Origin of the sequence: Luteimicrobium sp. NPDC057192, assembly GCF_042670205.1 — a bacterium.
GTDB lineage: Bacteria > Actinomycetota > Actinomycetes > Actinomycetales > Cellulomonadaceae > Luteimicrobium.
The window spans coordinates 1-111,670 of sequence record NZ_JBHUWD010000004.1 but is presented as its reverse complement, the minus strand read 5'-3'; the positions used below and the strand labels follow the sequence as shown (position 1 = coordinate 111,670).

The 111,670-nt window shown below is 72.9% G+C and carries 111 protein-coding genes, 7 tRNA genes, 1 other RNA gene and 2 pseudogenes (1 of these 121 cut by a window edge); 88 read left to right on the top strand and 33 right to left on the bottom strand.

The features are described from left to right. The 15 genes and pseudogenes from ACFT5B_RS03870 to ACFT5B_RS03800 form a co-directional block, all read left to right on the top strand. Positions 1-872 carry the 3' portion of an acyl-CoA dehydrogenase family protein gene (locus tag ACFT5B_RS03870; RefSeq protein ID WP_386796651.1) on the top strand. It extends 307 nt beyond the left edge of the window, so only the last 872 of its 1,179 coding nucleotides appear in the window; the start codon falls outside the window, past its left edge; its stop codon occupies positions 870-872. Between the two features lie 26 nt (positions 873-898). Next, entirely contained in the window at positions 899-1,768 is an 870-nt protein-coding gene (locus tag ACFT5B_RS03865) for an SDR family oxidoreductase (protein WP_386796650.1), read from the top strand. Between the two features lie 11 nt (positions 1,769-1,779). Next, on the top strand, positions 1,780-4,314 hold the full coding sequence (locus ACFT5B_RS03860) for an FAD-dependent oxidoreductase (protein WP_386796649.1): 2,535 nt from the start codon (positions 1,780-1,782) through the stop codon (positions 4,312-4,314). Between the two features lie 184 nt (positions 4,315-4,498). Next, a pseudogene (locus tag ACFT5B_RS03855) lies at positions 4,499-5,197 on the top strand (CpaF family protein); the annotation flags it as partial. A 23-nt stretch (positions 5,198-5,220) separates the two neighbouring features. Further along, complete coding sequence (locus ACFT5B_RS03850; RefSeq protein ID WP_386796648.1) at positions 5,221-6,597, top strand: recombinase family protein; 1,377 nt, start codon at positions 5,221-5,223, stop codon at positions 6,595-6,597. Between the two features lie 565 nt (positions 6,598-7,162). After that, positions 7,163-7,474, top strand: a complete 312-nt coding sequence (locus tag ACFT5B_RS03845; protein ID WP_386796647.1) for a hypothetical protein — start codon at positions 7,163-7,165, stop codon at positions 7,472-7,474. Continuing rightward, positions 7,447-8,166 carry a hypothetical protein gene (locus ACFT5B_RS03840; RefSeq protein ID WP_386796646.1) on the top strand — a complete coding sequence of 240 codons (720 nt, stop codon included), beginning with the start codon at positions 7,447-7,449 and terminating at the stop codon, positions 8,164-8,166. The genes ACFT5B_RS03845 and ACFT5B_RS03840 overlap by 28 nt, the downstream gene beginning before the upstream one ends. Then, positions 8,163-8,351 carry a hypothetical protein gene (locus ACFT5B_RS03835; protein WP_386796645.1) on the top strand — a complete coding sequence of 63 codons (189 nt, stop codon included), beginning with the start codon at positions 8,163-8,165 and terminating at the stop codon, positions 8,349-8,351. The genes ACFT5B_RS03840 and ACFT5B_RS03835 overlap by 4 nt, the downstream gene beginning before the upstream one ends. A gap of 274 nt (positions 8,352-8,625) precedes the next feature. Then, positions 8,626-8,922: a WhiB family transcriptional regulator gene (locus tag ACFT5B_RS03830; protein ID WP_386796644.1), complete on the top strand. Its 297-nt coding sequence runs from the start codon at positions 8,626-8,628 to the stop codon at positions 8,920-8,922. Between the two features lie 376 nt (positions 8,923-9,298). Continuing rightward, positions 9,299-10,087 carry a hypothetical protein gene (locus tag ACFT5B_RS03825; RefSeq protein ID WP_386796643.1) on the top strand — a complete coding sequence of 263 codons (789 nt, stop codon included), beginning with the start codon at positions 9,299-9,301 and terminating at the stop codon, positions 10,085-10,087. 80 nt (positions 10,088-10,167) lie between these two features. Next, positions 10,168-10,488: a hypothetical protein gene (locus tag ACFT5B_RS03820; RefSeq protein ID WP_386796642.1), complete on the top strand. Its 321-nt coding sequence runs from the start codon at positions 10,168-10,170 to the stop codon at positions 10,486-10,488. Next, on the top strand, positions 10,485-13,547 hold the full coding sequence (locus ACFT5B_RS03815; protein WP_386796641.1) for a hypothetical protein: 3,063 nt from the start codon (positions 10,485-10,487) through the stop codon (positions 13,545-13,547). Before ACFT5B_RS03820 ends, ACFT5B_RS03815 begins: the two co-directional genes overlap by 4 nt. Before the next feature lie 113 nt (positions 13,548-13,660). Beyond that, positions 13,661-14,059, top strand: coding sequence for a hypothetical protein (locus tag ACFT5B_RS03810; protein ID WP_386796640.1), 399 nt, complete (start codon positions 13,661-13,663; stop codon positions 14,057-14,059). 11 nt (positions 14,060-14,070) lie between these two features. Continuing rightward, positions 14,071-14,478 (top strand): hypothetical protein, encoded by a 408-nt coding sequence (locus tag ACFT5B_RS03805; protein WP_386796639.1) that lies wholly within the window; start codon positions 14,071-14,073, stop codon positions 14,476-14,478. Next, positions 14,475-14,900: a DUF6941 family protein gene (locus ACFT5B_RS03800; RefSeq protein WP_386796638.1), complete on the top strand. Its 426-nt coding sequence runs from the start codon at positions 14,475-14,477 to the stop codon at positions 14,898-14,900. Before ACFT5B_RS03805 ends, ACFT5B_RS03800 begins: the two co-directional genes overlap by 4 nt. Before the next feature lie 658 nt (positions 14,901-15,558). On the opposite strand, the gene ACFT5B_RS03795 is transcribed toward ACFT5B_RS03800, so the two are convergent. After that, positions 15,559-16,059 carry a hypothetical protein gene (locus tag ACFT5B_RS03795; RefSeq protein ID WP_386796637.1) on the bottom strand — a complete coding sequence of 167 codons (501 nt, stop codon included), beginning with the start codon at positions 16,057-16,059 and terminating at the stop codon, positions 15,559-15,561. A 673-nt stretch (positions 16,060-16,732) separates the two neighbouring features. Between ACFT5B_RS03795 and ACFT5B_RS03790 the strand changes: the two genes are divergently transcribed. After that, positions 16,733-17,098, top strand: a complete 366-nt coding sequence (locus ACFT5B_RS03790) for a DUF2511 domain-containing protein (RefSeq protein WP_386796636.1) — start codon at positions 16,733-16,735, stop codon at positions 17,096-17,098. A 38-nt stretch (positions 17,099-17,136) separates the two neighbouring features. Here ACFT5B_RS03790 and ACFT5B_RS03785 read toward each other — a convergent pair whose 3' ends face one another. The 5 genes from ACFT5B_RS03785 to ACFT5B_RS03765 form a co-directional block, all read right to left on the bottom strand. Continuing rightward, positions 17,137-17,517 carry a hypothetical protein gene (locus tag ACFT5B_RS03785; RefSeq protein ID WP_386796635.1) on the bottom strand — a complete coding sequence of 127 codons (381 nt, stop codon included), beginning with the start codon at positions 17,515-17,517 and terminating at the stop codon, positions 17,137-17,139. A 91-nt stretch (positions 17,518-17,608) separates the two neighbouring features. Beyond that, positions 17,609-18,268 carry a helix-turn-helix domain-containing protein gene (locus ACFT5B_RS03780; protein ID WP_386796634.1) on the bottom strand — a complete coding sequence of 220 codons (660 nt, stop codon included), beginning with the start codon at positions 18,266-18,268 and terminating at the stop codon, positions 17,609-17,611. Positions 18,269-18,356: 88 nt separating this feature from the next. Continuing rightward, complete coding sequence (locus tag ACFT5B_RS03775; protein WP_386796633.1) at positions 18,357-18,563, bottom strand: helix-turn-helix domain-containing protein; 207 nt, start codon at positions 18,561-18,563, stop codon at positions 18,357-18,359. Continuing rightward, the gene (locus tag ACFT5B_RS03770) at positions 18,560-18,778 is read right to left on the bottom strand and encodes a helix-turn-helix domain-containing protein (protein ID WP_386796697.1); all 219 of its coding nucleotides are present in this window, start codon (positions 18,776-18,778) and stop codon (positions 18,560-18,562) included. The genes ACFT5B_RS03775 and ACFT5B_RS03770 overlap by 4 nt, the downstream gene beginning before the upstream one ends. 100 nt (positions 18,779-18,878) lie before the next feature. Beyond that, entirely contained in the window at positions 18,879-19,379 is a 501-nt protein-coding gene (locus ACFT5B_RS03765) for a hypothetical protein (RefSeq protein WP_386796632.1), read from the bottom strand. A gap of 112 nt (positions 19,380-19,491) precedes the next feature. Here ACFT5B_RS03765 and ACFT5B_RS03760 point away from each other — a divergent pair. The 15 genes and pseudogenes from ACFT5B_RS03760 to ssrA form a co-directional block, all read left to right on the top strand. Further along, a pseudogene (locus tag ACFT5B_RS03760) lies at positions 19,492-20,034 on the top strand (ATPase, T2SS/T4P/T4SS family); the annotation flags it as partial. A gap of 107 nt (positions 20,035-20,141) precedes the next feature. Then, positions 20,142-20,999, top strand: coding sequence for a type II secretion system F family protein (locus tag ACFT5B_RS03755; RefSeq protein ID WP_386796631.1), 858 nt, complete (start codon positions 20,142-20,144; stop codon positions 20,997-20,999). Continuing rightward, positions 20,996-21,937: a type II secretion system F family protein gene (locus ACFT5B_RS03750; RefSeq protein ID WP_386796630.1), complete on the top strand. Its 942-nt coding sequence runs from the start codon at positions 20,996-20,998 to the stop codon at positions 21,935-21,937. Before ACFT5B_RS03755 ends, ACFT5B_RS03750 begins: the two co-directional genes overlap by 4 nt. Before the next feature lie 127 nt (positions 21,938-22,064). After that, positions 22,065-22,244 carry a hypothetical protein gene (locus tag ACFT5B_RS03745; protein ID WP_386796696.1) on the top strand — a complete coding sequence of 60 codons (180 nt, stop codon included), beginning with the start codon at positions 22,065-22,067 and terminating at the stop codon, positions 22,242-22,244. Between the two features lie 50 nt (positions 22,245-22,294). Next, positions 22,295-22,693, top strand: coding sequence for a TadE/TadG family type IV pilus assembly protein (locus tag ACFT5B_RS03740; RefSeq protein WP_386796629.1), 399 nt, complete (start codon positions 22,295-22,297; stop codon positions 22,691-22,693). Further along, positions 22,690-23,136 carry a pilus assembly protein gene (locus ACFT5B_RS03735; protein ID WP_386796628.1) on the top strand — a complete coding sequence of 149 codons (447 nt, stop codon included), beginning with the start codon at positions 22,690-22,692 and terminating at the stop codon, positions 23,134-23,136. The genes ACFT5B_RS03740 and ACFT5B_RS03735 overlap by 4 nt, the downstream gene beginning before the upstream one ends. Before the next feature lie 35 nt (positions 23,137-23,171). Then, positions 23,172-23,591, top strand: coding sequence for a hypothetical protein (locus ACFT5B_RS03730; RefSeq protein WP_386796627.1), 420 nt, complete (start codon positions 23,172-23,174; stop codon positions 23,589-23,591). Positions 23,592-23,925: 334 nt separating this feature from the next. After that, positions 23,926-24,357: a hypothetical protein gene (locus tag ACFT5B_RS03725; protein WP_386796626.1), complete on the top strand. Its 432-nt coding sequence runs from the start codon at positions 23,926-23,928 to the stop codon at positions 24,355-24,357. Positions 24,358-24,475: 118 nt separating this feature from the next. Beyond that, positions 24,476-25,591 (top strand): peptide chain release factor 2, encoded by a 1,116-nt coding sequence (gene prfB / locus ACFT5B_RS03720; protein ID WP_386796625.1) that lies wholly within the window; start codon positions 24,476-24,478, stop codon positions 25,589-25,591. A 288-nt stretch (positions 25,592-25,879) separates the two neighbouring features. Then, positions 25,880-26,575, top strand: coding sequence for a cell division ATP-binding protein FtsE (ftsE, locus tag ACFT5B_RS03715; protein ID WP_386796695.1), 696 nt, complete (start codon positions 25,880-25,882; stop codon positions 26,573-26,575). After that, positions 26,572-27,486, top strand: a complete 915-nt coding sequence (gene ftsX / locus ACFT5B_RS03710) for a permease-like cell division protein FtsX (protein ID WP_386796624.1) — start codon at positions 26,572-26,574, stop codon at positions 27,484-27,486. The genes ftsE and ftsX overlap by 4 nt, the downstream gene beginning before the upstream one ends. A gap of 1 nt (position 27,487) precedes the next feature. Continuing rightward, positions 27,488-28,936, top strand: coding sequence for a peptidoglycan DD-metalloendopeptidase family protein (locus ACFT5B_RS03705; protein ID WP_386796623.1), 1,449 nt, complete (start codon positions 27,488-27,490; stop codon positions 28,934-28,936). Positions 28,937-29,041: 105 nt separating this feature from the next. Further along, entirely contained in the window at positions 29,042-29,512 is a 471-nt protein-coding gene (smpB, locus tag ACFT5B_RS03700) for an SsrA-binding protein SmpB (protein ID WP_386796622.1), read from the top strand. A gap of 82 nt (positions 29,513-29,594) precedes the next feature. After that, positions 29,595-30,011: a hypothetical protein gene (locus tag ACFT5B_RS03695; RefSeq protein WP_386796621.1), complete on the top strand. Its 417-nt coding sequence runs from the start codon at positions 29,595-29,597 to the stop codon at positions 30,009-30,011. A 151-nt stretch (positions 30,012-30,162) separates the two neighbouring features. Beyond that, positions 30,163-30,531: a transfer-messenger RNA gene (ssrA, locus tag ACFT5B_RS03690) on the top strand. Between the two features lie 72 nt (positions 30,532-30,603). Here the strand turns inward: ssrA and ACFT5B_RS03685 are convergent. Both ACFT5B_RS03685 and ACFT5B_RS03680 read right to left on the bottom strand, forming a co-directional pair. Beyond that, positions 30,604-31,164, bottom strand: coding sequence for a hypothetical protein (locus ACFT5B_RS03685; RefSeq protein ID WP_386796620.1), 561 nt, complete (start codon positions 31,162-31,164; stop codon positions 30,604-30,606). 111 nt (positions 31,165-31,275) lie between these two features. Then, a complete protein-coding gene (locus tag ACFT5B_RS03680) occupies positions 31,276-31,656 on the bottom strand; it encodes a hypothetical protein (RefSeq protein ID WP_386796619.1) in 381 nt (126 codons plus the stop codon). 273 nt (positions 31,657-31,929) lie between these two features. Between ACFT5B_RS03680 and ACFT5B_RS03675 the strand changes: the two genes are divergently transcribed. The 9 genes from ACFT5B_RS03675 (at position 31,930) to ACFT5B_RS03635 (ending at position 42,045) form a co-directional block, all read left to right on the top strand. Then, positions 31,930-33,093: an ROK family protein gene (locus ACFT5B_RS03675; RefSeq protein WP_386796618.1), complete on the top strand. Its 1,164-nt coding sequence runs from the start codon at positions 31,930-31,932 to the stop codon at positions 33,091-33,093. Between the two features lie 133 nt (positions 33,094-33,226). After that, entirely contained in the window at positions 33,227-34,564 is a 1,338-nt protein-coding gene (locus ACFT5B_RS03670; protein ID WP_386796617.1) for an extracellular solute-binding protein, read from the top strand. A 54-nt stretch (positions 34,565-34,618) separates the two neighbouring features. Beyond that, positions 34,619-35,608 (top strand): carbohydrate ABC transporter permease, encoded by a 990-nt coding sequence (locus ACFT5B_RS03665; RefSeq protein ID WP_386796616.1) that lies wholly within the window; start codon positions 34,619-34,621, stop codon positions 35,606-35,608. Next, a complete protein-coding gene (locus tag ACFT5B_RS03660; RefSeq protein ID WP_386796615.1) occupies positions 35,605-36,507 on the top strand; it encodes a carbohydrate ABC transporter permease in 903 nt (300 codons plus the stop codon). Before ACFT5B_RS03665 ends, ACFT5B_RS03660 begins: the two co-directional genes overlap by 4 nt. 1 nt (position 36,508) lies before the next feature. Beyond that, entirely contained in the window at positions 36,509-37,504 is a 996-nt protein-coding gene (locus ACFT5B_RS03655; RefSeq protein ID WP_386796614.1) for an ROK family protein, read from the top strand. Between the two features lie 34 nt (positions 37,505-37,538). Beyond that, positions 37,539-38,321 (top strand): glucosamine-6-phosphate deaminase, encoded by a 783-nt coding sequence (gene nagB, locus ACFT5B_RS03650; RefSeq protein ID WP_386796613.1) that lies wholly within the window; start codon positions 37,539-37,541, stop codon positions 38,319-38,321. A 110-nt stretch (positions 38,322-38,431) separates the two neighbouring features. Beyond that, entirely contained in the window at positions 38,432-39,757 is a 1,326-nt protein-coding gene (locus tag ACFT5B_RS03645; protein WP_386796612.1) for an extracellular solute-binding protein, read from the top strand. A gap of 30 nt (positions 39,758-39,787) precedes the next feature. After that, positions 39,788-40,156, top strand: coding sequence for a DUF3039 domain-containing protein (locus ACFT5B_RS03640; protein WP_386796611.1), 369 nt, complete (start codon positions 39,788-39,790; stop codon positions 40,154-40,156). A gap of 134 nt (positions 40,157-40,290) precedes the next feature. Then, positions 40,291-42,045, top strand: a complete 1,755-nt coding sequence (locus tag ACFT5B_RS03635) for a DEAD/DEAH box helicase (RefSeq protein WP_386796694.1) — start codon at positions 40,291-40,293, stop codon at positions 42,043-42,045. Between the two features lie 60 nt (positions 42,046-42,105). On the opposite strand, the gene ACFT5B_RS03630 is transcribed toward ACFT5B_RS03635, so the two are convergent. Further along, positions 42,106-43,497, bottom strand: coding sequence for a nicotinate phosphoribosyltransferase (locus tag ACFT5B_RS03630; protein ID WP_386796610.1), 1,392 nt, complete (start codon positions 43,495-43,497; stop codon positions 42,106-42,108). 89 nt (positions 43,498-43,586) lie between these two features. On the opposite strand from ACFT5B_RS03630, the gene clpS reads away from it, so the two are divergent. The 7 genes from clpS (at position 43,587) to rdgB (ending at position 48,922) form a co-directional block, all read left to right on the top strand. Beyond that, entirely contained in the window at positions 43,587-43,904 is a 318-nt protein-coding gene (clpS, locus tag ACFT5B_RS03625) for an ATP-dependent Clp protease adapter ClpS (RefSeq protein ID WP_386796609.1), read from the top strand. Then, positions 43,901-44,560, top strand: coding sequence for a DUF2017 family protein (locus tag ACFT5B_RS03620; protein WP_386796608.1), 660 nt, complete (start codon positions 43,901-43,903; stop codon positions 44,558-44,560). Before clpS ends, ACFT5B_RS03620 begins: the two co-directional genes overlap by 4 nt. Continuing rightward, positions 44,560-45,747 (top strand): ROK family transcriptional regulator, encoded by a 1,188-nt coding sequence (locus ACFT5B_RS03615; RefSeq protein ID WP_386796607.1) that lies wholly within the window; start codon positions 44,560-44,562, stop codon positions 45,745-45,747. The genes ACFT5B_RS03620 and ACFT5B_RS03615 overlap by 1 nt, the downstream gene beginning before the upstream one ends. Positions 45,748-45,862: 115 nt before the next feature. Further along, a complete protein-coding gene (gene murI, locus ACFT5B_RS03610) occupies positions 45,863-46,666 on the top strand; it encodes a glutamate racemase (RefSeq protein WP_386796606.1) in 804 nt (267 codons plus the stop codon). Further along, positions 46,666-47,469, top strand: a complete 804-nt coding sequence (locus tag ACFT5B_RS03605) for an MBL fold metallo-hydrolase (RefSeq protein ID WP_386796605.1) — start codon at positions 46,666-46,668, stop codon at positions 47,467-47,469. Before murI ends, ACFT5B_RS03605 begins: the two co-directional genes overlap by 1 nt. Before the next feature lie 20 nt (positions 47,470-47,489). Continuing rightward, positions 47,490-48,287: a ribonuclease PH gene (gene rph, locus ACFT5B_RS03600; RefSeq protein WP_386796604.1), complete on the top strand. Its 798-nt coding sequence runs from the start codon at positions 47,490-47,492 to the stop codon at positions 48,285-48,287. Further along, positions 48,284-48,922 carry an RdgB/HAM1 family non-canonical purine NTP pyrophosphatase gene (rdgB, locus tag ACFT5B_RS03595; RefSeq protein WP_386796603.1) on the top strand — a complete coding sequence of 213 codons (639 nt, stop codon included), beginning with the start codon at positions 48,284-48,286 and terminating at the stop codon, positions 48,920-48,922. Before rph ends, rdgB begins: the two co-directional genes overlap by 4 nt. Before the next feature lie 51 nt (positions 48,923-48,973). On the opposite strand, the gene ACFT5B_RS03590 is transcribed toward rdgB, so the two are convergent. Together ACFT5B_RS03590 and ACFT5B_RS03585 are read right to left on the bottom strand one after the other, a co-directional pair. Next, positions 48,974-49,390, bottom strand: coding sequence for a DUF3054 domain-containing protein (locus tag ACFT5B_RS03590; protein ID WP_386796602.1), 417 nt, complete (start codon positions 49,388-49,390; stop codon positions 48,974-48,976). Positions 49,391-49,463: 73 nt separating this feature from the next. Continuing rightward, a complete protein-coding gene (locus ACFT5B_RS03585) occupies positions 49,464-50,036 on the bottom strand; it encodes an NUDIX hydrolase family protein (RefSeq protein WP_386796601.1) in 573 nt (190 codons plus the stop codon). Positions 50,037-50,154: 118 nt separating this feature from the next. Between ACFT5B_RS03585 and trxA the strand changes: the two genes are divergently transcribed. The 3 genes from trxA to ACFT5B_RS03570 all read left to right on the top strand — a co-directional run bounded on the left by trxA (position 50,155) and on the right by ACFT5B_RS03570 (position 51,417). Further along, positions 50,155-50,532, top strand: coding sequence for a thioredoxin (trxA, locus tag ACFT5B_RS03580; RefSeq protein WP_386796600.1), 378 nt, complete (start codon positions 50,155-50,157; stop codon positions 50,530-50,532). Positions 50,533-50,637: 105 nt separating this feature from the next. Beyond that, on the top strand, positions 50,638-51,318 hold the full coding sequence (locus tag ACFT5B_RS03575; protein ID WP_386796599.1) for an HNH endonuclease signature motif containing protein: 681 nt from the start codon (positions 50,638-50,640) through the stop codon (positions 51,316-51,318). Positions 51,319-51,332: 14 nt separating this feature from the next. Further along, positions 51,333-51,417 (top strand) — tRNA-Leu (locus ACFT5B_RS03570). 49 nt (positions 51,418-51,466) lie between these two features. Here ACFT5B_RS03570 and bcp read toward each other — a convergent pair. Further along, positions 51,467-51,946, bottom strand: a complete 480-nt coding sequence (gene bcp, locus ACFT5B_RS03565) for a thioredoxin-dependent thiol peroxidase (protein WP_386796598.1) — start codon at positions 51,944-51,946, stop codon at positions 51,467-51,469. A gap of 163 nt (positions 51,947-52,109) precedes the next feature. Here bcp and ACFT5B_RS03560 point away from each other — a divergent pair, with 163 nt between their 5' ends. From ACFT5B_RS03560 to ACFT5B_RS03535, 6 genes are all read left to right on the top strand, one after another. After that, complete coding sequence (locus ACFT5B_RS03560) at positions 52,110-52,406, top strand: GroES family chaperonin (RefSeq protein WP_386796693.1); 297 nt, start codon at positions 52,110-52,112, stop codon at positions 52,404-52,406. Between the two features lie 53 nt (positions 52,407-52,459). Then, positions 52,460-52,535, top strand: a tRNA-Lys gene (locus ACFT5B_RS03555). A 164-nt stretch (positions 52,536-52,699) separates the two neighbouring features. Beyond that, positions 52,700-52,775 (top strand) — tRNA-Lys (locus ACFT5B_RS03550). An 88-nt stretch (positions 52,776-52,863) separates the two neighbouring features. After that, the gene (gene trmB / locus ACFT5B_RS03545) at positions 52,864-53,622 is read left to right on the top strand and encodes a tRNA (guanosine(46)-N7)-methyltransferase TrmB (protein ID WP_386796597.1); all 759 of its coding nucleotides are present in this window, start codon (positions 52,864-52,866) and stop codon (positions 53,620-53,622) included. 23 nt (positions 53,623-53,645) lie between these two features. Continuing rightward, positions 53,646-54,584: a RimK family alpha-L-glutamate ligase gene (locus ACFT5B_RS03540; protein WP_386796596.1), complete on the top strand. Its 939-nt coding sequence runs from the start codon at positions 53,646-53,648 to the stop codon at positions 54,582-54,584. 121 nt (positions 54,585-54,705) lie between these two features. Continuing rightward, positions 54,706-54,781, top strand: a tRNA-His gene (locus ACFT5B_RS03535). 164 nt (positions 54,782-54,945) lie between these two features. Here ACFT5B_RS03535 and orn read toward each other — a convergent pair. Continuing rightward, on the bottom strand, positions 54,946-55,614 hold the full coding sequence (orn, locus tag ACFT5B_RS03530) for an oligoribonuclease (protein WP_386796595.1): 669 nt from the start codon (positions 55,612-55,614) through the stop codon (positions 54,946-54,948). A 457-nt stretch (positions 55,615-56,071) separates the two neighbouring features. On the opposite strand from orn, the gene ACFT5B_RS03525 reads away from it, so the two are divergent. Continuing rightward, positions 56,072-56,731 carry a phosphatase PAP2 family protein gene (locus ACFT5B_RS03525; RefSeq protein WP_386796594.1) on the top strand — a complete coding sequence of 220 codons (660 nt, stop codon included), beginning with the start codon at positions 56,072-56,074 and terminating at the stop codon, positions 56,729-56,731. Between the two features lie 6 nt (positions 56,732-56,737). Here ACFT5B_RS03525 and ACFT5B_RS03520 read toward each other — a convergent pair whose 3' ends face one another. The 3 genes from ACFT5B_RS03520 to ACFT5B_RS03510 form a co-directional block, all read right to left on the bottom strand. After that, complete coding sequence (locus ACFT5B_RS03520; protein ID WP_386796593.1) at positions 56,738-57,361, bottom strand: energy-coupling factor transporter transmembrane component T family protein; 624 nt, start codon at positions 57,359-57,361, stop codon at positions 56,738-56,740. Next, on the bottom strand, positions 57,361-58,032 hold the full coding sequence (locus tag ACFT5B_RS03515) for an energy-coupling factor ABC transporter ATP-binding protein (protein ID WP_386796692.1): 672 nt from the start codon (positions 58,030-58,032) through the stop codon (positions 57,361-57,363). Before ACFT5B_RS03515 ends, ACFT5B_RS03520 begins: the two co-directional genes overlap by 1 nt. A 95-nt stretch (positions 58,033-58,127) precedes the next feature. Then, entirely contained in the window at positions 58,128-58,748 is a 621-nt protein-coding gene (locus ACFT5B_RS03510) for a biotin transporter BioY (RefSeq protein WP_386796592.1), read from the bottom strand. A 189-nt stretch (positions 58,749-58,937) separates the two neighbouring features. On the opposite strand from ACFT5B_RS03510, the gene tsaA reads away from it, so the two are divergent. Next, positions 58,938-59,369, top strand: a complete 432-nt coding sequence (gene tsaA, locus ACFT5B_RS03505; RefSeq protein ID WP_386796591.1) for a tRNA (N6-threonylcarbamoyladenosine(37)-N6)-methyltransferase TrmO — start codon at positions 58,938-58,940, stop codon at positions 59,367-59,369. Between the two features lie 138 nt (positions 59,370-59,507). On the opposite strand, the gene ACFT5B_RS03500 is transcribed toward tsaA, so the two are convergent. Then, positions 59,508-59,580, bottom strand: a tRNA-Arg gene (locus tag ACFT5B_RS03500). Positions 59,581-59,653: 73 nt separating this feature from the next. On the opposite strand from ACFT5B_RS03500, the gene ACFT5B_RS03495 reads away from it, so the two are divergent. The 8 genes from ACFT5B_RS03495 to ACFT5B_RS03460 all read left to right on the top strand — a co-directional run bounded on the left by ACFT5B_RS03495 (position 59,654) and on the right by ACFT5B_RS03460 (position 70,792). Next, the gene (locus ACFT5B_RS03495) at positions 59,654-61,507 is read left to right on the top strand and encodes a GTPase (RefSeq protein WP_386796691.1); all 1,854 of its coding nucleotides are present in this window, start codon (positions 59,654-59,656) and stop codon (positions 61,505-61,507) included. After that, entirely contained in the window at positions 61,504-63,045 is a 1,542-nt protein-coding gene (locus ACFT5B_RS03490; RefSeq protein WP_386796590.1) for a GTP-binding protein, read from the top strand. Before ACFT5B_RS03495 ends, ACFT5B_RS03490 begins: the two co-directional genes overlap by 4 nt. An 89-nt stretch (positions 63,046-63,134) precedes the next feature. Beyond that, positions 63,135-63,701 (top strand): single-stranded DNA-binding protein, encoded by a 567-nt coding sequence (locus ACFT5B_RS03485; RefSeq protein ID WP_386796589.1) that lies wholly within the window; start codon positions 63,135-63,137, stop codon positions 63,699-63,701. Between the two features lie 174 nt (positions 63,702-63,875). After that, on the top strand, positions 63,876-65,558 hold the full coding sequence (gene ettA / locus ACFT5B_RS03480; RefSeq protein ID WP_386796588.1) for an energy-dependent translational throttle protein EttA: 1,683 nt from the start codon (positions 63,876-63,878) through the stop codon (positions 65,556-65,558). A 225-nt stretch (positions 65,559-65,783) separates the two neighbouring features. Next, positions 65,784-67,736 (top strand): dynamin family protein, encoded by a 1,953-nt coding sequence (locus ACFT5B_RS03475; protein WP_386796587.1) that lies wholly within the window; start codon positions 65,784-65,786, stop codon positions 67,734-67,736. Next, the gene (locus ACFT5B_RS03470; RefSeq protein ID WP_386796586.1) at positions 67,733-69,397 is read left to right on the top strand and encodes a GTPase; all 1,665 of its coding nucleotides are present in this window, start codon (positions 67,733-67,735) and stop codon (positions 69,395-69,397) included. Before ACFT5B_RS03475 ends, ACFT5B_RS03470 begins: the two co-directional genes overlap by 4 nt. A gap of 67 nt (positions 69,398-69,464) precedes the next feature. Beyond that, complete coding sequence (locus ACFT5B_RS03465) at positions 69,465-69,962, top strand: acyl-CoA thioesterase (protein ID WP_386796585.1); 498 nt, start codon at positions 69,465-69,467, stop codon at positions 69,960-69,962. Continuing rightward, on the top strand, positions 69,959-70,792 hold the full coding sequence (locus tag ACFT5B_RS03460; protein WP_386796584.1) for an MOSC domain-containing protein: 834 nt from the start codon (positions 69,959-69,961) through the stop codon (positions 70,790-70,792). Before ACFT5B_RS03465 ends, ACFT5B_RS03460 begins: the two co-directional genes overlap by 4 nt. A 5-nt stretch (positions 70,793-70,797) precedes the next feature. On the opposite strand, the gene ACFT5B_RS03455 is transcribed toward ACFT5B_RS03460, so the two are convergent. The 3 genes from ACFT5B_RS03455 to ACFT5B_RS03445 are packed head-to-tail and all read right to left on the bottom strand — an operon-like array spanning position 70,798 to position 73,753. Then, positions 70,798-72,360 carry an SDR family oxidoreductase gene (locus ACFT5B_RS03455; RefSeq protein WP_386796583.1) on the bottom strand — a complete coding sequence of 521 codons (1,563 nt, stop codon included), beginning with the start codon at positions 72,358-72,360 and terminating at the stop codon, positions 70,798-70,800. 26 nt (positions 72,361-72,386) lie between these two features. Then, positions 72,387-73,352: an acyl-CoA thioesterase gene (locus ACFT5B_RS03450; RefSeq protein ID WP_386796582.1), complete on the bottom strand. Its 966-nt coding sequence runs from the start codon at positions 73,350-73,352 to the stop codon at positions 72,387-72,389. Between the two features lie 2 nt (positions 73,353-73,354). Next, on the bottom strand, positions 73,355-73,753 hold the full coding sequence (locus ACFT5B_RS03445; RefSeq protein ID WP_386796581.1) for a globin: 399 nt from the start codon (positions 73,751-73,753) through the stop codon (positions 73,355-73,357). 101 nt (positions 73,754-73,854) lie between these two features. Here ACFT5B_RS03445 and ACFT5B_RS03440 point away from each other — a divergent pair, with 101 nt between their 5' ends. Continuing rightward, positions 73,855-74,376: a PTS glucose transporter subunit IIA gene (locus ACFT5B_RS03440; protein ID WP_386796580.1), complete on the top strand. Its 522-nt coding sequence runs from the start codon at positions 73,855-73,857 to the stop codon at positions 74,374-74,376. Between the two features lie 32 nt (positions 74,377-74,408). Here ACFT5B_RS03440 and ACFT5B_RS03435 read toward each other — a convergent pair whose 3' ends face one another. After that, positions 74,409-75,323, bottom strand: coding sequence for a mechanosensitive ion channel family protein (locus ACFT5B_RS03435; RefSeq protein ID WP_386796579.1), 915 nt, complete (start codon positions 75,321-75,323; stop codon positions 74,409-74,411). Positions 75,324-75,355: 32 nt separating this feature from the next. Here ACFT5B_RS03435 and malQ point away from each other — a divergent pair, with 32 nt between their 5' ends. Beyond that, complete coding sequence (gene malQ / locus ACFT5B_RS03430; protein WP_386796578.1) at positions 75,356-77,536, top strand: 4-alpha-glucanotransferase; 2,181 nt, start codon at positions 75,356-75,358, stop codon at positions 77,534-77,536. Between the two features lie 24 nt (positions 77,537-77,560). Here malQ and pepN read toward each other — a convergent pair whose 3' ends face one another. Continuing rightward, the gene (pepN, locus tag ACFT5B_RS03425; protein ID WP_386796577.1) at positions 77,561-80,131 is read right to left on the bottom strand and encodes an aminopeptidase N; all 2,571 of its coding nucleotides are present in this window, start codon (positions 80,129-80,131) and stop codon (positions 77,561-77,563) included. 581 nt (positions 80,132-80,712) lie between these two features. Between pepN and ACFT5B_RS03420 the strand changes: the two genes are divergently transcribed. Then, complete coding sequence (locus tag ACFT5B_RS03420) at positions 80,713-81,336, top strand: DsbA family protein (protein ID WP_386796576.1); 624 nt, start codon at positions 80,713-80,715, stop codon at positions 81,334-81,336. A 126-nt stretch (positions 81,337-81,462) separates the two neighbouring features. Then, the gene (locus ACFT5B_RS03415; RefSeq protein ID WP_386796575.1) at positions 81,463-82,629 is read left to right on the top strand and encodes a hypothetical protein; all 1,167 of its coding nucleotides are present in this window, start codon (positions 81,463-81,465) and stop codon (positions 82,627-82,629) included. Between the two features lie 72 nt (positions 82,630-82,701). Here ACFT5B_RS03415 and ACFT5B_RS03410 read toward each other — a convergent pair whose 3' ends face one another. Next, entirely contained in the window at positions 82,702-84,735 is a 2,034-nt protein-coding gene (locus ACFT5B_RS03410; protein WP_386796574.1) for a M13 family metallopeptidase, read from the bottom strand. Between the two features lie 77 nt (positions 84,736-84,812). Between ACFT5B_RS03410 and ACFT5B_RS03405 the strand changes: the two genes are divergently transcribed. Together ACFT5B_RS03405 and ACFT5B_RS03400 are read left to right on the top strand one after the other, a co-directional pair. Next, positions 84,813-85,268 (top strand): ribose-5-phosphate isomerase, encoded by a 456-nt coding sequence (locus ACFT5B_RS03405; protein ID WP_386796573.1) that lies wholly within the window; start codon positions 84,813-84,815, stop codon positions 85,266-85,268. Positions 85,269-85,277: 9 nt separating this feature from the next. Continuing rightward, positions 85,278-86,372 carry an Fpg/Nei family DNA glycosylase gene (locus ACFT5B_RS03400; protein WP_386796572.1) on the top strand — a complete coding sequence of 365 codons (1,095 nt, stop codon included), beginning with the start codon at positions 85,278-85,280 and terminating at the stop codon, positions 86,370-86,372. Between the two features lie 47 nt (positions 86,373-86,419). Here the strand turns inward: ACFT5B_RS03400 and ACFT5B_RS03395 are convergent, their stop codons facing one another. After that, positions 86,420-87,322, bottom strand: a complete 903-nt coding sequence (locus ACFT5B_RS03395; protein WP_386796571.1) for a LysR family transcriptional regulator — start codon at positions 87,320-87,322, stop codon at positions 86,420-86,422. 92 nt (positions 87,323-87,414) lie between these two features. On the opposite strand from ACFT5B_RS03395, the gene ACFT5B_RS03390 reads away from it, so the two are divergent. From ACFT5B_RS03390 to ACFT5B_RS03380, 3 genes are all read left to right on the top strand, one after another. Then, positions 87,415-88,659, top strand: a complete 1,245-nt coding sequence (locus ACFT5B_RS03390) for an MFS transporter (protein ID WP_386796570.1) — start codon at positions 87,415-87,417, stop codon at positions 88,657-88,659. A 79-nt stretch (positions 88,660-88,738) separates the two neighbouring features. After that, positions 88,739-90,076: a GNAT family N-acetyltransferase gene (locus ACFT5B_RS03385; RefSeq protein ID WP_386796569.1), complete on the top strand. Its 1,338-nt coding sequence runs from the start codon at positions 88,739-88,741 to the stop codon at positions 90,074-90,076. 4 nt (positions 90,077-90,080) lie between these two features. After that, positions 90,081-90,905 (top strand): methyltransferase domain-containing protein, encoded by an 825-nt coding sequence (locus tag ACFT5B_RS03380; RefSeq protein WP_386796568.1) that lies wholly within the window; start codon positions 90,081-90,083, stop codon positions 90,903-90,905. On the opposite strand, the gene ACFT5B_RS03375 is transcribed toward ACFT5B_RS03380, so the two are convergent. Continuing rightward, a complete protein-coding gene (locus ACFT5B_RS03375) occupies positions 90,833-92,242 on the bottom strand; it encodes a permease prefix domain 1-containing protein (protein ID WP_386796567.1) in 1,410 nt (469 codons plus the stop codon). The two genes, ACFT5B_RS03380 and ACFT5B_RS03375, sit on opposite strands and share 73 nt — an antisense overlap. Next, positions 92,239-92,601, bottom strand: coding sequence for a PadR family transcriptional regulator (locus tag ACFT5B_RS03370; RefSeq protein ID WP_386796566.1), 363 nt, complete (start codon positions 92,599-92,601; stop codon positions 92,239-92,241). The genes ACFT5B_RS03375 and ACFT5B_RS03370 overlap by 4 nt, the downstream gene beginning before the upstream one ends. A 106-nt stretch (positions 92,602-92,707) precedes the next feature. Here ACFT5B_RS03370 and ACFT5B_RS03365 point away from each other — a divergent pair, with 106 nt between their 5' ends. Both ACFT5B_RS03365 and ACFT5B_RS03360 read left to right on the top strand, forming a co-directional pair. After that, positions 92,708-93,037: an MGMT family protein gene (locus tag ACFT5B_RS03365; protein ID WP_386796565.1), complete on the top strand. Its 330-nt coding sequence runs from the start codon at positions 92,708-92,710 to the stop codon at positions 93,035-93,037. A gap of 17 nt (positions 93,038-93,054) precedes the next feature. Beyond that, positions 93,055-94,572, top strand: a complete 1,518-nt coding sequence (locus ACFT5B_RS03360; RefSeq protein WP_386796564.1) for a M81 family metallopeptidase — start codon at positions 93,055-93,057, stop codon at positions 94,570-94,572. 26 nt (positions 94,573-94,598) lie between these two features. Here ACFT5B_RS03360 and ACFT5B_RS03355 read toward each other — a convergent pair whose 3' ends face one another. From ACFT5B_RS03355 to cysK, 5 genes are all read right to left on the bottom strand, one after another. Further along, positions 94,599-95,657, bottom strand: a complete 1,059-nt coding sequence (locus ACFT5B_RS03355; RefSeq protein ID WP_386796563.1) for an LLM class F420-dependent oxidoreductase — start codon at positions 95,655-95,657, stop codon at positions 94,599-94,601. 76 nt (positions 95,658-95,733) lie between these two features. Further along, on the bottom strand, positions 95,734-96,777 hold the full coding sequence (locus ACFT5B_RS03350) for a DUF1648 domain-containing protein (RefSeq protein ID WP_386796562.1): 1,044 nt from the start codon (positions 96,775-96,777) through the stop codon (positions 95,734-95,736). After that, positions 96,774-97,130: a GntR family transcriptional regulator gene (locus ACFT5B_RS03345; protein WP_386796561.1), complete on the bottom strand. Its 357-nt coding sequence runs from the start codon at positions 97,128-97,130 to the stop codon at positions 96,774-96,776. Before ACFT5B_RS03345 ends, ACFT5B_RS03350 begins: the two co-directional genes overlap by 4 nt. 178 nt (positions 97,131-97,308) lie before the next feature. Then, a complete protein-coding gene (gene epsC / locus ACFT5B_RS03340) occupies positions 97,309-97,905 on the bottom strand; it encodes a serine O-acetyltransferase EpsC (protein WP_386796560.1) in 597 nt (198 codons plus the stop codon). A gap of 165 nt (positions 97,906-98,070) precedes the next feature. Then, a complete protein-coding gene (cysK, locus tag ACFT5B_RS03335) occupies positions 98,071-99,006 on the bottom strand; it encodes a cysteine synthase A (RefSeq protein WP_386796559.1) in 936 nt (311 codons plus the stop codon). 447 nt (positions 99,007-99,453) lie between these two features. Between cysK and ACFT5B_RS03330 the strand changes: the two genes are divergently transcribed. From ACFT5B_RS03330 to ACFT5B_RS03320, 3 genes are read left to right on the top strand one after another with little or no spacing between them, the layout of a single operon-like run. Then, a complete protein-coding gene (locus tag ACFT5B_RS03330) occupies positions 99,454-100,686 on the top strand; it encodes a PP2C family protein-serine/threonine phosphatase (RefSeq protein ID WP_386796558.1) in 1,233 nt (410 codons plus the stop codon). Next, entirely contained in the window at positions 100,683-102,302 is a 1,620-nt protein-coding gene (locus ACFT5B_RS03325) for an ATP-binding protein (protein ID WP_386796557.1), read from the top strand. The genes ACFT5B_RS03330 and ACFT5B_RS03325 overlap by 4 nt, the downstream gene beginning before the upstream one ends. Next, positions 102,299-102,745, top strand: a complete 447-nt coding sequence (locus ACFT5B_RS03320) for a response regulator (protein WP_386796556.1) — start codon at positions 102,299-102,301, stop codon at positions 102,743-102,745. Before ACFT5B_RS03325 ends, ACFT5B_RS03320 begins: the two co-directional genes overlap by 4 nt. Positions 102,746-102,830: 85 nt before the next feature. On the opposite strand, the gene ACFT5B_RS03315 is transcribed toward ACFT5B_RS03320, so the two are convergent. Further along, positions 102,831-102,901 (bottom strand) — tRNA-Gly (locus ACFT5B_RS03315). 122 nt (positions 102,902-103,023) lie between these two features. Between ACFT5B_RS03315 and ACFT5B_RS03310 the strand changes: the two genes are divergently transcribed. From ACFT5B_RS03310 to ACFT5B_RS03285, 6 genes are all read left to right on the top strand, one after another. Beyond that, positions 103,024-103,100, top strand: a tRNA-Pro gene (locus tag ACFT5B_RS03310). Positions 103,101-103,336: 236 nt separating this feature from the next. Then, entirely contained in the window at positions 103,337-104,734 is a 1,398-nt protein-coding gene (tig, locus tag ACFT5B_RS03305) for a trigger factor (RefSeq protein ID WP_386796690.1), read from the top strand. Between the two features lie 256 nt (positions 104,735-104,990). Then, positions 104,991-105,641: an ATP-dependent Clp protease proteolytic subunit gene (locus tag ACFT5B_RS03300; protein ID WP_386796555.1), complete on the top strand. Its 651-nt coding sequence runs from the start codon at positions 104,991-104,993 to the stop codon at positions 105,639-105,641. 40 nt (positions 105,642-105,681) lie between these two features. After that, positions 105,682-106,380: an ATP-dependent Clp protease proteolytic subunit gene (locus ACFT5B_RS03295; RefSeq protein WP_386796554.1), complete on the top strand. Its 699-nt coding sequence runs from the start codon at positions 105,682-105,684 to the stop codon at positions 106,378-106,380. 185 nt (positions 106,381-106,565) lie between these two features. Beyond that, entirely contained in the window at positions 106,566-107,867 is a 1,302-nt protein-coding gene (gene clpX / locus ACFT5B_RS03290; RefSeq protein ID WP_386796553.1) for an ATP-dependent Clp protease ATP-binding subunit ClpX, read from the top strand. A gap of 79 nt (positions 107,868-107,946) precedes the next feature. Continuing rightward, positions 107,947-108,273, top strand: coding sequence for a chorismate mutase (locus ACFT5B_RS03285; RefSeq protein WP_386796552.1), 327 nt, complete (start codon positions 107,947-107,949; stop codon positions 108,271-108,273). Here ACFT5B_RS03285 and ACFT5B_RS03280 read toward each other — a convergent pair. Further along, entirely contained in the window at positions 108,264-109,193 is a 930-nt protein-coding gene (locus ACFT5B_RS03280) for a dihydrodipicolinate synthase family protein (protein ID WP_386796551.1), read from the bottom strand. The two genes, ACFT5B_RS03285 and ACFT5B_RS03280, sit on opposite strands and share 10 nt — an antisense overlap. A 71-nt stretch (positions 109,194-109,264) precedes the next feature. Here ACFT5B_RS03280 and ACFT5B_RS03275 point away from each other — a divergent pair, with 71 nt between their 5' ends. Then, entirely contained in the window at positions 109,265-110,149 is an 885-nt protein-coding gene (locus ACFT5B_RS03275) for a LysR family transcriptional regulator (RefSeq protein ID WP_386796550.1), read from the top strand. A gap of 140 nt (positions 110,150-110,289) precedes the next feature. Continuing rightward, entirely contained in the window at positions 110,290-111,489 is a 1,200-nt protein-coding gene (locus tag ACFT5B_RS03270; RefSeq protein ID WP_386796549.1) for a Vms1/Ankzf1 family peptidyl-tRNA hydrolase, read from the top strand. The last annotated feature ends 181 nt before the right edge of the window (positions 111,490-111,670 follow it).

Here is a 111,670-nt window from a genome sequence, read left to right as displayed (position 1 = left end):
CGATGGCCCCGTACGCGACGCCCGCGCAGCTCGAGGAGGTCGTGCGCCCGTCGGTCGCGGGGGAGAGGCTGGTCGCCTTCACGCTCACGGAACCCACGGCAGGCACCGGCGCGGACCTCCGCACCACGGTCAGGCGCGAGGGCGACACCTACTACCTCAACGGCGAGAAGCACCTCATCACGTTCGGCGTGACGTGCGACTGGTGGCTGCTCGCGGCCCGGCTCGAGGGCACGCGCGGGCACGACGGGACGGTCGCCCTGCTCGTGCCCAACACGGGCCTGCCGGGCGCCGAGGTGGTCGACGACTCCGACACCATGGGCGTGCGCGGGACCGACCACGCGATCCTCCGGTTCCACGACGTGCCCGTGCCCGTGTCCGCGCGGCTCGGCGACGAGGGCCAGGGGCTCGAGGTCGCGCTCGGCGGCTTCCTCCTGCCGTCGCGCGTGTCGGTCGCGATGAGCTGCGTGGGCCTCGCGGAGCGGGCCCAGGAGCTCGCGATCGAGTACGCGAACCGGCGCGAGACGTTCGGCAAGAAGCTGCGCGACCGGCAGGCCGTGCAGTTCTACCTCGCCGAGAACTACGCCGACATCGCGTCCGCGCGGGCGCTCGTCCTGCAGGCCGCGCGCGCCTACGAGGACGGTTCCCCCGACGCGGGCGCCCTGTCGAGCGCGTCGAAGATGGTCGCCGTCGACATGCTCGGTCGCGTGACCGACAAGGCCCTGCAGATCCACGGCGGGCAGGGCTACTGGCACCGCAACGCCATCGAGCGCGTGTACCGCGACGCGCGGGCCCAGCGGTTCGAAGAAGGCACCAACGAGATCCAGAAGCTCGTCGTCGCACGCGCCGTCCTCGACGGCACCGCCGGCTTCTGAGCCCCCGAGAGCAGGAGAAGACCCGCATGACCACTCCCGACCACCCGCCCGTCGCCGTCGTCACCGGAGCCTCGCGCGGCATCGGCAAGGTGCTCGCGCTCAAGCTCGCCGGGCGCGGCGTCGACGTCGTCGTCAACTACAAGACCAACGAGGACCTCGCCGAGAAGACCCTCGCCGAGGTCCGGGCCGTAGGGGCCGACGGTCTCGTCGTCCGCGCCGACATGGAGTCGCCCGACGACATCGACGCGCTGTTCGACGCCGTCAGCGAGCGCTACGGCCGGCTCGACCACTTCGTCGCGAACGCCGCCGCGTCGGCGTTCAAGCCCGTGGCAGCCCTCAAGCTGCACCACCTCGACCGGTCCTACGCGATGAACGTGCGCTCGTTCGTCCTCGGGGCCCAGCGCGCCGCGGAGCTCATGACGGGCGGCGGCCGGATCGTCTACCTGTCGAGCTACGGGTCGCTGCGCGCCTTCCCGACCTACGCCGCGCTGGGCGCCGCCAAGGCCATGGCCGAGTCGTACGTCACGTACATGGCCACCGAGTTCGGTCCGCGGGGCATCACCGTGAACGCCGTCAACGGCGGCCTCATCGACACCGACTCGCTCGAGTACTTCTACGAGCGCGTGCCCGGCATGGCGCCCATGGAGACCGTCCTCGAGAAGCTCCCGCTCCAGCGCCCCGGCACCGCGGACGACATGGCCGACGCCGTCGACTTCTTCCTGTCCGACAAGGCCGGGTACATCACGGGACAGGTGCTCTCCGTCGACGGCGGCCTCACCGTGATCGCGCCGCCGTTCTGGTCCGACACGAGCGGCGACCTGCGCGCCGCGGTGTTCGGCGCCGACGACGCCCTCGACGCGCGCGACGCCGCCGACCCCGCGGGCTCGCCGGAGTGATCGAGCCGCCCGTGGCTACGGACCCGCTCGTCCGCACCCGCGCGCCGTGGCGGCTGGGAAGTCTCGCGCTGCCGCACCGGGTGCTGCTCGGGTCCATGCACACGGGTCTCGAGGCTGCCGGTGCGACGGCGCCCGGTGCGTGGTCCGCCGTGCCCGACGCGCGGGCGCTCGCCGCGTTCTACCGCGAGCGCGTCGAGGGCGGCGCGGCGCTCGTCGTCACCGGCGGGCTCGCCGTCGACGGGCCGGGACGCGGCGGCGCGGACTACGCGGTCCTCACCGACCCCGCCGCGGGGGAGGCCCTCGCCTCCGTGACGCGCGAGGTCCACGAGGCGGGCGGGCTGATCGCCGCGCAGCTCTTCCACGCGGGGCGGTACGCGCTGCTCGCCGACGTGACGGGGGCCACCGGGGAGCCGGAGGAGGCCGTCGCGCCGTCGCCCGTGCCGTGGCGCGCCGCGCGCGGAGCAGTGCCGCGCGCGCTCACGCACGCCGAAGTCGTCGCCACGGTCCGGCACTTCGCCGACGCCGCCCGTGCCGCCGTCGACGCCGGATTCGACGCCGTCGAGGTCATGGCCTCCGAGGGGTACCTGCTCAACCAGTTCTGCTCGCCCCTCACGAACCTCCGCGACGACGCCTGGGGCGGCGACGCCGCCCGGCGTCGGGCGTTCCCGCTCGCCGTCGCGCGGGCCGTCCGGGACGCCGTCGGCCCGGACGTCCCCGTGCTCGTCCGGGTCTCGGGCGACGACCTCATGCCCGGATCGTCGACCCCGGACGACGTCGCCGCGCTCGTGCGCGAGCTCGTCGGGACGCCCGACAGGCCCCTCGCGGACGCCGTCAACGTCGGGGTGGGCTGGCACGAGTCGGCCGTCCCCACCGTCCAGTCCGCCGTGCCCCACGGCGCCTGGATCCCCGTCGCCGAACGCGTCGCCGCTGCCGTGCGGACCAGCGCCCGGCCGGGCGTGCCCGTCATCGCGAGCAACCGCTTCACCGACCTCCGCGACGTGGAGACCGTCCTCGCCCGCGGCACCGTCGACGCCGTCGCGCTCGCCCGGCCCTTCCTCGCCGACCCCGCGATCGTCGCCAAGTCCCTCGCCGGGCGGTTCGACCTCGTCACCACGTGCCTCGGCTGCGACCAGGCCTGCATCGACCGGTCGCTCGTCGGGGAGCGCGTGTCGTGCCTCGTCAACCCGCGGGCCGGGCGCGAGGTGGAGCTGCCGCTTCCTGCGGTGCGGTCGTCGTGGGCCGGTTCGCGGGGGGTCGGGGAGAGTGCGCGCCGTCTACCATCCGGCCCCTCGTCCCTCGGGGCCTCCCGCCAGACCCACCACGACGGCGCGCACTCTCCCCGACCCCCCGCTCGTTCGGACGCCGCCTTCGCCGCTCGTGACCACAGCGACCGCCCGCTCGGTTCCTGTGGCCCCGCGGGTTCGGCCTCGGGGGGCGCTGGGGGGGCCGGTGCTGGCGGTGCCTCGGCCTCCGCGTCGACGTGTGCCGAGGTCGAGGGTTCTTCGCCGAGATCGAGGGGCATCGGCTCGGTCTCGGCGCAGAACCCTCGACCTCGGCGTGGGGCTGGGCCGTCCGGGGGCGGGTTGGCCGTCGTCGGGGGAGGGCCGGCCGGGCTGGCCGCGGCCGTCGACGCCGCACGGCGCGGGCACGGCGTCACCTTGCTCGAGGCGCGTGGCCACCTCGGGGGGCAGCTCGAGCTCGCCGCGCGCGTGCCCGGCAAGGAGGACTATGCCGCGGCCGTCGCCGGGCTCGCCGCCGAGCTCGCCGAGCTCGGGGCCGACGTGCGGCTCGGGGTCACGGCGGTCGCCGGGGACCTCGCCGGCTTCGACGGCGTCGTCGTCGCCACCGGGGTCCGCCCGCGCCGCCTGCGGGCCGGCGGCGAGGGCGGGCTGCCGGGCGCCGACCTGCCGCACGTCGTCGACTACGAGACCGCCTTGCGCGACGGCGTGCCGCCCGGGTCGGTCGCGATCATCGGCGGGGGAGGCGTCGGGGTCGACGTCGCCACGTTCCTCGTCGAGGAGCACGACGAAGGCGCCCGGGCCGACCGGTTCGCGGCGCGGTTCGGGCTTCAACGCGCACGCGACCTCGTCGGGGTGGCGCGGCCGCAGCGGTGGGCCGCCCCGCGTCCCACCCGCTTCCCGACGACGTCCCCGCGGCCGGGCGCGCAGGTCACCGTGCTCCGTCGGTCCGGAAAGGTCGGGACCGGCATCGGCGTGACCTCGCGCTGGGTCGTCCTCGGAGCGCTCCGAGATGCGGGCGTACAGATGCTCACCGGGGTTTCGTACACGAGGATCCGGCCCGGGATCCTGGAGGTCATGGACGCCGACGGCGCCGCGCGTGAGGTCCCCGCGGACGTCGTCGTCGTGTGCGCCGGCCAGGAACCCGTGGCATCCCTCGCGGACGAGCTGGACCGCCGAGGGATCGCGCGCGCCGTCGTCGGAGGAGCGCGCGACGCACGCACGCTCGACGCCGTCCGCGCGACCCGCGAGGGGCTCGAGGCGGCTCGTTCCCTGCTCCCCGATCCGTCCGCGGCGGTCGTCGGCTGACCGCTCGCGTCTCGCATCGTGGACACCGATTGGACCGGTAACGGTATTCGCTGGCAACCTCAGCGCCGCGCCGGTGTTGTCCACAGGGTCCCCGCTGCGAGGTCGCCGACCCCGCTACGGTGACCGGACCGCGCGACTGCGGTGCGGTCACGACGCCCGTGGGGGGCGGGAGAGGGGACGACAGATGAACGGGGCCGAGATCTTCGAGCGTGAGGTGCGCGAGCTCGTGCGCCGCCGGGGCATCGATCCCACACGGGACGCTGCCGCGGCCCGCCAGCTCGTCGCCGACGCGCTCAGCGACTACGACGAGCGCACCGCCCAGGGCGTCGTCCCGCCGCTCGCCGACCCCCAGGCCGTCGCCCAGAAGGTCCTCGACGCCGTCGCCGGCTTCGGACCGCTGCAGCCCTACCTCGACGACCCGGAGGTCGAGGAGGTCTGGGTCAACGGGCCCGCGCAGGTGTTCGTCGCGCGCCGCGGTGAGCCCGAGCTCACGACGACCATCCTCAGCACGGAGCAGCTGCGCGACCTCGTCGAGCGGATGCTCGCGTCGAGCGGTCGCCGGCTCGACCTCTCGAGCCCGTTCGTGGACGCCAGCCTGCCGGGCGGCGAGCGTCTTCACGTCGTCATCCCCGACGTCACGCGGTCGGAGATCGCCGTCAACATCCGCAAGCACGTGCTCCGCGCGTCCCACCTGGCCGACCTCGTGGGCCTCGGCTCGCTCACCGGTCACGCCGCCTCGTTCCTCGACGCGACGGTCCGCGCGGGTCTCAACGTGCTCGTCTCCGGGGCCACGCAGGCGGGCAAGACGACCATGCTCAACGCCCTCGCCGGCTCGGTCCCCGCGACGCAGCGGATCATCACGTGCGAGGAGGTCTTCGAGCTGACGCTAGACCGTAGACTGCACATGTGCAAGCAATCATCTACGCGAGAATCTCGCTGGACCGGACGGGCGAGGGGCTCGGCGTCGAACGCCAACTCGAGGATGCCAGAGAGCTCGCACGTCAGCGCGGCTGGACAGTCGTCGCGGAGCACGTCGACAACGACACATCGGCCGCCGGCAGCAAGAAGCGGCCGGGTTTCGAGAACCTGCTGCTGGACATTCAAGTGGGCCGGGCGCAGGCCGTCATCGCATGGGCGCTCGATCGTCTGACGCGCAACCGGCGCGACACCGTCCGTCTCATCGAGACCTGTCAGGCGGCATCCGCCACCGTGGCGCTCGTCCGTGGATCAGACATGGACCTGACGACCCCGAGCGGGCGCGTCGTCGCCGACGTCCTGGCGAGCTTCGCGCGTCTCGAGATCGAAACCAAGAGCGATCGCCAGAGGCGCGCCAACGACCAGCGCGCCCACGCCGGGCTCCCCGCGGCCGGAGGGCCGCGACCGTTCGGCTACGAGCCAGGTGGCCTGAGCGCCCGCGAGTCCGAGGCAAGGCTCATCCGGGAGGGCTATGCGACCCTCCTGGCCGGAGGCTCGCTCCGTGCCATCGCACGACGCTGGAACGACGCCGGCGCGCTCACGAGCAAGGGCAACGCCTGGAACGGCACCACCGCACGCCGGGCCCTCCAGTCGCCTCGCTATGCCGCCCTGCGCAAGCACCGCGGGGAACTCGTCGGAGGTGGAAAGTGGACGCCGGTCGTGTCTGAGGAGACATGGCGGGCCGCTCAGCACCTCCTCGCGGATCCCGAACGCAACCGCGTTACAGACCGCAGCATCAAGTTCCTCCTGACGAACATCGCGGAGTGCGGGCGCTGCGAGGGCGGATCCAAGGTCGGCACCGCGAGAACGAGCAAGGGTGTGCGGACGTACAAGTGCGCGGCGCGCAGCGACGTCGCCAGGAAGGCCGAGCCGATCGACGAGTACGTCGAGGCCGTCGTCATTGCCCGGCTAGCGCGCGACGACGCGCGAGGCCTCTTGAGAGACAGGGGCCGGGAGATCGACGTCGAGAGCATGCGTCACGACGCCCAGGCGCTGCGGGTGCGGCTCGATGAGGCGGCGGCGCTGTTTGCCGCAGGTGAGATTCGCGCAACGCAGCTCGGGACGATCACCCGCGACCTCGAGGCGAAGCTCGAGGGCATCGAGGCCACCCTTGCCGAGGCTGGCAAGCAGGATGCACTCGTGGGCCTCGTCGGAGCCGATGACGTCGCAGCGGCGTGGACGGACCTTGACATCATGACCAAGAGGGCAGTGCTGCGAACGCTGTTTGAGAGGATCGTTCTTGAGCCCGTTGCGCGTGGCTCGCGCACGTTCCACCCCGAGTCAGTCCGGCTTGAATGGAGGGCGTGATGGTCGCTGTGGTGTGCGGGGCTGCATCGCACGAGCCGGTGCGTGTGCCAGTCGCCTTCGAGCAATTAGACGGGAGCGTGCTCGTATCGATCGACGAGGTCACCGCATCCGGCAGACTCATGGCGGAGCGTCGCAAGTGCATCCTCCGGTGCGCGAAATGCGGATTCCGCCTCGTCGTTCGTGCAGACCGAATCGGGCCTCTCTTCGACAAGCTCGACGCGCATGGCGTTTCCGAGATCTCCTTGTCGGCGTTGGCTGCTAGGCTGCAATAGCAAGACACGTCGAGGCCGAGATGCGTACGGCCGCCAGGCACCTCAGCGGGTGCAGGTTCATCCTGCCCGGAGGTGCCTTTTGGCTACCTGGACCCACGAGCGAGCGCGGGTCGCGTCGCTGACCCGATCGCGGAACGCCGACGATCCCGAACTAATCGACGCTCGTCGCGCTCTGCGCGCAGAGCGCCTCGCCGAGCATGTTGCGCGCGTCGTCGCGGAAGCCCCGCCCCTGACCCCCGAACAGCGCGACACCATCGCGGCACTTCTGCGCCCGTCGTCGGGCGGTGTTGCCGTTGTTTGAGGCGCCCGACACCCAGAACAAGCCCGGGAACCCCGAGACGGGCAATCGTCGGCGAGGTGTCGACGAGCTCACCACGAGGCTCTACGACGCTGGCCTCGGCGCGGCGAAGGCTCGGAAGATCGCCAAGCTCGCGATGCGCACCCCCGAGCCGATCCTCACCGCGTACTACCTGCTCCGCCAGCACCGCGCGGGATCCGCCGCCTTCCAGTCCGCACTCGTCGACCTCGAGCACGGCCGACCGCTGACCTACCGCGATTCCACCGGCGAGGATGCCGCGTGGAGCGTGCTGGGTGGTGGTCGCTGATGGGCCGCGGGAACTACGCGCGGGCATCCCAGGTGGCCGTCCGTCTCGGGCTTGACCCCCAGCCGCGGCACGTCCTGTTCCGGATGGCGATCGATGCGAAGGATGACGACGACCCACCGCGCTACTACGCAGGGTGGGAACGCCTGGCCGAGTCCTGCGGCTACAACCTCCGCACGCTCGACGCGAAGAGGTACGCCGCAGCCAAGCGCGCCATCACGAAGCTGGTCGGCCGACTGGTCGCGCTCGGGCTCGTCGAGCGTGACGGTGACGCATTCCTCGGGCATCGGCAGGTGTACCTGCTCCACCTCGACCTGCGCCGCTGGGAAGACCAAGAGGGACGCACTCACGACGTTCCAGTGGGACGCAATGACGACGTCCCACATGGGACGCAATCAGGTGCACAAGAGGGACGCAATGACGACGTCCCCAACTACAAGACTCCACTACCACTCCAAGGTGACTCGAAGACCTTATCTCAGGTGAGTACCTCACCTGCCACTTCGGAGGAGCTACGCGAGAAGGCATCCGCCGCTCTCATCGCGCGCCTTGGCGCGGGCGCTCACGCGGCCGTTGCCGGAGTGATGGAACGCGACGGACTCGACCTCGCAGACGCGACCATTCGCGCCGCCCAGGACTTGCATCTACTCGCCGCCTTCGCTGACGACAACGCATGGACGGAGATCACACGATGACCCCTCGCCAGCGCACCGACGCCTTCCTCACGGAGCAGTTCGTGGAACTCGGCGCCTTCCCCACGGACGAGCTGATCCTGCGTGCACGGATCTGGGCCGGCGAGTTCCAACCGCTCGACGGGGACCCGTATTCGCTGCTCCCGTTCGCGGCAAGGCTCGCCCTCGATGAATCGATGGTCCCGTGACCGCCGCCGTCGACCTCTGCCGCTGCCAGCACGCGCGGCGCATCCACGGAGGGCGGCCCGGGCTCCAACTGCTCGGAGAGGTCTGCCGGGTCAAGGACTGTGACTGCGACGAGTTCGGACCGACTCTGCCGACGCAGGACGACCCGCCTGCACCTGTCGACCTCCCGCACCGCGCGGACTGCAAGCGCATCGTCATCGAGCGAATCACGCCCATGCGCGGATGGTCCGTCACGCGCTGCCGTTCGTGCGGCGCTGCTGTCGCGGGGAGGGTGTCATGAGCGACCTCGAGCAGGATCACCGTGCCCTGACGAACGTGATCGAGGAACTGCTGGATGACGGTCTGCGGATCCCATGCATCCGCTCTGATACGCGCCAGTCCGCAGCGTGGCTCTCCGACAACCCGAAACGGCAGGAGATCGCGGCCACGCAGTGCATGGGGTGCCTGGCGATCCGCGAGTGCCGGCGCTACGTCGCCAAGCACCCGAAGGAGGCGGGTGTCTGGGGCGGGACGACCGAGAAGGACCGCCGTAACCCGGACGTGCTGCGCCAGCTCTGGGGAGGCGTGCTGTGACGGACGCCTTCGCCGTTACGTGGCACGGCGGCCAGCCACGGCTCGTCATCTCCGACTCCAGCGCTCTTCTTGAACTCGCGGCAATCGTGGACCAAGCAAACGCTGTCCGGGTCTATCGCCGGCAGGTGCCCGCACCTTCCGCAGTGCCGTTCGTCGACTCAGCGAGAAGGGTCGCCGCGCTCACTGCCATGGTTGCGCAAAAACAACCCGAAGTGGAGACAGAAGAGCCAACCGCGGGACGATGGATATCAGTTCGACAGGCCGCAATGCTCCTGGGTATTTCCGACCAGGCAATCACGAAGCGAGCGCGCGCCCGAACGCTTTCCGCCCGCAAGTTCGCTGGGCGATGGCTCATCGACTCGGAAGGAATCACGGCATGACGACGACATACCAGCTTGGAAGCAGCCCAATGCTCGACGCGTTTCGGAAGATCGCCGGCACGGTCACGGAGACCGTCAGCTCGGCCCTCTCGAATGTGCCGTTCTCCCTCACGGAGCCCGGACCGACGGCACTGCGCGCCGCGGCCACGGCATGGACGCCAGTGCCGTCCGCAGTCCAGGCAATCGACGCGACGCTGACCCGGGTCGGCAAGGATGTGTTCAACACCGCCACGGACCGCAACCTCTCGGCCGAGGGCAAGGCAGCGCAGCTACAGGTCGTCGTCTCTGCGGCGAGGACGACCATCGAGGTGGAGACGAACACGATCCTCACGGCGGCAACCAAGGTGCAGAGCACCCTCCTCGCGGTTGCCTATCCCGCCCGGCCAAACCCGCAGGACGCTGCCCAGGAGGCGCGCCTTGCTGGCATCAAGGCCGACCTGCGCATGGTGCTCGACCCGACGGGTCCGGGGGAGCTGGGTGCCCGGGCCGGAGCGCTGCTCACCCGGGCGATCGCAGACAAGGACACCCTCACGACCTGGCTCCTCGCCTCCTCTCGCTGGCCCGAGGACTACTTCGTGTCGAGGGGCGCTGACGTCGCACTCGCTGGTTGGCCGTCGACCGTCTCGAGCAACCTCAATGGCATCGATGACGACCTGCGAGACGTGCGACGCGCATACGCCGCGGTGACGCAGCCTCAGCGTGGGCTTCCCGCTCTCGAGGTTGTCCTTCGGACCGCGGTCCCCGCTGTGCTGGCGGACGTGACCAACGGTGCGACCCGTTCCTAAGCCGGCTGGTGCCCGGGGGTGGGGCGCGGGGGCCCCCCGGGGTGCCGGCTCTCCTTTGCGACTCGATTTAAGGCTCCGGCATGCGTGCGACTCACGGGGCCGTTTTCGGAGGCAGCGAGATGACAGATGAAAGCCCCCAGATCCGCAGGATTCCAGCCCCCAGCGGCCTTTCGAGGGCCGGCAGGAGGCTCTGGAAGTCCGTTGTAGATGCCTACGACCTGCGCCCTGACGAGCAGGTTCTACTCGAAAACGCGTCCAGAACGGCCGATTACGTGGCACAACTGGACGCAGCGCTGAAGGATGCCCCGCTCGTCGTGCTCGAGAGCGCCGCAGTCATGCCTCAGGACGCGATCGTGGCGGCTGCCGAGGCGGTCCTCCGCGATGCGGAGGTTGACGAGTGACGCTCATCGTCGGCAGTGCCGGCGTCCGGCTGCTGCCCGTAGTCGACCGGTTCGCCGCAGACACCCGCGCCAAGCTCCGCAACCTCAACGCGGACGTCACGCTCAAGGTCGGCAACGAGAAGGCGTTCCAGGCGCAGGTCGACGCGCTTCTCCGGAACCGCACTACCACCGTCGACGTGGACGCGGACACCTCCGAGGCGAACGCTCAGATCGACGAGGCGGCGCACAATCGTGACGCGACGATCAACGTTGACGCCGACACGGGCGCAGCCGAGGCGAAGATCGCTGCCGTCAGCTCTACGGTGTCCGGCCCCGGCGGCCTCCTGACGTCCGTCCTGGCTCTGGGTCCGGCGCTCATCCCGATCACGGCCGCGGTCGCCGGTCTGGGTGCGGCCCTGACCGCACCTCTCGCCGCGGCAACGGTCGGCGGCGGCCTGTTCGCGATCTTCGCGGGCGACTCGATCTCTCGCATCAAGAAGATCGAGAAGGAGATCGAGAAGACCTCGACCAAGCTCGCGAACGCGGAGCTGGGCCCGAAGACTGACGCCAACAAGGCGAAGATCAAGCAGTACCGCGAGGAGATCGAGCACCTCGAGGCGTCCCTGACCGGGGCCACGGGCAAGTTCGCGGACACGAAGAACGCGCTGAGTGCGGCGGTCGGCACGTTCGAGAAGAAGAACGACAAGTCGATCCTCGGCCCGCTCACGACTGGCATGAAGATCCTGATCGACATCCTGCCGTCGCTCACCCCGCTCATCAAGGCGATGGGCACCGGCCTCAACCTGATGTTCACGTCGATCGGCAAGGGTCTCAAGTCGGCCGGGTTCGGGCACTTCATCTCGGTGCTCGCGTCCATCGCCGGACCTCTGTTCGCGGCACTTGGCCCTGTGATCGTGAACCTCGGCAAGGGGTTCGCGTCGCTGGTCGAGGCCGTCGTGCCGATGACGGGCCACGGCTTCACTCAGGGTCTCATCAAGGTGTCCGAGGGCTTCTCGCACATCGGCTCGAGCGGCGGTTTCCAGAAGTTCCTGTCCTACGTCCGGCGCGAGGGCCCGAAGGTCTGGGCACTGGTCAAGGATCTCGGCGGCGCGGTCGTCAACCTGGTGAAGGGGCTTCTGCCTCTCGCCGGTCCCGCGCTCGGGGCCGTCAGCATGTTCGCGAAGGTCATCGGCTCGCTGGACCCGGCCGTCATCACCGCAATGGTCTCGGGCATCCTCGGCGTCGTCGGGGCACTCAAGACCTGGCGCGGGGTTCAGCTCCTGCTCAACCTCGCCATGAACGCCAACCCGATCGGCCTCATCATCACGGCGATCGGACTCCTGGTCGCCGGGGTCGTCTACGCCTACAACCACTTCACCTGGTTCCGCAAGGGCGTCCAGGGGGCGTGGAAGGGCATCAAGGCCGCCGCGAAGGCCGTTTCCGACTGGTGGACCAGGACGCTGGTGCCGACGGCGAAGCACGTCTTCGACACGATCAAGGGAGCTGTTTCGACGGCCTTTGGCTGGGTCAAGAAGAATTGGCCGCTTCTGCTCGGGATTCTGACCGGCCCGATCGGACTTGCAGTCGTGTTCATCGTCCAGCACTGGCAGACGGTGAAAGAGAAGCTGAAGGCCGGTTACGACTGGATCAAGCGAAACGTCTTCTCGAAGTTCACGGCCGCCTTCAACGCGGTCAAGTCCGCATTCGGCACCGCGGGCGACTGGATCGCCCAGCGGTGGACGAACCTGCGGACGAATCTGCACAACGGGTGGACATGGATTTCCAAGCACGTGTTCTCGCCGTTCAAGTCTGGCATTTCGGCAATCAAGACCGCATTCAAGACGGCCAAGGATGGCATTGGCAAGATCTGGGACGGGCTCAAGTCCGCCGCCGCTGCCCCGATCAGGTTCGTCGTGAACACCGTCTACACCGATGGCATCCAGAAATGGTGGAACAAGGTCGCCGGTGCGGTCGGGCTTAAGAAGCTCAAGCTCCCCGACGTCAGCCTCCCGTTCGCCCAGGGTGGCGTGCTCCCGGGCTACACCCCGGGCCGCGACGTGCACCAGTTCTACTCGCCCACGGGCGGGCGCCTGTCGCTCTCGGGCGGCGAGGCGATCATGCGCCCGGAGTTCACGCGTGCCGTGGGCGGGGCGAAGGGGGTTGCCGCACTGAACGCGAAGGCTCGCCGCGGCGACGCGTTCAAGGACGGCGGCATCTGGGACACGTTCGGGAGCGGCTGGTCGAAGCTGTGGCACGGCGCAGCGAACCTCGCCTCGATGCCATTCAACGGGGCGTGGAAGGCACTCGTCGGCCACTTCGGCAACCCGCTGGCCAGGCTCTCCAAGATCGGTGGCAGCGACCTCGGCAAGATCGCGAAGACCGTGCCGGGCTGGATCGTGGACGGGCTCAAGGACAAGGTCAAGGGCCTCTTTGCGGGCGGCGGTGCCGGCACACCCGGATCAATGGGCAACCTTGGCGGCGGCCAGGGGTCCTGGCTCGGGCCCGGCATGGGCTGGCAGAAGATGTGGGCCCTGGTCCACGGAGCCTTCCCCGCCGCGGTGCTTACCTCCGCCTACCGTCCGGGTGCGATCGCGGCCGGCACGGGCCAGTTGTCGATGCATGCTCTCGGGCGCGCGATCGACATCGGTGGCTCTCCGCTGGTGATGCACCAGGTGTTCGAGTGGATCAAGTCTCGGTTCCCGAACTCCAAGGAGATCATCCACAGCCAGGAGGGGTTCAACCAGGTCTACAAGGGGCGCAACTTCCTGTACCCCGAGCCGACCCGGAGCGCCCACTTCAACCACACGCACTGGGGCTTCGCCAACGGCGGCGTGCTCAACGCGGTCCCCGCCACGCTGTACGACAAGGGCGGTGTTCTGCCCCCCGGCACATCTCTCGTGGCGAACCACACCGGGAAGCCGGAGACGGTGTTCACGGACGAGCAGCTCGCGCAGCTCGGTGGCCCGCTCATCGGTGGGGACCTTGTGGTTCGCGACGACGCGGAGGCCTACCGCAAGCTTGACGAGCTCCGTCGCAAGCGGGCCCTCATCCACAGCGGGCTGACCCGAGGGGGGCGCTGAGCGTAGGGCATTCGTCGTCTACGCCACCCCTCCCGCCGTCGTAGGGCCGCCGCCGGAAACGAGTCGCTTGCGCCTGCACCACCCCGGCGGGCGACCGGCGGTAGCATCCAGTCATGACGGACGACGACGCGCAGTTCGTCGTCGTACGGGGTGGCCTTAACCGAGATGCGGCTTACATGACACAGACGCTCATCGACGAAACCTCTGGCGGCGACCAGCCATGTCTGTCCGTCTTCGCGCTCTTACCGATTGGTGCCGAGAGTGAAGATGAAGTGGTGGGCCGCGTGTGCCGGGAGGCGGGAATACCGCATGGGAAGGTCCAGCGCTCTACTGGCGCGCGACTCCGCGCTGCCGGATTCTCGCTTGTGCACGAGGTCGGTGTCGGCGAGGCGGACTGTCACTACCACGTGTACTTTGAGACTCCAGTCACGGAAGCTCAGATGCGACGGTTCATTGAGAGCTTCGATCCGCCGGAGCCGAACCCGACGGGCGGAATGAGGAGGAGAAGTTGAAGACGGTTTTCGTGGACTTCAACAACCTTATGGGGGGAGATCGTGTCTCCGCTTCGCTGCGCCGCGCCAACGGCGTTTTTTCAGCAGGCGAGCGGGTCATTGCGCGAGATCCTGGCGAGGACATGGAGTTCGACGCCGTAGTCGAAAGGTTTGACCGTGAGAAGGGTCGGATGACTCTCAAGGTCGAGTGGGAGCCGAATGTTGCGCCCATTGTGGAAACGTACGGATCGCCAGTACGGATCGCACACTCGACCTGGCCCGAGGTCGTCGAATGGTCAACGCGACAGTCGGGAACTGCTCCGATTCTCGACTCACTCCTAGGTGTTGGTTTCGTCAAGGTGAGCCGCGCAGATCGGCGGACTCGGAATGTTGGCGCCAACCCGAGGGTGAGCGGCGCGGCGATTTCGGCGACAGAATGAAGGCGACAGTCCTTCTTGCAGATTCCGCCCAGTCGGACCTCGCTGGAAAAGTGCACGCGCTCGGTTTGGGTTGGAAGATCACGTCATCTCCGACGCCGCCGATGGCTGTAGTTGTCCTGGTCGATTTGGACTGGGAAGAGGCCAATGTGCGCGTCACCCTCGATGCCTCGCTTGTGGACTCTGATGGGTCACCGGTCCTCTCTCCAAATGCGCCGAATGACCCCGTGTCGTTTCATGGCGAGTTTGAAACAGGCAGACCTGCAGGGATCCCAACTGGAGCTGAATTGCGCGTCCCTATTGCTGTCAACATCGGCCAAGGCCTCCCATTGAAGTCGGGTGGCTCTTATCGATGGCATGTTGAGCTCAGGGCTCCCGGCAGCAACGTTGTGGCAGAAGAGCCCTTCACGGTAGCGAGCACCTAATCCCTTGGCTGGTGCGACCGCAATTCCTGATGGCCGTGCTTGGACGGCGAAGGAACTCACTGCAGAGCTTGGAGTCGCTGCACATCGGATCGCTCGCCTCGCGTCCTCATGGGGCTGGGAGCGGAACGGTTCTGCGTGGCTGTTCACTGATGAACAGGCGGACAGGATCCGCGAACACGTCCGAGCGTGGGACGCCCGCACGTCGACGCCTCCGCGGATTTGCAGCGTGGACGGGTGTGGCGCACGTGCAGACGCGAAGGGCATGTGCCACCCGCACTACCTGCGTGTCTTGCGGCACGGGTCGACTGAGGCGCGTACCGGGGGCGAGCATCAGCGGGTCAAGACACATTGTCCCAATGGCCACCCATACGACGAGGCCAACACCTACGTGTTCGCCGATGGTCGGCGACGGTGCCGGGCGTGCCGGCTTGAGCGGGCTCGGCAGCCCTAGGCTCGGGCCATCACCCTCCGCGCTCAACGCCCGGCGCGCGGCGGCCACCGTTGCCCTCACCGCCGCCAGAGCCGCGGAGGCTAATGGCGGGGGGCATGGGAGGCCGCGGCTGTGCAGGGGGCCTTGGCGCGCCGCCCGGGCTCGAGGCGGGGGTGGCGGGCTTGTTGGGACCGGTGGCCGAGGGCTCGTTCGACATGCGCATCTCCCTTAGATGAGGTGAAACAGGACACCAAGCGCCATCACGAGCAAGCCGGCCAGAGTGAGCCACATCGTCACGCGAAGCCCCACGAGCTTCCGCTCCGTGTCGCGCTCGATGGTCTGCACAGGTGAGGCTTCCGGATTGTCTTGGAGAAGTTCGTCGACCAGGCTGGCGTCGAGGTCAGCACGCGGCGGACCGTTCCAGAGGGTGCGGTAGTGGTCGATGTTCATGGTGTGAGCCCGGCGTGGCCGGAGGGTGACGAGCACGTTGACGGCCCCCGCAGCAATCGGGACGATGCCGGCGAACATCAGCCAGCCGACTCGCTTCGCGGTCGTTGGATCCAGGACGATCGGGCACGCGAGCGCGATCAGCACCCCGTCGATCCCGAGCAGTGCCCACAGGCCTTGGCTCGCCGTGGCGGCGCGGGCTTCGAGAACCTCGAGTAGCCAGCGCAAATGGGCAAGCCAGCGCGAGGAGTCCCACTCGTGAGGATCTGTGCCCTGCGCCACACGCCTAAAGCTAGCGAACGCCACCCACACCGCCGCGGGCGGCAGGTCGATGCCGGATGGGGTACTCCGGCAAGCTAGCCCACTAGACTCGAACACATGTTCGAATCGCGGCGACCGCTCAACGAGGACAAGCCGCAGCGGATCCCAACCCGGCCACAGGGCAGCATCCCAGTGATAGTGCGGCTGCTCTACGACTCGCACGAGGAGCTGGTGCCGGCGCGGGCGGTCCGATGGGCCGAGGGGCGCGTGATGGTCCTGTGGCTCGCAGACGGACAGGATCCGCGATCGGAGCAGATCTCCTGGCTGCGCTCAGAGGACGTGCACCGAACGATCCCGCGGAGGCCGTGACCTAGGACCAGTTGCGATGCCAGTCTTCCGCGAACTCCTTCGCCTCGTCGGCCGTGTCGAACTCGGCGAGGTTTGAAGGGCGGGGGACCGGGTAGTCAAGGTTCCACTTCCCGTTCGGGAGGAGCGTTACGCGGAAGTCGCCCCCATTTTCGTGGGCCACCCAGCCGGTTCCTTCGCACTGCCAATCAAGAAGACTCATGGGACCGATCGTGCTTCTGCTCGAGACGGTGACCAACGCGTCGTCCCGCAAATCACCCGGTCAACGCGGGTGAAGTCCGTGCTATCCCCTCCTGGCGGGCGTCGGCAGCAGCGCATCCTTCGCTACATGAAGCTGACTCGTCCACTTGCTCTGGCGGCAGCCGCTGCGATCCTTCTTGCGGTCACAGGATGCTCATCCGACTCGGGCACCTCGAACGATGGCCTCGCCGACCAGCCAATCGACGGTGTCTCCTATGCGGCGGACCATGGCGAGACCTGGCCGCTCACGGTCGACAAGGTCTCAGTCCTGTGTCCCGGCAACAACCAGCTCGTGATCGCCGCAGGTGGCCAGTCCTATGCGGTCAATGGCCTCGCGAAGCAGACGGGGGAGTACGACGACATCTTCGATATCTGGAAGGACGACCCGGACAACCCGGGAGCGAAACTCGACCTCACGCCCGTCCAAGAGCTTGCCGAGAGCATCTGCGGCTGACGCTCGGCCTGGATCGATGCCCGAGTCGGGAGAACCGCTCACGCATTCGAGATCTGATCCGGCCGAACGTAGCGCCCCCAGCCGTGTACGAGCCATCCGGTCGACGGCGCACGCACCAAGGTGACTATGTATCCGCGGACGACGTAGTCAGCATCCGAGCGCATGGTCTCGGTCACGTTGTCGACGACGGTCACGAACAGGACACGGTCGTCGTCGATCGAAGGCTCGAAGGGTGTGATCGTGCCAGGGTTGGGGATCGACTGGTATTCAGCGATGACCTCGCTGAAATCGCCCCACCTCGTCCGTGACGACGGCGTGACAAGCGCGAGCAGAGCCTCGCGGTCACCAGCCTCGAGCGCGGCGTAGAAGCGAGCGACTACGGGAGCCGCTTCGTGCTGGATGCCATAGGCGTCTGTCACATTTCCCACTATCTCATCGGGCTCCCATGGCGAATGCCCCCCAGCAAGCCCACGCGGGCCGCTGGGGGGCGTTTGTCGTTCTAGGGTCGGCTCACCGCGGCCGCCGAGCCGAGCGCGAGCGCTCCCTTCGCGTCGCGCCAGGTAGAGAGCGAGCCGCTGGTGACGTCTGGTGAGCGGCGTTTGCCGGAAGCGGTGCAACGACCTCGGCCCACGTCGGGATCTTGCCCCCATGGCGCTTCCACGACCCCGGGCTTGGCGTCATATGCCCGTGGCCAGTCACCAGCAGGAACGCCTCGATCCGCTCGATCGTCGCGCTCGTCCGCAGTCGCCCAGGCTCGAGGTGGTCGAGCGGATGCTCGGCCAGGATCTCGAGCCATCGCTCGAACGCGTGGCGATCGATCCGCCAAGAGGGCCCCGTCTTGACGCCTGGGAGCATCCCCATCCGCGCCCAACGCTTGATCGCATCGACGGGAACCTTTAATCGTTCTGCCGCCTCGTCCGCGCTCAGGGCGTCGTCGAGCCTGACCGGGTACTGAGGCGCGGGACCGGAGGCGGTCCGGCTGTCGGGCAGAGTGAAGCGGGGTGGTGCCGAGTACGTGGCGCGGTTGCCCTTGAGGCTCAGCCAGTTACCCACCTGCTCCGCGTCGAACCGCCAGTTCTTGCCGACCTTGTAGGCAGGAAGCTCGCCGTCGTGCGCTCGCTGGCCTACCCAGGTCGTCGAGACGCCGAGCAACTGGGCGAGTTCTCCCACGGTTAGGAGGCGAGGCTCCGGTGCTGACTCGGGCACCGTGCGAGCCTAGCCTCCTGGCGTCATGCGCGTCAGCAGCCGACGGCGAGCGTCACGGTGCGGTACGCAGCGAAGTGATGAAGGGCGCCAATTCCTCGGGCGTCACTACCGGCTTCCCGCGCAGGTAGACGACGTTGAGGTCGCCGTCGTGGATGAGTCGCTGGACCGTTCGGACGCTCACGCCTGCCAGCCGCTCAGCGACCTGGGCGAGGGAGAACACCCGCGGGCCCGGCTCATCCTCGCCCGATTGTCCGTTCATGCGGTCCGCCGCTTCGACCGCGATCGAACACTCCGAGCGGCGCCAGGTCGAGGCCGGGGGAGCGGCGTCGCGGTCTTCGAAGCCAAGTACCCGTCTAGAAGTTCTCGCGTGTAGAAGACCCGCCGCCCGACCTTGATGTGCGGGATCTCGTGCCGGTGGTCGCGCACCCACGAGACCTTCTGTCTCAGGTAGGCGGCGGCCTCTTCGCGCGTCATAAGAGGCGACTGTGCCTGGTCGTCCGTCATCTCCGGGATTCTGCCCGAGAACGCTGGCCTCCGGCGCCGCGCTGACGGCGCCGGAGGCCAGCGGCTTCTGCTAGGCGGACTCGAACGTGTCGGCGACGTCGAGGAGCGCCTTGGCCATCGCGCGGCACTCCTCGGGAGAGTCGAGCGATTCGAATGGGAGGTCAAGGCTGACCTTCTGGTCGTGGCCGTCGCTACTCACGTTCTGCCAGATCTCGGCACGAAGCTCGACGACTTCTCCGCGCTCACCGGTGAACGACACGGGCTTCCCGTAGGACCAGCGTGACCACTCGCCGCCGGACCACTCCCACTCGCCCACGTTCACCGCCCAGGCAGGGGTCTCGAAGCTGGGCGGGGCGGGGGTGGTGGGCACAAAGTACTCGACAACGTCTCGAGCCTCGGCGATGGTCAACGGTTCGCCGTCGACCACCTCTCGGGGGTCGAGCGCGTTCGCCGCCTCCTCGCGGTCGAAGACGGGCCGCGCGTCGATGAGTGCCTTCAGCTCATCGCTGAGCCGGTCGTAGTGGCTGACCTCGGGTGTATCAGCCGTCTGGTCGGTGGTTCCCTTGAACATGGCGCTGCCTCCTCTGTAGGCGGTTGCCGGCCCCGTCTGGTGTTGCCGCACCGGGCGGGGCGCTTCTTGTTTCCGGTCGTGCTCCACCGTAGTCCACATGTGTGTTCTACGGTTGTATGTACTGCGCATCGCCGCACGGGACCTCGTGGCCATGCAGTGCCGCCAGCCGAGCCTCGAGGGCACCGGTGAGATCACGCTCCGGCGGCTGGTCAAGGAGGCGCTGCGCATGCGCCCCGACCGGATCGTCATCGGTGAGGTCCGCGAGGCCGAGGCGTTCGACCTCCTCATCGCGCTCAACTCGGGCATCCCCGGGATGTGCACCCTTCACGCGAGCTCGGCGCGCGAGGCCATCGGCAAGATGACCGCCCTCCCGCTGCTCGCCGGGGAGAACGTCTCCGACCGCTTCGTGCTCCCCACTGTCGCGTCGTCGGTCGACGTCGTCGTGCACCTGGGCGTCGCAGCCGACGGACGCCGGCAGGTGCGCGAGATCGTGGGTGTGCCCGGGCGCGTCGAGCAGGGCGTCGTCGAGACGTCCACGATCTTCCAGCGCGTCGGAGGCGGACGCTCCGGCGGTGAGCTGGTGCGCGGGGACGGCGTCCCGCCGGCGCTGGACCGGTACGAACGGGCCGGGATCGACGTCCTCGCGCTGCTCGCGGGCGGACGACCGCACGACGCCCGCCGCGGGGACCAGCCGGGGCAGGCCGTGACGTACCCGGCCGCGCCGGCCCCGTCCTTCGCCGACGCGTTCCGCGGGGAGCGCTGATGGGCGTCGTCGTCGGGCTCCTGCTCGGGGCGGGCCTGTGCTCGGTGTGGACGGCGTGGTGGGCGCCCACGCCCCGCGCACGCCGCGACGACGGCTGGTCGGCCCGCACGCAGGACCTGCTCGTCCAGGCCGGCGCGACGGGCGTGACGCCCGGCGGGCTCGCAGGTGCGAGCGCCGTCGTCGGGGTAGTGGTGGCGCTGTTCGGGTTCGTGTTCACGCGGTCCGGGACCATCAGCCTCGCGTTCGCGCTGCTGGCGGCAGGGATCCCGTCGATGCTCGTCCGGTCGCGCGCCCGCCGGCGTCGTGTCGCGCTGCGGGAGGTCTGGCCCGAGGTCGTGGACCACCTGGCGTCGGGCGTGCGCGCCGGTCTGTCGCTGCCCGAGGCCGTCGCGCAGCTCGGCGAGCGGGGGCCCGTCGAGCTCCGTCCCCAGTTCCGCGCCTTCGCGAGCGACTTCCGGGCGTCCGGACGGTTCTCGGCATGCTTGGACGCCCTCAAGGCGCGGCTCGCCGACCCGGTCGGCGACAGGATCGTCGAGGCGCTCCGCATGACGCGCGACGTGGGCGGCACCGACCTGGGACGTCTGCTGCGGACCCTCTCGGCCTTCCTGCGCGAGGACGCCCGGACCCGCGGGGAGCTCGAGGCACGGCAGTCGTGGACGATCAACGCCGCCCGGCTCGCCGTCGCCGGCCCCTGGGTCGTGCTGGCGCTGCTCGCGACCCGGCCGGAGACGGCGCGCGCCTACGACTCGGTCGCCGGGGTCGCGGTGCTCGGCCTCGGGGCCGCGTGCTGCGCTCTCGCGTACCGCCTCATGATCCGGATCGGGCGCCTGCCCGAGGAGACGCGGGTGCTGCGATGACGACGTCCCATCTCGGCGCGTGGGGTGCCGTCGCGGGCGCCGCCTTCGCGCTCGGCGTCCTCCTGGTCGTGGCGCGCCTGCGAGCACGCCGGACGACCTTGGCGGACCGCGTCGCGCCGTGGCTCCGCGCCCACTCGGCCGAGTCGGCCCTGCTCGCGCAGGCGCCCGTGCGCACACCGTTCGGCGCTCTCGAGCGTCTCGTCGCACCGTGGCTCGACGACATCGGCCGGGCGTTCGAGCGGTTCGGCCCGTCCCGTTCCGAGCTCGCCCGGCGGCTCGCGCGGGCGGGCCGCTCCGAGAGCGTCGAGCAGTACCGCGCCCGACAGGTCGTGTTCGCGGTGGTCGGGCTCGCCGTCGGCCTCGCGCTGGCCGTGCTGCTGCTCGTCGCACGGGGAGCGTCGGTCGTGCCGCTCTTCGCTCTCGTGGTGGTGTGCGGCCTCGCGGGTGCCCTCGTCTGCGACTACCTGCTGGGCCGCGAGGTCGCGGCCCGGGAGGAGCGGATCCTCGCCGAGTTCCCGACCGTCGCGGAGCTGCTCGCGCTCGCCGTGACCGCCGGCGAGTCGCCCGTCGGCGCTCTCGACCGGGTGCGTCGGACGGCGCACGGCGCGCTCGCGGAGGAGCTCGGCCTCGCGCTCGCGGCCGTGCGGTCGGGCACCTCGCTGGTCCGGGCGCTCGAGCAGCTCGCGGACCGTGTCGCGTTGCCCGCCGTCACACGGTTCGCGGACGGCGTGTCCGTCGCCGTCGAGCGCGGCACCCCCCTCGCCGAGGTGCTCCGCGCGCAGGCGCAGGACGTCCGCGAGGCCGGACGCCGCGCGCTCATGGAGACCGGCGGCAAGAAGGAGGTCGCGATGATGATTCCCGTCGTGTTCCTCGTGCTGCCCGTCACGGTCGTGTTCGCCGTGTTCCCGAGTCTGGTCACGCTCCGGATCGGCCTGTGAGCCCGCCCGCTTCCCCTCGGCGACCGCGCCGCGCGTCGAGCACCAGCCTGAAACACCGGAGGTAGCAGTGAAGAAGCCCCTGATCGAGCTCGCGAGCCGTCGCGTGCACACGTGGGCGGGCTCCGCCGTGGCGCGCGTGCGCGCCGGTGCGGCTCGCCGCGACGACGACGCGGAGCGCGGCGACGTGCCCGGCTGGGTGCTCGTGACGCTCATGACGGCGGGCCTCGTCATCGCGCTCTGGGCGATCGCGGGCCCGGCCCTGACCTCGACGTTCACCAACGCGATCAACAGCGTCAAGGGCCCGTGAGCCCACGGGCGTCGTCGGCACGCGCGCCGCTTCCTCGCAGTGCCGGCCACGTGGCAGACGGGACCGTGGGGCGCGGCAGCAGCGAGCGCGGGTCCGCGGTCGTCGACTTCGTCCTCGTCTCGGTCCTGCTCGTGGTCCTGTTCCTGGGCGTGATCCAGGTCGCCCTGGCCCAGCACGTCCGGTCGATGCTCGTCGACAGCGCCGCGGAGGGCGCACGTTACGGCGCGCGCGCCGACCGAGGTCCTGACGACGCGGTCCGGCGGACCCGCGACCTCATCAGCGCGGACCTGTCGGCGCGGTACGCGCGGGACGTGACCGCCCGGTACACCACGCGGGACGGCGTCGACGTCGTCGAGGTGTCGGTCGAGGCACCACTGCCGGTCGTGGGCCTGCTCGGTCCGGGCGGCGTGATCGACGTCGTCGGGCACGCCGTGCGGGAGCCGCGATGAGGGGCGCACGGGAGGACGGCAGCGCGCTCGTCGAGTTCCTCGGCGCGAGCCTCGTGCTGCTGGTGCCGCTGGTCTACCTCGTGCTCACGGTCGGCCGGGTCCAGGCCGCCACGTTCGCGGCGGAGTCGGCCGCGAGCGGCGCGGCCCGGGTCTTCGTGATGGCGCCGGACCAGGGGTCCGGGACGGCCCTCGCCGTCGACGCGACGCGGCTCGCGTTCGCCGACCAGCACGTCCCGCTCGGCGACCCGGCGGGCGCGGTGTCGCTGGCGTGCCTCGGCGGCGCGTGCGGGACGTCCGGGACGGCCGTCGTCGCGCGGGTCCGCGTCGAGGTCACGCTGCCGATGGTCCCGGCGTTCGTGCGCACCCACGTCCCGCTCGCGGTCCCCGTGGAGGCCACCGCGCACGGCACGTTCCCGCGGTACGTCGACCTGTCGGGGTGGTGATGGGGCGCGCGGAGGACCGGGAGTCCGGTCAGATCATGCTGCTCACCATCGGTGTGGTGGTGCTCGCACTGGGGCTCGTCCTCGCGGTCGCCTCGGCGTCGTCGGTGCACCTGGAGCGCAAGCGCCTGTACGACGCCGCCGACCAGATCGCCCTCGACGCCGCCGACCGCCTCGACCAGGACCTGTACTTCCAGAGCCGGCGCGGGGGCGTCGCGCCGACGATCGTGCTCTCGGACGCCCAGGTCAGCGACGCGGTGACGGCGGTCCTCACGGACTCGCCGGAGCTTGTCGCCGGGTACCAGGAGGTGCACGTCGTGAGCGCCTCGACGCCCGACGGGCGCACCGCGGAGGTCGTCCTCCGGGCCCGGGTGCGGCCGACGCTCCTGACGTGGGCGACCGCGGGGTTCTCGGGCGGCGTCGTGGTGACCGCCGACGCCCGCGCCCGCGCCGACTGACGCCCGAGGTGTCACGCTCCGGTCCGGACGCCCTCTCCATATGTGTGCGAGGGATGAACGGCAGCAGTGTTAACTTGTTTTTTGGCATCCCGTTCGTGGGTGCGGCCCGTCGTCGGCGTTCCGACGACGTTGGCCCGGCAGTTCACCGGGGCCAGTGCCGCCGCACCGCGCCTGACGGTCGCATCGTCGCGCAGCCCGCACCTCGTCCTCCAGAGCAGTTCTCCGAGCTGACGCCGCGCGCGGCTGCGTCGTGCCCTGCGGTCCGTGACGGCGTCGGATGCACGCGGTGACGTTGACGAGATCACATACGCAACTGACGAAGGAGCCCGTTCCCATGAAGAAGACCGCCCTGATCGCCCTGCCCGTCGCCGCCCTGATCGGGTTCGGGGCCGCGGCCTGCAGCTCGGACGACGACGCGTCGTCCACCACCACGACGACCTCCGCCGCCACGTCCACGGAGGCCGCGACCCAGCGTCCCGCGGACATCGCGGCGCAGAAGCTCGCCGACACCATCAACGAGAAGTTCCCCGACGCCAAGGCGACCCCGTACCACGGCCAGGTCAGCCTGACGGTCGCCAAGGGCCAGGACGACGTGGTGGCGCTCGTGCAGAGCGAGACCGGCATGACCGCCGCGGCGAAGAAGCAGATCGAGGACGCCGGCAAGGACCCGTCGTCGGTCACCTACGACAACTGGCTCGTCAACGTGACGCCCGACGGCAAGGGCGGCTCGCAGTGGCGCATCGTGTCGATCGCGCCCAGCAACTGAGAACCACCGGGCGACTCTTGACCACGTCGCCGGCAGCCCACGGCTGAGACGCGCGTGACCCGGACGGGCCGCTTCCCTCGGGGAGGCGGCCCGTCCGCGTCGCGTAGGCTTGAACCTCGTGGCGACCATCGACTTCCCGACTGAGATCAAGGCCCTGCGCACCACCCTCGAGTCGATCGAGTCGGTGAGCGACCCGGCGGCCCTCGAGAAGAAGGTCGCCGAGCTGTCCGAGCAGGCCGCGGCCCCGGACCTGTGGGACGACCCCGACTCGGCGCAGAAGGTCACGACGGCCCTGTCGCAGACGCAGGCCGAGCTCGACCGCGTCACGAACATGGCGAGCCGCATCGACGACCTCGAGACGCTCGTCGAGATGGGGACCGAGGACGGGGGAGACCCCGAGACCCTGGCCGAGGCGGAGGGCGAGCTCGCGGGGATCCGCAAGGACCTCGACCAGCTCGAGGTGCGCACCCTGCTCAACGGCGAGTACGACGCCCGCGAGGCCGTCGTGACGATCCGTGCGGGCGCCGGTGGCGTCGACGCCGCGGACTTCGCCGAGATGCTGCTGCGGATGTACCTGCGCTGGGCGGAGCGCCACGGCTACTCGACCCAGGTCCTCGACACCTCCTACGCGGAGGAGGCCGGCCTCAAGTCGGCGACCTTCGAGGTCAAGGCGCCCTACGCGTACGGGAACCTGTCGGTCGAGGCGGGCACGCACCGCCTGGTGCGGATCTCGCCGTTCGACAACCAGGGCCGCCGGCAGACGTCGTTCGCGGCGGTCGAGGTCATCCCGCTCATCGAGCAGACGGACAGCATCGAGATCCCCGAGTCGGAGATCAAGGTCGACGTGTTCCGCTCGTCGGGCCCCGGCGGGCAGTCGGTCAACACGACGGACTCCGCGGTCCGCATGACCCACGTCCCGACGGGCATCGTCGTCTCGATGCAGAACGAGAAGTCGCAGATCCAGAACCGCGCCGCCGCGCTCCGCGTGCTCCAGTCGCGCCTGCTGCTGGTCCGCCAGCAGGAGGAGGCCGCGAAGAAGAAGGAGCTCGCCGGCGACATCAAGGCGAGCTGGGGCGACCAGATGCGCTCGTACGTCCTGCAGCCTTACCAGATGGTCAAGGACCTGCGCACGGAGCACGAGGTCGGCAACCCGTCGGCCGTGTTCGACGGCGACATCGACGACTTCATCGAGGCCGGGATCCGCTGGCGCCGCGGCGGCGGCCAGGAGTCCTGACTCCCGCCTCTCCCGCCGCCCCGGTCCGCTTCCCGGGCCTCCGCGACACCCTCCGGGCGGGCCCCGGCGAGGCCTGAGAGCCCGCGTCCAGCCCCCGTCCAGGCAAGCGCCGCCCCGGCGTGTCGCCGTCTGGCGGGCCTCGGGCCGTGCTTACTGTCGATCCCGCCGTGCGTGGTCGCGCGCGGCGATGCGCGCCCTCGGGCGCCGTCGACGAGGGCCGGCGCAGGTGGGGTGCCGGCCGTCGGCCGGGTCCGCCCGGCCGCGCGTACGGGAGGGGTGATCGGCAGCGTGATCCGGTTCGACGACGTCACGAAGGTCTACGCACGCGGCGCCCGGCCGGCGCTCGACCGCGTCAGCGTCGACATCGAGCGAGGCGAGTTCGTCTTCATCGTGGGGGCGTCCGGCTCCGGCAAGTCCACGTTCCTGCACCTGATCCTGCGCGAGGAGCGCCCGACGGGGGGCCGCGTGTTCGTCGCGGGCCGCGACCTGTCGCGCCTGTCGAGCTGGAAGGTGCCGCAGCTGCGCCGCGGCATCGGCGTGGTGTTCCAGGACTTCCGCCTCCTGCCCAACAAGACGGTGTTCGACAACGTGGCGTTCGCGCTGCAGGTGATCGGGGAGCCGCGGCACACGATCCGGCTCCGCGTCCCGGAGGTGCTCGAGCTCGTCGGCCTCGACGGCAAGGAGAAGCGCCTGCCCGAGGAGCTGTCGGGCGGCGAGCAGCAGCGCGTCGCGATCGCCCGCGCGATGGTGAACCGCCCGCCGATCCTCCTCGCCGACGAGCCGACAGGGAACCTCGACCCGACGACGTCCCTCGGCATCACCCGGCTGCTCGACCGCATCCACCGCAACGGCACGACGGTGGTCATGGCCACGCACGACGACGAGATGGTCGACGAGCTGCGCAAGCGGGTCATCGAGCTCAAGACCGGCGAGGTGGTGCGCGACGAGTCGCGTGGCGCGTACGGATCGGAGCGCATCGCGTGAGGTTCCAGTACGTCCTGTCGGAGATCGGCCAAGGACTGCGCCGCAACGTGACCATGGTGGTCGCGGTGGTGCTCGTGACGTTCGTGTCGCTCACGTTCGTGGGTGCGGCCGCGCTGCTGCAGATGCAGATCGGCAAGCTGCAGGACGACTGGTACGGCAAGGTCGAGGTGTCGGTCTTCCTGTGCCCGCAGGGCTCGACCGAGGCGGGCTGCTCGAGCGGCGAGGCCACCCAGCAGCAGGTCGACGCGCTGTCCGCGCTCATGAAGTCGCCGACCGTGGCGCCGCTCGTCGAGAAGGTGCAGTTCGAGTCGAAGGCGGAGGCGTTCAAGGAGTTCCAGTCGCGGTACCCCGACGGCTACAACGGCACGCAGCTCACGCAGGACGACATGCAGGCGTCGTTCCGGATCAAGCTCAAGGACCCCTCGCAGTACCAGGTCGTCGCCGACGTCGTCACGGGGCGCCCGGGCGTCGAGTACGTGCAGGACGAGCGCCGCATCTTCGACTCGCTGTTCCTCGCCCTGAACCGGGCGTCCTACCTGTCCGCCGGGCTCGCCGCGGTGATGCTGCTCGCGGCCGTCCTGCTGACCACGACGACCATCCGCCTGTCGGCGATGAGCCGCCGTCGTGAGACGGGGATCATGCGGCTCGTGGGCGCGAGCAACTGGTTCGTGCACCTGCCGTTCATGCTCGAGGGCGCGATCTCCGCGCTGCTGGGCGCGTGCCTGGCCATCGGCGGCCTGTGGCTGGCGGTGAAGTACCTGGTCGACGACTGGCTCGCGCGCTCGGTCACCTGGGCTCCCTACGTCACCGAACGCGACGTCCTGACCATCGCGCCGGTCCTGCTCGCGATCGCCGTGGTGCTCGCGGCCCTGGCCAGCGTGCTGACCCTGCGCCGCTACACGAGGGTGTGAGATGCGAGACCTGACCCGTTCCCCCGGTTCCTCGAGCGCGCGCCCGACGACGCGGCTCTGGTTGATGCGCTCGCTCGCCGCCGCGGTGGGTGCGACGCTCCTCGCGGGGTCGGCCATGGCGGCCCACGCCGACGACCTCGACGACCGGCGCGCCGCCGCGGTCGCGAAGCAGAAGGCGCTCGAGGCGAAGAACGAGAACCTCCGGTCCGAGCTCGAGGACACGTCGGCGACGCTGTCGAAGGTCTACCTCGAGCTCAAGGGGATCGAGGCGAAGATCCCGGTCGCGCAGGCCGACCTCGACGTCGCGAACGGGAAGGTCGAGTCGACGCAGCGCGCCCAGCAGCTCCTCGCCCAGCGCCTCGCGGACGCCCAGGCCCAGGAGAAGGCGCTCGAGGCGCAGGTCGCGAAGGGCGCGACGCAGGTCGCCGCGGCCCACGACGACGTGGCGGCCATGGCACGACGGTCGATGCGCGGCGACGGCGCCTTGACGAGCCTGGGGGTCGTCACGGGCGCCCAGAGCACGCAGCAGTTCGTCGACGACTACGCGCTCGCCAAGACGGTCTCGCGGACCCAGTCGCGCGAGCTCCGGTCGCTGCAGGACACCGAGGCGGTCGCCAAGAACCGCTCGGTGCGGCTCGAGGCGGTGCGTCGGCAGGTCGCGGACCTCAAGGCCGAGGCCGACCAGAAGGTCAAGGAGGCGCAGGCGGCGCAGCAGGCTGCGGCCGAGCGCAAGGCCGCGCTCGACCAGCTGCAGACGCAGAAGAAGGCGAAGGCCGCGGTCGTCGAGAAGGAGAAGAAGGCCGCGCAGGCGTCGCTCGACCAGAACGAGTCGGACACCGCGGCCGCGCAGCACCAGGTGGCCGTGTTCGCGCAGCAGATCAAGGCACGCAACGCCGCCCGGGCGGCGGCGGAGAAGAAGCGGCAGGAGGAGCTCGCCAAGAAGCGGGCGGCGGAGCGCAAGAAGAACTCGGGCTCGTCGGGCGGCGGTGGTTCGTCCGGAGGCTCGTCGGGCGGCGGTGGGTCCTCGGGCGGCAGCGCGAACGTGTCGGCCGGGCGCCTCGCCTGGCCCGTCTCCAACACGTACGTGACGTCGTCGTACGGGATGCGCCTGCACCCGATCCTCCACGTGTGGCGCCTGCACTCGGGCGTGGACCTCCACGCGCCGTGCGGGGTGCCCATCAAGGCGGCCGCCTCGGGGACGGTCGTGTACGCGGGCTGGCTCGGCGGCTACGGGAACCGGGTCGTCGTCGACAACGGCTCCTACGGGTCGAAGGAGCTCTTCACCACGTACAACCACATGGTCAACTACGTGGTCCGGGACGGCCAGCACGTCACCCAGGGCCAGACCGTGGGCCACGCGGGGACGTACGGGCTGAGCACCGGCTGCCACCTCCACTTCGAGGTGATGCTCGACGGCAGCTTCACGAACCCGATGCCGTTCCTGCCCTGACGCGTTCGCCGACGGACAAAACGCGGGCCTCGCGCCAGGAGAGTCCCGTAGGCTGGTGGGTCGGTCGGCGCACCAGGCGCCGCCTCACGTCAGGAGCTGAGCACGGTGCCGAAGGACACGGGCCGCCAGGTCGTCGCGAGCAATCGCAAGGCCCGTCACGACTACGTCATCGACGACGTCTTCGAGGCCGGCATCGTGCTGAGCGGCACCGAGGTCAAGGCGCTGCGGCAGGGCCGCGCGTCGCTCGTCGACGGGTTCGTCCTCGTCGACCGCGGCGAGGCCTGGTTGGAGAACGTGTACGTGCCCGAGTACTCCCAGGGCACCTGGACCAACCACGCGCCCCGGCGCAAGCGGAAGCTGCTGCTCCATCGCTCGGAGATCGACCGCCTCGAAGCCAAGACGCGCGAGAAGGGGCAGACGATCATCCCGCTCCAGCTCTACTTCCTCGACGGCCGCGCCAAGGTCGAGATCGCGCTCGCGCGAGGCAAGAAGGAGTACGACAAGCGGCAGGCCCTCCGGGAGCGGCAGGACTCCATGGAGGCGCAGCGGGCCATGCGCCACCGCGAGCTCGCCTGAGGCCTCGAGCGCTTCGGCAGGGGCGGCACGCCGACCGGCCGCACCGGGTGACGAATCGGACGCAGCGCCGTACGTTGGCAGCATGATCAAGCTGCACCAGCTCTTCCCACGGCTCGCTGCCGGCGCGTTCATCCTCAGCTCCGGGCTCGACAAGCGGAGCGTCGACGACGAGCACGCCGCGATGCTCCACGGCCAGGCCGCCGCCGCGTACCCGTTCCTCGCGGACTGGGAGCCGGCGAGGTTCGTCCGGACGCTGTCGAACACGGAGATCGCCCTCGGGGTGGCGCTGATCGTGCCGTTCATCCCGACGGCGCTGGTCTCGCTCGCTCTGGGCGTCTTCTCGGGCGGCCTGGTGGGCCTGTACGTCAAGACGCCGGGTGCGACGCGGGACGGGAGCGTCCGTCCGTCGCCGCAGGGGATCGGCCTGGCGAAGGACACCTGGCTCGTGGGCATCGCCGCCGGGCTCTTCGTCGACTCGGTGAGCCGCGGCAAGCTCTGAGCCGCCCCAGGACGCCCCGCGGCGTCGTCGTCCGCGCCCGGTACGGAATACCCGTGCCGGGCGCGCCGTTCATCCCGTAGGCTTGTCACGCACGCTCCGGCGTGCGTCGTCGTCGGGCTCCTCCGGGAGCCGGGCGTTGACAACTGCACACGGGGGTGATCGGTTTCGACGGTGGTCGTGCTTCGAGGAGAAGCGGGCCGAGAACGCAGGCTTATCTCGTTAACGATGCCTGCAAACCCATAGGTGCCGATTCCAAGCGCACCGACTTCGCACTCGCCGCCTGAGCGAGGCTTCGAAGTCCGTCAGCCCGGGGATGCTCTCGCCCCGGTTCCTGGCGTCATCTAGAGAGCCACTGCTTGCTGCGCACGTCAACGGCGTAACAGGGACTTTTAGTTGACTGAGCCCGTCAGCACCTTGTCTGCGTGAGTGCTGGGGCCGAGAAAAACGACAGCAGACTGCGCCCGGAGAAGTCCTGGATCTGCGTCACCGGACCGGGGTTCGATTCCCCGCACCTCCACCCGTGTAGAAGAGCCCGTCCGAGTTCGCTCGGACGGGCTCTTCGTGCGTCACGGGGCCGCTGCGCGGCGTGCGCTCACTGCTCGATGAGGCGCCAGGCCTTGGACGACGGCGCCTTGTACGTCCACAGCGTCGTGGACGACGACTTCTTGCCGGTGACGAGCGACTGGACGGTCTTCACGGTCTTGCCCTTGACCGTGTAGTAGTAGATGCCGCGCTGGCACAGGACGGTCTTGTGCGGACGGACCTTGACGCCGACCTCGATCGACTTCTCCGTGGACACCGAGCCCGAGAGCGTGGTGCCGACCTCGGCCTTGGCCTCGGCCACGATGCCCGCCTTCACGCTCGCCGACACGGTCGTCGACAGGGATGCCGACACGGTGGCGCGCTTCGTGATGGTGCACTTGAGCGTGGCCGTCGAGCTCGTCCTGTTGTAGACGCCGTCCGAGTCCGCGACCTTGAAGTGCTTCGCCGAGCCCGTGGCGTACGAGCAGTAGGTGACCCGGGCGCTGGCCGAGATGGTCGTCGACGTGCAGTGCCCGGACGCGGCCTGGGCGGTGGGGACGGCGAGCAGCGAGCCGGCGGCGGTCAGCGCGCCGATCAGGGCGGTCGCTGCCGCGCGGTGGATGGACCTCATCGTCGTGGTGCCTCCTGCGTGAGGGGTGGGCCCGTCACGGGTGTTCGTGAGGGGCGGCGCTCAACGTAGCGAGGGTGGGCGCTCGAAGCCATGGGGACGACTGCCCATGTGCTACCAGCCGAGAGTGCTCCATGCTGCCGCGGCTTCGTCGCCGTCGAGCCAGGCGACGTGCAGCTCGCGTCCGCCCAGCCGCAGGCGACCGTTGCGCAGCCCCTCGAGCGCGGACGTGCCGCAGACCGTGGCGTCGTCGTAGTAGACCTCGGGGCGTGCGTCGTCGAAGTGGACGCGCCACTCGAGGCGCTCGACGGGGTTCACGTGCACGGGGGAGCCGTGGGGTCCGACGGTGTCCCAGTGGGCGACCACCCGGGTCACGACGTGCCCGACCTGTCGTCCGTCGTGCGGGCCCGGGCCGACCTCGGTGAGCCGCCCGATCCGGCGACGGTACGCGGCGAGCTCGGGGACGGGTCGGGGCTGGGCAGGGGCGTGGGGCACGGTGCTCCCTTCCGGGTCGTGGCCGCCCGGCGGCGTGCCGGCGTGTCGCGTGACGTCAGCCTAGGCAGACGGGCGCGCCGCGGGCAGCCCTGTGAGCGTGCTCACGCACAGCCGTGAGCAAGTCGTGACCTGGGCCTCGCCCGGCCGTCCGGACGGCGGCTCGTCAGGCGGACGTGCTGGGTGCCGCGACCCGGTGAGCCGCAAGGTTACGGAATGGACACAGTCACCGGGCAAAAGTTGACGCCGCTTCGTAAGGAGGGTCTACTAACCGCTATGACGACGACGGTCACCGGCGCGGGAGCGCCACGGAGAGGGCTCGGGAGCTCGCTCCGTCCGAGCACCAAGGTGCTCCCTGAGCACGCTCGGGCACACAACCGCTCGCTCGTCCTGCGCCACCTGTTCCACGAGGGACCGACGTCGCGCGCCGACCTCGCGCGAGCCACCGGACTCACCCGCGTGACCATCTCCGACCTCGTCGCCGCCCTCATCTCCGAAGGTCTGGTCGAGGAGCTCGGCGTCCGCCCCGGCCAGCGCGTCGGCAAGCCCGCGATCCTCGTGGGGATGCGCACCGACGCCTTCCAGATCGTCTCGGTCGACCTCACGGACGGCGCGGTCATGCACGGCGCCGTCTCGACCCTCACGGGCGACTTCGTCCACCGCCAGGAGCTGCCCATCGAGGGGCGCACCGGCGCGGACATGGTCGACCTCCTCGCCCGCTTCGCGCGGCTGCTCATCGCGAGCGCGACCCAGCCCGTCATCGGCGTCGGCATCGGCTCGCCCGGCGTCATCGACGCGGACGGCGTCGTGATCGAGGCCCCGAACCGCCGCTGGTACGGCGTCCCGCTGGCGGCTGACCTGTCCGAGCGGCTCGGGCTGCCCGTGCACGTCGCGAACGACGCCAACATCGCCGCGCTCGGCGAGTACACGTTCGGCGGCGCCGACGGGGACGGTCTCCTCGTCATCACGGTCGGCGAGGGCGTCGGCGCGGGCGTCATGATCGACGGCGCACCCCTGCGCGGTCGCCGGAGCGCGGCCGGCGAGATCGGCCACATCACCGTCGTCACCGACGGTGGCGAGCGGTGCGCCTGCGGGCGCACCGGCTGCCTCGAGACCGTCCTCGCCGCGCCGGCCCTGCGCCGCGCGCTCGACGGGCTCGACCCCCAGTCTGCCGAGGCGGCCCTCGCCTCGGTCGGCGTGCTGCTCGGAACGGCACTGGTGCCGGTCATCAGCACGCTCGACCTCGTGGACGTCCTGCTGAGCGGTCCCGCGGACCTGCTCGACGGGCCGCTGCGCGAGGCCGCTCTCGCGACCATCCGGGAGCGCACGATGCCCGCCATCACCAGCGAGCTCCGGCTCGAGATGGCGTCGCTCGGCGAGGACGACGTGCTCGCAGGCGCGGCCGTCCTCGTGCTCGCGAACCAGATGGGGGTCGCATGACCCCGTCGGTTCACCACGCACCGTCCGTGCCGCTCGCGGCTCGGACCTGCACCCCGCCGTGCGGAGAGCCCATCGCAGTGGGCACCGGACGGAAGCCCAGAATGCGCACCCGCGCACAACTCAAGGAGACGCGTTGAAGAAGACACGCACCCTGGCGATCGGCGCATTCGCTGCCGTCGCCGCACTGAGCCTGGCCGCCTGCTCCAGCGACGGCGACAGCGGAAGCGGTGACAACAAGACCGACGGCGCGAGCGCGCAGAAGACGATCGGCACGGTCGACGGCAAGGGCAAGACCCTCACGGTCTGGGCCATGCAGGGCGACTACTCGGACGACGTCATGAAGGCCATCAACGACAAGTTCACGGCCGAGACGGGCGCCCAGGTCAAGGTGCAGTCCCAGGCCTGGGACGGCATCGGCACCAAGCTGACGACGGCTCTGAGCAGCTCGACGCCCCCGGACGTCATCGACATCGGCAACACGCAGGTCGCCGGCTACGCCGCGACGGGCGGCCTCGCCGACCTCACCGCGTACAAGGACGACCTCGCGCAGGGTGGCACCTGGCTCGAGTCGCTCTCGGCCCCCGCGACCTACGACAGCAAGCTCTACGCCGTCCCGTCGTTCGTGGGCAACCGCGCCGTGATCTACAACAAGAAGATCTGGGCGGACGCGGGCGTCACCGAGGAGCCGACCACCTACGCGGACCTCAAGGCCGACCTCGACAAGATCAAGGCCAAGAACACGGCGTCCGACTTCTCGGCGTTCTACCTGCCCGGCCAGTTCTGGTACGCGGGCCTCAGCTGGGTGTGGGACGCGGGCGGCGACATCGCCACCCAGGCCGACGGCAAGTGGACGGGGACGTTCTCCTCGGCCGAGTCGCTCAAGGGCCTGAACGAGTTCAAGGCCTTCCAGAACGCCTACTCCACCAAGGCCTCGGCGACGCTCAACACGGACAAGCCGAACGAGGACCAGGTGATGGCCGACGGCAAGACCGCGACCATGATGGGCGCGATCTGGGACGCCGGCGCGGTCGTGACGTCGTCGAAGGGCAAGATCAAGGCCGAGGACCTCGGGACCTTCGCGCTCCCGGGCTCCAACGGCAAGCCCGCCCCGAACTTCGGTGGCGGTGAGGTCTGGGGCATCGCGGCCAAGTCCGCGAACCAGGACCTCGCGCTCGCGTGGACCAAGATCGCCGCCGGCCAGGACGTCCAGACCATGATCTCGAAGGTCTGGATCCCGAACACGACGGAGCTCGCCGCGACCGCGGCGGCCTCGGCCGACCCGAACTCGACCAAGGGCTTCTACGACGGTGCCGGCGCCACGAAGTCGGTGCCGAGCTCGCCGAACTGGGCCACCATCGAGGGCAACAAGGTCATGGAGGGTCTGTTCTCCTCGGTCGCGTCCGGCAGCAAGTCGGTGGAGGACGCGGCGAAGGCGGCCGACGACACCATCAACAGCACGCTGAACGGCTGATCCAGCCTCACCCATCGGGTTCTCCCCGCGCGAGAGCCCAGTAGGAGAACCTCGATGAACACCCCGACTGCGACCTCCGTCGCAGGCGAGGGCGCGGCTGCCGTGACGCACCAGACGTCACGGCAGCCGCGCGGCTCTCGCCGCCCGGGCCAGCGTGGCTCGAACCTCGCCCCCTGGCTCCTCGTGACCCCGGCCGGTCTGATCATGATCGCCCTGGTCGTCACGCCGATCGTCCTGCTCGTCCTGATGTCGTTCACCGACATGAACCAGCGCACGCTCTTCACCGGTGCCTACGAGTCGGTCGGCGTCTCGAACTACACCGACATCTTCGCCGACCCGGACTTCTGGAAGGCGCTCGCCCGCACGGTGTTCTTCACCGCCGCGCTGGTGCTCGGAAGCATCGGGATCGGGATGCTCTTCTCGACCCTGCTGCTCCGGCTCGGCACGTTCATGCGGTACGTGCTGACCATCTCGCTGATCTTCGCCTGGGCGATGCCGAACGTGGCCTCGTCGCAGGTCTGGAACTGGCTCTTCCAGCCCGGTTACGGCGTCGTGAACTGGCTCCTCACCAAGCTGCACATCTTCGGTGACATGACGCAGACGAACTGGGCGAACAACACCTGGCTCGGCTTCCTCTGCATCTGGCTGCTGGTCGTGTGGCAGGCGGTGCCGTTCATCGCGCTCACGCTCTACGCGGCGCAGAGCCAGATCGACCCCTCGTACTACGAGGCCGCCCGGCTCGACGGGGCGGGGGAGTGGCGCATCTATCGCCAGATCACGCTGCCGTTCCTCGCGCCGACGCTGCTGCTCGTGACGATCCTCTCGATGATCTGGGACTTCAACATCTTCAACCAGATCTGGCTGGTGACGCAGGGCGGCCCGGACAACACGACGTCGACCCTCGGCATCTGGACGTACAAGACCGCGTTCGTGAGCTTCAAGATCGGCTCCGGTTCGGCGATCGCCGTCGTGACGACGGTCCTGCTCATGATCTTCAGCGGCATCTACATCCGCCGGCTGCTCCGCTCCGGGGAGGACCTGTGACCACCGCCAGCACTTCCGCGCCCGTCGGCGTCGTCGACGAGCCGGCCGCGAGCGCGCCGCCCCGGCGCCGGCGCCCTCGTCGTCGCCGTACCGGCAGCACGATCATCGCGATCATCGCCAGCATCGTCTGGGTCTTCCCCGTCTACTGGATGGTCATCACGGCGTTCAAGCCGTCGGGCGACGTCCTGAGCGCGACCCCCGAGTTCCTGCCGCAGCACCCGACGCTCGACAACTTCGTCGCCGCGCTCTCCAAGTCCGGCTTCCTCACGAACTTCAAGAACTCCGTCATCGTGGTCGGCGCGACGCTGATCGTCTCGATCGCCATCGCCTTCTTCGCCTCGGCCGCCCTCTCGCGGTTCCGGTTCCGCGGACGCCGCACGATCCTCATCGCGATCCTGGTCGTGCAGATGCTCCCCGGCACGGCGCTGCTCATCCCGCAGTTCCTCGTCTTCAACCAGATCGACCTTCTCGGGACGTACATCGGCCTGATCCTCGCCTACGTCGGCGCGGTGCTGCCCTTCTCGATCTGGGTGATGCGAGGCTTCTTCGTCGCGATCCCGAAGGAGCTCGAGGAGGCGGCCGCCGTCGACGGTGCGAACACGTGGACCATCCTGTGGCGCGTGCTCTTCCCGCTCGTGGCCCCCGGTGTCATCGCGACCAGCGTGTTCGCGTTCGTCACGGCCTGGAACGAGTACCTCACGGCCTACGTCTTCATGAAGGACCAGTCGATGTACACCCTCCCCGTGTGGCTGGTCTCGTTCACGAACCCGAACGGCGTGACCGACTACGCGAGCCAGATGGCGGCGTCCACGATCTTCTCGATCCCGGTGGTGGTCTTCTTCATGATCATCCAGCGCAAGCTCGTCGTCGGGATGTCCGCGGGTGCGGTGAAGGGCTGACGTGAGCATCTCTGCCTCGTTCGACGAGACCTACGCGGAGACGATCGGGGACGGCGAGGCGGAGCAGCGACCTGGCACGTTCGCGGTCGGGCTGGACATCGGCGGCACCAAGGTGCTCGGCGTCCTCCTCGCCGCGGACGGCACGGTCGTGGACTCGGTCCGCCTCCCGACGATCCGCGGCGGGGACGGCGTGGTGCGGTCCGCGTCCGACGTCGTCCGCCGCCTCGCCGCCGCCGCGGACCTGGATCTCCGGGAGATCGGTGCGGTCGGCGTCGGGGTGCCGGGCCTCGTGGACCCCGAGACCGGATCGGTGCACCACGCCGTGAACCTCGGGATCCACGCGGACCAGTTCCCGCTCGCGGACCGGATCGCGGCCGAGCTCGGCGGTGTGCCGGTCCACGTCGACAACGACCTCAACGTCGCGGCGCTGGGCGCGTCCTTCGCGCTCGGCCCGGACGCGGACGACCTCGCCTACCTGGCCCTCGGGACGGGGATGGCGGCGGGCGTCGTCCTGGGGGGCGAGCTGCGGCGCGGCGCGAGCGGCGCGGCCGGCGAGGTCGGGCACATCCCGATCCGCCCCGACGGGCCGGTCTGCGCGTGCGGGCAGCGCGGGTGCATCGAGCTGTACGCGAGCGGCAGCGCGCTCGCTCGGCGCTGGCCGACCACGTCCGACGTCCCCGCACCCCTGCTGGTCTTCCAGGCCGCCGCGGCCGGGGACCCGCGCGCGCTCGAGATCCGGCACGACTTCGCGGTCGCGCTCGCCGAGTGCCTGCGCATCATCGTGCTGTCGTACGACGTGCGGCGCATCGTCGTCGGCGGCGGCGTCACGGGCGTGGGCGCGCCGCTGCTCGACGCGCTGCGCGAGGCGCTCACCGAGCAGGCGGCCACGTCGCCGTTCCTGGAGAGCCTGCACATCGCGGACCGTGTCACGCTGGCGCCGTCCGACGTGCCGATCGCGGCCGTGGGCGCGGCCCTCGCCGGGCTTCGCAGCGAGTAGCGACGCACCGACCACCGAGCGAACTGGAGCAGTCATGGAAGTTGTCATCGCACCGGCCGAGGAGCTCGCGCGGCTCGCGGCGGACGCCGTCGAGCAGCTCGTCCGGGCCAAGCCGGACGCCGTCCTCGGTCTCGCGACCGGGTCGAGCCCGCTGAAGGTCTACGACGAGCTGGCCCGCCGGCACACGGAGGAGGGGCTCTCCTTCGGGCGTGCGCGGGCGTTCATGCTCGACGAGTACGTCGGCCTGCCCGCCGACCACCCCGAGCGGTACCGCAACGTGATCGAGACAGAGATCGCGTCCCGCGTCGACTTCGCCCCGGGCGCCGTGCAGGGCCCCGACGGACTCGCCGACGACCTGCCCGCGGCATGTGCCGCGTACGAGGACGCGATCGCCCAGGCCGGCGGTGTCGACCTGCAGATCCTCGGGATCGGTACCGACGGTCACATCGCGTTCAACGAGCCCGGCTCGTCGCTCGCGTCGCGGACGCGCATCAAGACGCTGACCCAGCAGACGCGCGAGGACAACGCGCGCTTCTTCGACGACGACATCGACAAGGTCCCGCACCACTGCCTCACGCAGGGGCTCGCGACGATCATGTCGGCGCGCCACCTGGTCCTGCTCGCCACGGGCAGGGGCAAGGCCGAGGCCGTGCACCAGCTCGCCGAGGGCGCCGTGAGCGCGCTCTGGCCCGCGACCATCATGCAGATGCACCCGCACGCGACCGTCCTGGTCGACGACGCCGCGGCGAGCCGCCTGCAGCTCGCCGGCTACTACCGTCAGACGTTCGCGTCGAAGCCCGGGTGGCAGGGGCTGTAAAACCCCGTGGGACCGCTCCCACACCCCGTGACCACCTTGTAGGCTGTGCCCGCCGTCCGTTCGTCCGCGCGCGGGTCGAGCATGCCGAGCACGATCGAGAGGACCCGTCCGTGTCGTCCCATCACCTCACCTCGCGGCCGCGGCGTGCGGCCGCCCCGCTCGTGGCCGTGCTCGCCGCGTCGGGCCTCGTCCTGTCGGCGTGCTCGTCGGGCAAGGCGGACGCCGGCGACACGACGGTGTACCCGACCGGCCAGACGATCACGGTGACGCTGATCGCGCCGTCGGCGGCCCAGAAGCCCGCGAACGACTACCTCAAGGCGACGTTCGAGTCGAAGTTCCCCGGCAACAAGCTGGTCTTCGCCGACGAGGCGTGGGGCACGTACCAGGACGATTACCAGAAGGAGCTCATCGACGGGAAGGGGAAGATCCCCGACGTCGTCGAGATGGGGAACACCCAGACCCCGGGCTTCACCGCGACGGGCGCCCTGCTCGACCTGACCGACAAGTACCAGGACCTCGGCGGCGACGACCTGCTCCCAGGCTTCGTGGAGATCGGGTCCTACGACGGCCGCTTCTACGCGCCGCCCTACTACTCGGCCGGCCGCATCGTCATGGGCTCGAGCAAGATCGTCGGCGAGACCGTCCCGCAGACGCTGGCCGAGTACGTCGCCGCCGGGTCCAAGCTCAAGAAGAAGGACCGGTCGGGCATCTACCTGCCGGGCATGGACTGGTACGACGTCATGCCGTTCGTCTGGGAGAACGGCGGCTACATCGCCCAGCAGCAGGACGACGGCACCTGGAAGGCGGGCTTCTCGACGTCGGGCGGGATCGTCGGGCTCGTCCAGGCGCAGAACGTCATGAAGCAGGCGAACAGCCAGAAGGTCGGCCCGGCGGACGCGGACGAGACCAAGGCGGTCGAGAAGTTCTGCCAGGGCAAGGTCGGCTACTTCTCGGGACAGACCTGGCAGGCGGCGCAGCTCGCGTCGTCGCCCAAGGACGGCGGCTGCAAGAAGACCTGGGGCAACCCGGACGACCAGATCGTCTTCACGCTTCCCGGCAAGGAGAAGGGCTCGGTCGCCGCGACGTTCGCGGGCGGGTCGAACCTGGGCGTGGCGGCGAAGTCGAAGAACCCGGAGCTCGCCTACCAGGTGCTCAAGATCATGACGTCTCCCGGCTACCAGGACCTCATGGCGCTCAACGCGTTCATCCCGGCGCGCATCTCGTCGTCGGCGAACCTCCCGCAGGACGCGCTCACGCTGTCCAGCGCGCGCGCCGCCCAGACCGCGATCCTGACCCCCGCCTCGCCGAACTGGGCGACCGTCGAGTCCAAGAAGTACCTCCAGACGGCGTTCTCCCAGATCGCGGCGGGCGGGAACGTCCCGGCCATCGCCAAGAAGCTCGACAAGGAGATCGAGGACACCCTCAACGCGAAGTGAGCGAGGGTGCCCCGACGTAGGATCTAGACCATGACCGAACCGCTCTCCAGCCCCCAGCCCGCGTACGACGACCCGTCCGGCGGATCGTCCACGGCGGTGCTCGAGCGCGAGGAGACCCGCGAGCTCACGGAGCCCGGGGACCACGAGCGGTTCGCGCACTACGTGCGCAAGGAGAAGATCCTCGAGTCGGCCGTCACGGGCGCTCCCGTGATCGCCCTGTGCGGCAAGGTGTGGGTGCCGGGCCGCGACCCGAAGAAGTTCCCGGTCTGCCCGGTCTGCCAGGAGATCTATGACGGTCTCCGCGAGCCGCAGGACGGCGACGGAGGCTCGGGCGACGGCAAGGGCTCGGGCGGCGGCTCCGGGCGCAAGGGATTCTTTGGGGGCAGAGGCGGCAAGTGACGGCGAACGAGAGCTCCCGCACCCGCCCGTCCTCTCGTCCAGCCAGTGATCGTCCAGCCGCTGAGCAGCCCTCGCTCTTCGCTCCGCACGCCCCCGCCGGCCCTCAGGCCGCGTCGACGTTCGCCGCGGAGCAGCTGAGCCCGGCGTACCCGCGCCGCGCCCCGTGGGGCACGGCCGGCAAGCTCCGTGCCTGGCAGGCGGCCGCGCTCGAGTCGTACCGCGAGCAGTCGCCGCGCGACTTCCTCGCGGTCGCGACGCCCGGCGCCGGCAAGACGACGTTCGCGCTGCGCATCGCGACCGAGCTCCTGGAGCAGCGGGTGGTCCGGCGCGTCACGGTGGTGGCGCCGACCGAGCACCTGAAGCACCAGTGGGCGGACGCGGCCGCGCGCGTCGGGATCCACCTGGACCCGTCGTTCAAGAACAGCCAGGGCCGGCACGGCGCGCACTACGACGGCGTGGCGCTGACGTACGCGCAGATCGCCAGTAAGCCCGCGCTGCACCGCGCCCGGACGGAGGCGGCGCCCACGCTCGTCATCCTCGACGAGGTGCACCACGGCGGCGACGCGCTGAGCTGGGGCGACGCCGTCCGCGAGGCCTTCGACGGGGCGACGCGGCGTCTGGCGCTCACCGGCACCCCGTTCCGGTCGGACACCTCGCCGATCCCGTTCGTGCGCTACGAGCAGGGGCCGGACGGCGTGCGGCGCTCGCGCGCCGACTACACGTACGGGTACGGGGAGGCGCTGCGCGACCACGTCGTGCGGCCGGTGATCTTCCTGTCCTACTCGGGCCAGATGCGCTGGCGCACGCGGGCGGGCGACGAGGTCGCGGCGACGCTCGGCGAGGCCCTCACCAAGGACATGACGGCGCAGGCGTGGCGGACGGCCCTCGACCCCGAGGGGGAGTGGATCCCGTCCGTCCTCCAGGCGGCGGACACGCGCCTCACGGAGGTCAGGCGCTCCGTGCCGGACGCCGGTGCGCTCGTCATCGCCACGGACCAGTCCGACGCCCGCGCGTACGCCGCGCACCTGCGGCGCATCACCGGCCAGGCGCCCACGGTCGTCCTGTCCGACGACGACGGCGCGTCCGGGAGGATCGAGGAGTTCTCGTCCTCGGACTCGCGCTGGATGGTCGCGGTCCGCATGGTGTCGGAGGGGGTCGACGTGCCACGGCTCGCCGTGGGCGTCTACGCCACGAGCACTGCGACCCCGCTGTTCTTCGCGCAGGCCGTCGGACGGTTCGTGCGGGCCAGGCGTCGCGGCGAGACCGCGTCGGTCTTCCTGCCGAGCGTGCCGCAGCTCCTCGCGCTCGCGGCGTCCCTCGAGGACGAGCGCGACCACGCGCTGGACCGGCCGTCGTCGGGCGAGGACGAGAACGGCCTCGAGGACGGTCTCCTGGCCGAGGCGAACCGGCTGCAGGACGCTCCGGACGCGGTCGGGCCGGACGGGCTCGAGGCGAGCTTCAAGGCGCTCGAGGCGCAGGCGACGTTCGACCGCGTGCTGTTCGACGGCGGAGAGTTCGGCACGGGGGCGGAGGTCGGCTCGGCGGAGGAGCTCGACTTCCTCGGGCTGCCGGGTCTGCTCGACGCCGACCAGGTCACGACGCTGCTGCGCGAGCGGCAGGCGGGCCAGGCCGGCGGCCGGGCCGCGGCCCCCGACGCGGAGGCTGCGGCGCGCGAGCGGGCCGCGTTCGACCACCGGCGTGCCGCCGAGCTGCGCAAGGAGCTCCAGAAGCTCGTGTCCGCGTGGGCGCGGCGGAGCGGCCAGCCGCACGGCAGCGTGCACACCGAGCTGCGCCGGCGCTGCGGCGGCCCCGAGGTCCCCATGGCGAGCGTCGACCAGCTCGAGGCGCGCGTCGCCCTCGTGCGGAACTGGTTCGTCGGCAAGCGCTGAGCTCGCGACCTGTCAGGACGAGGTGAGCCTCGACCCTCACCGGGTTCCGACAGGCCCGGGCTACGGCAGGCGCAGCGTGACCGTGTCGAGCGCCGGGTCGCCCGCGGAGAGCCGCCGGGCCCCGCGCGGGAGCTCGGCACGCGACTCGGCGTGGCGGCGAGCGGCCGCCTGGACGCCGCTCGGCCCGGTCCACCGGGTGTCGACGGCGCCGTCGGTGACGAGCGGGACGTGCAAGGGGCGCGCGTCGTCGGGCACGGCCCACGAGCGCAGCGCGAGGTCGTCGCCCGTCACGACGAGCTCCTCGACCGCGCGGCCGTCCGTGTCGAGACGCCGGGCCGCGACCTTGCGGCCGCCGGCGCTGGTCTTGAGCGTCGACGCCTTCGCGACGGGCTGGAGGACGCCGTTGGCGCCCTCCCGCGCCACGAGCTTGTAGACCATGCCGCACGTGGGGGCGCCCGAGCCGGTGACGAGGGACGTCCCGACGCCGTACGTGTCGACGGGCGCCGAGGCGAGGGCCGCGATGGCGTGCTCGTCGAGGTCGGAGGTGACGACGATCTGCGTGTCGGTGGCGCCGAGCTCGTCAAGCTGGCGGCGCACCTCGACGGCGAGCCCCATGAGGTCGCCCGAGTCGAGGCGCACGGCGCCGAGCTCCTTCCCGGCCGCGGCGACCGCGTTCTCGACGCCCTGACGGACGTCGTACGTGTCGACGAGGAGCGTCGTGGACCCGCCGAGCGACGCGACCTGGCTCGCGAAGGCCGACTCCTCGTCGTCGTGCAGGAGCGTGAACGCGTGCGCGGCCGTGCCGATCGTGGGGAGCCCGTAGCGGCGCCCGGCCTCCAGGTCCGACGTGCCGACGAACCCGCCGATCACGGCGGCCCGGGCCGCCGCCACCGCTGCCTGCTCGTGCGCCCGGCGGGCACCCATCTCGAGGCACGGCCGGTCGACGGCGGCGCTCGTCATGCGGGACGCGGCCGCCGCGACGGCGGAGTCGTAGTTGAGGATCGACAGCACGAGCGTCTCGAGGATCACGGCCTCGGCGAACGTCCCCTCGACGACCAGCACGGGTGACTGCGGGAAGTACATCTCGCCCTCGGCGTACCCGGTGACGCTGCCCGTGAAGCGGTAGCCGGCGAGGAACTCGAGCGTGCGGTCGTCGACGATGCCTTCGCGCCCCAGCCACTCGAGCTCGTCGGCGTCGAACCGGAACGCGCCGAGCGCCTCGAGGACGCGCCCCGTGCCGGCGAGCACGCCGTAGCGGCGCCCGGCAGGGAGGCGGCGCGTGAACACCTCGAAGACGCAGTGCCGGTCGGCGGTGCCGTCCGCGAGAGCCGCCTGGAGCATCGTGAGCTCATACCGGTCGGTGAGCAGCGACGTACGCCCGGGGGCGTACGTGGAGAGTCGTTCGGGGCGGTGCGCGACGTTGCGCTCGTCGAGCCCCGGGAGCGTGGCCATGAGCACAACCTAGGGCACCGGACCGGGCGCGGCATGCGCGCGACCGACCACCGGGCCGCGGGGACGGGAGGCGCCGGCCAGCCCCTAGCATGGGAGACGTGGACGTGAACACGCTCTCGGCGGCGACCCCCGAGGCGGAGCTGCGCCCCGACGACGTCGCGGCGCGCGTCGCGGACGCCTGGTCGACGATCGTGTGGAACGACCCGGTGAACCTCATGAGCTACGTCACGTACGTGTTCGAGAGCTACTTCGGGTACCCGACCGAGCGCGCGAACCAGCTCATGCTCCAGGTGCACCAGGAGGGGCGCGCCGTCGTCTCGCACGGCGGCCGGGAGCGGATGGAGGTGGACGTGCAGGCGATGCACGACTTCGGCCTGTGGGCGACCCTCCAGAAGGACGGCGCGTGAGGCCGTTCAAGGCGACGCGGCGCGGGTACGTCGCCCAGCTCGACACGCCGGAACGGGTCGTCCTCGCGCACGTCGTCGGGGACGTCGTCGAGCTGCTGCAGGACGCGGTGCCCGACGCGGGCGAGGCGCCGTGGGGCGCGCTCGAGGCCGAGGCGCTGCCCCCGCAGGACCCGGCGCTGTCGCGGCTGCTGCCCGAGGCGTCGACCGACCCCGACGTGTCGGCGGAGTTCCGCAGGCTGACGCAGGGCGAGCTCGCGGGCGCGAAGGCGAAGCGGCTGCTGGCGTTCGCGGAGCTGCTGCTGGACGACGAGGTCGCACGCGCGGCCGCGACGGGCCGGCACGTGCGGGCGGAGCGGACCGACCTGCTGGTCGGGCGGGACGCGGCGCGCGACACCGCGGCGGCGCTCACGGACGTGCGGCTGGTCCTCGCGTCGCGCCTGGGCGTGACGACGGACGGCCAGGCGGAGGAGCTCTACGCCGAGATCGAGGCGGGTGCCGCCGACGACGGCGAGGAGCCGGACGACGGACAGTCCGGCGACGCGTCCCGCCAGTTCCTCGGGGCGGTGTTCGTCACGGCGGGCTGGCTGCAGGAGTCGCTCGTCGACGCGATGCTCACGGACCTGCGGCGACGCCCGGCCGCCGGTCCCCGGGCGTGATGGCGCCCCAGCCGGGCAAGCCGGGCCTGCTCCGTGCGCTCAACGACCGCCGCGCCCTCGAGCTGCTGTTCGCGCACGGTCCGCTCACGCGCGGCCGGCTCGGCGAGCTCAGCGGACTCTCGAAGCCGACGGCCGCGCAGGTAGTCCAGCGGCTCGAGTCCCTGGGACTGATCGGCCCGGTGGCGCGCGTGTCGGGCGGCCGGGGGCCCGACGCCGTCGCCTACGGGCTCGTCGCCGACGGCCGGGTCGGCGTCGCCGTGGACGCCAGGGCGCACCGGCTCGCGGCGGTCGTGCTCGACGTCCTCGGCAGCGAGCTCGGCCGCGTCGACGCGCCGCGCACCGTCGACCGCGGGTCGCCCGGCCCCGGCGGCACGCACGAGTTCGTCGCCCTGGTCGACCGCGCGTGCGCGGAGGCCGGCGTCGCGCGGGACGCGGTGCAGCTCGCCGTCGTCGGGGTGTCGGCGGCCGTCGACCCCGCCACGGACACGCTCCGGTTCGCGGAGGACTTCCCGCAGTGGCCCGGCACAGGCGTGCGACATCACCTCGGCCAGGTGCTCGGGTGCGACGTCGTGCTCGACAACGACGTGAAGCTCGCCGCCCTCGCGGAGCGCGAGCACGGGGCCGCGCGCGGCGAGGACGGCTTCTCGATCCTGTGGCTCGGGCAGGGCGTGGGCCTGGCGACCGACCTGGGCGGCGTCGTCGTGCGGGGCGCGGCGGGCGCGGCGGGGGAGATCGGCTACCTGCGCTCCCCGGCGTCGCTCGAGGCCGACGACGCCGTCGAGCCGTCGACCGTGCACCACCTGCTCGGCGCGTCGGCCGTCCTGGAGCTCGGCCGCCGGCACGGGGTGGTCCCTCCTGGCTCGGGGCCCGCGACCGACGAGGCGCTCGCGGACGCGCTGGCCGACGACGCCGTCCTGAGCGTGCTGGCGCGCCGGGTCGCCGAGTGCGTCGCGCCCGTCCTCGCGGTGCTCGACCCGGGGCTGCTCGTCCTCGCGGGGCCGGTCGCCGTCGTCGGGGGCGAGCGGCTCGCCGACCGCGTCGAGGAGCGGGTCGCGGCGTCGTCCCCGTGGCGGACCCGCGTCGTCCCGACGGCCCTGCCGCGCGGCGCCGTGCTCGACGGCGCGAGCGTCGCCCTGCTCCGCGGCCTGCGGTCACGGGCGCTCGAGCAGGCGGGGACGGTCGACTGACCCTCGGCCCAGGTGTCGGCCGCGCCGGGTCGCAGGGCTCGCCACGGAGACCGCGTGGCGGCGCGCGGGCGCGTGCGTGGCGGGCTCGGCCCCGTCGTCCCGTTAGGCTCGGACCGTGAACGACGCGCCCATCGGGATCTTCGACTCCGGTGTCGGCGGACTGACCGTGGCCCGAGCGATCCTCGACCAGCTGCCAGGCGAGTCCCTGCACTACATCGGCGACACCGCCAACAGCCCCTACGGGCCCAAGTCCCTCGCGGCCGTCCGGGCGCTGTCCCTCGCGATCATGGACCAGCTGGTCGACGAGGGCGTGAAGATGCTCGTGATCGCGTGCAACAGCGCGTCGTCGGCGGTGCTGCACGACGCCCGCGAACGGTACACGGTGCGCCGGGGCGTCCCCGTGATCGAGGTGATCCTGCCCGCGGCGCGCCGCGCGGCCGCGACCACGCGGACCGGGCACGTCGGCGTCATCGGGACGCGCGCCACGATCGAGTCGCGCGCCTACGACGACGCGTTCGCCGTCGCGCCCGGCATCTCGCTCGTGTCGCGCGCGTGCCCGAGGTTCGTCGAGCTCATCGAGGCCGGTGTCACGTCGGGCCCCGAGGTCCTGGACGTCGCGCACGAGTACCTCGACCCGCTGCGGGCCGTCGGCGTCGACACGCTGGTGCTCGGCTGCACGCACTACCCGCTGCTCACCGGCGCCATCTCCTACGTCATGGGGGAGGACGTCGCGCTCGTGTCGTCGGCCGAGGAGACCGCCCGGGACGTGTACCGCACGCTCGTCGCGCACGGGCTCGAGCGCTCGCCCCACGCCGGGCCGCCCGAGCACCGGTTCGTCTCGACGGGCGGGGCACAGCCGTTCGAGCAGCTCGCCCGGCGGTTCCTCGGCCCCGAGGTGCGCGCCGTGGAGCAGGTCTGATGCGGCTCGTCGTGGTGGGCTGCGCGGGCTCGTTCGCCGGACCGGACGGGCCCGCCTCGTCGTACGCGGTCCAGGCCGAGGACGGGTCCGGGCGCACGTGGACGATCGTCCTCGACCTGGGGAACGGGTCGCTCGGCGCGCTCCAGCGGGTCCTCGACCCGTTCGACGTCGACGCGGTCGCGCTCAGCCACCTCCACCCCGACCACTTCGCCGACCTGTGCGGCCTCTACGTGTACCGGCGGTACCACCCGACGCGCGGCGTGGTGCACGACCCGGCCCTCGGACCGCTCGCCGTGTGGGGACCGGCGGGCACCGAGCGGCGCCTCGCCGACGCGTACGGCTCCCGCGACGACGAGGACATGCGCTCCGTGTTCGCGTTCCGGGAGTGGGCGCCCGACCGTCCCGTGCGGCTCGGCCCGTTCGTGCTCGAGCCCGTGCCGGTGCGCCACCCCGTCGAGGCGTACGCCGTCCGGGTCACGGGACCGTCGACCGAGCGCCCCGGCGAGCAGGCCACGCTCGTCTACTCGGGCGACACCGACGCCTGCGAGGGCCTCACGAGCGCCGCACGCGGCGCCGACCTCTTCCTGTGCGAGGCCGCGTTCCAGGAGGGCCGCGACCTGCTCGACGGCATCCACCTCACGGGGTACCGGGCGGGACGCGCGGCCCGCGCCGCCCGCGTGAGGCGCCTCGTGCTCACGCACCTGCCCGCCTGGAACGACCCGCAGGTGGCGCTCGCCGAGGCCGCGTCCGCCTACCCCGGCCCCGTAGGGCTCGCCACGCCGGGCGCGACGTACACGCTCTGACGCGCCCCTAGGCTGAGGGCATGACCGCTCCGACCCACACCACGCCCGACGCCACGACCACGCTCCGTGCCGACGGCCGCCGCACCGACGAGCTCCGCCCCGTCCGGATCACCCGCGGCTGGCTCGACTCCGCCGAGGGCAGCGTCCTCGTCGAGTTCGGCGGGACTCGCGTGCTCTGCGCGGCGTCGTTCACGGAGGGCGTGCCGCGCTGGAAGAAGGGCTCCGGCGAGGGCTGGGTGACCGCCGAGTACGCGATGCTCCCGCGCGCCACGTCCACGCGCAGCGACCGCGAGTCCGTCAAGGGCCGCGTGGGCGGCCGCACCCACGAGATCTCGCGTCTCGTCGGCCGCTCGCTGCGCGCCGTCGTCGACGTCAAGGCCCTCGGCGAGAACACGATCGTCCTCGACTGCGACGTCCTCCAGGCCGACGGCGGCACCCGCACCGCCGCGATCACCGGCGCCTACGTGGCGCTCGCCGACGCCGTCGCCTGGGGCCAGCGCTCCGGGCTGATCCGCCCGAGCCTCGTCGCCGCCGGCTCGCCCGTGCTGACCGACTCCGTCTCGGCCGTGAGCGTCGGGATCATCGACGGCACGCCCATGCTCGACCTGCCCTACGAGGAGGACGTGCGTGCCGAGACCGACATGAACGTCGTCGTCACCGGGTCCGGGACGTTCGTCGAGGTGCAGGGCACCGCCGAGCACGCGCCCTTCGACCGCGCCGAGCTCGACACCCTCCTCGACCTCGCCGTCGCCGGCACCGCGACCCTCGCGGAGCTTCAGCGCGCGGCGCTCGCGGCCGAGCCCGAGGGCCACCGGTGAGCGCGCCGGGCGTCCGCCTCGTCCTCGCGACCCACAACGCGCACAAGGTCGGCGAGCTCCGGGACATCCTGCACGCGGTCCCGGCGCTCGCGGACCTCGACCCCGCGGCCGTCGTGGGGGCGGGCGACGTCGGCGCGCCCGAGCCCGTCGAGGACGGCGTGACGTTCGAGGAGAACGCGCTGATCAAGGCGCGTGCGCTGGTCGCTTTCACGGGTCTGCCGGCGGTCGCCGACGACTCGGGCATCGCGGTCGACGTGCTCGGCGGTGCACCGGGCGTCTTCTCGGCGAGGTGGAGCGGCCGGCACGGCGACGACGCCGCTAACCTCGACCTGCTGCTCGCCCAGGTCGCCGACGTGCCGGACGAGCACCGCGGGGCCGCCTTCGTCTGCGCGGCCGCTCTCGTGACCCCGGACGGCACCGAGATCGTGCACGTGGCCGAGCTGCGGGGAAGCCTGCTGCGCGAGCGCCACGGCGAGGGGGGGTTCGGCTACGACCCGGTGTTCCGCCCCGACGGCGAGACCCGGTCCACGGCCGAGCTCACGCCGCAGGAGAAGAACGCGATCAGCCACCGTGGACGCGCGTTCCGGGCCCTCGCGCCCGACGTCGCCCGCGTGCTCGCGTCCGCCGCGAGATAGCGCTCGTCGCCCGAGGTAGCACGGAGTCCGCGCTACCTCGGGCGAAACGCGCTACGTCGTCGTCGGCCGACGGCGCGACACCAACCCGGCGAGCGCACGCCAGCCGACCAGACCCAGGCCGAGGAACACGGCCGCGACCACCTGGAAGCTCGGGGCGATGCCCTGGTCCGTCGCGAGGCGCAGCAGCATCCCGACCGCCCAGGCCGCCGCCCACACGGCCACGCCCGTCGGCCACAGGGCGAGCGGTCGCCGCCACGCCCGGGCCGCGAGCCAGCCCACGGCGACGCCCGCGAGGAACGGCCAGGCGGTCGCCAGGACCGCGACGATCCCCTCGTGCTCGTCGTGCGACCGGCGGCCGATCGCGGCGAACACGAGCACCCAGACGACGTCGGCCGCCGCCGCGAGAGCCGCCGGGCGCCAGGACGCGGCGGCGCGCCGCGAGGTGGTCGGGAGGGTCTGGGGGGTCATGCGGCGGCTCCGGGTCGTCGATCGTCGGCCCGGCAAGCCTACGGGCAGCGCCCGTGGACGACGCCCGTCCGGCTCACGGCAGGCGGCCGACGTGCGCCATCGCCTGGCGCAGCAGCGTCCCCTGGCCGCCGTGCATCTCCAGCTGCACCTCGTCGCTGCACGCCTGTTCGGGGGTGAGCCACGCGAGGTCCAGCGCCGACTGCTGGGGCTGCGCGTCGCCGCTGATCGGCACCACGTACGCCAGGGACACCGCGTGCTGGCGCGGGTCGTGGTAGGAGGTGATGCCCGGCGTCGGGAAGTACTCGGCGACCGTGAACGGCTGCGGCGACGGCGGGACCAGGGGGAGCGCGACCGGTCCCAGGTCCTTCTCGATGTGCCGCAGCAGCGCGTCCCGGATGCGCTCGTGGTACATCACGCGTCCGCTGACCAGGGCGCGCGTCATGGCTCCCGTGGGGCTGACGCGCAGCAGCAGCCCGACGGCGACCACGTCGCCCGACTCGTCGACCCGCACGGGCACCGCGTCCACGTAGACGAGGGGCAGCTGGGCGCGTGCCGCGGCGATCGCCTCCGGGGAGAGCCAGCCCGCCGGTTGCGGGTGCTCGTGCGGGAAGTCGTCGTCGGGCGGGAGGTCGGCGGTGTCGGTCACGGGTCCAGTTCTACCGTGCGCGTGCCCGACGGCGCACGGCCGGGTCCGCGGCACGGCGGGAATACTGGGACCGTCAGGACCGCTGTATCGGGCGGAAACCCCGATGGAAGGAAGCCAGATGGCCACCCAGGCACTCACGGGCGAGACGTTCGAGAAGACCGTCCTCGAGAACGACATCGTCCTCGTCGACTGGTGGGCGTCGTGGTGCGGCCCGTGCCGCATGTTCGCGCCCGTCTTCGAGCAGTCGTCGGAGGAGAACTCCGACATCGTCTACGGCAAGGTCGACACCGAGGCCGAGCAGTCGCTCGCCGGCGCGGCGCAGATCACGTCGATCCCGACGCTGATGGCCTTCCGCGAGGGCGTGCTCGTCTTCTCGCAGCCCGGCGCCCTGCCCGCCTCCGCGCTGCAGCAGGTCATCGACCAGGTGCGCGGTCTCGACATGGACGACGTGCGCGCCCAGATCGAGAAGGCCAAGGAAGCGGCGCCGCAGAACTGAGCCGGCCGAAGGACGGCCCGCGGCACGCTGCTCGATGCGCGGCGTCCGTCGCGGGCCGTCGTGCTGCCCGCGGCCATGTCGGCGGTTCGAACTAACGTTCGAACCATGGCGCACCGCAAGTACACCTATGAAGTTCTCTCCGAGGCGGCCGCGAACGCGGACTCGCTGACGGGAGTGGTGCGCTACTTGGGTGTGCCGGTCCGCAGCGGCTCGTACAGCCACGTCGCCAAGCGACTCAAAGAGCTGGGCGTCGACACGAGCCACTTCCGACGCAGGAAGTACACGGCCGAAGTCCTCACCGAGGCGGCTGCGAATGCGACTTCGGTGGCAGGCGTTCTACGGAACCTCGGGCTCGTGGAGGCCGGGGGAACGCACGCCCACATCGGGCGCATGCTCAAACAGCTCGGTGTCGACACGAGCCACTTCCGGCGCGACCAGGGGGCGCAGCTGCGAGCGAACCGCTTGTCGTCGGCTGAGGTCCTCGTGCGAGACCCCGATCGGACCCGGCGGAGACCGCCACACCTCCTGCGGCGAGCCCTCGCCGAGGTGGGCCGAGACTATGCCTGCGAGGCCTGTGGGTGCGACGGCCGGTGGCAGGGTGCCCCGCTCACACTGCACGTCGACCACGTCAACGGTGACCTGCGCGACAACCGGGCGTCGAACCTTCGCTTCTTGTGCCCGAACTGCCACGCACAGACACCGAACTTTGCCGGGCGGAATGCCAGGAACCGTGGCTGGCTCGACCCTCGCGGACGCGAAGGCGGCACGGCGGGTGAACGCGGCTAGACTGGCGCCCGCCAGCCGGAGTGATGGAACTGGCAGACATCCGGCGTTTAGATCGCCGTGCCCTCGGGCGTGCGGGTTCGACTCCCGTCTCCGGCACCACCGTCGCGCGCCTGCAGGAAGGGAACACCGGGGCTGGGTCGCCCGCGTGTCAGCGCGGGTCGATACCGAGGTCGCGCCGCAGCTTCGCGACGTGGCCCGTCGCCTTGACGTTGTACTGCGCCAGCGCGACCTTGCCGTCCTCGTCGACGACGACCGTCGACCGGATGACCCCCGTGTACGTGCGGCCGTAGTTCTTCTTCTCGCCCCAGGCGCCCCACGCCTCGAGCGTCGTGTGCTCGGTGTCGCTCACGAGGGGGAAGGTGAGCTGCTCGTCGGCGACGAACTTCGCGAGCTTGTCGACGCCGTCAGGCGAGACGCCGACGACGTCGTAGCCGGCGCCCTGGAGCGAGGCGAGCGAGTCGCGGAAGTCGCACGCCTCCTTGGTGCAGCCGGGAGTCCCGGCGGCCGGGTAGAAGTACACGACCACGCGGCGGCCGCGGTGGTCCGCGAGGCGGTACGTGCCGCCGTCCGCGGTCGGGAGCGTGAGCTCGGGCGCGTCGTCGCCGACGGCGAGGCGGTGCGCGGTCATCGGTCCTCCTGGGGTGGTGGGGTCGCTGCGACTCTATGCGACCGCTTGGCCCTGGTGGGTGTGGACGGGCTTCGGGTGGCTCTCCGGCGGCCGGTACCGTGGGCCCGTGAGCAAGACCCGCACCACGACCGAGACGCCTGACCAGCCGCACGTGCCCGTCCGGATGCTGCACGACCGCCTCCTCGTCCTCCCGGAGACCGACTCGGCCGAGCGCCAGACGTCCGCGGGGCTCGTGATCCCCGCGACCGCGGTCGGGCCCAAGAAGCTCGCGTGGGGCGGCGTCGTCGCGGTCGGAGAGAACGTCCGTCGCGTGGACGTCGGCGACCGGGTGCTGTTCGACCCGGACGAGCGTGCCGAGGTCGACCTGGGCGGCAAGGACTACGTCCTGCTGCGCGAGCGCGACGTGCACGGCGTCTTCGAGCAGCCGGCGACGGGGGAGCGGACCGGCCTCTACCTGTAGCCCCGGGATTCGATTTCGGGGTCACGCCCGGGTCCTGCTACCCTTCTTCTCGCGCGCCATTAGCTCAATTGGCAGAGCAGCTGACTCTTAATCAGCGGGTTCGGGGTTCGAGTCCCTGATGGCGCACCACCTTCGACCAGGCCGTTCGTCCTCATGGGCGGGCGGCCTTCGTCGTCCCGCCGGGCCGTGGGTCGACGCAGGGCTCGCGTCCGACGGCGGCGCGGCCACCGGGAGCGCCGGCCCGCAGGTCCGTGGTCCGGAGAGGCCCCCAGGGCTGCTACTCTTCTTCTCGCGCGCCATTAGCTCAATTGGCAGAGCAGCTGACTCTTAATCAGCGGGTTCGGGGTTCGAGTCCCTGATGGCGCACCACCTCTGACCAGGCCGTTCGCCCTCGTGGGCGGGCGGCCTTCGTCGTCCCCGGGACCGCCGGATCGGGCCGCCCGCCTAGACTGGGACCGTGCCCGAGCCCGTCGTGACAGCCCCCGGACCGGCATCGTCCCACCGGTCGGTGCCGGTCTCCTTCGTCCGCCGCAGCCGCCGTCTGAGCGACGGGCAGCAGCGTCTCTGGGACGAGCAGCGCCCCCGCTACCTGGTCGACGTGCCGCGCGCCGCGGCGTCGACGTCCGTCGCCCCCGCGTTCGTGCTCGACCTCGCCGCGGTGCCTCCGGGCGACGGGCCCGTCGTCGTCGAGATCGGGTCGGGGCAGGGCGACGCGGTGGTCACGGCGGCCTCCGCACGACCCGGCACCCGGTTCGTCGCGGTCGAGGTCTACGAGCCCGGCCTCGCGCACACGGCGCGCAGCGCCGCGGCCGCGGGGGTCGACAACCTCCGCCTCGTGCAGGCGAACGCGCCCGAGGTGCTCGCGTCAGCGCTGCCCGAGGCGAGCGTCGACGAGGTGTGGGTGTTCTTCCCCGACCCGTGGCGCAAGGCCCGCCACACCAAGCGGCGCCTCGTCGACGAGGCGTTCCTGCGGCTCGTGGCGCGCGTCCTCGTGGACGGGGGCGTGCTCCGGTTCGCGTCCGACTGGGAGCCGTACGCCGAGCAGGTCCGCGACCTCCTCGTCGCGGCCGACGGCTTCGTGCCCCACGGCGAGACGACGCCCGACGGCTGGGCGCCGCGCTTCGAGGGGCGCGTCCTGACGGGCTTCGAGCGCAAGGGCACCGCGGCCGGCCGCGTGGTCCACGACCTCGCGTACGCGCGCACGCCGCGCGGCTGACGCCCGGCGGCTAGGCTCGTTCCGTGACCGACCCCATCGCTCCCAGCCGTCTCCGTGCCGCGCTCGTGACGTGCGCGGAGCTGCCGGACCTCGACCCCGACGACGTCCCCCTGGTCGCCGCGCTCGCCGACCGTCGCGTGGCCGCAGAGCCCGTGGTCTGGGACGACCCGGCCGTCGACTGGGGGTCCTACGACCTCGTCGTCGTGCGGTCGGCGTGGGACTACGCACCCCGGCGCGACGAGTTCGTCGCGTGGGCGCGGAGCGTCCCCAACCTGCTCAACGCCGCGGACGTCATCGCGTGGAACACCGACAAGGCGTACCTGCACGAGCTCGCGGAGCGCGGCGTCCCCACGATCCCGACGGTCTGGCTGGACCCGGACCGCAACCTCAGCGCGCGCGCCGTCCACACCCGGATGCCCGCCCACGGCGACTTCGTGATCAAGCCCACGGTGAGCGCGGGAGCGCAGGGCACCGGCCGGTACGAGTCCGGCGACGCGACCGAGAGGGGGCTCGGGATCCGGCACGCGCTCGACCTGCTCGCCCAGGGACGGCACGTCATGATCCAGCCGTACCAGCAGGCGGTCGACACCGTGGGCGAGACGGGCCTGATCTTCGTCGACGGCCGGTTCTCGCACGCGATCACCAAGCGCGCGCTGCTCAGCGGGCCCTACGAGGCCGAGGACGCGTCCCTGTACGTGCGGGAGCGGCTCGAGCGCGCCGTCGCGACGCCCGAGCAGCTCGCGATCGCCGAGCGGACGCTCGCGGCCGCGGCGGAGGTGCTCCCGAGCGCCGCGAAGCCGCTGTACGCGCGTGTCGACCTCGTGCCCGACGCCGTCGGGGCGCCGCAGCTCATCGAGCTCGAGCTGACCGAGCCGTCGCTCTTCCTCGCGTACGACGGCGACGCCGTCGACCGGTTCGCGGACGCGATCGCGCTGCGGGCGCTCCGGGCGCGCGTGTCCTGAGCCGGCACGGTCGGGGGCGTGGTCATGACGACCCCCTCCGAGCAGGTACACTTTTCGTCGGCCCCAGGTGCGATCCGCACGGGGGTCGCACCGCGGGTGACGTGGCAGCACGTCCCGCATGGTGGGTATAGCTCAGCTGGTAGAGCACCTGGTTGTGGTCCAGGGGGTCGCGGGTTCAAGTCCCGTTACTCACCCCAGTCGCGAGGCCCGGAGCCTCGGTCGAGATGTGATTCTCGACCGAAGCCCCGGGCCTCGTTCGTCGTTCCGGCCGGTGTGCCCGGTGCGACGACGCCCGCCGGCGCCGGCGTCACGGCGAGGTGAAGGGTGCGCGGGCGGGCGTCGCGACGAGGACGGCGGGAGGTCAGGCCTCGGCCTCTGCCGCGCTGGTCGTGCCCGCACGGGACGGCGTCGCGAGCACGCGGCCCGCGACGGCCTTGGCCGCCTTGGAGTCCGGACCCGGCTGCGGGACGAAGAGCGCCTCGCGGTAGTAGCGGAGCTCGTCGATGGACTCGAGGATGTCGGCGAGCGCCCGGTGGCCGCCCTGCTTCTTGGGGGCCTGGAAGTACACGCGCGGGTACCAGCGGCGAGCGAGCTCCTTGATCGACGACACGTCGACGATCCGGTAGTGCAGGTGCTCGACGAGCTGGGGCATGTCGCGGTCGAGGAAGGTCTTGTCGGTGCCCACCGAGTTCCCGGCGAGCGGCGCCTTGTTCGGCTCGGGGACCCAGGTGCGGACGTAGTCGAGGACCTGTGCCTGCGCGTCGGCCATGGTGGTGCCGCTCGCGAGCTCCTCGAGCAGTCCCGACGACGTGTGCATGGTGCGCACGAAGTCGCCCATCTGCTCGAGCGCCTCGGCGGGCGGCTTGATCAGCACGTCGATGCCGTCGCCGAGCACGTTCAGCTCGGAGTCCGTCACGACGGCGGCGACCTCTATCAGCGCGTCCGCGGTGAGCGACAGGCCGGTCATCTCGCAGTCGATCCAGACGATCCGGTCGGTGCTGGGGCTGGGGGAGGGCGTCAGTGGGCTCACGCCCTCAGGGTACGTGCCGTCGTCGCCCGGACAGGCGAGTGCCCCGCCGCTCCGGCCGGGTGGGCCGGTGCCGACGGGGCACCCGGGGTGGTGGGTCGCGGCCTGGGGCCGCTGCCGGTCCTGCTGCGGTGCGGGTTCCCGCTGACGCGTGTCATGCGGGCCTGCGGTGCGGCACGCGGGTGCGTGCCGGGACGCGGGAGGTGACGAAGCGCATGGCCTCGCGGCGTCGCGTCGCCTCCTCGAGCCTCTCTCTCCTGGCGATGTCCGCGGCGCGGAACATCATCTCGGGATGCATCTGGTTCTCCCTGCTGTGCGTGTGACGTGCGAGCCGGCCGGGCTGATCAGACCTGGCCACGTGCTGCGGAAGTGCGCAACGTGCTCGTTGGACCTCACCGCGGTGATGGCTCAAGCCTCCCAGGAGGGTGTGACACACCGCACTGTCTTTTAGGGTCTGGGGATGGGGGAGCCTCGCCGGACGGCGCGCACGGCGTGGTGGCTGGCGGGCGCCGCCGCGCTGGTCTTCGTCGCGGTGCTCGTGCAGGTCGCGACGGGCACGGGGCTCGCGCACGCGGACGAGCCGGTCCTCGCGTGGTTCGTCGCGCACCGCACCCCGGCCGCGACGCACGTCATGACGGTCGTGACGGAGCTCTTCGGGGCCGTCGTGCTGCCCGCGGCGGTGGCGGTCGGGTGCCTGGCCTGGTGGTGGTGGTCGCGCGACTGGTGGCGCCCGGCGCTCCTGGCCGCGGCGATGGCCCTGCAGGCGGTCCTGTCGCTGGTGCTCAAGGCCGTGATCGCACGCCCGCGCCCCCCGGACCTGACCCAGACCGTCCCCGGGGCCGTCGTCACGCACTCGTTCCCGTCCGGGCACACCATGGCGGCCGCGACCCTCACGACGGCGCTCGTGTGCCTGCTCGGCGCCGCCCGGGGAAGGTCGGCGGCGTGGTGGTGGGCGGCGTCGTCGGGCGCCGTGGTGATGACGGCGCTGGTGGCGACGAGCAGGCTCTACCTCGGGTACCACTTCCTCACGGACGTCGTCGCGGGCGCGGCGGCGGGGTTCGCGGTGGGCGTGCTCGTCCTCGTCCCGCGCCGACCGGCGCCCCGGCCGAGCCCGGGCTGAGCGGGGTCAGTCGTCGACGCCGCGCGCCCGCAGGGCGTCGCCCAGCGCGTCGGCGCGCCGCAGGGTCCCGACGACGAGCGGCACCGCGAAGGCACGCAGGTCGCGCTCGCGTCCGCGGGCGCGCTGCGCGTCGCGGACGTCGTCGGCGAGGTCGGCCAGGACCGGGACGGACCGGATCGCGAGGGCGAGCACGAGCGCGACACGGTCGGGTCGGACGCCGACCACCCGCAGCGGCCGCGCGGCGTGCTCGATCGCGGTGAGCACCTCGGTGGTGCGCGTCGTCAGGACGACGAGCGCGGCGAGCGCGACCAGCAGGACGAGCCGGCTGCTCAGCAGCGCGGCCCGCGCGGGGCCGTGCGCCCACCACTGGAGCGCGAGCACGGCGGGCACCAGCCAGACGAGGGGGCGCAGCTGGGCGACGAGCGCGCGGGCGCCGACCCGCGAGGCCAAGGACACCGCGAGCACGAGCGCCGCCAGCGCTCCGACACCCCACCACGACCGCACCAGCAGCACCACGACCGACACCACGGCGAGCATCGCGAGCTTGAGGCCCGCGGGCGCGCGGTGGACCACGGAGTCCCGGGGCACGTACGCGCCGAGCAGCCCGGCGCCCGACCGGAACCCGTCCATCACGCCCCCATGAGCCTGCGGTAGAACGCGAGCGCCGGGGCGGGCTCGTCGTCGGCGACGACGCGGCCGTCGTCGACCACGAGGACGCGGTCGTAGCCGTCCAGCAGGTCGAGGTCGTGCGTGACGACGACGACCTGCTGCTCGAGCGAGCCGAGGAGGCGTCCGATCGCGCGGGCGTTGCGGAGGTCGAGGAGCGTCGTCGGCTCGTCGGCCACGAGCAGGCGCGGGTTCGTGACGAGGACCGACGTGATCGCGAGGAGCTGCTTCTGGCCCCCCGAGAGCAGGTGCGCGGGGTGGTCCGCGTGCCCCGCGAGCCCACGCTCGGCCAGGGCGGCGTGCACGACGGCGGCCCGCTCGGCCTCGGGGAGCCCGTGCTCGCCGCGGCGGGGGCGCAGCGAGTAGGCGACGTCCTCGGCGACGGTCGGCATGACGATCTGCGCGTCCGGGTCCGTGAACACGAAGCCGACGACCCGGCGCACGGCGGCCCCCTGCGTGCGGGTGTCGAGCCCGTCGACGGTGACCTGCCCCCGCGTCGGGACGACGAGGCCGTCGAGGAGGCGCGCGAGCGTGGACTTCCCTGATCCGTTGGCACCGACGACGCCGACCCGTCGCTCGGTGATCGTCAGGTCGATCCCGCGCAGCACGTCGCGCTCGCCCAGGCGGACGTGCACGTCGTCGAGGCGGACGGGGACGGCGGCCTGCGGGCGCGCCGCGTCGGGCGCCGCCACCTCGGGGGTGGGGGCGCCCGCGCGGCGGCGGAGAGGGCTCACCGGCGGCGCGCGGCGGGGCCTGCGGGCGGGTACGCGCGCACGACCGCAGCCGTCACGAGCGCGGTGAGCACCGCCTTGACGACGTCTCCGGGCAGGAACACCCACGAGCCGGTGACCGCGGTCCACAGCGGGATGCCCGCGACGAGGGCCGAGACGGGGATCCCGACGGCGTAGATGGCGCCCATGCCTCCGACGACGGCCGCGCCGAAGACCTTCGGCGCGGTCACCCGGCCTCGGATCCGGTCCACGAGCCAGCCGGTCACCGCGGCGCCCAGGACGAACCCGTACAGGTAGCCCGCGGTGGGGCCGACGAACGGCTCGACCCCGCCGACGCCGCCCGCGAGGACGGGCAGCCCCGCGAGGGCCAGCAGGAGGTAGGTGACGACGGCGAGCGCGCCGCGCCACCAGCCGAGCAGCGCACCGGCGAGCATGACGCCGAGCGTCTGGAGCGTGAGGGGAGCGAGCGCCGAGCCCAGCGAGATCGCGGGCGTCAGGGCGAGCACGCAGATCAGGGCGGCGAACGACGCGATGCGGGCCGCGTCGGGCGCGGTGACGGCGAACCGCCGGCCGGTCCGCGGGGCGGTCGGTTCGTGCGTGACCTGCTCGGTGGCGCTCATGGGTCTCCCTGGATCGTGGTGGTCTTGGTGCCTCGTCGACAACTGTCCCTCACGCGCGGCCCCGGAGGCAGCGCAGTCCACGCGCGAGTTCAGGGCCGCGCGTTGGAGGCATCCCACAACGCGTTGTCGAAGCCCCACAAGCGCTCGGCTGGCCGCGCGGGGTGCGGGCGACGTCCGTACGCTGGCGGCATGACGACCGAGGGTCCGCGGCTCCCGACCGTCGAGCTGACCGCGATCGGGCGCGTCTCGTCGCCCCTCACGGCGCTCACCGACGCGCCCCGCCAGCCCGACGAGGGCGCGCCGGCGGCGTGGCTCGAGCTCGACCCGGCGCTCGCGCCCGCTCTCGCGGGCGTGGAGGTCGGGGACGCGGTCGTGGTCCTGACGTGGCTCGACCGGGCCGACCGCAGGACGCTCGCCGTGCACCCGCGCGGCGACCTCGACCGGCCCCTTCTCGGGGTGTTCGCGACGCGGTCGGCCGACCGGCCTAACCCTGTCGGGCTGCACACGGCGCGGGTCGTGGCGGTCGAGGGGACGCGCGTGCGGCTCGACCACCTCGAGGCCGTCGACGGGACGCCCGTGCTCGACCTCAAGCCTGCGCTCGGGCCGGTCGAGGAGCGCTGACGCGCATCGCGCGGCTCCTCGCGGCGCTCGCGCCCACCTGGGCCCGGTCGCCGACGCGTGGGACGTGCTGCGCCGCACGCAAGGGCGGTCCGCCGCACCACGACCGGCCGTCCGACGGCCGACGGCGAAGGCGCTGGGTGCCCCGAGCAGGACTCGAACCTGCAACCTACGGATTAGAAGGCCGTTGCTCTATCCATTGAGCTATCGAGGCGCGCGCTCATCCTAGTCACCGGGCGCACTCCGGCGCGGCGCGGTTTGCGCTGGCGCGCTCAGCAGCAAAGATGATGGACGTGACCCAGCGACCACCGTCAGGCGCCGACCGGGCCGCGTCGGAGGCTGCCGAAGCGTTCACGCCCACCCTCTACGACGTGGTGCGCGACCTGCGCCGTGACGTCGCCGCGGTCCGCCTGCCGCTCGAGCTCCCGGGGCGGGACGACGCGCTCGGCTCGCGCGAGCGCCTCCTCGGACAGCTCGACCAGCACCTCCTCCCGCGCCTCAAGGAGCTGAGCGCGCCGGCCGTCGTGGTGGTGGCCGGCTCGACCGGGGCCGGCAAGTCCACGCTCTACAACTCGGTGCTCGGGGACGAGGTGTCGCCCGCGGGCGTGCTGCGACCCACGACGCGCGAGCCCGTCTACGCCCACCACCCGGCCGACGCCGACGTGGTCCCGGCCGACGGCCCGGCGACCAGCCGGTCCCGCGTCGTCGTCAGCGAGGCCGTGCCGCGCGGCATCGCCCTGCTCGACGCGCCCGACCTCGACTCGCTCGAGGAGTCGAACCGCGACACCGCGCGGCTCCTGCTCGAGGGCGCCGACCTGTGGCTCTTCGTCACGACGGCGGCCCGCTACGGCGACGCGCTGCCCTGGCAGACGCTCGAGCTCGCCACCGAGCGCGGGGCGAGCGTCGCGATGGTCCTCAACCGGGTGCCGCGCGACACCCTCCCGACGATCCGCGCCGACCTCATGGCGCGCCTGCGCGAGCACGGCATGGACTCGACGCCGCTGTTCGTCGTGCCCGACCTCGGCCCGCACGAGGGGCTGCTCGGCGACACGGTCGTCGCGCCGGTGCGCCGGTGGCTCACGCTGCTCGCGGGCCGCGAGCGGTCGCGGTCGGTCGTGGTGCGCACGCTCCAGGGCTCGCTCGACGCCCTGCCCGCGTGGGTTGCGCGCCTCGCCGAGGCCGTCGAGGCGCAGGTCGCGGCCGGCGCTGCGATCCGGGAGACCGTCCGCGCGGCGCTCCCGGCCGTGGCGGACAGCGCGCGCGCCGGGGTGCTCGCGGGCGGGGTCGCGCGAGGGTCGGTGGCCTCCGGGTGGGCGCAGCTCGCGCACGCGCGCGTCGACGCGGTCAAGGTCAAGGACGGGACCGCGAGGTCGTCGCGACGCGCGGGCCGTCGCCGGGAAGCGGCGATCGAGCCGGTGCTCGCCGACCTGCTCGCGTCCGTCGGGCACACGTGGGAGAGCACGGCCGACGCGGCGGCCACCGCGCTGCGCGTCGCGCTCACCGGTGACGACGCCCCGCCCGGCGCCGCGGACGCCGCACCGCTGGTCGCGGACGGGTCCCCGGAGCGGTCCGCCCAGGCCCGTGCCGCGGCGTCCGCGTGGGAGACCGAGGGCACGGACGCCGTCCGCGCGCTGACCGGCGACCGCGCCGACGCGGCCCGGCAGGCCTACGGCGACCGCGGTCTCGCGACGCTGCTCCTGCTCGGCGCGGCGGGCCTCGACGACGCCGCCCGCGCGGCCGCCCGGGTCGTCGGGGACGACGCGGGGACCGTCGTCGAGCGGCTGCGCGCCTCGCTCGCAGACCGCGTCGCGAGCGTCCCGGACGTCGTCGCGGGGAGCGTCCTCGAGCACGTCGACGGACCCGCCTTCGCGGCCGACGCCGCCTCCGGTCTGCGCCTGCGCCGTGCCGAGCTCGTCCGGCAGACACGCCACGCGCGCGCCGTCCGGGGTGGGGGAGCGCGTCTCGCGGCAGGCGCCGGCGGGTCGGGTCCCGCCGCGGTGGGCGAGGCCGGCGTCGCCGACCGCAGGCCCCGGGCCGGGAAGGCGAAGGACGGCAAGGCCGAGGCGGCGCGAAGCGCCGCGGACGGCACCGCAGGGGGCGAGGCCGCTGCGGCCGCGCACGGTACGGAGGGAGCGGCATGACCGACGACGCCCGCCTGCGCGCGCGCACGGACGACCTCGAGAACGCGCTGCGGATCGCGCACGACCGCGTCGAGAAGGATGTCGTGGCGGACGTCGAGACGGCGGTCGCGTCCGTCCGCGAACGGCTCGCGCTCGGCGTGGACCACACGGTCGTGGCGCTCGCGGGGGGCACGGGGTCGGGCAAGTCGAGCCTGTTCAACGCGATCTCGCGGCTCACGTTCGCGGACGTCGGGGTCCGGCGGCCCACCACCGCCGAGGTGACGGCCTGCTCGTGGAGCGACGACGCCGAGCCGCTGCTGGACTGGGTGGGCGTGAGCCGGGAGCGACGGATCACGCGCGAGTCGCTGCTCGACGGCGACGCCGAGGAAGGCCTGCGGGGCCTCGTGCTCCTCGACCTGCCCGACCACGACTCCATCCAGCCGGCGCACCGGCAGGTCGTCGACCGGGTGCTGCCGCTCGTCGACCTGCTCGTGTGGGTCGTCGACCCGCAGAAGTACGCCGACGACGCCCTGCACTCCGGCTACCTCCGCGAGTCGGTCGGCATGGAGGCGTCCATGGTGGTCGTCGTCAACCAGGTGGACACGATCCCGGAGGGCCGGCGCGAGTCGCTGCTCGAGGACGTCGGCCGGCTGCTCGTCGCGGACGGGCTCAACGAGGTCCCCGTGCTGGGGGTCTCGGCCCGCACCGGTGAGGGCGTCCCCGAGCTGCGCGACGTCCTGGAGCAGGCGGTCGCGCGCCGGTCCGTCGCGGCCGGCCGCGCGGCCGCGGAGCTCGACCGGGCGGGCCGCGTCCTGCTCGACTCGACGCCGCCGGGCGCGCCGTGGGACGCGGACGCGGCCCTGCACGAGGAGGTCGGTGCCCTGGCGCAGGCGGTCGGGCTCGAGGGCGTGGGCGCCCAGGTCCAGAGCGTGATCCGCCGCGGGTACGGCCGTCCCGAGTTCGGCGAGATCCAGACCGACGCGGTCGCCGGCTCGCGCTCGCGATGGCTGGCGCGGGCGGGCAAGGGGCTCCGGCGCGGCTGGGGGGACGCGCTCGCGTCCGGCCTCGCGACGCCGAGCGAGATCGTCGTCGCGCTGCGCCGCGAGCTCGAGACCATCCCCCTGGACACGCGCGGGCCGTCGTCGGCGAGACCGCTGCGGCGCACCGCGCTCGTCCTGCTCGTGCTGGCGCTCGTCGCCGGGGTCGTCGCGGTCCTCACCAGCCTGCACGTCATCAAGGTCGACGAGCCGTTCGGGGAGATCCTCGCGATCGTCGCCGTCGCGGCCGTCGTGGTCGCGCTCGTCCTGCTGCTGGTCGCGCTGCGCACGCGTCGCACCCTCGCCCGACGCCGCCGCGAGGGCGTCGTGCGGTCCGGCCGGATGGCGCTCGAGCGGGTCGTGCGCGGTGGCCTGCTGGGGCCGACCGAGCGGATCCTGGGACAGCGCGACGAGGTGCGTCGCCTGGCCGCGCGTGCGCAGGACGCGCCGCACGGGGCGCCGCTCACCGCGGGCCGGGGGCTGCCCACAGTGCCCGCTGCCGCCGAGTCGTCCACACCCTGAGTCCCCTTCCCCGCGTCCGGGCGCGGGGACGCGCCACGCTGTGCGGGACGGGTCGGCGCCAGGCCGGCCCCCGACCCGAGGAGACAGCGATGAGCGAGGTCCAGACGACCCTGACCGGCTTCGTGGGGGACGACCCGAAGCACTTCGTGTCCGCGACGGGCACGTCCTTCACGACGTTCCGGATGGCGACGACGCGGCGGTTCTTCGACCGGAGCAAGGGCGAGTGGGTGGACGGGCAGACCCTCTGGTTCACGGTGAAGACGTGGCGCGACATGGCGCGCAACGTCGCCGAGTCGCTGCGCAAGGGCGACGCGGTGGTCGCGACGGGCGTCGTCGGCGTCGACGAGTGGATCAGCCCCGACGGGCCACGGACCTCGCTCGTGCTGGAGGCACGTGCCCTCGGACCGGACCTCGCGCGCGGCCAGGCGCGCTACACGCGCACGATCCACCGGCCTGCGTCGGACGGGCGCGAGCAGGACGGCGCGGCCGACGGCCTCCCGGCGGCGGGAGCCGCCGCGGCGCCCGACGACGACCCGTGGGCGAGCAGCCTCCCCGAGCTGGGCGACGACCCGGACGCGGCGGGCGACTCGGCCGACGCGGGCACCGGGGAGCACCAGGTCGCGGACCGGGAGGACGCTCTGGCGCCGGTCGGCTAGGCGACGGGCGGCCGCTGCGGGCGAGCGCGTCGAGCGGCGGGGCGCCCGGACCGCGTAGGCTGGTGGGTCGCGGGCGCCCGGCCTGCGCCGGCGCCTCCCACCGGGAGGCTCCGGCGGCGTGGCGGGCGGCGCCCCACGTCCTCCCGAACGATCGTGACAGGCGGAACACAACCGGTGGCTGAGTTCATCTACTCCATGTACAAGGCGCGCAAGGCGCACGGCGACAAGGTCATCCTCGACGACGTGTCGCTGAACTTCCTGCCCGGCGCCAAGATCGGCGTCGTCGGCCCGAACGGGGCGGGGAAGTCGACGATCCTCAAGATCATGGCGGGCCTGGACCAGCCCTCGAACGGGGAGGCGCGGCTGTCGCCGGGCTACTCGGTCGGCATCCTGCTCCAGGAGCCGCCGCTCAACGAGGACAAGACCGTCCTCGGGAACGTCGAGGAGGGCGTCGCCGAGATCAAGGGCAAGCTCGACCGGTTCAACGAGATCTCGAACCTCATGGCCGAGCCCGACGCCGACTTCGACGCGCTCATGGCCGAGATGGGCACCCTCCAGGAGGCCATCGACGCCGCGAACGCGTGGGACCTCGACTCGCAGCTCGAGCAGGCGATGGACGCCCTGCGGTGCCCGCCGCCGGACGCGGACGTCAAGGTGCTGTCCGGTGGTGAGCGCCGCCGCGTCGCGCTGTGCAAGCTGCTGCTCGAGCAGCCCGACCTGCTCCTCCTCGACGAGCCCACCAACCACCTCGACGCCGAGTCGGTGCTGTGGCTCGAGCAGCACCTCGCGTCGTACCCCGGCGCCGTGCTCGCCGTGACCCACGACCGGTACTTCCTCGACCACGTCGCGGAGTGGATCTGCGAGGTCGACCGCGGCCGCCTGTACCCCTACGAGGGCAACTACTCGACGTACCTGGAGAAGAAGCAGGCGCGCCTCGAGGTCCAGGGCAAGAAGGACGCCAAGCTCGCCAAGCGTCTCAAGGACGAGCTCGAGTGGGTCCGGTCCAGCGCGAAGGGCCGCCAGACCAAGTCGAAGGCCCGCCTGGCCCGCTACGAGGAGATGGCGGCCGAGGCCGAGCGCACCCGGAAGCTCGACTTCGAGGAGATCCAGATCCCGGCCGGGCCGCGCCTCGGCAACCTGGTCATCGAGGCGACGGACCTCGAGAAGGGCTTCGACGGCCGCACGCTGATCGACGGGCTGAGCTTCACGCTGCCCCGCAACGGCATCGTCGGCGTGATCGGTCCGAACGGCGTCGGCAAGACGACGCTCTTCAAGACCATCGTGGGCCTCGAGCCCCTCGACGCCGGCGAGCTCAAGGTCGGCGAGACGGTCCGGATCTCGTACGTCGACCAGTCGCGCGGCGGCATCGACCCCAAGAAGACGCTGTGGGAGGTCGTGTCGGACGGGCTCGACTTCATCAAGGTCGGCAACGTCGAGATCCCGTCCCGCGCCTACGTCGCGTCGTTCGGGTTCAAGGGCCCGGACCAGCAGAAGCCCGCGGGCGTGCTCTCGGGCGGCGAGCGCAACCGCCTCAACCTCGCGCTCACGCTCAAGCAGGGCGGCAACCTGCTGCTGCTCGACGAGCCCACGAACGACCTCGACGTCGAGACCCTCGGCTCTCTCGAGAACGCGCTGCTCGAGTTCCCGGGCTGCGCCGTCGTGGTCAGCCACGACCGGTGGTTCCTCGACCGCGTCGCGACGCACATCCTCGCCTACGAGGGCACCGAGGAGGACCCGGCGAGCTGGTACTGGTTCGAGGGGAACTTCGCGTCCTACGAGGAGAACAAGGTCCAGCGGCTCGGCGCCGACGCCGCGCGGCCGCACCGCGTCACCTACCGCAAGCTCACGCGCGACTGAGACGTCACGCCCCGGACGGCGCCCGCCCTGCCCTCGTGCAGGGTCGGGCGCCGTCCGTCGTCGCGGGCTCCTGCGCCCGTCGCGTGCCCACCCGCCGTGCCACGCGCCCGCCGCGCGTCCCGGGGCCACCGTGCGTCGCGGGGCCGCCGTTGGTCGCGGGGCCACCGGGCGAGTGCGTCCCGGGGCCACCGGGCGACCGCGGGTCCTCTCCGGCACACTGGCCGCATGAGCAGCGACGACGCGAGCGCGGAGGCACGCCTGGCGGCGGCCGTGACCGCCTCGCGTGGTGCGCTGGGCGCGGCGACGTTCCCCTTCGCGACCGACGACGCCGCGGACGCGCGTCGCACCCGCGGCGAGCTGCTCGGCCAGCTCGACGACTACCTGCTCCCGAGGCTGCGCGCACGCGACGCGCCGCTCCTCGCGGTCGTCGGCGGGTCCACGGGCGCGGGCAAGTCGACGCTCGTGAACGCGCTCGTCGGGGCCACCGTCAGCGCGCCCGGCGTGCTGCGCCCCACGACGCGCGCCCCCGTGCTCGTCCATCACCCGCTCGACGGCGCGTGGTTCACCTCCGACCGGGTGCTGCCGGGCCTCGCCCGACTCCGTGCGGGCAGCGCCGCCCCGGCGGCGCCGGCCGGCCCTGCGGCGGACGCGGCGGTCGGCGCGCGGACCCTCCGGCTCGTCGCGGACGACCACGTGCCCCGCGGGCTCGCGCTCGTCGACGCTCCCGACGTCGACTCGGTCGCGACCGAGAACCGCGAGCTCGCGCAGCAGCTCCTCGCCGCGGCCGACCTGTGGGTGTTCGTCACCACGGCCGCCCGGTACGCCGACGCGGTGCCGTGGGACCTGCTCGCGGCGGCGGGCCGTCGTCGGGCGCAGGTCGCGCTCGTGCTCGACCGGGTCGACCCGGGCGCCGAGGCCGTGGAGGCCGACCTCGCCCGCCTCGCGGAGGCCGAAGGCCTCGGCGAGGCCCGCATCTTCCTCGTCCGCGAGACGCCTCCGGGCGACGACGGGCTCCTGCCCGCGCGCGCCGTCGCCCCGCTCGCCCGCTGGCTCACGCGGCTCGCCGCCGACGACGAGGCGCGCCACGGGGTCGTCGACGCGACCCGCGACGGCGTCGTCGACGACCTCGTCCGCCGGCTGCGCGGGCTCGCGGACGCGGCGGGGACCCAGGAGGCGGCCGGCGCCGAGCTCCGCCGCGCCGTCGACGACGCCTACGAGGACGCCGCCCGGATGCTCCTCGAGGCGACCGCGGACGGCAGCCTGCTGCGCGGCGAGGTCCTGGGCCGCTGGCAGGAGCTCGTGGGCGGGAACGAGCTCTTCGCGGGCTTCCAGCGTGCCGTCGGGCGGGCACGGGACCGGGTGGCGGCGTTCTTCCGCGGGCGGTCGGAGGCGGTGCCCCGGCTGGAGCGGGCGATCGGGTCGAGCCTCGAGGGCCTCGTCCTCGACGCGGCCGAGACCGCGGACCAGCGCGCGGCCGCCGCGTGGCGGGGGACCGCGGCCGGGCGGGCGCTCCTGGTGGGCGGTGACGCCGCGGTCCCGCCGACGGCGCACGGCGAGCTGCGCGAGCGGGCCACGGCCGAGGTGCGCGGCTGGCAGGAGGACGTGCTCGAGCTCGTCCGTGACCGTGGCGCCGCGAAGCGCGGGACGGCGCGGGCGCTGTCGTTGGGCATCAACGGCGCGGGCGCGGTCCTCATGGTGCTCGTCTTCGCGTCCACCGCGGGGCTCACGGGCGCCGAGCTGGGCATCGCGGGCGGCACGGCGGCCGCGTCGCAGGCGGTGCTGTCGGCGGTGTTCGGGGACGAGGCGGTCCGCCAGCTCACCCGGTCGGCGCGGGAGGCGCTCGACACGCGTGTCCGCGCCGTCCTCGCCGCCGAGGCGGAACGCTACCGCGGCGTCCTCGCCGCGCTCAGCACCCCGGACCCCGCTGCCTTGCGCACCGCCGCTTCGGACGTCGAACGGGCCGCACGGGACGAGCGTGCCGGGCGCGAGGCCGCCGGGGGAGCGGACGGCGCGCCCGCGGCGCACGCCGCACCGGCGGCGCGGGCCGGCGGCCTGCGCGGGGCCGACCTGCCCGAGGAGGGCCCGGACGGGCGGACTGCCGACGACGAGGCTGGCGAGCCCGACGAGGGCGGGCGCGGCGGGTTCTGGCGCCGCGTGCTCCGGGGCGGTCGCGGATGAGCGCGCGCCGGCGCGGCGCGTCCCTCGGGCTGCCGCAGCGCACGAGCGCGCTCGAGGCCGCACGGCACGCGGGCGCCGGACGCCTCGACCCGGACCTCGTCGCGCGCGTCGACGCGGTCCTCGGGGCGGGCCGCGCGCGGGCCGCGCTCTCGAGCGAGCACACCGTGGTCGCGCTCGCGGGCGCGACCGGCGCCGGGAAGTCGTCGCTGTTCAACGCGCTCGCCGGCGGTGCGGTCCAGGACGTCGGCGTGCGGCGTCCCACCACGTCCGACGCCGCAGCCTGGGTCCGCGGCGAGGGGGCCGGCCCGCTGCTCGACTGGCTCGGGGTGCGCGACCGCCACGAGGCTCCTGGCGCCGAGGCGCAGCCGGCAGGAGCGTCCGACGCCGGAGCCGCGGCCCCCGGCGGAGCGCCGGCGCTCCCCGACGCGCCCGACGGCCTCGTCCTGCTCGACCTGCCGGACCACGACTCGGTCGTCGTCGAGCACCGGGAGCGGGCGGAGCGGCTGGTGGAGCGTGCCGACCTGCTGGTGTGGGTCCTCGATCCGCAGAAGTACGCCGACGCCGCGCTGCACGAGCGCTACCTGCGACCGCTTGCGGGGCACGCCGACGTCATGGTCCTGGTGCTCAACCAGATCGACCGGCTCGCCCCCGCGGACGCAGCGGCCTGCCTCGACGACGTCCGGCGGCTCGCGTGGGAGGACGGGCTGGGCGACGTCCGCGTGCTCGGCGTCTCGGCCCGGACCGGCGCAGGTCTCGGGGAGCTGCGCGACCTGCTCGCCGACGCCGTCCGCCGGCGCGAGGCTGCCACGGCGCGGCGCACGGCCGACGTGCGCGCCGTCGCGGGCGACGTCCTCGCCGCGTGCGGGGAACCCCTCCCGGACCGCGCGTCGCGGGTCGCGCAGGCCGAGCTCCACCGGGCGCTCGAGTCGGCGGCGGGCGTCGACCTGGTCGTGGACGCGGTGCGGGCCTCGGTGCTCCGGCGCGCGCGGTCGGCGACCGGCTGGCCGGTCACCCGCTGGCTCGGGCGGCTGCGCCCCGACCCGCTGCGCCGGCTGCGCCTCGAGGACCCGGGCCGCGACCCCGACCTGGTCCGTTCCTCGCTCCCGTCGCAGGCTCCCGCGGTCGCCGCGCAGGCCCGCGTCGCGGTCCGTGGGTACGTCCGTGCCGTCTCGAGGGGCGCCCCGGACGCGTGGGTGCGCGCCGTCGACCGCCGCGGCGCGGACGCCGTCGCCGCCTTGCCCGACGCGCTCGACCGCGCTGTGGTCGCCACCCGCCTGTCCGCCGCGCGGCCGCCGCGGTGGTGGCGTGCGGTCGACGTCGTCCAGTGGGTCCTGCTGGGCGTGGCGGCGCTGGGCCTGCTGTGGCTCGGCGCGCTCGCGCTGCTCGGCTACCTGCAGCTCCCCCGACCCGGCACCCCCGAGTGGCACGGCGTGCCCCTGCCGACGGGGCTCCTCGTCGCGGGCGTCGTCGCCGGGCTGCTGCTCGCGCTCGTGGCGCGCGGGCTGGCCGGGCTCGGGGCGCGCCGCCGGGCCCGCGGTGCGCGAGCCCGGCTGCGGGCGGCCGTCGCGACCGTCGCGGACGAGCGGGTCCGCCTCCCCGTCGCCGAGGAGCTCGCGGCGCTCGCGACGTGCCGGACGTCGGCCGCGATCGCGGCGTCGTGAGGATCACACCCGCGGCGGTGCCTGCGTGGCGCGGACCGGGCCGCCGCCGGCGGTAGGTTCGGGGACCATGACCCGACTGCACGTCCCCGTCTCGCTGCGCTGGTCCGACCTCGACGCCTACCAGCACGTCAACAACGTCGAGATGTTCCGGCTCCTCGAGGACGCCCGCATCACCGCCTTCTGGCAGCACCCCGATGCGGGCGAGGACGCCTGGCCGACGGCGGTCATCGAGAACGGCCCGGGCGCGTCGTCGCACACGTTCGTCGCCCGGCAGGAGATCGAGTACCTGCGCCCGCTCGCGTTCACGCGCACGCCCGTCCGGGTCGAGATGTGGATCGGGAAGATCGGCGGTGCGAGCCTCGAGGTCTGCTACGAGGTGCACGACGGCGCGGCACGGTTCGACCGCGTCGGCCCCTCGACGGGCGGCGAGCCGTACGCGCGGGCGGCCACGACGATCGTCGTCGTGGACGCCGCGACCGAGCGGCCGCGGCGCATCACGACCGACGAGCGCGCCGCCTGGGAGCCCTTCCTGGGCGACCCCATCGCGTTCCGGCGCCGCGGGTGAGCCCCGGGGCGGGCGCCGCGATGCGGGTCGCGTCGTTGCACGTCTACCCCGTCAAGGGCTGCCACCGGGTCGACGTCGACGCGGCCGCCGTCGAGCCGTGGGGTCTGGCAGGTGACCGGCGCTGGCTGCCGGTCGACGCGGACGGGAAGCTCGTGAGCCAGCGCGAGGTGCGCGCGCTGGCGACCGTCCGGCCACGCCTGACGGGTGCGGGCGTCCGGCTGTCCGCGCCGGGCCTCGACGACCTCGAGGTCCCGGCCGTGCCCGGGCAACCCGTCGAGGCCGACGTGTGGGGGAACCGCTTCCGGGCCACGGCGTGCGGTCCGGAGGCCGACGCCTGGTTCTCCCGGGTCGCGGGCCGGGACCTGCGGCTCGTGTGGATGGACGACCCGACGCGTCGTCCGGTCGAGCCCGGCTGGTCGCGGCCCGGGGACGTCGTGAGCGCGGCGGACGGCTACCCGCTGCTCCTCGCGAGCGCGTCCTCCCTCGACGCGCTCAACACGTGGATCGCCGCGGAGTCCTCGCCCGACGAGGTCGTGCCGATGACGCGCTTCCGGCCCAACCTCGTGGTCGAGGGCTCGCCGGCCTGGGCCGAGGACGCCTGGACCGGGCGGCGGCTGCGCGTGGGAGACGTCGTCTTCCGCGTCGCCGGCCCGTGCGCGCGCTGCGTCATGACGACGACCGACCAGGAGTCGGGGGAGCGGCGCCGCGAGCCGCTGCGCACGCTGGCCCGGCACCGCAACGTCGACCGGCAGCTGCTGTTCGCCGTCAACGCCATCCCGGACGGCCCTGGGGTGGTGCGCGTGGGCGACGAGGTCGCGCTCGTCGACTGACACGCTCAGCGGCGTGCCGCCCTCCGGGCGGCCTCGGCGGCCACGTTGCGCTGCATCCCGCCGAACACGGCGCCGTGGAACGGTTTGACCGACCACCAGTAGAGCTGGCCCGCCAGGCCGTGCGGCGAGAACAGCGCGCGCTGCGCGAAGTACGTGCGACCGGGCCCGGCCGCCGCCTCGGGTCCCGGGCCGGGTGCGTCGGGCGTGCGGGCGGCAAGCTCCTCGGCGGCCGTGTCGACGCGCAGCTCGAGCCACGCCAGGCCGGGCACCCGCATCTCGGCGCGCAGCAGCAGCCGCCGTCCGGGCTCGATCGCCTCGACCCGCCAGAAGTCGAGGACGTCGTCGACCCGCAGGTGCCGCTCGTCGCGGCGCCCGCGGCGCAGCCCCGGGCCCCCGGCCAGCCGGTCCATCAGGCCGCGCACGCGCCATGCGAGCGACCACGAGTACCAGCCGCGATGGCCCCCGATCTCCTCGATCACGCCCCACAGGACGTCGGCGGGGGCGTCGACGACGGTGCGGCGCTGGTCGACGTAGAACGAGCCGCCCGACCAGTCGGGGTCCGTGGGGAGGGGATCGCTCGGCGCTCCCGGCAGCGCCGCGGACGACCAGCGGGTCGTCACCTCGCCGTCGTGGACGCGCTGCAGCGCGAGCTCGATCGCCCGCTCCACGCCGACGAGCCCCTCGGGCGGGTCGGGCACGAGCGTGCGGACGTCGTGCTCGCGGCACACCGTCTCGTGCTCGAGCGACTCCACGAGCGGCTTGGCGATCCCCGCGGGCACCGGAGTCACGAGGCCGACCCACAGGCTCGACAGGCGCGGCGTCAGGACGGGCACCGGCACGATGAGCCGCCGGGGCAGACCGGCGACGCGCGCGTAGGTCTGCATGAGCTCGCCGTACGTCAGGACGTCCGGGCCCCCGACGTCGAAGGTCCGCGACACGTCGGACGGCATCGTCGCGCTGCCCACGAGGTAGCGCAGCACGTCCCGGACCGCGATCGGCTGGATGCGGTTGGAGACCCAGCGCGGTGTCGTCATGACCGGGAGCCGCTCGGTGAGGTAGCGCACCATCTCGAACGACGCCGAGCCGGACCCGAGGATCACCGCCGCCTGCAGCACGGTGACGGGGACTCCCGACGCGAGGAGGATCTCGCCGACCTCCCGCCGGCTCGCGAGGTGGCGCGACAGCTCGACCCCCGCCGGCGCCAGCCCACCGAGGTAGACGATGCGTCCGACGCCCGCCTCGCGCGCGGCCCGTCCGAAGGTGAGCGCCAGGTGCCGGTCACGCGCCTCGAAGTCCCGGCCGGTGCCGAGCGAGTGGACGAGGTAGTACGCCACGTCGACGCCGTCCAGCGCCGCCCGGAGGTCGTCGAGCTCCCCGACGTCGCAGCGGACCAGCTCGACGTCGTCCGCCCACTCGCGGCCGGCCAGGCGCGCGGGGTCCCGCGCGAGAGCCCGGACCCGGAAGCCCGCCCCGAGGAGCTCGGGGACGAGACGGCCGCCCACGTACCCGGTCACGCCCGTGACGGCCGCCACGGGCGGGGTCGTCGGGTCGGCGGTCTCGGTGGGCACGCCTCAGTCTCGCCCGGCCGTCCGCCCTAGGCAGCGGGGAGCCGGATCATCCCCTCCTGGCCCATCGAGGCGACGAGCACGCCCGCGCGCGTGAACACCCGGGCCGAGGCGAGGCCGCGGCCGCCCTGCGCGCTCGACGCCTCCTGCTCGAACAGCAGCCAGTCGTCGACGCGGACGTCGCGGTGCCACCACATGGCGTGGTCGAGGCTCGCCATCGACATGCCGGGGCTCGACCACGCGTGCCCGCTGACCCGCAGCACCGGCTCGAGCATGAGCTGGTCGCAGGCGTACAGGAGCAGCGCGCGGTGGAGGAACTGGTCGTCCGGCACGGAGCCGCGCGAGCGGACCCACACGTGCTGCCGGTCGGAGCGGACGGCGGCGGGCCCGAGGAACAGGGCACCCTCGACGTGACGGACCTCGAACGCCGAGTCGTGCGACCAGTGCCGGGCCTGCGGGTGGTCGATGCCGCCGAGCGTGTCGAGCGCGCTCGGCACGTCCTCGGGCGCCGGAACGTCCCGCGGCATGGTCGCCTGGAACTCGACGCCGTCCTGCTGCTCCTGGAACGACGCGATCATCGACAGGATCGGCCGGCCGTGCTGGATGGCGTGCGTGCGCCGCGCGCTGAACGAGCCGCCGTCCCGGAGCCGCTCGACGGTGAGGTCGACGGGCACGTCGAGGTCGCCCGGGCGCAGGAAGTAGCCGTGCAGCGAGTGGGGGAGCCGGGTACCGGTCCCGGCGCCCTCGGGCCCGCCGACCGTGCGCCACGCGGCCGTGAGCGCCTGCGCGAGCACCTGTCCGCCGTACACGCGGCCGTTCGGCTGGTGCAGGGTCTCTCCGGTGAACAGGTCGTCCCCGACGTTCGTCCCCGAGCTCGCCTCCTGGGCCGTGCCGCGCGGGGTCACGTCGAGCACGTGCAGGAGGTGCGCGAGCCGCTCCGCGCCCTGCCCGGCGTCGTCGGTCGTCGTCCCCGTCGGTGTCCCGTCCACGGTCATGGCTACTCCTCGAAGGTGTTGACGAGCGAGTGGGCGGCCCGGTCCAGGTAGTCCCACAGCGTCGCCTCGTGCAGCGGCGCGAGGTCGAGCGCGTCGACGGCGGTGCGCATGTGGGCGAGCCAGCGGTCCCGGGCGTCCGGGTTGACCTTGAACGAGGCGTGGCGCATGCGCAGGCGCGGGTGGCCGCGGGTCTCGGAGTACGTCGTCGGGCCGCCCCAGTACTGCTCGAGGAACATCGTGAGGCGCTGCCGCGCGGGTCCGAGGTCCTCCTCGGGGTACAGGGGGCGCAGGACCTCGTCGGTCGCCACGCCCTCGTAGAAGACGTCCACCAGGCGGACGAACGTGGCGTGGCCGCCGATGTCGTCGTAGAAGGACTGCTGGCTGGTGGGGGAAGCGCTCACCGACCTAGTATCGCCGGTGCGGGGGCGGGTTCCGCCTTCCTTCGGCGCGCGCGGCCCGCGCGGCTTAGGGTGGGCGAGGTTCACCGAAGGACGGAGGCTGCATGACGTCGGCGCACGAGGACGTCGCCACCTCCGTCACCGCTACCCGCCTCGTGCTGACCGCCCCGCTCGACGGCGTCGTGCACGCCCTCGCGGACGTCCCGGACCACGTCTTCTCCGCCGGCATCGCCGGCCCCGGCGTGGCGATCGAGCCGGCTCGCCCGCCCCACGGCCCGGCGCTCGCGCACGCGCCCGTCGCCGGCCGGCTCGTGACCCTCTTCGCGCACGCGTTCGCCGTCGAGCCCGCACCGGGCGTCACCGTCCTCGTGCACCTCGGCATCGACACGGTCCGCCTGGCGGGCGAGGGGTTCGCGCTGTACGCGGCCGAGGGCGAAGAGGTCGCGCTCGGGGACCCCGTGATCGGCTGGGCGCCCGACGACGTCCAGGCCCGCGGCCTGGCTGCTCTCTCCCCGGTGGTCGCGCTCCAGGCGGAGCCCGACACCATCGAGCTGCTCGTCGAGCCCGGCCAGCCCGTGTCCGCTGGGAGCCCGCTGTTCGCCTGGACGGTGCCGACGGCCGCTTAGGCCTTCGCCCCGCTGCGGTCCGTCGGGCCGGCTCAGGCCGAGACGAGCGTGACCTCCGCGTCGTGGAGCTCGTCGCGCGCCGCGAGCCGCAGCGCGCGCTGGACGTCCCACTGCATGGCCGCGCGGGTGCGCACCGAGACCGAGAGCTCGACGCCGTCCGCGGTGATCGCGTCGCCGACCCGGAGCGTCGGCGGCTCGAGGAACGCCCCGCCGAGCACCGGGTCGCCCTGCACCGCGTCGACCGCGCGCTGCACGGCGGCGCGCGCCGCCTCGAGATCGGTGTCCGGGGCCACGACGACCGGGACGACCGCGTTCGCCCACTCCTGCGTCTGGTTGCCGACGCGCGCGATGTCGCCGTTGCGCAGGTACCAGAGCGTGCCCGCGGAGTCGCGGACCTTGGTGACGCGCAGCGCCACCTCCTCGACCGTGCCCCGCACGACCCCGAAGTCCACGGTGTCGCCGACGCCGTACTGGTCCTCGAGCAGCATGAAGGTGCCGGACAGGAAGTCCTTGACGAGGCTCTGCGCGCCGAAGCCGAGCGCGACGCCGACGACCCCCGCGGACGCGATGAACGGCGCCAGGTCCACGCCGAGGTCCCCGAGCACGAGGAGCACCGCGATGGTGCCGACGACGATCGACGCCGTCGAGCGGAGCACCGTCCCGAGGGTCCGGGCACGCTGGGCGCGCCGCTCGGCGACCACCGGGTCCACCTTGAGCAGCCCGCCGGTCACGGACTCGGACTGGTAGCCGCGCGCGATCCTGTCGATCGTCCGGTGGATGAGCCACCGCAGCAGCACCAGCACCAGGACCGAGACGAGGATCGTGATCGCGATCCGCAGCGGCACGCCCACGAACCAGTCCCACCACTGGGACGGGTCGGGCGGGGGCAGGGGGCCGAGGTCCGTCGGCGACGGGCTCGGCGTCGGCGTGGAGGCGGCGTGGAGCATGGCCCCAGGGTAGTTGCCGACCACGCCGGGCCATGTCAGGGCAGGTCGGCGCCCGTTCTGGCAGGATCGCAAGAGTGAGCGACTCCACGACCCCCGCCCCGGCCCCTCTGCGCGAGCTCGCGGAGGCCTACGGGGTGGCGTCGGAGTACTGGAGCTTCTTCGGCGAGCGGGTCGTGGTCCCCGACGAGACCCTCCGCGCGGTGCTCGGCGCTCTCGGCGTGCCGGCGACGACGCCCGACCTCGTGCGCGTGCACCTCGCCCACCGCAAGGACGACCCGTGGCGGCGGATGCTGCCCGCCTCCGTCGTCGCCCGCCAGGGCCGCACGACGCCGTTCCCCGTCCACGTGGACCACGGCGAGCCCGTCGAGGTGTGGGTCGAGCTCGAGGACGGCGGCCGCCTCGACCCGGCGCAGGTCGACCGCCTGGTCGAGCCGCGGACGGTCGACGGGCGGCTCGTCGGCGAGGCCACGTTCGAGATCCCGACGGACGCGCCGCTCGGCTGGCACACGCTGCACGCGACGAGCGGGAGCCGCACGGCGCACGCGACGCTCGTCGTGACCCCCGACCGCCTGCACCTGCCCGACCTCGGCGACGACGGCCGGGCCTGGGGCCTCATGGCCCAGCTCTACTCCGTCCGCTCGCGGCAGTCGTGGGGTGTCGGCGACCTCGCCGACCTCGCCGACCTGGCGTGGCTCGCCGCCCGTCGCGAGGGCGCGGACTTCGTCCTCGTGAACCCGCTGCACGCCGCCGAGCCCAGCGCGCCCCTCACGCCGTCGCCCTACCTGCCGACGACGCGGCGGTTCGTCCACCCGCTCTACGTGCGGGTCGAGGACGTCCGCGAGACGGCGTACCTGTCGGCGGCCGACCGCTCGCTCGTCGAGTGGTCGTTCGACACGGTGCGCGACCTCGACACCGACCCCGGCCCGATCGACCGCGACACGGCCTGGAGCGCCAAGCGCTCGGCGCTGGAGGTCGTGTTCGCCCAGCCCCGTTCGGCGGCGCGCGACGCGGCGCTCGCCCAGTTCCGCGCCGACCAGGGGCGCGGGCTGGAGGACTTCGCGCTGTGGTGCGCGCTCGTCGACCACTTCGGCCCGACGGACTGGCCCGAGGAGGCGGAGGACCCGTCGAGCCCGCTCGTCACCCGGCTGCGCCGCGAGCTCGTCGACCAGGTCGACTTCTGGTGCTGGCTCCAGTGGGTCGCCGACGAGCAGCTCGCGCACGCGCAGGAGCAGGCGGTGGGCGGGGGGATGCGGATCGGCGTCATGCACGACCTCGCGGTCGGCGTGCACCCGTTCGGTGCGGACCGGTGGGCCCAGCGCACCGCGCTCGCGTCCGGGGTCGGTGTCGGCGCACCCCCCGACATGTACAACCAGCAGGGGCAGAACTGGTCGCAGCCGCCGTGGAACCCGCTCGAGCTCGAGCGCCTCGGCTACGCGCCCTACCGCGACATGCTGCGCGGCGTCCTGCGGCACGCGGGCGGGCTTCGCGTCGACCACATCCTCGGCCTGTTCCGGATGTGGTGGGTGCCGGACGGCATGACGCCCGACCAGGGCACGTACGTGCGCTTCGACCACGAGGCGCTCGTCGGCATCCTGTGCCTCGAGGCGCATCGTGCCGGCGCGCTCGTCGTGGGGGAGGACCTCGGCACCGTCGAGCCGTGGATCCGCGACTACCTGGCCGAGCGGGGCGTCCTCGGCACGTCCGTGCTCTGGTTCGAGAAGGCCGACGACGGCACGCCCCGCGAGCCCCAGGACTACCGGGCCGCGACCCTCACGAGCGTCACGACGCACGATCTGCCGCCCACGGCCGGCTACCTCGCCGGCGAGCACGTCGAGCTGCGCGACCGCCTCGGGCTCCTGACGGAGCCCGCCGAGGAGGTGCGCCGCGACGCGCGCCGCGAGCGCGAGGCGATGGTCCGGACGCTCCGGGCGCACGGTCTGGTCGACGACGACCCGTCGGAGCGCGAGCTCGTCGAGGCGCTGCACCGGTACGTCGCGGAGAGCCCCGCGGTGCTCGTCGGTGTCTCGCTCGCCGACGCGACGGGGGAGCGGCGCGCCCAGAACCAGCCCGGCACCGACCAGGAGTACCCGAACTGGAAGGTGCCGCTCGGCGACGCGTCGGGCCGTCCCGTCCTGCTCGACGACCTCTTCGACTCCGCCCGCCTGCAGTCGCTGCTGCGGGTCGTGGACGACGCCGTCCACCCGGAGGACTGAGCCCCCGGGCGGACGGCCGCGACCTCAGGCGCGGGCGTCAGCCGCCTGCGCCGCGAGCGAGCGCTCGGTCGCCGCGAGGTTCTCCGTGACGAGGCGGCGCAGCGCGGGCGGCGCGTCGACGTTCGCGTCGAGCCAGGCCTTCCCGGCGTCGCGGAGCGCCGCGTTCGCGAGCGGAGCCGGGTACAGGCCGTGGATGATCTGGTCGGCCATGTGGTAGCTGCGCTGCGTCCACAGGGGGACGAGCGCGGCGAAGTACGGCTCGACGAGGCCCTCGAGGACGGTCGGGTCCGTGACGTGCGTGAACCCGAGGCCCGTCGCGCGGACGATCGCGTTCGGCGCGTCGGCGCTGTCGACGAGGCGGTCGAACGCGGCGCGCTTCGCCTCGGCCGTCGGCGTCGCCGCGGTCGCACGCGCCGCGGCCTGCTGGCCGTTCGCCGTGTTGTCCGACCCGAGCGCCGCGTCGATCTCCGCCTGGTCCGCCCGGCCCGTCACGACGAGGCCCTCCAGCAGCTCCCAGCGCAGGTCCGTGTCGATCTCCAGGCCGTCGAGGCGCGTGGTGCCGTCGAGGAGGGCGCGCAGCACGTCCGCGTGCGCGTCCGTGCCCGCGACGTTCGCGAACGACTTCACGAACTGGAACTGCGCGTCCGAGCCCGCCTCCGCAGCCTGTGCGAGCTCCCACAGGGCGTCGCCCACGTGCACGAGCGTCTCCGCGCGCCGCTCCGGCGCCACGTACGACGACGCCGCCAGCGCGAGCTGTCCGAGCGTCGTCCGGATCGTGGTCGACTCCGTCTCCGTGGCGATGTTGCCGAGGACGAGGCGCACGTAGTCGCTCGCCGGCATCTCGCCGTCGCGCGTCGCGTCCCACGCGCTGCCCCACACGAGCGAGCGGGCCAGCGGGTCCTCGATCTTCGCGAGGTGCTCGATCGCCGTCGCCAGCGACACCTCGTCGAGGCGGATCTTCGCGTACGCGAGGTCGTCGTCGTTCACGAGGATCAGGTCGGGGCGGGCGACGCCCACGAGCTCGGGGACGTCGGTGCGCTCGCCGTCGACGTCGAGCTCGACGCGGTGGGTGCGCACCAGCTTCTGCTCGTCGCCCTCGCCCACCAGGTCGTAGAAGCCCACCGCCAGACGGTGCGGGCGCAGCGTGTCGTGGTCGGCGGGCGCCGTCTGCACGATCACGAGCTCGGAGACCACGCCGCCCACCGACGACTCGACCTCCGGGCGCAGCGTGTTCACCCCCGCCGTCTCGAGCCAGAGGCCCGACCAGCCCGACAGGTCGCGGCCGCTCGTCGCCTCGAGCTCGACCAGCAGGTCGCGCAGCTCGGTGTTGCCGTGCGCGTGCTTGCGGAAGTAGCTGCCGACGCCCGCGAAGAAGGCGTCCACGCCCACCCACGCGACGAGCTGCTTGAGCACCGACGCGCCCTTGGCGTACGTGATGCCGTCGAAGTTGACCTGCACGTCCTCGAGGTCGTTGATCGTCGCCACGATCGGGTGCGTCGACGGGAGCTGGTCCTGCCGGTACGCCCACGTCTTCTCCATGGCGTTGAACGTCGTCCAGGCGCCCGTCCACTCCGTCGCCTCCGCCGTGGCGATCGTCGAGGCCCACTCCGCGAACGACTCGTTCAGCCACAGGTCGTTCCACCACTTCATGGTGACCAGGTCGCCGAACCACATGTGCGCCAGCTCGTGGAGGATCGTGACGACGCGCCGCTCCTTCACGGCGTCCGTCACCTTCGAACGGAACACGTACGTCTCCGTGAACGTCACCGCGCCCGCGTTCTCCATCGCGCCCGCGTTGAACTCCGGCACGAACAGCTGGTCGTACTTCGCGAACGGGTAGGCGACCCCGAACTTGCCCTCGTAGTACGCGAAGCCCTCACGCGTCTTGTCGAACACGTAGTCCGCGTCCAGGTAGGGCGCGAGCGACTTGCGCGCGTACACCCCGAGCGGGATCGTTCGGCCGTCCGCGCTGGTCAGCTCGCTGTGCTCCGACACGTACGGGCCCGCCACGAGCGCCGTGATGTACGAGGAGATGACAGGAGTCGGCTCGAACGCCCAGGTGGACGCGTCGTCGCGGCCGTCACCCGCCGGAGTCGGCTCCGGCGTGGGGGAGTTGCTCACCACCGCCCACGACGACGGCGCCGTCACCGTGAACGCGAACGTCGCCTTCAGGTCGGGCTGCTCGAAGACCGCGAACATGCGCCGCGAGTCCGGCACCTCGAACTGCGAGTACAGGTACACCTCGCCGTCCGCCGGGTCGACGAACCGGTGCAGACCCTCGCCCGTGTTCGTGTACGCGCAGTCCGCGTCGACGACGAGCTCGTTGCTCGCCTCCAGGTCGTCCAGCGCGATCCGCGAGTCCGCGAACACGGACGCCGGGTCCAGGGTGCGGCCGTTCAGCGTGACCGCGTGCACCGTCGGCGCCACCAGGTCCACGAACGTGCTCGCACCCGGCGTCGCGTCGAAACGGATCGTCGTCGTCGATCGGAACGTCGTCGGACCGGTCGTCAGGTCCAGGACCACGTCGTACGAGCGGGTCCGGACCACCCCCGCGCGCTCCGTAGCTTCGACACGGGTGAGGTTCGCTCCGGGCACGGACGACTCCTTCGTAGCAAGCGGTCGGGTCGCGCGCGGGCCGGGTACGGTGCGCGCGAGCGGCGCGGCGTGTGGGCCGCGGCCACGGTCGATCATCCCACGCTGCCCGCGTCGTGACCGAGGGGATTCGCGCTGTCGTCCTGCGCCGTGCTCGCCGAGTGCGACGCGGGTGTTCGCCGAGTGCGACGCCCGCGGGGTCGGGTGCGCGGGCGGGTGCGGTGAGGTGGTTCGGGCTGTCGTGCTTCGGCCCTGGGGGCCGTGCGCACTCCTTGACGCCCTTCACCACCCCCCCGCACCCACCCGCTCGACCGTCGTCCCGCCCGTCCGCCCGCGTCGAGCATGCGATCAGCCACGTCGGACCGCGGCGACCATGGTGATGCCCACATCCTCGGCGCCCAGAAGGTGGGCACACCCATGGTCGACACCTGAGTCCGTGGCAGATCGCATGGTCGGCGCCGGGATCGCGACCCTGCGTCGCGCTCGGCGGGCCGTCGGAATAGGCGAGCGCCGAGCCGGTGTTGCGAGCGCACGGCGGCGCCGCGCCGCGATGAACTGCACATCCACTCAGCGAGGAGCACGCCGTGACCCCGACCGACGACGCGACGACCACCACCGCCGACTTCTGGTTCGACCCCGTGTGCCCGTGGGCATGGATGACGAGCCGGTGGATGGGTGAGGTCGAGCAGGTTCGCGACGTCACGGTGCGCTGGCACGTCATGAGCCTCGCCGTCCTCAACGAGGGCCGTGACCTCCCGGAGAGCTACCGCGAGCTCATGGACAAGGCGTGGGGGCCGGTGCGCGTCGTGATCGCGGCGCAGGCGGAGCACGGCGACGACGTCGTGAAGCCTCTCTACGACGCCATCGGCGCGCGGATCCACCCGGGTGCTCGCAAGGACTACGACGCCGTCGTCCGGGAGGCGCTCGCGGAGGTCGGGCTCCCCGCGTCGCTCGCCGACGCCGCTTCCACCGATGCGTACGACGACCGTCTCCGCACGTCTCACGCGGACGGGATCTCCCGCGTCGGCGAGGACGTGGGGACGCCCGTCGTCGCCTTCGGTGAGGTCGCGTTCTTCGGGCCCGTCGTGACGCCGGCCCCGAAGGGCGAAGCCGCAGGTCGGCTGTGGGACGGCGCCGTGCTCGTGGCGTCGACGCCCGGTTTCTTCGAGCTCAAGCGCACGCGCACGCAGGGGCCTGTTTTCGACTGATCCGCACGAAGTACCCCACCCGTCGACGCACCACCGGTCGGTCCTACTTGTCCGGTAGCGACCATTTGGCGTCGACGGGTGGTCGCATGTCATGCTGCCCGGTGACCCCGCCAGGAAGGAGCGTGGATGTCGGGCACCGACCCCACCACCCCGCACCCGACCGAGTCCGGCGCACCCGGCCAGCAGCCCGTCGGGCAGCCGGCCTCGATCGTGCCGACACGGAGCCCCGCGCCCGCCGTGCACGTCGGAGGGCCCGACCAGGCCGCGCCCGACGACGCACCCACGAGCCTGATGCCGGCCCTCACCGTGCCGGCGCCCGCGCCGCCCGCCTACGAGCCGGCTGACGCCACACGCGTCGCCGCGCCCGTGCAGCAGCAGGCACCGGCAGGTGGCATGGACGCCACCCAGTACCTGCCCCCGGCGACGCCGCAGGCCGCGGCGACCGCGACAGGCGGTGCGGCCCCCACGCGCACGCCGTCGTACGCCACGCGCCGACAGCTCGGGACGCCTCCGGGCGGCCCGTACGGCGGGCTCTACGCCGGGCCGCTCCCGCTGCCCGATCCGCAGGCGCAGGCCGATCCCGAGGCCACCCAGGTCGCGACGCAGGCGGCGGTCCCGCCGCCACCGCCCGCTCCGGCGCCGCAACCGGTCGCTCAGCCGGACGTCGTCCCTGCGCCTCCGGTGAGCCGTCCGGCGTACGCGGGAGGTCCTTCGCAGACCTCCGGAGTGCAGCACACCGGGCAGCGCACGGAAACCGGCCGGAGCGGCGGGGGCCTCGGCCGGGTCGAGCCTCGGGTCGCGGTCCTCGGCGGGATCGTCGGGGTGCTCGTCGTCGTCGCCGTCGTGCTGGGCTTCACGCTGTTCGGCGGGTCCGACTCGCCCACCGTCGTCCCAGCGTCGGCGGCCGCCAAGGCGAGCGCCGGGACCGCGGACGCGCCGGCCGTCACGGAGCGCTTCGCGTCCCCGAGCCGCAACATCGCCTGCACCGTGACCTCGGCCGAGGCCACGTGCTCGATCGCGAACCTCGCGAAGAAGCCGGCGCCGGTCGACGGGTGCGACGGGACCGTCGGCTACGTCGCCAAGGTCGCCTCCGACGGGACGGTCACGACCCCCTGCGTCGCGCACCGCGACAAGCCGCACGCGGCACCGAAGTCGGAGCACGTCCTGAGCTACGGCGAGTCGGTGTCCGTCGGGAACCTGGCGTGCACGAGCTCCGAGACGGGCGTGCGGTGCCTCGACAAGTCGACGGGGAAGGGCTTCACGATCGCGCGCGCCGGTATCGGCGGCGTCTGACACGCTCCCGCGCCCCGGCTCGAGCGCCGGAACGGGCCCGCGACGAGATCGTCGCGGGCCCGTTCTGTGCGGTCACCAGATGCGGACGCGCTCCGTGGGGTCGAGGTAGAGGCCGTCGCCCGGCTGGGCGCCGAACGCCTCGTAGAACTCGTCGATGTTCCGCACGACTCCGTTGCAGCGGAACTCGTCGGGTGAGTGGGGGTCCATCGACAGCCGCCGCCTGACCTCCTCGTCGCGTCCCTTGGTGCGCCACGCCTGCGCCCAGCCGAGGAACACGCGCTGCAGCGCGGTCAGCCCGTCGATGACGGGGGCCTCGTCGAGCGAGCCGTCCGCACGGCCCGTGGTCGCGATCCGGTAGGCGGTGATCGCGATGGACAGCCCGCCGAGGTCGCCGATGTTCTCGCCGATCGTCAGGCCGCCGTTGACGTGAGGTCCGTCGGGGCCGAGCTGCTGGGGCACGAACGCGTCGTACTGGGCGATCAGCGCCGACGTCCGCTTCTCGAACTCCGCGCGGTCGGCGTCGGTCCACCAGTTCTCGAGCCGGCCCGCGCCGTCGTACTTGGAGCCCTGGTCGTCGAAGCCGTGCCCGATCTCGTGCCCGATGACGGCGCCGATCCCGCCGTAGTTGACGGCGTCGTCGGCCTCGGGGTCGAAGAACGGAGGGCGCAGGATCGCGGCCGGGAAGACGATCTCGTTCATGCCCGGGTTGTAGTACGCGTTGACGGTCTGCGGGGTCATGAACCACTCGTCGCGGTCGATCGGCTTCCCGATCTTGTGCAGCTCGCGGTCCTGCTCGAACGCGTTCGCCCGACGGACGTTCCCGACGAGGTCGTCGCGCTCGACGACGAGCGTCGCGTAGTCGCGCCACCGCACCGGGTAGCCGATCTTCGGGGTGAACGCGTCGAGCTTCGCGAGGGCCTTGGCCCGCGTCTCTTCGCTCATCCAGTCGAGCCCGGAGATCGACGCGCGGTACGCCTCGACGAGGTGCTCGACGAGCTCGTCCATGCGGGCCTTGTGCGCGGGCGGGAAGTGCCGCTCGACGTACACCTTGCCGACGGCCTCGCCGAGCGCTCCCTGCACGAGCGAGACGCCGCGCTTCCAGCGGTCGCGGACCTGCTCGGTGCCCTGGAGCACGCGGCCGTAGAACGAGAAGTTCTCCTGCACGAACGCGTCGGACAGGTACGGCGCGCGAGCGGAGGCGACGTGGAACGCCGCCCACAGCTTCCAGTCCTCGAGCGGGGCGTCCTGCCACACGGACGCGAAGCCCTCGAGGTAGCTGGGCTCGCGGACCACGAGCCGGTCGAAGGCGCCCGCGGGGACCTCGAGCGCGCGCGCCCAGGCGTCCCAGTCGAACCCGGGGACGTCGGCGGCGAGCTGGGCCCAGCCGGTCGCGTTGTACGTGAGGTCGGCGTCGCGGTCCTTGACGACGTCCCAGTGGTGCGACGCGAGCCGCGTCTCGAGCGCGAGCACCCGCGAGCCCGCGTCCGCACGGGCGGCCTCGTCCGGGTTGGTGCCGAGCCAGCCCGCCAGGGCGAGCAGCCGCCCGACGTGCGCCGCGTACTGCGCGCGGATCTCCGCGTACTGGTCCTCGCGGTAGTAGGCCTCGTCGGGCAGGCCGAGGCCGGACTGCATGAGGTGGACGACGTACCGCTCCGGGTCCTTGGCGTCGTTGTCGACGAAGAACGCGACGGCCGACAGCGCGCCGGTGCGCTGCAGGGCGCCGAGCGCACCGGTGAGCTCGGCCTGCGTCGTCGCCTCGGCGACGAGGTCGAGGTCGGTGCGGAGCGGGGTGCCCCCGAGGCCCTCGACGGTCTCGGTGTCCATGAAGGCGGCGAACAGGTCGCCGACCTTGCGCTCCTCCGCGGAGCCGGCGCCGCCGTCCGCGGACGCGCTCGCCGCGCTCTCGATGATCTCGCGGACCTGCTCCTCGGCGTCGTCGAACAGGCGCCGGAACGTGCCGTCCACGGCGCGGTCCGGCGGGATCCGGTGGGACGCGATCCAGCGTCCGTTGACGTGGCGGTACAGGTCGTCCTGGGGGCGGGTGGCGGGGTCCAGCCCGTCGAGCTCGATGCCCGACTGTGCCTCGCCCGTGGTGTCGGTCGTCATGCGCACACGCTATGCCACCGTCCGACGCGAACGGACCCCCCGGCGCGAGGTCGCCGCGGTGCGGCATGATGAGTTCCATGCGCGTCCACATCGCCTCCGACCACGCCGGATACGAGCTCAAGTCCTATCTCGTCGCCCACCTCCAGGCAGGCGGCCACGACGTCGTCGACCACGGCGCCCACGGGTACGACCGCGAGGACGACTACCCGTCGTTCTGCATCGAGGCCGGCGAGGCCGTCGTCGCCGACCCGGGCAGCCTCGGCGTCGTGATCGGCGGGTCGGGCAACGGCGAGCAGATCGCCGCGAACAAGGTCGCGGGCGTGCGCGCCGCGCTCGCCTGGAACACCGCGACCGCGGAGCTCGGCCGCCAGCACAACGACGCGAACGTCATCGCGGTCGGCGCACGCCAGCACACGGTCGAGGAGGCCACGGGCTTCGTCGACACGTTCCTCGCCACCCCGTTCTCGGGCGACGAGCGCCACGCGCGCCGGATCGGCCAGCTGGCCGACTACGAGGCCGTCCGCCGGGCGTAGGGAACCGACGTGCCCGAGGGTCACACCGTCCACCGGCTCGCGCGCGCCCTGACGGACCTGTTCGCGGGGCAGCGGCTGGTCGTCACGAGCCCGCAGGGACGGTTCGCGGGTGGTGCAGCCCTCCTCGACGGCCGCGTCCTGGCGGGAGCGAGCGCGTGGGGCAAGCAGCTCTTCGTCGACTTCGTCCCCGCCGACGGCGCCGCGACCGCGCCCGACGACGTCCGGGTCCTGCGGGTGCACCTCGGGCTGTACGGCGCGTGGACGTTCGCGGGCGACGGGAGCGCCGTCGTCGTGCACGCGATCGGCGCGCCGCGGCGGCGGATCGGCGAGACCGAGACCGTGCCGCGCGGCGCGGACGAGCCGGTCCCGCTGCCGCGCGGCGACGCGTCACCCGCCTCGGCCTCGGGCCCGGAGGGTGACGTCGGGATCGCCGGCTCGCCTGACGAGGACGCGGGCACCGACTGGGTGCCGCCCGCGCCCCGGGGTGCGGTGCGGGTGCGGTTGCGGGGCGTCCACGCCGTCGCGGACCTCACCGCGCCGACGACGTGCGAGGTGCTCAGCCCGGACGAGGCGCGGGCCGTCGTCGCCGGGCTCGGGCCCGACCCGATCCGCTGGGGCGACGCGGTGCGCGCAGGCGCCGAGCCCGAACCGCACGACGACCCCGAGCGGTTCGTGGACGCCGTCCGACGCTCCCGGACGCCCGTGGGCACACGGCTCATGGACCAGTCCGTCGTCGCGGGGGTCGGCAACATCTACCGGGCCGAGGTGCTGTACCGGGCGCGCCTCGACCCGTACCGGCCCGGGAGCTCGGTCCCGGCCGAGGACCTGCGCGCGCTGTGGGACGACCTGACCGCGCTCATGCTCGACGGCGTCCAGACGGGCGCGATCGTCACGACGCTTCCCGAGGACCGCGTCCCGGGCGGGTCGACCGGACGCCACCGGGTGCGCCAGAACAGCGACGCCGTGCCCGGTGCGGTGCCCTCCGACGCGTCGTTCTACGTCTACCACCGCGAGGGTCTGCCCTGTCGGGTCTGCGGGAACCCCGTGCTCGTGCGCGAGGTGGCCGGACGGAACCTGTACTGGTGCGCGACGTGCCAGCACTGACCTGAGGTTCGCCGCCGGGCACGGTCGCGCGCTCAGGCGGCCCTCACTCAACCTGCCGCGAGCCCGGCCTGAGCCGACCGGTCGCGGAGCAGGTCGAGCAGCCGTGCCGTCGCGGGCTGGTCGCGGGCGTGCCGAGGGGCCACGACGTGCAGCGACCACTCGAGACGTGGCTCGAGCTCGACCGCGACGACACCCGGCGCGTCGACCGTGCCCATCCGCGGGACGACGGCGACGCCGAGCCCGGCGCGGACGTAGGCCGGCACGGTCGCGAGGTCGGCGACCTCGGTCCGCACGGTGCGCACGAGGTCGGCGGCCGCGAAGGCGCGGTCGAGCCGGACCCGGTGGCCGAACCCTTCCGGGGTGTCGACGAACGGCTCGTCGGCGAGCTCCGCGAGGCCCACGGCGCGGCGCTCGGCGAGCGGATGCCCGGCGGGGAGGAGCGCCACGAAACGGGTGCGCACGAGCTCGACGACCTCGAGCCCGACGAGGTCCTCGACCGGCAGCCCGACGAACGCCACGTCGATCCGGGCGCGCGCGAGGTCCTCGAGGAGTCCCGTCGAGCCTGCGGGGGAGGTGAGGAGCCGCAGCCCCACGAGGGGGTGGGCGCGATGGAAGTCGCCGAAGAGGTCCGGCAGGTCGAGGTCGCCGACGTTGCTGATCATCCCCACCCGGACGCGGCCACGCAGGCCCGCGGCGGACTCGGCCGCGACCGTGCGCACGCGGTCGATCGCCGCGATCGCGTCGCGCGCCTCGACGAGCACCGACTCGCCGACGGCGGTGAGGGCGACGCGGCGCGTCGAGCGGTCGAAGAGGGTCGCTCCGAGCTCGTGCTCGAGCGCCTGGACCGCAGCGGACACCGTCGACTGGGCGGCGTAGAGGCGCTGGGCGGCGCGCGTGAAGCTGAGCTCCTCGGCGACTGCCTCGAAGATCTCGAGCTGGCGGACGTCCACGGTGCCATCGTGACATATCAATCGGGGATTCCGATGACTGAGTGCAAAAATCGTCGTTGGACATGATGAGTCGAGGGACGCAGGATCGAGCCATGACCGCGACCACCACCTCCCGCCCGGGCTCCACGGCTCCGGCCGCAGCCCCGTCCCCCGCTCCCACGGCCTCGCGGATCGGACACCACGCCGGCTTCTGGGTCGTGGCCGGCGCGTTCCTGCTCGCGATGGCCTTCTCGACCGTCCCGACACCCCTCTACCCGCTGTACCAGGCGCGCGACGGCTTCGCGACGGCCATGGTCACCGTCGTCTTCGCGACCTACGCGGTGGGCGTGATGGCGGCCCTGTACCTCGTCGGTCACGTCTCGGACTGGGTGGGCCGCAAGCCCGTGCTCGTCGCATCGCTGGTGGCGGAGCTCGTCGCCGCGGTCGTGTTCCTCGTGTGGGAGGACACCGCAGGGCTGATCGTCGCGCGGTTCGTGTGCGGGCTCGGGATCGGGGCCCTCACCGCCACGGCCACGGCCCACCTGGGCGAGCTCGGCGAGGTCACGGGCCGCGGTCGCACCGCGGGGACGGTCGCGACGGTCGTCAACCTCGGCGGGCTCGCGCTCGGCCCGCTCGTCGGCGGCCTGCTCGCGCAGTACGTCGCCGGGCCGCTCGTCACGCCGTACGTGGTGTTCGCCGTCCTCCTCGCCGCGGCGCTCGTCGCGGTCGTCCTCGTGCCCGAGACCGCGGTGCTGCCGCCGGAGCGTCCGGCCTACCGCCCGCAGCGCGTGTCGCTCCCGCGGGCGGCTCGCGCGCCGTTCGCGGTCGCCGCGGCGGGCGCGGCCGCCGCGTTCAGCGTCCTCGGCTTCTTCACCTCGCTCACGGCGTCGTTCGCGGCCGGGACGCTCCACGTGACGTCGCACCTCGCCGCGGGTGCCATCGTCTTCGGGGTGATGGGGGCCGCCGCGGCCTCGCAGCTCGTGTTCGCCCGGGTCGGCGCGCGCACCCAGGTCGTGCTCGGCGGCGCGCTCATGGTCGTGGGGCTCGCGCTCGTCGCGGTGAGCGGGCCCGCGCTCTCGCTCGCGCTGTTCGTGGGCGGCGGCGTCGTCGCCGGCGCCGGGCAGGGGCTCGTCTTCCGGTCCGCGATCGGCGTCGCCCTCGGGTCGGCCGCCCCCGAGAACCGGGGCGAGGTCCTGGCCGCGATGTTCCTCGTCGCGTACGCAGGGCTCACGCTCCCCGTGGTCGCGGTCGGGGTGGCGCTCACGCACGCCGGCGCGCCGGCGGTCCTGTGCGTCTTCGCGCTGGTCGTGCTCGTCGCCGTGGCGACGTCGAGCACGCTCATGCTGCGCCGACGCTGACGGCGGCCGGCGGAGGACGGACCGGCTCGGCGCCGCAAACCCCGTGCGGCGCCGGGCGTCGTCTGCCAGAGTCGGGCCCATGCCCCGTTCCACGCGCGCCTCCCTGCCCGACGGCTACGGCTTCCAGCAGCTCTCGCCGGACGACCTGCGGGACGTCGTCACGCTCGACACGTGGGCGTTCCCCACGGGCAAGGACGTCGACGCCCTCGCGGCCGAGCCGTCGCCGCTCAGCTGGGACCGCGTCGTCGGGGTGGCGGCCGAGAGCGACGACCCCGACGCGGTACCCGTGGACGGCGCGGTGCCCGTCCGCAGCGAGCTCGTCGCGATGCACGCGTCGTACCCGTTCGCGCGGTTCCCCGTCCCGGGCGGCACGGTTCCCGTGTCGGGCCTGACCTGGGTCGGCGTGCACCCGGCGCACCGCCGCCGCGGCATCCTGAGCGCGATGATCGACGAGCACTTCCGGCGCTCGCTGGTGCGGCGCGAGCCGGTGTCGGTGCTGTTCGCCGCGGAGCCCGCGATCTACGGCCGGTTCGGGTACGGGAAGGCCGCCGACGACCTGCGGGTCACGGTCCCGCGCAAGGCCGCGCTCCGCGACGTCCCCGGCGCCTCCGAGCACACCGTCCGGATCGAGACGAGCGACGTCGACCGGCACGCCGCGCTCGTCGAGGACCTGCACGAGCGCGCCGGTGCGGACGTCGGCGGCTCCGGCCTCAACCGTCCGGGCTGGGTCGGGCGCGAGACCCCCGAGCTCCAGCGGTACTTCTGGGCCGACACCCCGCTGCGCCGCGACGGGCGGGAGCCCGAGCGGATCGTCATCGTCGAGCGCGACGGCGAGCCCCGCGGCTACACGACGTTCCGCCGCAAGCTCGACTGGGAGCTGCAGGGCCCGCGCGGGCGCGTCAGCGGGGGCGAGGTCGTGGCGCTCGACGCCGCCGCGGCCCGTGCGCTGTGGGACGTCCTGCTCGACCTCGACCTCACCGACGACGTCCACCCGTTCATGATCCCGACGGACGACGTCGTCGCGCAGTGGCTCGTCGACCGCCGCAAGGCGACGCCGACGCTCTTCGACAACCTGTGGGTACGGATCCTCGACGTGCCGTCCGCGCTCGCCGCGCGGCAGTACGCCGCGGACGTGGACGTCGTCCTCGGGGTGCACGACGCGCGGCTCGGGGGGAACACCGGGAGCTGGCGCCTGCGGGCGCGCGCGTTCTCGGGGGGAGCCGAGGTGGTCCGCACCGACGAGCCCGCCGACCTCACGCTCGACGTGCGCGAGCTCGGCGCGGCCTACCTGGGCGGCGAGACGCTCGTCGCGATGGCGTCGGCGGGGCTCGTCGCGGGCCACCGTCCCGGCGCGCTCGCCCGCGCCTCGGCGGCGTTCGCGTGGCCGGTCGCGCCCTGCTCGAGCTGGGTGTTCTGAGCCGGTGCGCCCCTACGACGAGCTCGTCGCGGAGGCCACCGCCGCCTCCGTGGACGGCTGGGACTTCTCCTGGCTCGACGGTCGCGCCACCGAGGAGAGGCCGAGCTGGGGCTACGCGGGGCGCCTCGCCACGGCGTGGCACGCAGCGCGGTCCGCGCTCGACCTGCAGACGGGCGGCGGCGAGGTGCTCGCGACCGCGGCACCGTTCCCGCCCGTCGCCGTCGCGACCGAGGGCTGGCCGCCCAACGCGGCGCGCGCGACGCGGCTGCTGCACCCCCTGGGCTGCGCTGTCGTGACCGTGGACGACGGCGCAGCGCTCCCGTTCGCGGACGGCGCGTTCGAGCTCGTCACCAGCCGGCACCCGGTCGAGCCGCCGTGGTCCGAGATCGCGCGGGTCCTCGAGCCCGGCGGCACCTACCTCGCGCAGCACGTCGGTCCGGCGAGCGGGTTCGAGCTCATCGAGGCGCTCCTGGGTCCGCTCGACGAGGCGCACCGCCGCGGGCGCGACCCGCTCGCGGAGGCCGCCGAGGCGCGCTCCGCCGGGCTCGAGGTCACCGAGCTACGGACCGAACGGCTCCGGATCGAGATCCTCGACGTCGGCGCGGTCGTCTACCTGTTGCGCAAGCTGGTCTGGTGGGTGCCCGGCTTCACCGCCCGGCGCTACGACGACGCGCTCCGCGCTCTCGACGCCCGCATCCGGCGCGACGGGCCGTTCGTCGCGCACTCGAGCCGGACGCTCGTCGTCGCCGTCCGCCGTCACTCGAAGCCGAAGAGCGGACCGAAGACCACCACGACCAGCGCCGCCCAGGCCGCGAAGACCGGCAGGTAGGCCGTCTGCCAGCGCTCGAGCGCGCCCGCCCGCACGGTGCCCCGGAGGAACGCGAGCTGGAGCCAGCCGGCGCGGAGCAGGTTGACGAGGAGCACGACGTTCAGCCCGAGCGCGGCGACCTTGTTGGGGCTCGCGCCGTACTCCGCGGTCCGGGAGACCATGGCGGCGAGCATCACCGCGTCGGTCAGCAGCGCGACCGTGACGAGCCCGAGCTGGAGCCGGTCGAACGCTCCGGGCCGGGCCGCGGGCTCGCGGGCGGAGATCACGTAGAGCAGGAGCCCCAGGACCAGCACGAGGAGCACGTCGACGAGGATCAGCAGGCCGCGGTCGACGTCGGCCCCGTCCCAGCGTGCGAGCGTCGCGACGAGCAGCGCGAGCGTGACCAGGGTCGCGAGCGGCGTGAACACGCGCGCGAGCACCGGCGCCACGTTCTCCACGACGGCCTGCTTGGCCTCGACGAGCCACGCGGCGACGACGACCGCGCCGGCGGCGCCGCACGGGACGAGCCAGCCGGTGACGAATCCCGTGGCGTCGAGCCCGAGCGCCGCGAAGCCCGCGACCACGATCCCCGTGAGCGCGCCGCCGCCTAGGGCGATCAGCGCGTAGTAGACGACCCACTCTCCCGTGAACCGCACGAAGTCCATGCGGCGCCCGCTCGAGCGCCAGTCGCCCCCCGCGTACGCGACGCCCACGAGGGCCCAGAGAGCCACCGGTAGGTGGATGGCGGTGAGGACGACCGTGGAGCCGAGGGCGTCGAACGGGTAGACGTTCGCCACCGCGACGAGCACGAGGAACGGAGCGACGAGGAGGCGGAGCGTGTCCGGCCGGCTCATCCGGCGGTCCAGCGCGAGGTACGCGCCGAGGAACGGCAGCACGAGCGCGGGCGCGTTCAGGAGGTAGAACGTGAGGTCGTCGTCCGAGCCGTCGACGAACGGGACGCCGAGGAGGCTCGGCAGCTTGAGCACCAGCGCGGCGGCGGCCGCGAGGAGGAGCGCGCGGACCAGCGTCCGGCGGCGGGTCCCGGGGCGCTCGGAGCCCGAGGACGCGCCGTCCCACAGCACGAGCTGCTTCCACAGCCGTTCGGAGTGCTCGCGCGCGAACTCGCGGGAGACGTCGTCGATCGCACCCAGACGGCCGACCGCGACCAGGAAGGCCTCCCGCTCGCTCAGGCCTGAGGCGGCGAGGTCCGCGACCTGCGCTCTCAGGTGGTCCTCGAGCTCGTCGGCGTCGGCGGCGTCGACGGCTCGCGCACGTGCGAGGTAGCGGCGCCAGGCGTCGATCTGCTCCTCGAGGCTGCCGGTGGGCAGCGCCGCGTCGCCGCGCACGGCGGCGCTCATGCCCGGGCCTCGGCGGGCGGGAGCGTCGGGGTCACGGCGTCGAGGACCCGGTCGAGCGCGGCGCTGACCACCTGCCACTGGGTGCGTCGCTCGGCGAGCTCGGCGCGACCGTCCGCCGTGATCGCGTAGACCTTGCGCCGGCGACCGGTCGGCGCCGAGAGCCACGACGCCTCGACGTACCCGAGCCGCTCGAGGCGGTGGAGCAGGGGGTACAGCATGCCGTCCGACCAGGTCATCCGGCCGTCGGAGAGCTCGGCGACGCGCCCCAGGATCGCGTAGCCGTACGTCTCTCCCTCGGCCAGGATGCCGAGCACGAGGGGCGCCGCCGCAGCGGCCACCAGGTCCTTCTCGATGCGCATCGTCTCCCTCTCCGGTGCATACCTTGCACCTCGAGGTAAGGATACCTAGAAGTGCAAGGGTCGGATCGCGGCCGGCCCGGCGTCGCCGACCTCGTAGGCTGCCAGCGTGGACGACGCCTACCTCGACGCGGTGCTGTCGGTCGTCGAACGGGTCCCGCGCGGGCGCGCGACGACGTACGGCCTCATCGCCGAGTACCTGCGGGACCACTCCGACCCGGCCCTCGGCGTCCGGGACCGCGGCGGCCCGCGCCAGGTCGGCACCGTGCTGTCGCGCGCCGGCGGCGACGTGCCCTGGTGGCGCGTCGTCAACGCGACCGGGACCCCGCCCGCCCGCCACCGCGTCCGCGCGCTCGACGCCCTGCGCGCCGAGGGCTGCCCGCTCACCGCCGACGGCGCACGCGTCCGCCTGCGCGACGCCGTCTGGCTCCCCGACTGACGGAAGGACCAGCTTCCGTGACCACCCGCCGCCCCGCGATCGCGATCGCCGGCCTCGGCATCGAGTCGAGCACGTTCTCGCCCGCACGCACCGAGGCGCCGGCGTTCCACCCGGCCCGTGGTGCGGAGATCCTCGCGCGCTACGCCACGTTCCTGGGGCAGGGCACGCCGCTCCGCGAGGCCGCGGACTGGCGACCCGTGCTCGTGGGGAAGGCGCTGCCCGGCGGCGTCGTCACCCGCCAGGCCTTCGAGGCGCTCGCGGGCGAGATCGTCGCGGGGCTGGCCCGCGTGGCCGAGGACGCCCCGCTCGACGGGCTCTGGTACGACGTCCACGGAGCGATGACCGTCGAGGGCCTCGACGACGCCGAGGCGGTGCTGCTGCGCCGGATCCGCGACGTGGTCGGGACGGACGTCCTGGTCTCGACCACGATGGACCTGCACGGGAACGTGAGCCGCGACCTCGTCCACCTCACGGACCTCATCACCTGCTACCGCACGGCCCCGCACGAGGACCACCTCGAGACCAAGGAGCGCGGTGCACGGAACCTCGTCGAGCGGCTCGCGTCGGGGGCGGGGCGCCCGCTCAGGGCGTGGGTCCCGGTGCCCGTCCTGCTGCCGGGGGAGATGACGTCCACGCGCGTCGACCCGGCCCGGCGCGTCTACGGGCAGGTGCCCGAGGTCGAGGCCGAGCCGGGTGTGCTCGACGCGGCGGTCTGGGTGGGGTACGCGTGGGCCGACGAACCCCGCAACCGGGCTGCGGTCGTGGTGACGGGCGACGACGAGGCGGCCGTCACGCGGGGCGCCGAGCGGCTCGCGACGGCGTACTGGGATGCGCGCGACGAGTTCGCGTTCGTGGCGCCGACGGGGACGCTCGCGGAGTGCGTCGCGGCCGCGCTCGCGTCCGAGCGGCGCCCGTTCTTCGTCAGCGACAGCGGCGACAACCCGACGGCGGGCGGCGCGGGCGACGTGACCTGGACCCTCGCCCGGCTCCTGGAGGACCCGGCGCTGCGGGACCCGGGGCGCACCGTGATCTACGCGTCGCTGCCCGCCCCCGAGGCGGTCGACGTCGCGCTCCGGGCGGGTGTCGGCGCCGCGGTCACGGTGACCGCGGGAGCCGCGGTCGACGCCGTGCACGAGGGCCCGGTGACCTTCACGGGCGTCGTGCACAGCGTCCGGACGGGAGACCGCGACGCCGAGGCCGAGGTCGTCGTGCGCGTCGGGGGCCTGCACGTGATCCTCACGCGGCTGCGCAAGCCGTACCACCTCGAGCGTGACTTCACGGCGCTCGACCTCGACCCCCGTGCTGCCGACGTCGTCGTGGTGAAGATCGGCTACCTCGAGCCGGAGCTGTACGCGGTGGCGGCCGACTGGATGCTCGCGCTCACGCCCGGTGGCGTGGACCAGGACCTCGCCCGGCTCGGCCATCGCCGGATCCGGCGACCCATGGCGCCGTTCGACCGGGCCGAGGCCGAGCCCGACCTGCGGGCTCGCCTGGTGCCCCCGGCCGACGAGCCGCTGCTCGGCCCGGACGAGTAGCGGCCGCCGGCCCGGTCGGCGTCCGGCTAGCGCTCGAGCAGGCCGGTCGCGGCCGCCGCGCCCACGACGGTGCGGACGGCGGCGGCGTCGGCCTGGAGCAGCATCGTCGTGACGGCGCTCGCTTCCCAGCGCGGCAGCTCGGCGGCGATCTTCTCGGCCGGTCCGACGAGCGCGACGTCCTCGACGAGGGCGGTCGGGACAGCCTTCGCGGCCTCGTCCTTGCGGCCCGCGAGGTAGAGGTCCTGGATCTCGTCGCACGCGTCGGAGTAGCCGAGCATGTCGACGGCGTTGCGGTGGAAGTTCGCCCCCTTGGCGCCCATCCCGCCCACGTAGAGCGCGATCCAGGGGCGCAGGCGGTCGGCCGCGCGCTCGACGTCGTCGTCGACGCTCACGGGGACGCTCGCCGCGACCTCGAAGCGGTCGGCGGGGGCGAGGTCGTCCGCCCGGACGGCGAAGCCCTCGGCGAGGAAGCCGCGGAACATCGCGTCGAGCCGGGGCGCGTAGAAGACCGGGAGCCAGCCGTCGCAGATCTCCGCGGCGAGCGCGATGTTCTTCGGGCCCTCGGCGGCGAGCAGGATCGGCAGGTCGGCGCGGAGCGGGTGCACGGTGGGCCGCAGCGGCTTCCCGAGACCCGTCCCGCCCTTGTCGGCCGGCAGCGGGAGCTGGAAGAACTCGCCGTCGAGCGTCACGGGCGCGCCGCGCCGCAGCACCTGCCGGACGACGTCCACGTACTCACGGGTCCGCGCCAGGGGGCGGCGGTAGGGCTGCCCGTACCAGCCCTCGACGACCTGCGGGCCCGAGGCCCCGAGCCCCAGGACGAACCGGCCACCGGAGAGGTGGTCGAGCGTGAGGGCCTGCATCGCGGTGGCGGTGGGCGTGCGCGCGGACATCTGGGCGATCGCGGTGCCGAGCCGGAGGTTCCGGGTCTGCGAACCCCACCAGGCGAGCGGGGTGAACGCGTCCGACCCGTACGCCTCGGCGGTCCAGACCGAGTCGATGCCGAGCCGGTCGGCCTCGACGATCGCCTCCTGCACGCCCGCGGGCGGCCCGGCGGACCAGTAGCCGGTGGTGATGCCGAAGCGCATGGGGTCTCCTCCGCGTCGAGGTCGTGCGCGAGCCGCGCAACTTCCTGAGACCGTCCGTCTCAGGTAGTTGCGCACTCTACCGTGCGGTCCGCGCGCGTTCGGCCATCGTGTTGAGGAGCGCCGCCGCGTCCGCCGCGTCGTCGACCGTGACGACCAGGCGCCGGCCGCCGGTCCGCGTGACCTCGAGCGCCTCGCCCGCCCGCACGACGACGCCCGTCCGGCCCTCGCGCCCGAGCCGCCACCCGTAGCCGCCGTACTCGCGCAGCGGCCGTACCTGGACGACGTCGGCCCGCTCGACCTCGTCGGCCGGGACGGTGGTGCGGGGCCACCCGAAGCTCGACCGGACCGTCAGGCCGTCGGCCGACACGCGGACGTGGAACGACGCCATCGTGAGCAGCAGGGCGGTGAGGGCCACCGCGACCACCAGCAGGAACCAGAGCTGCACGGCGACCGCGACCGCGACCAGCAGGATCGTCGTCCCGAGGACGATCGCCGGCAGCGCCCGCCCCGACGCGCGGCCGACCCAGGCCGCGCGCTCGTCCCTGCCGAGCGTCGCCCGTGGCGCGTCGGCGTCGAGGCCGCCGGTAGCCGGCAGCGGCGGGTCCGGGTGCACGAGGAGCGCCGCGGCGGCGGCGGGGAGCAACGGCCCGAGGACGGCCACGAGGGTCACGCCCGCGATCGACCCGGCGTCGTGCGCGTCCGTGAGCCCCCGCTGCTGGTCGAGCATCCCGACGAGCGCCAGCGCGATCAGGCCCGCCATCCAGACCGTCGCCGCCGCCATGGTGCGGCGTGTCGAGGCGGCGCGACCCCAGAACCAGGTGATCGCGGCGAACACCACGACGCACAGGGCGCCGATCCCGAGCCCCACGCCGACCGCGGCGCCGACCGACGAGAAGTCGTCCGGTCCGCCGCTGCTGCTCCAGTGCACCGCGACCGGGTCGGGCAGCTCGTCCGTCCAGGACGCCGCCACGAGCGCGGCGGCGACGAGGAGCGCGAGCGAGACGCCGCCGCTCCAGAGCGCGGTCGCGCGGGCGTGCCGTCGCCAGACGTCCGGGGCGGGGGCAGCGTCGGGGCGGAGGTTCGGGGCCGGGTACGGGTCCGGACGGGGGGTCGTCGTCATCGCTGGAACGCCTCCTGGACGAGCGTGGTGGTGGTGGTGGCCGAGAGGTGGGCGTCGCGCGCGGCGCGGACGAGCGCCGCGACGGCGTCCTGGACGGCGTCGAGCTCGGCGGGCGGGCGCCCGGCGACGACGGCGCCGCGTCCGCGACGGAGCTCGACGAGCCCCTCGTCGCGCAGCTCCTGGTACGCGTGGAGCACGGTGTGCATGTTGACGTCGAGCGCGTCGGCGAGCTCGCGGGCGGCGGGGAGCCGCTCGCCGGGCTCGAGCTCGCCGCGGAGCACCGCGAGGCGGGCCTGGGCGGCGAGCTGGGCGAACAGGGGCTCACCGCTCGTGACGTCGAGTCGGAAGATCACACCACCACTCTAGTAGTTCTATGACTACTAGAACAACCACGCCCGCGCTGAGTGCGTACTTTTTGTGCGACACGCCCGGCGTGTCGCACAAAAAGTACGCACTCACGGGCGGGGTCTGGACCGGGGAACCGGGGAACCGGGGCGGCGGGGAACCGGGGAGACCGTGGCGGCGCTCTGGTCAGATGACGTACTCGATGAGCTGCGAGGGATCCTCGACCGCCTGGTGGTGGGGGACCGGGGGCTGGGGGAGGCGCACCTTCGCCGGCACGCCGACGGCGACCGCGCCCGGCGGCACGTCCTTGACGACGACGGCGTTCGCGCCGACCTGGGCGTCGTCCCCGACCCAGATGGGCCCCAGCACCTTGGCGCCCGCGCCCACCGTGACGCGGTCGCCGATCGTCGGGTGACGCTTGCCCTTGGTCATCGAGCGCCCGCCGAGCGTGGTGCCGTGGAAGAGCAGGACGTCGTCGCCGATGACGGTCGTCTCGCCGACCACGACACCCATGCCGTGGTCGATGAAGAGCCGGCGGCCGATGGTCGCGCCGGGGTGGATCTCGATCCCGGTGATCGTGCGGGCGACCTGCGAGACCAGTCGCGCGGGGAGCCGCAGGGCGGGGTTGCGCCACAGCGTGTGCGCGACCCGGTAGGCCCAGACGGCGTGCACGCCGGGGTAGGCGAGCGCGACCTCGAGCAGCGAACGCGCTGCGGGGTCGCGCTGACGCGCCACCTCGAGGTCCTCGCGGACGGTGGACCAGACGCTGCGCAGACGGCTCACGTGACTCCTTCCCGACGGGGCAACGTCACGGCCGGTCGCAGGCTTCCCGGCGGGGGTGGGTGCCGGCGGGTGCCGGTCCCCGGCCGCGCGCGCCGGACCGCGCCCTCCCTGCGAGGGCGGGACGGGACGCGACGCGCGCGGCAGGAGACCGGTCATGGTGCGACCTCAGTCGAGCAGGTCGGAGTAGAGGATGGTCGACAGGTAGCGCTCGCCGAAGTCGGGGACGATCGCGACGATGAGCTTGCCCTTGTTCTCGGGGCGCTTGGCGACCTGCAGGGCGCCCTCGATCGCGGCGCCGGACGAGATGCCGACGAGGAGGCCCTCCTCCTTCGCGGTCGCGCGCGCCGTGGCGACGGCGGTGTCCGCGTCGATGTCGAGGACCTCGTCGTAGATCTCGGTGTTGAGGATCTCCGGGACGAAGTTCGCGCCGAGGCCCTGGATCTTGTGCGGGCCGGGCTGGCCGCCGGTGAGGACGGGCGACTCGGCCGGCTCGACGGCGACGATCTTCACCTCGGGCTTGCGCTCCTTGAGCACCTCGCCGACGCCGGTGATGGTCCCGCCGGTGCCGATCCCGGCCACGACGATGTCGACCTCGCCGTCGGTGTCGGCCCAGATCTCCTCGGCCGTCGTCTTGCGGTGGATGGCGGGGTTGGCCTCGTTCGCGAACTGGCGCGCGAGGATCGCGCCCGGCCGCTCGGCCGCGATCTGCTCGGCGCGCGCCACGGCACCCTTCATGCCCTCCGCACCCGGCGTCAGGACGAGCTCGGCGCCGAACGCGCGCAGCAGCGCGCGGCGCTCCTTCGACGCGGTCTCGGGCATCGTCAGGACGGCCTTGTACCCACGGGCCGCGGCGACCCAGGCGAGCGCGATGCCGGTGTTGCCCGACGTGCCCTCGACGATCGTCCCGCCCGGCTGGAGCTCGCCCGACGCCTCGGCCGCGTCGATGATCGAGACGCCGATGCGGTCCTTCACCGAGTTCGCGGGGTTGTAGAACTCGAGCTTGACGGCGACGGTCGCGTCGATGCCCTCGGTGAGCTTGTTGAGACGCACGAGCGGCGTGTTGCCGATGAGCTTCGTCGCGTCGTCGTAGATGCGTGCCATGTGTTCCTCTTCGGTGGTGGCCCCGGATCAGGCCAGGGCAGGGTGGGTGCGGGGTGGTCGAGGGTCCGGGTGCGCCGGACCGGCCCGGCGCACGGCACGGTGAGGCCGCGGGCGGGCACGGGGGGTGAGGAGCGTTGACGCGCTCGGGAGGGAGCCTTCCGGGAACCCGGAGGTCAACGCTCTACCGACAGCAGCGACAGGAGAGGCAGGCACGCAGGACGAGACCGCGCGTCGTCGCGCGGCGACCGGTCAGGGCCTCGCCCATGAACGGATCCCTCCTGGTGCGGGTGGTGCTGGTGCGGCTCGAAGATATCGCCCGTGGTCACCCCTCGCAACGGCGTCTCGCCCCGTGGTTCGGGACCGGCCCCCGCGATCCGGTAGCGTTGCCTGCCGTCCGGCACGGTCAAGAAGCGGCCCGCGGACGTCGAGCTTTCGGAGGACCGCCCTGTGATCACGGCATCCGGCGGGGTCCGGGCTCACCGGCGCCCCGACGCCCTGCCCCCGCCCCACCTCGGCCAGGACGGCGGCGCGATCCGCGTGCTCCTCGTCGAGGACGACGAGGGGGACGCCCTCCTCGTGAACGAGCACTTCGCCGACGCCGCGATCCAGGTGGAGCTGACCCACGTGCGCACCCTCGAGGCGGCGCTCGAGCGCCTCGACGTCGACTGCGTGCTCCTCGACCTCGGACTGCCCGACAGCGTCGGGATCCCCGCGCTCGAGCGCGTGCTCGAGGCCGGCGCCCCCGCCGTCGTGGTCCTCACGGGCCTCGCGGGCGACGAAGCAGGCCTGCAGGCGCTCGCCGCCGGCGCGCAGGACTACCTCGTCAAGGACGAGGTGGACGGACGGATGCTGGCCCGGTCCGTGCGGTACGCGGTGCAGCGGCGCCGCCTCGAGGACACGGGCCGCGAGCTGTACCGCAGCACCGTCCGGATGCAGGAGTCGAACCGGCTGGAGCGCGCCCTGCTCCCGCGCCCGCGCGTGTCGACGGCGCCCGTCGACGTGGGCGTGGCGTACCGGGCGGGTCGCGACGGGGTCCTCGGCGGCGACTTCTACGACGCGGTCGAGCGGCCTGACGGCTCGGTCCTCGTCGTCGTCGGGGACGTGTGCGGGCACGGCCCGAACGAGGCGGCGCTCGGCGCGAGCCTCCGGACCGCCTGGCGCACCCTCGTCCTCGCGGGTACGCCGACCGACCGGCTCTTCGAGCTCCTCGAACGGGTGCTCGAGACGGAGCGCGCCGACCCGTGGATCTTCACGACGCTCGTCATGGTCGAGGTCGCACCGGACGGCCGGTCGGCGGACCTCTACCTCGCGGGACATCCGGAGCCCACCCTGCTGGGACCGCCCACGCGCTTCCTGCCCACGGACTCGCGCGGGCGCGTGATCGGGCTCGCGACACCGGGAGGCTGGGCGCCCCACCGGATCGACCTGCCGCCCGGCTGGCGGCTGGTCCTGTACACGGACGGCGTGCTCGAGGTCACGCTGGGCGGGTCGCGCGAGCGCCTGGGGATGGCCGGGCTGCTCGAGGTCATGGCCTCCGTGGCGGAGACGGGACGGGAAGGCACCCCCGACGACCTGGCCGCCGGCGTGCTCCAGGCCGTGCGCCGGCTGCACGGGAGCGAGGTCCTCGACGACGACGCGGCCGTCGTCGTGCTCGCCGAGCGGACCGGGGACGCACGGTGAGCGCGCGCGCCGTGCGGAGCCGGGTCGTCCGCCGGGCGACCACGCTCCGCCGTCGGATCGCCTGGCTCCTCGTGGCCGCCGCCGTCGTGCTCGGCGCGGTCCTGGTCGCCGACGGCATCGCGCTCGGACGGCTGATCGCGGTCCAGGAGCAGGTCACGGACGAGCTGTTCGGCGCGCGGGTCGCGGCCGACGACCACTTCGTCGCCCTGCTCGACGCCGAGACCGGCTTGCGCGGCTACGCCCTGACCGGCGACCCCACGACGCTCGAGCCGTACACCCAGGCGCGCGCGGGCGCGGACCGCAGCTTCACCGAGATCGCCGACAGCATCGCCGACCTGACGAGCGACGCCGGGCTGCGCGAGAGCGCCGCCCACGCCGACGACGTCGCCCAGGACTGGTTCGACTCGTACGCCGAGCCGCTCGTCGCGCAGGTCCGGTCCGACGGGCCGGCCTCGGTCACGAACGCCCAGGTCGAGGAGGGCAAGGAGCAGTTCGACCAGGTGCGGTCGGCGGTGTCCGACTTCTCGGACGAGGTGACCGCGGTGCGCGACCACGAGGCGGCCCAGCTCTCGCGCTGGACCACGGTCGCGCTGGTCGCGCTCGTCGTCATGGGTGTCGCCGGGCTGGTGGCAGGCGTGCTGGTGTGGATCGCGCTGCGCCGCTGGGTCGTCCGTCCCGTCGACGACCTCGCCCGCGAGGCGCGCGCCGTCGCGTCCGGCGCGCTGGACGAGCCGGTCACGGCGCACGGACCCGGGGAGATCGCGGACCTCGCCCGTGACGTGGAGGCCATGCGCCGGACGCTGCGCGCGCAGGTCGCGGCGGTCGAGAGCTCGCACGCCGAGCTCGTCGCCCTCAACGCGCGGCTCACCACGCAGACCGAGGAGCTGAGCCGGTCCAACCGCGACCTCGAGCAGTTCGCCTACGTCGCGTCGCACGACCTGCAGGAGCCCCTCCGCAAGGTCGCGTCCTTCACCCAGTTGCTCCAGAAGCGTTACGGCGGTCAGCTCGACGACCGGGCGGACCAGTACATCGAGTTCGCCGTCGACGGCGCGAAGCGCATGCAACGGCTGGTCCACGACCTGCTCGGCTTCAGCCGGGTCGGGCGGCTGGGCGGCGAGGTCACCGACGTGCCCCTCGACCGGGTGCTGGCGCGCACGCTCGACGACCTCGGCGAGTTGGTCGAGGAGACCGGTGCCCGGGTCGTGGCGGACGACCTGCCCGTCGTCCGCGGCGAGGAGCCGCTTCTCGGCCAGCTGCTCCAGAACCTCGTGGGCAACGCCATCAAGTTCCGGGCTCCCGATCGCCCTCCCGTCGTGCGGCTCTCGGCCCGGCGCGTCGGGGACCGCTGGGAGCTCGAGTGCCGTGACAACGGCATCGGCATCGACCCCCAGTACGCCGACCGGGTGTTCGTGATCTTCCAGCGGCTGCACCCCAAGGACGTCTACGAGGGCACCGGCATCGGCCTGGCCCTGTGCAAGAAGATCGTGGAGTTCCACGGCGGCTCGATCTGGATCGAGCAGCCCGACGGGCCCGGCACGAGCATCCGGTGGACCCTTCCGGCCGCCGACGTCGACGACCTCCACCCGACCCTCGAACCCGACGGAGACCTCCCATGACCCAGCAGCGCAAGACCATCGACGTCCTGCTCGTCGAGGACGACCCCGGCGACGTGCTCATGACGCGCGAGGCGTTCGAGGACCACAAGGTGAACAACCGCCTGTCCGTGGTCCCGGACGGCGTCAGCGCCATGGAGTTCCTGCGCAAGGAGGGGCAGTACGCCGACGCCCCGACGCCGGACCTGATCCTGCTCGACCTCAACCTGCCCCGGATGGACGGGCGCGAGGTCCTGGCGGCACTCAAGGAGGACCCCGCGCTGCGCTCCATCCCCGTCGTCGTGCTGACGACCAGCGAGGCGGAGGAGGACGTCGTCCGGTCGTACTCCCTGCACGCCAACGCGTACGTCACCAAGCCGGTCGACTTCGACCGCTTCATCAACGTGGTGCGTCAGGTGGACGAGTTCTTCGTCGAGGTCGTCCGCCTGCCCGAGCGGCCCTACTGACCGGGGCGGCTCCTGCCCGACACCCGACGGCCCGGGTCTCCTCGTGGGAGACCCGGGCCGTCGCGGTGGCGCTCGCGCGCGGGCGAGCGGATGACGGGAATCGAACCCGCGTGATCAGTTTGGAAGACTGAGGCTCTACCATTGAGCTACATCCGCGCACGACGTCGGCACCCGCGTTCGCGGTCGGTGCCGAGGCGCGGGCCCCACCCTAGCAAAGCCACGACCCGACCCTGCGACCTGGGTAGACTCGCACGGTCGCGCTGCCTCGCAGTGCGTCACGGGGTGTAGCGCAGGTTGGTAGCGCATCCGCTTTGGGAGCGGAAGGTCGCAGGTTCAAATCCTGTCACCCCGACCACACGTGAGCCGGTCGCTCGACCGGGGCGACCTCGTCGCGAAACCCTTCCGCCGGCCGCTTCCCGCGACGGAGGCTTGAGACGGGCCTTGGTGGCGTCGGCCACCGATGACGTACGATCGTTGGGTTGCCCGTACGCCCGTGTGCCGGCTCCTGTCGCTCACCCGAGCACCGAGCCCACGCGGACCCCCGCGCCGACCTGACCGTAGGCGCGCGCCCACCGGTTGGAGATCATCGAAGTGAAGAGCGCCGTCGAGAGCCTGGAGCCCACCAAGGTCAAGCTGACCGTCGAGGTGGAGTACGACGAGCTCAAGCCGAGCATCGAGCACGCCTACGAGCACATCGGTCGGGACGTGCAGGTCTCCGGCTTCCGCAAGGGCAAGGTGCCGCCCCGCGTCATCGACCAGCGCGTCGGCCGTGCCGCCGTGCTCGAGCACGCCATCAACGACGGCCTCGGCGAGTTCTACAGCGAGGCCGTCCGCGAGAACGACCTGCGCCCGCTGGGCCAGCCCGAGGTCGAGGTCACCCAGGTGCCCGATCCGGCCGACAAGTCCGGCCAGCTGCACTTCACGGCCGAGGTCGAGGTCCGCCCGACCGTCGAGCTCCCCGAGCTCTCGGGCCTCGCCGTCACCGTCGACGCCTCCGAGGTGACCGACGAGGACGTCACCGAGCGCCTGGACGCCCTGCGCGAGCGCTTCGGCACGCTGGTCGGCGTCGACCGCCCGGCCCAGGACGGCGACTTCGTCGTCCTCGACCTCAAGGCCGAGATCGACGGCGACGAGATCGACTCCGTCTCCGGCGTGAGCTACCAGATCGGTTCGGGCACCATGCTCGACGGCCTCGACGAGGCGCTCGTCGGCCTGTCCTCGGGCGAGACCACGACCTTCCGCTCCCCGCTGGCGGGCGGCGAGCACGAGGGCAAGGACTCCGAGATCACCGTCACCGCGACGCAGGTCAAGGAGCGCGACCTCCCGACGGCCGACGACGACTTCGCGCAGCTCGCGAGCGAGTTCGACACCCTCGACGAGCTCAAGGACGACCTGCGCGAGCAGGTCAAGGGCATCAAGACGCAGAACCAGGCCGTCGCGGCCCGCGACCTGCTGCTCGAGGCCATCCTCGAGAACCTCGAGGTCCCCGTCCCGCAGGGCGTCGTCGACGCCGAGGTGCACCGCCACCTCGAGTCCGAGGGCCGTCTCGAGGACGACACCCACCGCGCCGAGGTGACCGAGGAGACGCAGAAGGCGCTCCGCAACCAGATCGTCCTCGACACCCTCGCCGAGCAGCTCGAGGTCCAGGTCGCGCAGGAGGAGCTCCTCGAGTACCTCGTGCAGTCGTCCCGCCAGTACGGCATGGACCCGAACGAGTTCGTGCAGACGATCGACCAGAACGGCCAGATCCCGGCGATGGTCGGCGAGGTCGCGCGCTCCAAGGCGCTCGCGGTCGCGCTGCGCCGTGTCGAGGTCAAGGACTCCGAGGGCAACGTCGTCGACCTGTCCGGCTTCATCGGGTCCGACGAGGCCGACGCCGACCTGGCCGACGCCGACGCGCTCGCCGACTCGGCGGCGGCCTCCGCGGTCGCCGACGCCGCCTCGAGCGCCGCGTCCGACACGGCCGACGAGACCGACGCCAAGGCCTGAGCCACCCGCCGGGCTCGCCCGGCACCGCCGACGGCCCCTGCCTCCTCGACGAGGCGGGGGCCGTCGTCGTCACCGGGCACGACGCGCGGAGGCGCCCGCGGAGGGCCGTCGGACCCGGCGTCGTGCGCCGTCAGCGAAAAGGCCGCCGACCGGGACGTGAGGCCCCGCCCCGGGACGTTAGGGTCACATCAGCCGGACGGATCGCGGGACACCGCGGACGCCGCCCGGACGGACGACGACGAGGAGCGACGAGAACATGGCCGAGCACTCCGCCAGCACGACCCACGACGCGGCGGCGCCCGCCCTGCGCGCCGAGGGCCAGGGCTTCGGGCTCAACGACTCGATCTACAACCGGCTCCTGCGCGAGCGGATCATCTGGCTCGGTTCCGAGGTGCGCGACGAGAACGCGAACGCGATCTGCGCGCAGATGATGCTGCTCGCCGCGGAGGACCCGGACAAGGACATCTGGCTGTACATCAACTCGCCGGGCGGGTCGATCACGGCCGGCATGGCGATCTACGACACCATGCAGTACATCCAGCCCGACGTCGCGACCATCGCGGTCGGGATGGCGGCCTCGATGGGGCAGTTCCTGCTCTCGTCGGGCGCCAAGGGCAAGCGCTACGCGACCCCGCACGCGCGCGTCATGATGCACCAGCCCTCGGGCGGCATCGGCGGTACCGCGACCGACGTGCGGATCAACGCGCAGCTCATCATGCACATGAAGAAGGTGCTCGCGGAGCTGACGGCCGAGCAGACGGGCCAGCCGCTCGAGAAGGTCCTCCAGGACAACGACCGTGACAACTGGTTCACGGCCGAAGAGGCTCTCGAGTACGGGTTCGTCGACCACGTCGTGACGAGCTCGGAGTCCGTCTCGGGCGGCGGCGGCACGGGCAGCGAGTCCTGACCGCGGTCCCCGCACCCACCGACCTTCCGAGGAGGACCTAGTGAGCACCGAATCCCAGTACCTGTCCACCGCGCAGCGCCTCGCGGGCGCCGGCGGCCTCGCGCTGCCGTACGGCGCGCCGTCGTCGCGGTACGTCCTGCCGCAGTTCGAGGAGCGCACCGCCTACGGCTTCAAGCGCCAGGACCCCTACACCAAGCTGTTCGAGGACCGCATCATCTTCCTCGGCGTGCAGGTCGACGACGCGTCGGCCGACGACGTCATGGCGCAGCTCCTCGTCCTGGAGAGCCAGGACCCGGACCGCGACATCATCATCTACATCAACTCGCCGGGTGGGTCGTTCACGGCCATGACGGCGCTGTACGACACGATGCAGTACATCAAGCCGCAGATCCAGACCGTCTGCCTCGGGCAGGCGGCCTCGGCCGCAGCCGTGCTGCTGGCCGCCGGCACGCCCGGCAAGCGCCTCGCGCTGCCGAACGCGCGCGTGCTGATCCACCAGCCCGCGATGGAGGGTGGTGGCTACGCGCAGGCGTCCGACATCGAGATCCACGCGAACGAGCTCATCCGCATGCGCGAGTGGCTCGAGGAGACGCTGGCGACCCACTCCGGCAAGTCGGTCGAGGAGGTCCGCCAGGACATCGAGCGCGACAAGATCCTCACCGCCGCGCAGGCCAAGGACTACGGGCTCGTGGACGAGGTCCTCGAGAGCCGGAAGGCCGCTTCGCTCACCCGGGCCTGAGCCCGACGTGAGCATCCGCCCGGCGCCGGCCACCCGGCCGGCGTCGGGCTCCCGGCCCGACACGGGACCGGAACGCGGCTGACATCCGACGCTCCGGTGGTGTGCAATGGGACGATGAGGAACCGGCGGGCCGACCGCCGGTGCCAGCCCCCGCCCGCGGGGGGTCCGACGGACGGAGGCAATCCGTGGCCCGACTCGGTGATGGTGCGGACCTGCTGAAGTGCTCGTTCTGCGGCAAGTCGCAGAAGCAGGTCAAGAAGCTCATCGCAGGCCCAGGCGTGTACATCTGCGACGAGTGCATCGAGCTGTGCAACGAGATCCTCGAGGAGGAGTTCACCGAGGCGGTGGAGCTCGGCATGTCCGAGCTGCCCAAGCCGAAGGCGATCTTCGAGTTCCTCGAGCAGTACATCGTCGGGCAGGAGGCCGCCAAGCGGTCGCTCGCGGTGGCGGTCTACAACCACTACAAGCGCATCCAGGCGGGCGAGGCGGCCGCCGGGTCCGGCGGGACGTCGTCGGGCAGGTCGGGCGACGACGCCGGGCCGGTCGAGATCGCGAAGTCGAACATCCTGCTGATCGGCCCCACGGGCTGCGGCAAGACGTACCTCGCGCAGACCCTCGCCAAGATGCTCAACGTCCCGTTCGCGCTGGCCGACGCGACCGCCCTGACCGAGGCGGGCTACGTCGGCGAGGACGTCGAGAACATCCTCCTCAAGCTCATCCAGGCGGCGGACTTCGACGTCAAGAAGGCCGAGACCGGCATCATCTACATCGACGAGATCGACAAGATCGCGCGCAAGGCGGAGAACCCGTCGATCACGCGCGACGTCTCGGGCGAGGGCGTGCAGCAGGCGCTGCTGAAGATCCTCGAGGGGACGCAGGCGTCGGTCCCGCCGCAGGGCGGCCGCAAGCACCCGCACCAGGAGTTCATCCAGATCGACACGACGAACGTCCTGTTCATCGTGGCCGGTGCCTTCGCGGGCCTCGACGAGATCATCTCCTCGCGCGCCGGCCGCCGGGGGATCGGCTTCGGCGCGAAGGTCGACCGTGACGACACGGCCGACCTGTTCGCGGACGTCATGCCCGAGGACCTGCTGAAGTTCGGCCTCATCCCCGAGTTCATCGGCCGTGTGCCCGTCATCACGACCGTCGCACCGCTCGACCGCGAGGCCCTGGTGCGGATCCTCACCGAGCCCCGCAACGCGCTGGTCAAGCAGTACCAGCGGATGTTCGAGATCGACGGCGTCGAGCTCGAGTTCGAGGACGAGGCGCTCGACGCGATCGCCGACCAGGCCCTCCTGCGCGGCACCGGTGCGCGTGGCCTCCGGGCGATCATGGAGGAGGTCCTCCAGCAGGTGATGTTCGAGGTGCCGAGCCGCGACGACGTCGAGCGGGTCGTGGTGAGCCGCGAGGTGGTCCTCGCAGGCGTCAACCCGACCCTGGTGCCGCGCGCGGTCTCGCGCCGGACGCCGCGCGAGAAGAGCGCCTGACCCCGGTTCGCCGGGCCCCGGTCGACGTCGTCCCGGCGGCGTGGCCGGGGCGCCGACGCGGTCGTGGGAGGATCGACGCATGCCCGAGATCCCGCCCGAGATCCTCACCCTCCGCGCGAGCATCGACAACGTCGACGCCGCTCTCATGCACCTCCTGGCCGAGCGCTTCAAGTTCACGCGTCGTGTCGGCGAGCTCAAGGCGCAGGGAGGGCTCCCGGCCGCGGACCCGGCGCGCGACCGCCAGCAGATCGACCGCCTGACGTCCATCGCCGACGCCGCCGGGCTCGACCCCGAGTTCGCCGAGAAGTTCCGCGAGTTCATCGTCGCCGAGGTGATCCGGCACCACGAGCTGATCGCGGCCGAGCACGCCGGCGACGAGGTGCCCCCGCTCGACACCTACGCCTGACCGACGGCGCCGACCGGCGACCGCACGAAGGCTGCCGGTCCTGCGTCGTCGTGGGCCTCGACGGCGGCCAACGCGGCCAGGGCGGCGCGGATGCTCGCCGCGCTCGCGGGCAGGAGGGGGAGGCGCACGTCCGGCGTCGGGATCCGGCCCAGGGCGTGCAGCGCTCCCTTGACGACGGCGGGGTTCGGCTCCGCGAAGCACGAGGCGGACAGCCGCGCGAGCGAGGCTCCCAGGCGACGGACGTGCGCGAGGTCGACCTCGGGCCCCGCCCACGCGTCGACGAACCCGGCGAACGCCGCGGTCGCGAGGTGGGCGGACGCGAGGACGCCCCCGGTCGCGCCGAGCGCGAGCATCGGCGCCAGGACCCCGTCGTCGCCGGCGAGGACGTCGAAGCCGTCCGGGAGGCCGCCGAGCAGCTCGACCGCCGCGGCGTCGGCCGCGGTGCTCAGCTTGACCCCGACTATCCGGCCGACCGAGGCCAGACGGCGCAGAGCGCCTGCACCGAGCTCCTGCCCGGTCCGGTGGGGGACGTGGTAGACGACGAGCGGGACCGGGCTGAGGTCCGCGAGGGCGGCCAGGTGCGCGACCGCGCCGGCCTCGCCGGGCCGCACGAACGGCGGGACCAGGGTGAGCGCGGCGGTGACCGCGGTTCGCTCGCGAAGCGCGTCGAGAGCGTCGGCCGTGGAGGCACCCACGAGGAGCGTCGCGCCACGGTCGCCGGCGACCCGGCACGCCACGTCGAGGACGTCGCGCTGCTCGTCCGCGGTCAGCGACGAGGGCTCCGCGGTGGTGCCGAGGGCAACGAGTCCGGACGCGCCGTCGTCGAGCACGCCGTGCGCGAGCGACTCGAGCGCGTCGAGCGCGACGGTGCCGTCGGGGGCGAAGGGCGTGACCAGGGGGACGAGGACTCCGGCAGGCATGGGGCCAGCCTGGGCCCGCACGAGCATCAGTGTCGAGCGCGCATCTCTGGACGGCAGCATAAGATCTGCTGATGCTCGATCCTCGCCGCCTGCGGTTGCTGCGCGACCTCGCCCGACTCGGCACGATCGCCGCCGTCGCCGGGCTGCGGGGCTACACGGCGTCGGCGGTCTCCCAGCAGCTCTCGGCGCTCGAGCGCGAGGCCGGCGCGCCGCTGCTCGAGCGCACCGGCCGCCGCGTGCGCCTCACCGCCGCGGGCGAAGCGTTGGCCGCCTCGTCCGACGACGTCCTCGAAGCCCTCGAACGCGCTGAGGCGGCGGTCGCGGCGACCCGCGACGCCGCCACCGGCCGGCTCCGGATCGGTGCTTTCCCCACGGCCGTCCGCACCCTTCTGCCGGACGCGCTCGTCCGGCTCGGCGAGCGTCACCCGGGACTCGAGCTCCACGTCGTCGAGCTCGACCCCGCGGACGTCCCGGCCGCGCTGCGCGAGGACCGCGTCGACGTCGGGCTCGTCCAGGACTACGACGTCGCGCCGGGTCGCGGCGTGCCGGGGGTCGCGAGCGTGCCGCTGTGCGTCGAGCGGGTGTACCTCGCCTCCCACGGCCCGGGACGCGGCGTGGACGACGTCCGGGACCAGCCGTGGATCCTCGCCGGACCCGGCACGCTGTGCCGCGCGGTCGCCGAGCACCTCTGCGCCGCGGCGGGCTACGAGCCGCGCGAACGTCACGTCGTCGACGACTTCACGACGGTGCTCGCGCTCGTCGCGGCGGGCCAGGGTGTCGCGATCGTCCCGCAGCTCGCCGCGACCTCCGTCCCCGCGGGCGTCCGGCTCGACCCCGTCGGCACCACCCGCCGCACCCGGGTCGCGCACCGCGCCGGAGCGGACCGCCGACCCGAGGTCCGGGCCTTCACCCGAGCGCTCCGGGAGTCCGCGGTCGCCACGCTGGGTGCCGCGTAGCCGCCCGGACGGGGGTCGCGGCCGTCGGGTGGCGGGGACGCCCGATCAGGACGACGCTGGGGAGAACCCGGGGCGCCGGCACACGGACTCGTGGGCGACTCCACCGAGCGGCCGGCGCCCACCGACCCGGAGGTGCCTACGTGAAGATCGACTGGCTGCGGCCCTTGGCCGGACATCCCGGCCCGTTCGCGACCGTCTACCTCGATGCCACACGCGGGATCGAGGCCGCCGACCCGGACGTCGAGGGGCGGTGGCGCGTCCTGCGACGTGACCTCGCCGCCCAAGGGGCGCCCCAGGGGCTCTGTGACGCGATCGAGGCGCGCGTGCTCAAGCCCTTGCGTGTCGCGGGGCCGCACGGCAGGGTCCTCATCGCCACCGAGGACGACGGCGTCCTCCTCGAACGCGTCCTCGCCGAACCGCCGACCGTCTCCCGCGCCGAGTACGGGCCCGTGCCCGTCCTGCTCGACGCCGCGCGCTCCGCCGACGAGTCCGTCGACTACCTCGTCGTGGCCGTCGACCGGGTCGGCGCCGACCTCACGTGGTCCTGGGGCGGCGACCCCGGCCACCAGCCCGAGCCCCGCACGGTCGAGGCCGGGCACGACGTCCTCAACAAGGTGCGCACCGGCAGCACCGCCGACAAGCGGATCGACAACCGGGTCGAGGACTCGTGGGAGCGCAACGCCGAGGCGGTCGCGCGCGAGGTGGACCGCCAGGTCACGGCGCACAAGCCCGAGCTCGTCGTCCTGACCGGGGACGTGCGTGCCCTCGCCCTCGTCCGCGCGGAGCTGCCGCGCCAGGTCCTCGAGCTGGCCGTCGACGTCTCGGGCGGCTCGCGCGCCGCGGGCGTCAAGGAGGGCGTGTTCGCAGCCCGTCTCGCCGAGGCCGTGACAGCGTGCCGCGACCGCAGGCGCGCCCGCGTGATCGACGCCTACCGCACCGGCCAGGGCCGGGACGACGGGAGCGTGACGTCCCTCGGCGACGTCGTCACCGTCCTCCAGCGGGGTCAGGTCTCCGACCTGCTCCTCGCCGAGGGCTTCGGCGGCGAGGGCGAGCTCGACGACCGCGAGGTCTGGGTCGGGCCCGAGGCCCTCCAGGTCGCGCTCGACCGGGGCGACGTCGAGGGCCTCGGCGCCACCGACGGCGTCCACCCGCTGCCCGCCTCGGTCGCGCTCGTGCGTGCCGCCCTCGGCCAGGACGCCGGGCTCACGTTCGTGCCCGACGGCGCGGCGGAGCTCGTCGACGGGGTGGGTGCCGTGCTGCGCTGGCACGACGCCGGCACCCCGAGCGAGGCGGCGCCCACCATGTCGGCGGACCGGACGCGCCTGCGCGACGTCGTCTGAGGCGCGCCCTCCGCCGCGTCGTGCCCGCCCCGAGATCGAGGGTTTCCCGCCGAACACGCGTGTTTCAACCTCGATCTCGGCGCAGAGCCATCGAACTCGGCGGCGGGCCCGGGGGCGCCGTCTCCGCGCGCTCGCCCCGCGTCACCGCGGAGGTGACCCGGGCGCCGGAGACGACGGAGCC

Coding starts and splice junctions, on each gene's coding strand:
- ACFT5B_RS03865 (WP_386796650.1), top strand. CDS start 899: ATGACCACTCCCGACCACCCGCCCGTCGCCGTCGTCACCGGAGCCTCG.
- ACFT5B_RS03835 (WP_386796645.1), top strand. CDS start 8,163: ATGACCCCTCGCCAGCGCACCGACGCCTTCCTCACGGAGCAGTTCGTG.
- ACFT5B_RS03830 (WP_386796644.1), top strand. CDS start 8,626: ATGAGCGACCTCGAGCAGGATCACCGTGCCCTGACGAACGTGATCGAG.
- ACFT5B_RS03825 (WP_386796643.1), top strand. CDS start 9,299: ATGACGACGACATACCAGCTTGGAAGCAGCCCAATGCTCGACGCGTTT.
- ACFT5B_RS03820 (WP_386796642.1), top strand. CDS start 10,168: ATGCGTGCGACTCACGGGGCCGTTTTCGGAGGCAGCGAGATGACAGAT.
- ACFT5B_RS03810 (WP_386796640.1), top strand. CDS start 13,661: ATGACGGACGACGACGCGCAGTTCGTCGTCGTACGGGGTGGCCTTAAC.
- ACFT5B_RS03800 (WP_386796638.1), top strand. CDS start 14,475: ATGAAGGCGACAGTCCTTCTTGCAGATTCCGCCCAGTCGGACCTCGCT.
- ACFT5B_RS03790 (WP_386796636.1), top strand. CDS start 16,733: ATGAAGCTGACTCGTCCACTTGCTCTGGCGGCAGCCGCTGCGATCCTT.
- ACFT5B_RS03775 (WP_386796633.1), bottom strand. CDS start 18,563: ATGAACGGACAATCGGGCGAGGATGAGCCGGGCCCGCGGGTGTTCTCC.
- ACFT5B_RS03770 (WP_386796697.1), bottom strand. CDS start 18,778: ATGACGCGCGAAGAGGCCGCCGCCTACCTGAGACAGAAGGTCTCGTGG.
- ACFT5B_RS03765 (WP_386796632.1), bottom strand. CDS start 19,379: ATGTTCAAGGGAACCACCGACCAGACGGCTGATACACCCGAGGTCAGC.
- ACFT5B_RS03755 (WP_386796631.1), top strand. CDS start 20,142: ATGGGCGTCGTCGTCGGGCTCCTGCTCGGGGCGGGCCTGTGCTCGGTG.
- ACFT5B_RS03750 (WP_386796630.1), top strand. CDS start 20,996: ATGACGACGTCCCATCTCGGCGCGTGGGGTGCCGTCGCGGGCGCCGCC.
- ACFT5B_RS03735 (WP_386796628.1), top strand. CDS start 22,690: ATGAGGGGCGCACGGGAGGACGGCAGCGCGCTCGTCGAGTTCCTCGGC.
- ACFT5B_RS03730 (WP_386796627.1), top strand. CDS start 23,172: ATGCTGCTCACCATCGGTGTGGTGGTGCTCGCACTGGGGCTCGTCCTC.
- ACFT5B_RS03725 (WP_386796626.1), top strand. CDS start 23,926: ATGAAGAAGACCGCCCTGATCGCCCTGCCCGTCGCCGCCCTGATCGGG.
- ACFT5B_RS03705 (WP_386796623.1), top strand. CDS start 27,488: ATGCGAGACCTGACCCGTTCCCCCGGTTCCTCGAGCGCGCGCCCGACG.
- ACFT5B_RS03695 (WP_386796621.1), top strand. CDS start 29,595: ATGATCAAGCTGCACCAGCTCTTCCCACGGCTCGCTGCCGGCGCGTTC.
- ACFT5B_RS03685 (WP_386796620.1), bottom strand. CDS start 31,164: ATGAGGTCCATCCACCGCGCGGCAGCGACCGCCCTGATCGGCGCGCTG.
- ACFT5B_RS03675 (WP_386796618.1), top strand. CDS start 31,930: ATGACGACGACGGTCACCGGCGCGGGAGCGCCACGGAGAGGGCTCGGG.
- ACFT5B_RS03665 (WP_386796616.1), top strand. CDS start 34,619: ATGAACACCCCGACTGCGACCTCCGTCGCAGGCGAGGGCGCGGCTGCC.
- nagB (WP_386796613.1), top strand. CDS start 37,539: ATGGAAGTTGTCATCGCACCGGCCGAGGAGCTCGCGCGGCTCGCGGCG.
- ACFT5B_RS03640 (WP_386796611.1), top strand. CDS start 39,788: ATGACCGAACCGCTCTCCAGCCCCCAGCCCGCGTACGACGACCCGTCC.
- ACFT5B_RS03630 (WP_386796610.1), bottom strand. CDS start 43,497: ATGGCCACGCTCCCGGGGCTCGACGAGCGCAACGTCGCGCACCGCCCC.
- clpS (WP_386796609.1), top strand. CDS start 43,587: ATGGGAGACGTGGACGTGAACACGCTCTCGGCGGCGACCCCCGAGGCG.
- ACFT5B_RS03615 (WP_386796607.1), top strand. CDS start 44,560: ATGGCGCCCCAGCCGGGCAAGCCGGGCCTGCTCCGTGCGCTCAACGAC.
- ACFT5B_RS03605 (WP_386796605.1), top strand. CDS start 46,666: ATGCGGCTCGTCGTGGTGGGCTGCGCGGGCTCGTTCGCCGGACCGGAC.
- rph (WP_386796604.1), top strand. CDS start 47,490: ATGACCGCTCCGACCCACACCACGCCCGACGCCACGACCACGCTCCGT.
- ACFT5B_RS03590 (WP_386796602.1), bottom strand. CDS start 49,390: ATGACCCCCCAGACCCTCCCGACCACCTCGCGGCGCGCCGCCGCGTCC.
- trxA (WP_386796600.1), top strand. CDS start 50,155: ATGGCCACCCAGGCACTCACGGGCGAGACGTTCGAGAAGACCGTCCTC.
- ACFT5B_RS03575 (WP_386796599.1), top strand. CDS start 50,638: ATGGCGCACCGCAAGTACACCTATGAAGTTCTCTCCGAGGCGGCCGCG.
- bcp (WP_386796598.1), bottom strand. CDS start 51,946: ATGACCGCGCACCGCCTCGCCGTCGGCGACGACGCGCCCGAGCTCACG.
- ACFT5B_RS03560 (WP_386796693.1), top strand. CDS start 52,110: ATGCTGCACGACCGCCTCCTCGTCCTCCCGGAGACCGACTCGGCCGAG.
- ACFT5B_RS03525 (WP_386796594.1), top strand. CDS start 56,072: ATGGGGGAGCCTCGCCGGACGGCGCGCACGGCGTGGTGGCTGGCGGGC.
- ACFT5B_RS03520 (WP_386796593.1), bottom strand. CDS start 57,361: ATGGACGGGTTCCGGTCGGGCGCCGGGCTGCTCGGCGCGTACGTGCCC.
- ACFT5B_RS03510 (WP_386796592.1), bottom strand. CDS start 58,748: ATGAGCGCCACCGAGCAGGTCACGCACGAACCGACCGCCCCGCGGACC.
- tsaA (WP_386796591.1), top strand. CDS start 58,938: ATGACGACCGAGGGTCCGCGGCTCCCGACCGTCGAGCTGACCGCGATC.
- ACFT5B_RS03495 (WP_386796691.1), top strand. CDS start 59,654: ATGGACGTGACCCAGCGACCACCGTCAGGCGCCGACCGGGCCGCGTCG.
- ACFT5B_RS03490 (WP_386796590.1), top strand. CDS start 61,504: ATGACCGACGACGCCCGCCTGCGCGCGCGCACGGACGACCTCGAGAAC.
- ACFT5B_RS03485 (WP_386796589.1), top strand. CDS start 63,135: ATGAGCGAGGTCCAGACGACCCTGACCGGCTTCGTGGGGGACGACCCG.
- ACFT5B_RS03475 (WP_386796587.1), top strand. CDS start 65,784: ATGAGCAGCGACGACGCGAGCGCGGAGGCACGCCTGGCGGCGGCCGTG.
- ACFT5B_RS03470 (WP_386796586.1), top strand. CDS start 67,733: ATGAGCGCGCGCCGGCGCGGCGCGTCCCTCGGGCTGCCGCAGCGCACG.
- ACFT5B_RS03465 (WP_386796585.1), top strand. CDS start 69,465: ATGACCCGACTGCACGTCCCCGTCTCGCTGCGCTGGTCCGACCTCGAC.
- ACFT5B_RS03450 (WP_386796582.1), bottom strand. CDS start 73,352: ATGACCGTGGACGGGACACCGACGGGGACGACGACCGACGACGCCGGG.
- ACFT5B_RS03440 (WP_386796580.1), top strand. CDS start 73,855: ATGACGTCGGCGCACGAGGACGTCGCCACCTCCGTCACCGCTACCCGC.
- ACFT5B_RS03435 (WP_386796579.1), bottom strand. CDS start 75,323: ATGCTCCACGCCGCCTCCACGCCGACGCCGAGCCCGTCGCCGACGGAC.
- malQ (WP_386796578.1), top strand. CDS start 75,356: ATGTCAGGGCAGGTCGGCGCCCGTTCTGGCAGGATCGCAAGAGTGAGC.
- ACFT5B_RS03415 (WP_386796575.1), top strand. CDS start 81,463: ATGTCGGGCACCGACCCCACCACCCCGCACCCGACCGAGTCCGGCGCA.
- ACFT5B_RS03410 (WP_386796574.1), bottom strand. CDS start 84,735: ATGACGACCGACACCACGGGCGAGGCACAGTCGGGCATCGAGCTCGAC.
- ACFT5B_RS03405 (WP_386796573.1), top strand. CDS start 84,813: ATGCGCGTCCACATCGCCTCCGACCACGCCGGATACGAGCTCAAGTCC.
- ACFT5B_RS03390 (WP_386796570.1), top strand. CDS start 87,415: ATGACCGCGACCACCACCTCCCGCCCGGGCTCCACGGCTCCGGCCGCA.
- ACFT5B_RS03385 (WP_386796569.1), top strand. CDS start 88,739: ATGCCCCGTTCCACGCGCGCCTCCCTGCCCGACGGCTACGGCTTCCAG.
- ACFT5B_RS03375 (WP_386796567.1), bottom strand. CDS start 92,242: ATGAGCGCCGCCGTGCGCGGCGACGCGGCGCTGCCCACCGGCAGCCTC.
- ACFT5B_RS03370 (WP_386796566.1), bottom strand. CDS start 92,601: ATGCGCATCGAGAAGGACCTGGTGGCCGCTGCGGCGGCGCCCCTCGTG.
- ACFT5B_RS03355 (WP_386796563.1), bottom strand. CDS start 95,657: ATGCGCTTCGGCATCACCACCGGCTACTGGTCCGCCGGGCCGCCCGCG.
- ACFT5B_RS03350 (WP_386796562.1), bottom strand. CDS start 96,777: ATGACGACGACCCCCCGTCCGGACCCGTACCCGGCCCCGAACCTCCGC.
- cysK (WP_386796559.1), bottom strand. CDS start 99,006: ATGGCACGCATCTACGACGACGCGACGAAGCTCATCGGCAACACGCCG.
- ACFT5B_RS03320 (WP_386796556.1), top strand. CDS start 102,299: ATGACCCAGCAGCGCAAGACCATCGACGTCCTGCTCGTCGAGGACGAC.
- ACFT5B_RS03300 (WP_386796555.1), top strand. CDS start 104,991: ATGGCCGAGCACTCCGCCAGCACGACCCACGACGCGGCGGCGCCCGCC.
- ACFT5B_RS03285 (WP_386796552.1), top strand. CDS start 107,947: ATGCCCGAGATCCCGCCCGAGATCCTCACCCTCCGCGCGAGCATCGAC.
- ACFT5B_RS03280 (WP_386796551.1), bottom strand. CDS start 109,193: ATGCCTGCCGGAGTCCTCGTCCCCCTGGTCACGCCCTTCGCCCCCGAC.
- ACFT5B_RS03275 (WP_386796550.1), top strand. CDS start 109,265: ATGCTCGATCCTCGCCGCCTGCGGTTGCTGCGCGACCTCGCCCGACTC.